Source organism: Wolbachia endosymbiont (group B) of Eupithecia inturbata (genome assembly GCF_964030915.1).
Classification (GTDB): Bacteria; Pseudomonadota; Alphaproteobacteria; order Rickettsiales; family Anaplasmataceae; genus Wolbachia.
Window position 1 is genome coordinate 863,946 of the sequence record NZ_OZ034987.1, and the last position, 115,343, is coordinate 979,288.

Consider the following 115,343-nt stretch of genomic DNA (forward strand, 5'->3'; position numbering starts at 1 on the left):
CCCTTTTTTGCTGCTGCAATGCTTTTATTATCAAACTTTCAGGATTATTAGTTTGCACTATTACCGTTCCTTTTTCGTTGAACCTCCCAGATCTACCCGCAACTTGATGCAATAATTGATACGTCTTTTCTGCTGCCCTAAGATCAGAATTTTCAAGTCCTAAATCTGCATTTATCACTCCAACCAAAGTTAACTTAGGGAAATTATGCCCTTTGGCAATCACTTGTGTACCGATTATAATATTCACCTCTTCCTTGAGCACTGAGTCAATGACGCTACCAAGCGACTTCTGATCGCTGCTGATAATCGCAGTTTTTGCACTTGGTATTAATTTCACTATTTCCTCAAGTAACCTCTCAATTCCCACACCATAAAGAAGCAATGACTGCTCACTTTGACAATTAGAGCATTTTTCTGGAAGTTTTGATTGATAAGAACAATGGTGACACAAAAGGACGTTCTTCTTTTTGTGGTATGTAAGCCAAACAGCGCAATTTGAGCAGGAAATTTTGTATCCACACTTTTTACAAACTGCAAGTTGCGCGTATCCCCTGCGGTTTAGAAAGAGCATAACTTGCTGTTTTTTCTCTATGGTTTGTTTTATCCCTTCGAAAAGCTCATTGGAAATCCATTGCTTATTATTCACTACTTTTATATGCGGTAACTCCGCACCACCGAATCGTTCGGTTAGCTTTACATGATTGTAATTCCCTTTTTTAACGTGATAAATTGTTTCAAGCAGCGGAGTAGCTGATGATAAAATTATTGGAATGTTCTCAATTTTGGCTAAGATAATTGCCATATCTCGAGCATTATATATAATTCCCTGTTCTTGTTTAAAGGATGAGTCATGCTCTTCATCAATGATGATCAATTTTAGGTTTTTATAAGGTAAAAAAAGTGCTGACCTTGCCCCAATAATGATCTGCGCACTTCCATTTGCAATACTAAGCCAATTATTTCGGCGAGCTTTGGGAGTAAGTCCTGAATGCCACTCAGCTATATTGCCAGATGTCTGACTGCGAACACGATTTACCAATTGTGAAGTTAGGACAATTTCTGGCAGAAGGATAAGGACTTGTGCATTACCTCCTTCTGTTGTCATTCCAGTGCTTGGCAAAGGCAGTATGCTAAGTGTTACAGTGGGTTTTACCTTAAATATAAGGGTGTCATTCCAGTGTTTATCCAGGAATTTTGATTCTAAATTAGGTATTGGTCTTAAATTAAAATAAACGTTTGTGATGAGATTATATGAAAAACTGGATCCCAGTGTCGGAGCACTGGGATGACAAGAGAAGAGGGCACCTGGATGACAAGAGAAGAGAGCATTGGAATTGCAAAAAAAGTAGGCACTGGGATGACAGGAGAAGGAAACACTGGAATTACAGGAGAAGGATAGACAATGTTCGTAAATACTATGATTCTTAATTAACTGTGAAATTACAGAGAGATAAACTTCCGTTTTCCCAGACCCGGTTTCACCGTCAAGTAAAGTCACTGAATACTCACTCAAATTACTTATTACTTTATCGCGAGCTACTTGCTGTTCAGGGTTTAATTGGTAGTCTATTTTGCTTATTTCCTGCTTTTGTTCAGCATAAACTAGTTTATTTATTTGATTTACTTTTAGCACTCCCCCCATTATCACTTTCGCAAGCATACCAATAGGTATTACATTATACTGCGCAACCCACTCTGCAAATTCGATCAGTTTTGGTCTGATGCTCGGTAAATCGACCTTTTGTTCAATAAATTTTAATTCTCGATCGCTTTTGCTACTTTCTCTCCAAACTATTCCAATCAAACGCTTTCTGCCAAACGGCACCACTACGTAATCTCCAATTGAAACTTCAGTATCTTCCTCAACTGCATATGAAAATAGCTGATCAATTGGAAGTGGCAGTAATACGTCAACTGTTCTTGTCATAAGTTAGCGCTGTTTTTAGATACATAGAGAAGCCTTAATGCTTTTTTCATAGTACACAATTTATAATCATAAATACTGGAAATGTGAGGAAATTCTGTATGTTTAGCGATAAAATAGTCCTAGACTTTGAAATAGAAAAAGGTGACCGAATAGATCGGTGTTACTTCTCTACACGCATCAAACTTACAGATAAGAGCAAGAGTTTTCTACGTGAAAAGCTCGGTAAACCTAACAATTTAGATGATTACTTTAATCTTAATCCTGAGAATTTTTATATTTATTACAACAAATATAGTGGTCACTATGGTATAAATGAGCTATATGTCAGAGATGATAATGGTAGATATTTAGCTACTAAACTTCCACTTGATCAGAGCGGATTTTCGATAGAGTTATCATTCGACGAGGTGAATTATGGTTTTTATCCTCTGTATGCAATCTATAATCCCACTCAATATGACAAAAAGCAGGAAAAGAGCTTTGAAGATAATGGTGAATTGCAGCCGTTTGTGTCAAGTGTATTGGATTACTTTCTAAATGGCTTAACCATTCAAGATATGTTTTTGCAAATACAAAATGAGCTTGTTGAAAAAGAAACAAAATTAGAAGAAGACAGAAGAAAGGCAGAGGAAGAATTAAATCAAAAGAATGAAAAGTTAAGAGAACTCATAGAAAATGATGAGATTAAAGTACTTAAAGTAATAAAAGGCCATAGTATTGGGAATGGACGTTCAGCAGCAATTTTACAGCTTAATGGTGATCTTGATGCAAGTAAATACTACATAGCAGAGTATGAAAGCAATGAATACTTACATTGCACGAGCTCTGGTTATGACATACTGCTTGACCAGAGCGATTTATTTTTTGTTCTCAATAGAAGCTCTTATCTTGAACTTGAAAGCGGTTTTTACTCAATACCTGCTGGCAGCTATGCTAAATATCTCAATACTAAGAATCTGCTTTTCAGCGATGATCAACTATCTCAGCAGTTGTGCAAAAACAAGGTAAAGGCTGAATCTACAGTTAACGCATTTTTCTCAAGACTTATTTATAGTGAAAATTTTTAAGAGGTGGATATGAAATTTAAAACAAATTCTGAATATGATAAATCACAAACTTTGATTAAAAAATTATTTCCAAATAAAGAAAGTATAGTAATAAACGATCAGCTTACAATAGAAGTAAAATATGGGGGATTAGCTAGTTATACCCCTGAGTATATAAAACAAACTGTAAAAGATGCTTACGGAGCCTGGTCTGATAATTTCTATTCACAAAAAAGCGTTCATTCTGGTCCAGTAAAATTGCAGCTTTATGTGCTGAAAAATTACGATGATTACAAAGCTCACATCAAGGAACTTTCAGGTGGTAAGGACCATAGAGAATTATGGGGTGGTGGAACAGTAAGAGCACACGAAGCTGACGGCACGATAGCAAAGACTTTTATTGTTGGAGATGTAAATGGCTTACTTTGTGCAAAATCTAAAATTTTAATGGAAAAAATGAGCGATGCATTTCTTGAGTACTCTACCGGTAATATGGATACAGTACCTGAAGTTTTACGTACCGGTATGAAGCTTTTCATGTGGAGCTATGATGCAGCTAAAAAAGAAAGCACTCGCGATATGCATTATACAAAAGAAGCATACAATAAAATGCATGAATCTGGGCATGATACACCATATAAAATAGCAAGTATGTCTAACGACTATAGAATATCAGATTGCTTAGTGACATTCCTACAAGAAAAACATCCTCAATTCATAAAGCAATTGCTTACTGAGATGTCCTTCGATAGAGTAGAAGCGATATCAAAATTCAAGCATCTTTTGAATAACTCAGAAGTTGAAAAAGAATTTAAGCAGTGGATGGATGTAAAAAGTGGCGATAAAATTGTGGCAGATCTTGTGCCAGATAGTGAAGTTATGACTTTTGGCGAACACAAGCTTCAAATAAATATAAAATATGATGATGAGGAATTAACTCAGAGCAAATTGAGTAGTGTAAAAAATGCCATCGAGAGTACTATAAAAGATTTTGATTCAGCATTTGGCATTAATAATTCTCAGCCTTGGCACAACATACCAAATAAAGTTAATGTTTTCGTATTTAATACAAAGAGTGACTACGAAAATTATCTTAAGGAGTTGAACGTTAACTATAAAGGCGCTTCTGGCTTAACAGTTCAAGGGCGTGGCTCAGAAATTCATGTTTATTTTTATCTACAAGACCAATTTGATGACTCGTGTAAAACTTTAAAACACGAATTGGGACACGCCTTAACTATCATTAATTCCTATTATGGTACAGGTGATGTCTTATCTAAGGCTATGCATGAAGGGGTTGCTAACTATATGGCAAGTTTAGAAGATGGTCGGCATGTCAATGACCACGGAGATAAAGAGGCCTTGATTGCAATAAAGAATAAAGGTCTCAAACCAGATGAAATATTGCGCAATAATATTTGGAGTAATAAAGGGGAACATTATCATTCGGATGCTGAACAAGTGATCAAATTTCTTGAAGATAAACACCCAGATATGATTGATAATTTGCTCAAGAGCCTTTCTAAATCTGGTGCAAATAGGTCTCAAGGTAATAAATTATTTGAGGATTTTTTGGCTGAGCTGAAAGGTTATGATCAAGAATTTAAACAATGGGTTAAGGCTGAGCTGAGTGGTGAACAACATATGGAATATAATGTTGTTGAATCTAACAGTGTTGAAAGTTCAACAAGCCAACAAAGTGCAGGCAAGGGTCTATATGGTTATAGCCCAGTACATAATGTAAGTGGTGATAAAACCAAGATAGAATCTAAATCAAGTGTCAGTAGAGAAGATTCTATGCAACCTGCTAAAAAAGCGAGTGAAGACGAACAAGGAAAAGCTGTTACAACAAAAGTTATGAAGTATAATAAACAGCCTTTCTTAAAGGTGAATATTGATGACAATAATGTAGAAAATACTATAGAAAAAGTAAACGAGATAAATAAGGTAACAGGTGCGACTAGTTTACATTTTGCTGCTTCATTGGGAGATTTAAGCAAAGTAGCAACGCTACTAAAACACAATTCATATATTGATACAAGAGACCATAATGGACAAACGCCACTACATTATGCCATTCAGTCAGGAAATACGGAAGTAGCAAAATATCTTATTGATCATGGAGCAAATCTTAATGTTCATGACAATTATTATCAGAAAACTAATACTAAATATGTGTATTATAAGACACCTTTACACTATGCTATTGAGTCTGGAAATATAGAGATAGCTAAATACTTAATAGATCGTGGTGCAAATCCTAATATTCAAGATGCTTATTCCCAAACACCATTATACAGTGCTATTTATTCAGGTAATACAGAAATAGTGAAGTATCTATTAGATCATAACGCAGATCCTAATAGTAAAAGTTATTATACTTTTCCGTTACTTGCTGCTATTAAGCTAGGGAATTCGGAAATAGTTAAGAGTTTAATTGAGTATGGCGCAGATCTTGGTATAAAGAACACGTCAGCTCAAACACTGCTGCACTATGCAATTGAGCTAAAACATACGGAAATTGCTAAATACTTAATAGATCGTGGTATAGATGTTGATACCCGTGATATTAGCTCTGGTAAATCTCCACTACATTTTGCCATGCACATGAAAAATATGGAAGTAGTTAAATATCTCATAGAGCATAATGCGGATATTGATATTCAGGATAGCTACGGCTTAACACCTTTGCATCTTGCTGTTGATCTTGGGAATAAGAAGATGATAGAGCAGTTAGTTGAAAAAAGTGCGAATATTAATGCTCAGGATAATGATGGTTGGACACCTTTAGTTCATGCAGTGAGGCATGGAAAGTTAGATACAATAGAATATCTAATAAAAAACAAAGCTGACGTTGACGTTGTAGGCAAAGATGGTAGGACACTTGTTGAACATGCTGAGTTATGGGCAGAAGAGAAAGGACTAGCAAGAGATGTAATAGATAGCAAAGGCGATAATGATTCTTATTATCGTGAGCTTTCAAAAGAAGCTGCAACTTGGGAAAAAGCTGGAAAGGATATGCTTAGCTATCTCAAAAAAATTACTATGCAAGAAGAAGAATCTAACGATATAGACCAAATGCCAGCAGATCAACCTGCGAGTGAAGAAAGGAGTAAAAGATCGATAAGAGGAGACGAAGAGAAGCAAGAGGAAACAATTGTTATAGATAATGTGAAAGAAGAATCACAACATCCTTTAAAAATCAAAGTGGGTGAGGCTGTTGAAATAGGGAAATATAAGGTAGAACTGGGAATGTTCAAAAAAGTGTGTCAAACCGAGAAATAAAAATAAAATAGAAACAAAAAATAGAGGTTTGATATATGAGTTACAAAATAGAAAATGGAACGACTGGCCTGGTAGATTACAAAGAGCTGGAAGCAAATATACTGTCATCAATAAGGGAAGGTAAACCATTGATGGGGAGAGATGGAGCATTAACACCATTTGTAAAAAGGCTGCTGGAAGCAAGTCTAGAAGGTGAAATAGAGCATCATTTATCCAATGAAAGAGAAGAAAAGAATCGAAGAAACGGAAAGAATGGCAAAACTTTGAAGACGAGTATTTGAACTATTGACACCAAGAGATAGAGAGGGAAGTTTCGAACCACAGATAGTGAAAAAAAGGCAAACAAGCTTACATCCAGAACTTGAAACAAAGGTCTTGAACATGTTTGCAAGCGGTGTGGGATACAGGGATATAGCATCCTATGTGGAAGAAATCTATGACCATAAAATATCTGCAGCAGAGATATCTGGAATTACAGATAAATTACTGCCTATAATCAATGAATGGAGGAGTCGTCCCCTACAATCAGTATACCCGATAGTATTTATGGATGGGATGTTTTTTAAGGTCAAAGAGAATGGACATTGCATAAGTAAATGCATGTACAATATATTAGGAATAGACCAAAATGGCAGAAAAGAAGTACTGGGTTTTTACTTAGCAGAAAGTGAGGGAGCTAACTTCTGGCTAGGCGTATTAAATGACTTAAAAGAGAGAGGAGTAGAAGACATTTTGATAGCTTGTGTTGACGGTCTGAAAAGCTTCCCTACAGCTATAAATAGCGTATTTCCCAATGCTGAGGTACAGTTATGCATTGTGCACCAAATAAGAAATTCACTAAAATACGTATCCAGCAAAGATATAAAAGTTTTTATGAATGATTTGAAAAAAATATACCGTGCTACAAGTAGAGAAATCGCCGAAAATTATTTACTTGAACTGGAGGAAAAATGGGGTGAAAAATATCCTTTAGTCATAAAATCGTGGCAAAACAATTGGGAAAATTTGTCTAGTTATTTTAAGTATTCTGGCCCTGTTAGAAGGCTAATTTATACCACCAATCCAATTGAGGGGTTGCACAGACAAATCAGAAAATTTACTAAAACCAAAGGTTCATTTACCAGTACAAATGCCTTGTACAAATTGGTATATTGTGCTATAAAAAAGATAGAGCAAAAATGGGCTATGGCTTTGCCTAATTGGGCTCTAACTATATCTCAACTTGATATCTTTTTTCCTGATAGGTTAAAAATTGAGTTGAACTAAAAATTCGCTTTGACACACTTTTTTGAACATTCCCTACTTAATTTTTTAATGATTTTCCTTCCTCTTGTTGTTCAGCTTCTGGTGATTTAACAATTGAGCTTGGCACAAGTGTAATGATTAGTTCTTTAGTATCATTTTCTTCAGAGTATAAACCTAACGTTTTTAACTCTTGTTTATCTTCATGTATTAAGTCATACGGATCTTTATCATTTTTTCTTCCTAATGAATTTATCTTTAATAATACATCATTTTTATTCATTTCCTTACTTGTAGCAGTAATGTAGTAACTTTTACTTTCTAAGCTAAAATATATAAGATACTCATCGGTGATAATACTGCCATTTTGCTTCTTATTTTGGTTGTGTTTTTTGATATACTCAAAATCTTCATCTTTTACTTTCGCAAATAGATCTCCTTTATTACTTATAATAACAATGTTCGGAGTTTTAGGCTCAGATATTTTATTGTTTTTGATGATGGAATATATTGCTAAACTAACCAGTGCAACAGCAACAAATGCTAAAACACTTATTCCAAGTGGTGTAGCTGCAAAAACTGCAATTGGCGCTAAAATCGAAGTTGAAGACATCCAATACGGTGTTGAAAGTGCTACTGCTGTGCCTATAACATACAGAGAAGTAAGCGCTACAAGTGCAATGTTTGTTTTGTGACGGTGGTTTTTAAAAATTGACATAATTTCCTCTTAAAATAAGTTAATAATATATTAATATTATATATCAAAAAATCAATACAGTCAACTTACATATAAAAAACTACCTACCACTTGAGCCAAAGCCCCCTTCATTGCGGACGGTTTCTTCTGTGTAGAATTCTTCTCTGTCATCCCAAATTACTTGAGATACAGGAGTGATGAGGATTTGTGCGATTCTATCTCCTCTTTTTATTTCATATGGTTGATTACTTAGATTGATTAGGCAAACTTTAACTTCACCTCGATAATCGGAGTCTATAGTGCCCGGAGAATTTAAGACAGTGATTCCATGTTTTGCAGCAAGTCCAGAACGTGGGCGAACTTGCCCTTCAAAACCGTTTGGTATTGCAATTACAATGCCAGTTGGAATAAGTAACCTTTCAAGTGGATTTAAAATAACAGAGTCGTCCAATGCAGCATAAAGATCCATGCCAGCACTCTGCATAGTTGCATAACAGGGAAGAGGCAGGCTTTCGCCATGTGATAACTTTTTTATTTCTACTTTAATTTTATCTCTTTGCATTTTTGTTCACCAGTTATGAAAATTTGATTGTAGCATGTAAATTATGCCTGTAAAAGATAAGAAAACTACTTGACAAATCTTTCAGCTTCCTTACTATAAAATTCAAAGTGTTTTATTACCTTCAATCTGTTCAGATTAAACGACAAAAGTATTATACAGTTGGCGTCTTATAAATCTTTCCGCTATGTGCACTTTATGTCTTCACAATAATTTCTACCTAATATAAGCTGAAACGGGCTTATAAAACGTTTAAATACAGTATAGAACGCCAATTTTTAGGACTCACTTTTACCCACAACTTTGAGAGGTCATTATGCGAAGCATAACCATGCTTTCCCTGAGGTTTTCATAACCACGCCATAGAGTCATAGTTCCTGGTAAATTATCACTTTTTCTATTCATAAATCCACCTAATTTTCCTAACCAAATAATAGCTTGTTTTATGTTTGGAGGTTCTTCTGGCAATTTGGCTACTTTATGCTCACGTATGTAAAGGGTTTTCCACTCTTCATTACTTAAAACCTTGGTACAAACCTCCATGGGATTCGATAAAGCGACTTTTGTTAAATATAAAATTTTAAATGCAATAATGCTCTTTATAGCGATTAATTTCTCTAATCTTTCTTTTGTAGCTAAACGAGAGCTTTCTACCTTACATCCTGATTTTAAAATCCTAAAATACTCCTCGATTTTCCATCTTAGCTTATACCAATTGATCCTTTCTATAACCCCAGTTGCGGATTAGAAATCAGTGAAAAAGCCAGGAAAATAGGGTAACCTCGGAAAATTATTTACAAAATAGAGAGGTTACCAATGAATGAAAATATAACAGAATTATTTTGCCTGATCGACGATTTTTGCAATTCAGTTGACAAGAATTTTGCAGAAAAACTTCTACCAAGTAGCAAAAAACCAACCAGGACGCCAGAGATTACGCATTCAGAGATTCTTACCATAATATTGCTATATCACCAATCCAAGTGCGACAATTTTAAAATTTTCTATGTGCATTATTTGAAATTATTATACGAATCAGCGTTTCCAAAATTGCCATCCTATAGTAGGTTTATTAGGCTAAAATCTAGGGTTTTATGGTATTTAGTGCTCTTAATGCAATGGTTTTGCGAACAGTCAAAAGTGACAGGGATTTCGTACATAGATGCAACATCTATCGCTGTTTGCCATCCAAAAAGGACCTCGAGAAATAAAGTTTTCAAAGGGTTGGCAAAGATTGGAAAGACTACCTATGGGTGGTTTTTCGGTTTTAAACTACATCTAGTAATCAACGAAGCTGGCGAAATTCAAGGGGTTACGGTGACAAAAGGCAACATTGATGATAGAAAACCTGTGCCAAATTTAACTCAGAAATTGACTGGATTATTGTTTGGAGATAAAGGATATATCAAAAAAGATCTTTTTCACGAATTATTCGATAGAGGGTTAAAGCTTGTAACCAGTATAAAAAAGGGTATGAAAAACTCATTAATGGCGCTAAATGAGAAGATTTTGTTAAGAAAAAGATCGATTATTGAGACAGTTTTTGGCTCTCTGAAAAACAACTTTGAGATTGAGCATACAAGACATAGATCACCGATAAATTTTTTGGTACACATTTTTTCTACGCTTGTTTCATATTCCATGCAGCCGAAAAAGCCCTGCATTTCTAAGCTTTACTTCGTTGGCTAATCCGCAACTGAGGTTTCTATAGCATCTAAAGTGCTATTAACTGGTACATTAGTCAGCAAAGTCCAATCAATAGCTTCTACTCTTTCAGGAGGATTTGTTTCTTTGGCACTTACTACATATATAGCGATTTTATCACTTATTTTATGCTCTGTATCTTTCGATCCATAAATGTAAGAAGATCTGATAGGTATATAGCCTTTCATATACCTGACTTCAATGTTAGCTTTTCTTGAGATTTGGTATTTATTTTCAGCAACATTCAAAACAATTTCCCTTTTTACAGGCAGTTGAGTTATACGTGTTTGCAAATCCGTTTTTCCCCCTTCAATACAGATGAATTTCCTATTAGTTCGGTTGCGGATTACATAAAAACTATCCAATGATTCAATAGTCCATAAAAACTTAAAAATATCTGCTTCCCTATCACCAATAGTAACAAGCTGTGCACCTTCTGCGAGGTTATTTAGGGTTTCTTTTAGTGCCGCTATCCTGACCTTACCCAGAAAAAGTAGACAGAAAGTTAAGACGTTTTTGAAGTAAAATAAAACGTTTTTTCAAAGAGGTGTGGTATGACAAAAAGAAAAGAATATACAGCAGAATTCAAAATTGAAGCTATAAGACTAGTAAAAGAAACAGGTCAATCATCAGCAAAAATAGCAAGAGATTTGGGTATTAGCGGTGATTCATTAAGCAGATGGGTAAAAACATACAATGATAGAATGTCTGGAGTAGATGCGTTTCCAGGAAAAGGGAAAGTAGCTCATTGTGACAAAGAAAAGTTTGATTTAAAGAAAGAGCTGGCAAGAGTAACGAGGGAAAGAGACATTTTAAAAAAAGCCCTGGGATATTTTGCAAACCAAAAAGAGTAAAATATTCTTTTATAAAAGAACATGAAAACTGCTATAAAATACGGGAATTATGCAGATTTTTGAACGTATCTGCTTGTGGTTATTATAAATGGATTACTAAGGAAAAAAACAACAAAAAATCAATAAGAGAAGAGCTCATACAAGATATTCAGAAGGTATATCGAGCATCACAATGCAGATACGGAGCTCCTAAAATTCACGCTGAATTAAAGGCTTTAGGTAAAAATTATAACATCAAAACAGTGCAAAATGTTATGCAGAAAAATGGCATTCAAGCTAAGCTTAGACGAAAGTTTAAAAGTAAAAAACCACAAATAGACAATAGAGTTATAACTCCTAACATATTAAATCAGAATTTCATCGCTGATCAACCTAACAAGATATGGGTAACTGATATTACGTACATAAAAACTAATGAAGGATGGTTATATTTGGCAGCAATAATAGATTTATATTCACGCATGGTGATTGGCTGGTCAATGAGTAATGCAGTAAATAGGCAATTAGTTATAGATGCGTTATTCATGGCTATTGGTAGGCGCAAATCTGCTAAAAATCTACTATTTCATAGCGATCAAGGATCGCAATACACCTCTAAAAATTATCAATTTTTACTAAGTACAAAAAATATTACTTCTAGTATGAGTCACAAAGGTTGTTGTTATGATAATGCTGTTTCAGAGAGCTTTTTTAGTTCACTTAAGAGAGAGTTACTCATTGATACTTCACAACACTCTGCACAACAAGCTAAAACCGCAATATTTGAATATATAGAAATTTTTTATAATAAACAGCGTAGACATTCTACTATTAACTATTGCATTCCTGAGCTTTTTGATTCATCATTCTCATAGCAAAAACGTCTTAACTTTCTGTCTACTTTTTCTGGGTAAGGTCATCCATTTATAGCTTTCTTTCTCCTTTATAGCAGTACGGTATTTCCTGTTTGCTTTTTCTTGCGCTGTTTCTTCCCTGATAGAACGTGCCCAACACTGTTGAGAAGATAGCCCTAAAGGTAATCCGTCTTTGTTAACTATTAAGGCACTGTGCAATAACAAACCCTTTTTATGTTTTGTATAGGCTTTAGAAATACTACCTAGACCCTTAGTCTTTATATGAGAGTCAAAATCCAAATAACTTGTATCTTGAACTGAAAATACAATCTCATCTCCTTTTATCCTTTCTATAGTTTCTTTATAATGGGAAGAATAAATTTCCTTAGCTTCAAGCTTTTCATTGCTAAATAATCTGTATGCACCTTTAGCTTCTTTCCATCCTACACAGCTTTGATTAATTGACCCAGACGCCTTATTCTCTATTAAATAGCTTGTTTTAATAAGTCTTTTATTAAGCCTTACATCTCCCAGATTAACATGTCTCAACTCTTTTTCTAGCCATTTATCTCCTAAGCCATCAGCACATTGTACATTTCTATTTACTTCACACATTTTTACCTCATCTTACTCAGTATATTTTTCTCTATCTTACTTGCTTTTTATACTTGTGGGTAAAAGTGAGTTTTTAGGATTAGAGAGTAACAACTAGCTAACGCTTTTGCCTTTTTTTATTAGTAAATTTCTTAACGTTTATATAGAGGGTGTCATTCCAGCACTTGATGCTGGAATCCAGCCTTTCTGCAATCTCATCGAAAACGTTGTACCACCTTTCTATGCTAGTTTGCTTGTGAGCAACTTAGATCCCAGTGTCTGGGCACTGGGATGACAAAAAAGGGCTACTTGAATGACATACTTGAATTTACGCTATAAAGTGAACCGGTTTGGTGTGCTGCTGTTGTTTGCAGTATTGTAGTGCTAATTTTTTACTTCGGTAGTCTTTTTATTGTCATTATAATTATAAGAATAGTTGAGGCCAATTAATATGAAAACTTTTACGAAAAATTTTAAAGGTAAGGAAAGAAAGCTAGAAGAGTTCAATGAGAAAGTTGAAGACATATCAGCTGTAGCTCAAGATAAGTTTGCACATGAACTTGAAAATATCGCATATGAAAGTGTGCAGAAATTTCGCAGTCTACTTGCTAAAGAAATAAACTCCACTTTCAATAACATTCATTCTCAGAATGTCAATCTACTAAAATCCGGCTTAGTAAACTTGATCAATAAAAAAGGAGAAACAGCGTTAATACGTTCTCTTCTCAATATACTTGTACGATAGAGTTGCTGCTGCAATTTAATATTAAGTGATAACTAAAATAAGTAAGATTTTTTATGGATAAGTCTTACTTATTTTAGCTATATATAGAAAAGGAGGGTTGTTATGTCAACAAGACTAAAGTATCCAATTATAAATATACAACGTAAGTCTAAGCCTAAATCTTTTCCAGTAACTTTAGGAGAGGTTAAATCTTTTTTACGAATTGAAAATGATCAAGATGATAAGTTGATTTCAAGTTTTATTTTTATGGCAACTGATTATGCTCAGTGGCATATGGAAAAGTCTCTAGTAAAGCAAACGTGGCAAGTTTCATATGAAGGTTATATACCTCGTAGAATCTATTTAAGCTATGGTCCTGTAAATAAAATAATATTGGCTACTGATAAGAATAGAAAACTTAGTTATTATTTTAGTGATATAGGAAGCTATATTGAATTTTTCAATTATTTGAACATAATAAGGGCTGATGTTGTATACGAAGCTGGCTATGACAGCGTTCCTGAGCAAATAAAGCTAGGTATTATGCAGCATGTTTCTGCTCTCTATAAAAATCGTGAATCAGAAGTAAGTAGCCATTTATCTGAGGTAAAGAAGGTGTATTCTCCATTTCGCGAACCAAAGGTTGTTTTGTAGTTCCTGTTTGTCATTCAATAGCAGATACAACAGATGGTGTCATACCAGTACTTGGATCAAGATTGCGAGTAATGAATTGGGTTTTGTGAGTATGGGTTTTGCATTATAGAATGAAGTGTTTTTGGTTAAGAAAACTGGATTCCAGTGCTTACTGTACAAAAATTGTAACTTAATTCCATAAGGGAAGGTGTCATTCCAGCGCTTACTGTAAAAACATTGTAACTTAATTCCATAAAGGAAGGTGTCATCCCAGTACTGGGATCCAGGAAAATTGATTCTAAATGAGCAAACATTTTCAATAAAATGACCAACAAGAAAAATAGTTAGGTAAAGCTGGATCCCAGTACTGGGATGACAAGAAAGAGCTACTGGAACGACATCATTATAAAGTGAACCAGTGTCTGGGGATGGGATGACATCTTCTTGACAGATAATGTTCGTACAGTAAGCACTAGGATGATACCATCTGTTGTACCTGCAAATTGCAATCTTCGTAACCGTATCTGTGAGATGGAAAAAATTCAAATTATAAATGAGTTGTATAATAGTATTTATGCAGCATTAAAAGCAAACTCTGATTTAAAGAAATATGTTACTAACCCCAGTTGCGGATTAGAAATCAGTGAAAAAGCCAGGAAAATAGGGTAACCTCGGAAAATTATTTACAAAATAGAGAGGTTACCAATGAATGAAAATATAACAGAATTATTTTGCCTGATCGACGATTTTTGCAATTCAGTTGACAAGAATTTTGCAGAAAAACTTCTACCAAGTAGCAAAAAACCAACCAGGACGCCAGAGATTACGCATTCAGAGATTCTTACCATAATATTGCTATATCACCAATCCAAGTGCGACAATTTTAAAATTTTCTATGTGCATTATTTGAAATTATTATACGAATCAGCGTTTCCAAAATTGCCATCCTATAGTAGGTTTATTAGGCTAAAATCTAGGGTTTTATGGTATTTAGTGCTCTTAATGCAATGGTTTTGCGAACAGTCAAAAGTGACAGGGATTTCGTACATAGATGCAACATCTATCGCTGTTTGCCATCCAAAAAGGACCTCGAGAAATAAAGTTTTCAAAGGGTTGGCAAAGATTGGAAAGACTACCTATGGGTGGTTTTTCGGTTTTAAACTACATCTAGTAATCAACGAAGCTGGCGAAATTCAAGGGGTTACGGTGACAAAAGGCAACATTGATGATAGAAAACCTGTGCCAAATTTAACTCAGAAATTGACTGGATTATTGTTTGGAGATAAAGGATATATCAAAAAAGATCTTTTTCACGAATTATTCGATAGAGGGTTAAAGCTTGTAACCAGTATAAAAAAGGGTATGAAAAACTCATTAATGGCGCTAAATGAGAAGATTTTGTTAAGAAAAAGATCGATTATTGAGACAGTTTTTGGCTCTCTGAAAAACAACTTTGAGATTGAGCATACAAGACATAGATCACCGATAAATTTTTTGGTACACATTTTTTCTACGCTTGTTTCATATTCCATGCAGCCGAAAAAGCCCTGCATTTCTAAGCTTTACTTCGTTGGCTAATCCGCAACTGAGGTTACTAACATCTATGATTACCTGCCTAAGCAGGTTACTATTCCTTATCTGAGATTGCGCATAGTAAATTATGTTAACCTGCATATGCTATCTAATTTTGCTACAAAAGTAAGATTTTCATGCGACATATATACTTATCATATAAGCAGCATGCTTGCTGCTATAAAGCATGTTGGCTTGGTGGTAAAGAGCATTAGTAGTGAGACCATTTTGGAAAGTAATTGTGCTATAAATCAGCATGATGAAGTTTTACATTCAACAATTAATTTTGATATTTTAATACAAGGAGGTAGCGATGAGCAAATTACAGCTGAAAATTAAAGGTCATGACAATAATTTTGTTGTGCTGAATAATATACGAAACTTAAGGTTTACTTTGCGTAATAACAAAGAGGAGATGAAAGATATTTCCTCTTTTGGCTGGAGAAAAGTGCTTGATTGTGCTGGAAGTAGAAAGATTACAATAAAAATTAATGGCATTTTAAATTCAGTATTGGCTGATGAATTATTGCGTAATTCTGCAATGTTAAACTCTAATAATGATTATGAGATTAGTTTTAATGCTAAGGAGAAGATAAAACTCAGGTGTTCGGTTGAATTGTATGAGAGATATTATGATCCTGCCACTTTTGACAGCTTCACTGTAGTTTTAGCCAGTGCTGAAGTTGTGAACACTTTTCATTAGTGTTAATTTAATTTTTTCATATACAATAATAATAAGTGGGAATAAATTAAAAAAAATTATGAACGATGAGGATCTTTTCGAAGAAGGTGATGATAATGTTGAAGAGAATAGCGATGACAGAAGAGAAAGGAATTTGAAGAATGAAAATCAGCTCGAAGAGCAATTTAAAGAGTATTTAAAACCTTTCGAGGATATTTTAAGTCAAATTGATGAAGGAGTTGATAATTTAGATAGTTACGAAAGGACTATGCAAGTAAAGCGAAGTATAGATAGGCTCATAGAAACCTTATATAGCCAAGCAGCATCTGAGGATATTGATGTAGAACTTGAAACCACAAAACACACTCGCGATAAATCAGAGTCCAAGAAAAGAGTTCTGGAAAAGAGAAAGAAACAACTGATGGAAGAGATCTTAAGTGCTCAACAACAAAAGGAGCTAATGAATAGTAGGGAAAAACATGAAGTAGCAAGTGATAGGGATGTTCAGAAGGCAAAAGCACGAGTGAAGTCTTCAATTAGGGGGGTGTTGTTTTCAGTTATTGCTCATAGAATGGATCCACGAAGGAGGGCAGGGGAAACTGCTGATGACAATGAAAAGCAAGCTCGTATGTACGGTAGAGAAGCATTTGGTGGAGTTTTAGGTGGATTATTCAAGGCGTTTTTAACTGCAGTTGCTGCTGTTGTGCGCGAAATTGCTAAACCACTTCAACATATGAATACACAAGAGACGTCTTTTGCAAAACAAGTTGAAGAAAGCAGAAACCAGGATTCACAGAAAGGTCGATCTGTGTAGGTCAAAGTATAATTTCAAAAAAATTGTGGGAATGTTCAAAAAAGTGTGTCAAAGCGAATTTTTAGTTCAACTCAATTTTTAACCTATCAGGAAAAAAGATATCAAGTTGAGATATAGTTAGAGCCCAATTAGGCAAAGCCATAGCCCATTTTTGCTCTATCTTTTTTATAGCACAATATACCAATTTGTACAAGGCATTTGTACTGGTAAATGAACCTTTGGTTTTAGTAAATTTTCTGATTTGTCTGTGCAACCCCTCAATTGGATTGGTGGTATAAATTAGCCTTCTAACAGGGCCAGAATACTTAAAATAACTAGACAAATTTTCCCAATTGTTTTGCCACGATTTTATGACTAAAGGATATTTTTCACCCCATTTTTCCTCCAGTTCAAGTAAATAATTTTCGGCGATTTCTCTACTTGTAGCACGGTATATTTTTTTCAAATCATTCATAAAAACTTTTATATCTTTGCTGGATACGTATTTTAGTGAATTTCTTATTTGGTGCACAATGCATAACTGTACCTCAGCATTGGGAAATACGCTATTTATAGCTGTAGGGAAGCTTTTCAGACCGTCAACACAAGCTATCAAAATGTCTTCTACTCCTCTCTCTTTTAAGTCATTTAATACGCCTAGCCAGAAGTTAGCTCCCTCACTTTCTGCTAAGTAAAAACCCAGTACTTCTTTTCTGCCATTTTGGTCTATTCCTAATATATTGTACATGCATTTACTTATGCAATGTCCATTCTCTTTGACCTTAAAAAACATCCCATCCATAAATACTATCGGGTATACTGATTGTAGGGGACGACTCCTCCATTCATTGATTATAGGCAGTAATTTATCTGTAATTCCAGATATCTCTGCTGCAGATATTTTATGGTCATAGATTTCTTCCACATAGGATGCTATATCCCTGTATCCCACACCGCTTGCAAACATGTTCAAGACCTTTGTTTCAAGTTCTGGATGTAAGCTTGTTTGCCTTTTTTTCACTATCTGTGGTTCGAAACTTCCCTCTCTATCTCTTGGTGTCAATAGTTCAAATACTCGTCTTCAAAGTTTTGCCATTCTTTCCGTTTCTTCGATTCTTTTCTTCTCTTTCATTGGATAAATGATGCTCTATTTCACCTTCTAGACTTGCTTCCAGCAGCCTTTTTACAAATGGTGTTAATGCTCCATCTCTCCCCATCAATGGTTTACCTTCCCTTATTGATGACAGTATATTTGCTTCCAGCTCTTTGTAATCTACCAGGCCAGTCGTTCCATTTTCTATTTTGTAACTCATATATCAAACCTCTATTTTTTGTTTCTATTTTATTTTTATTTCTCGGTTTGACACACTTTTTTGAACATTCCCAATTAACGGTAAATGGGTTTATTTATATATTGTAGACTTCCTCTTGTGTGTTAGTAGAGACAAGTCTGCAGCACTTGCATTCTTTCGTAAAGCCTTCAGGAGTAACTATCTTCCTGAGAAAATTGTAATTGATAAAAGCGGCAGTAATACTGCTGCTCTTGATGATTTGAATGCAGAAATTTCTGAAGATTACAGTTCTTCAAATAAAATATCTAAATAATATTGTTGATAGATTTATCAAAAAACTAATAAAGCCAATGCTTGGGTTTAAAAGCTTCCATTCCGCAAAGATTACCATCACAGGCATAGAAAATATTCGTATGATTCAAAAAAGACAAATTATTAAAATAATGTTTCTACTTTTGAGAATTTTGCTATGTTAATGGCTTCATAACTCCTATAATCCCACCTTTAATGATCTTCTTTCCTATGGTTTATAGATGCGACAGAACCGACATATCAGTTGATAAACAGACTAATCAGTTATTGTTTATACCTATTTCAGCATGAAAATTATTGTGAGGCTTGATTTTATATATATCACTACACATAATAGACTTTAGTATAAATTAGTAATATGCATCCAATCATATACTTACTTAACCTGCTACTTGATCTTTACAGCTTCATTCTAATATGCTCAGTTGTTCTCGATTTGTTGATTAAATTGAATGTAGTGAACATGTATAATGAAGTTGTAAGCAACATAATGCAAACTTTAAACCGACTTACCCATCCTCCACTAAAGGTTATCAGAAGGTATATACAACCGTTCAATGGATTAGATTTATCCGTGATGATATTGATAATAGCAATTCACTTTGTAAAATATACAATTACTTATTACTTTAAGTAGATGTTAAAAAAACAGCTAAAATCAGCGATATACCTGTTACTCTTAATGTATATATATATATCGGTTTTTAGCTATAATTATCAAGATCCATCCTTAAATACAGCTACAAATCAGGAAGTAACAAATTTGGGCGGAGTAGTAGGTTCATATTTAGCTGATATATTGGTTCAATTTCTTGGACTCGCTAGTATTACAATAGCTACAACCGTAGTTTACTTTTTGATATCAAAAAGGCTGCTGAAAATTCTCTATTTAATATTAATCAATTTAGGAATATGCGCTACATTAGCGCAACTTTCGCTCGGTATCACTGCAAGGTATTTGCATGGCGGAATGATAGGAAATGCACTAATTAGTAACTACCCATTTTACATCTTTGCAGTAGCAGCATCAATAGGTTTTGTAGGGTTAATTGGTTGGAAGAGAACGGTTTATTCTTTACTTTTCCTATGTAAAAAAATATTTTCCCTTTTTACAAAGGTTCTGTTTTTCAGGTTACGTAAAACTACTGATTATTCAATAGCACCGTTAGTAGTAGAAGAAAAATATAGAACCACTAGACAACAACCAAAAGAAAGACAGAAAAAAGCTACCGAAGAGATTTTTAAACCACCTTCTAGCGAGTTTGAGTTTCCAAGCATTCACTTACTTTCTAAAGTAGAAGAATCTGTGCAGAGAAAACAGTTGAATGCATTAGAGAGCAATAAGAATTTATCTCTGCTCGAGCAGGTTCTAAGTGATTTTGGCGTGCAAGGAAAAATTATAAGTGTATGTTATGGACCGGTTGTGACTTTATACAAACTTGAACCACAAGCAGGCACAAAATCTGCAAGAGTGATTGGTCTTGCAGATGATATTGCACGTTCAATGAGTGCACTTTCTGCACGTATTTCAATAATTCGTGGACAAAATGCAATGGGAATAGAATTGCCAAATAAAGAACGAGAAATTGTTATGCTGCGTGATTTACTGGAATCGCCAGAATACCAAAATGCAAACTTAAATCTTCCGATTGCACTAGGCAAGGAAATAAGCGGAAAACCAATTATTGCAGATCTGACTAAAATGCCCCACTTGCTTGTTGCCGGAACTACAGGATCAGGTAAATCAGTTGCGATTAACACGATGATTCTGTCGCTTGTTTATCGATTAAGTCCTGATGAATGCAAGATGATAATGATCGACCCAAAGATGCTTGAGCTTTCAATATATGATGCAATACCGCATCTAATAACGCCAGTGGTAACAGAGCCAAAAAAAGCTGTTATTGCTCTTAAGTGGATCGTGAAAGAGATGGAAAATCGCTATCGTATGATGTCATATTTAAATGTGCGGAATGTAATAAACTATAATCAAAAAATTACAGAAGCGATGAATAGCGGAATAGAATTGGAACGCGTTGTACAGATTGGCTTTAACTCAACAACGGGTAAACCTTTGTTTGAAAAAATACCGATTAAAATGGAGACATTTCCGTATATTGTGGTGATTGTAGATGAAATGGCAGATTTAATGCTTGTTGCTGGCAAAGATATAGAATGCTCTATTCAACGTTTAGCTCAGATGGCTCGTGCTGCAGGAATACACATCATAATGGCAACACAACGCCCATCTGTAGATGTGATAACAGGTGTGATAAAAGCAAACTTTCCAACGAGAATTAGTTTTGCTGTTACTTCTAAGATAGATAGCCGTACAATACTTGGTGAACAAGGGGCTGAACAATTGCTCGGTATGGGTGATATGCTTTATATGGCCTCTGGTGGTAAGATTATTCGAGTTCACGGTCCATTTGTAAGTGATGATGAGGTACAAAATATAGTTGATCATCTGAAAATGCAAGGTGAGCCAAACTACATGGAGGAAATCACTCAAGAAGATGAAAATTCTTTTGCAGAATCAGAAGGTGAAACAGAGAATGAAGAGAACGATCTATACAAGCAAGCGGTGGCCATCATTCAGAGAGATCAAAAGGTTTCAACTAGTTACATTCAAAGGCAACTTAGAATAGGCTATAACAGAGCTGCAAATATTGTTGAAAGAATGGAGAAAGAAGGTATTGTCAGTGCTCCAAGTTACTCAGGAAAGAGAGAGATATTGGTAGAATGATCGCTAGCTTAAACTTTCAGGTCGGGGAAAGTTATTTTAAGATCAATGTATAATGATAGTTAATTTAATAATAATTTAAACATTGGGAATGTAAAATTATAATATATTAATTAGCTAGGGGGTTAAAATGGTAAAAGGAATTTTGCGCAATTGGTTAGGTGTAACAGAATTGCAAGAAAGTCAAAAGATAGATGCTGAGAAGTTTGAAAAAGTTTTTGGTGAATTAAAAAAATGGCAAGAAGCTCAAAAGATAGATGTTGAGCAGTTTGAAAAAGTTTTTGGCGCATTAGAAGAAAAGATTGGTATTGAGCAGTTTCAAGGTATGCAAGAGCACTTAAACGGCCTGCAAGAAAAATTTACAGGTTTAGAAGAAAAAGTAGAGACATTTGCAGACATGGTAGGGGGACAAGAACAAGCAATACTATGTGCCATAGTCAGTGCTGTTGCTGTAATAGCGGTAACTAGCTTTGTTGCATTCTGTATCTATCAGGGAGTTAAGCTTGATAAAGAGAAGAAAAATGACTTGTCTCAAGATAAACCAAATGGGAAGTTTAGTAATGTAGGTGATACCGAAAAACTGAATAATAACTTACAGCAAGGAAGAGTGTAATGCTCTTCTTGAAAGGGTGTTACGTAAAATTTGTAACACCTTAAATTTCCTTTAGATTATGTAGGTTTTGGTAGTAAATTTTTTAGAAAGATGTTTGTATTATAAAGTTGGTAGAGATTCTGATTTACTTGAAGTTTGTTAATTGGTATCTTTTAAAGCACAATATTCACTATAGTATGCTTAAGATCTTTTCTAAAGTTTTATTTATATTAATACTTTTGGTTTCTAGTTTCTTTACTGTACATAATGTTGAAGCGAAGTCTAAGGTAAAGTTCAGTAAGAGATACATACCTCCTGGTAACCCTGGTGGTGCAAACTTTCATGCAGACGAGGATTTTGCTAAGTCATATAAACTGTATGAGAAGCGTAGGGAGCTCCTCAAGAAAAAAAAGTTACAAGATCTAGCTATAAATAAAGAAGATCTAATCAAAAAATTAAAAGAAAAAAAAATTGCTAGCCTTGATAACGAGCCAAACAACGTGGGAGCTTGCATAGTTGAAGATGGGGAGGATGCTATGATCAATCAGCATGGTATTAATCTTGCACGTTTAAAGGGTGCTGTATTTATAGATCAAGAGCCAGTTTCTCAGTATGAAAGTAAGCAGCATAAAAGTGAACAACAAAAAGGGAAAAAAGTTACTTCAACACGAGAAAAAAAAGTTTCCCCTATAAATGTTACTATAAAAGAAAGTCCATCAAGAAGAACGTGCTCTCATGATTCTATTACTGATCTAAATAGAACACCACAGCATAGTTTAAATGGCTCAAGTTCATTTGGCAGTGTAGTTGACACAGTAAAATAGTGTCACGATTAATAATATGCTAGATAGAGACCTGACATTGAGTGATGATGCATATGAGTCATCGCCGGTTTCCAGGCATAAAACTCATACTGTAAAAGTTGGACAAGTGAAGATAGGTGGAAATAATCCTATAGTTGTTCAATCCATGGCACTTGGTGCACATATAGATTCTGACAACATAAAAAGCAGTGCTCAGAAATATGCAAAAGAAGTAATAGAACTAGCGCATGCAGGTTCAGAATTGGTGCGAATTGCTTTGAACTCAGAGGAAGTAGCAAAAGCAATACCTTATATAGTAGAGGAAATAAATAAAGAAGGCTTTGATGGTAAGATATTAGTAGGCTGTGGACAATATGAGCTCTACAGGCTGATTCAGGATTATCCAGACAACATTAAAATTCTGGGTAAAATTAGGATAAATCCAGGTAATATAGGCTTTGGTGATAAACGTGATGAAAAATTTGAAAAAATTATAGAGTATGCAATAACGCATGATCTTCCTGTCAGAATTGGAGTAAATTGGGGTAGTCTTGATAAGTACCTTTCACAAAAATTAATGGATGAAAACTCCTTATCTAGTAATCCAAAAACTTCTTATGTTATATTACGTAAGACGCTTGTAATGTCTGCTCTTGGTAGTGCAAAAAAAGCTGAAAAGATTGGCCTTAATGCAGAGAAAATAATCATTTCATGTAAAGTCAGTAGAGTGCAGGATTTAATTTTAGTTTATACGGCACTTGCAAAATCTTCCAATTATGCGCTGCATTTGGGTTTAACCGAAGCTGGTATGGGTAACAAAGGCGTAGTAAATACCACAGCAGGGCTTACTTATTTATTGCAAAATGGTATTGGAGACACTATCCGGGCTTCTTTAACTCAGCGCCCTGGTGAATCACGCACTAATGAGGTGGTAGTATGTCAGGAAATACTGCAGTCTATAGGTTTGCGCTACTTTAACCCTCAGGTGAGTTCATGTCCTGGTTGTGGACGCACAAGTAGCGATCGTTTTCGTATATTAACTAAGGAAGTAAATGGCTACATAAAAACTCATATGCCGGTATGGAAGAAAAAGAATCCTGGTGTAGAGTATATGAAAGTTGCTGTTATGGGATGCATAGTAAATGGTCCTGGAGAGAGCAAACATGCAAATCTGGGGATCAGCCTGCCTGGGTATGGAGAAAAACCTGTTTCAGCAGTCTACAAAGACGGCAAATATTTCAAAACTTTACAAGGTGATAATATTTTTGAAGAATTTAAGGCAATTATTAGTGATTATGTGGAGAAGAATTACACGTAACAGGTTCATGATTACTGTAAATCTGATGTGAAAAATGAATTTTATGAGAGGGGATTAAATTTTTCTAAAAACCAGCTAATGGAAAAATTTGCTTTTCTAGATTATCGGGAATTACTTGATTTTATATCATAGATATTATATAATAAACTATATATATAAATTTATTAAAGAAACATTATGGCCATACAAAGAGACGAGGCTTTAAAAATATTAGGTTTTCAATCAAGCTATGCGCCTAGTGAACAAGAAATTAAATCAGCTTATAGAAAATTAGCTTTGAAATATCATCCTGATAAACATTCAGGTAAAAATGAGGTTGTGAAGAAACAAAATGAAGAGAAATTTAAGCAGCTAGGTTCTGCATATGCATTTCTCACTAAGAAAAATATAGAAGAGGTTACAAATCTAACTGACGAAAATTTAAATGGAATTAATTCGCCTGAAGATTTGAGGTTTTACTTATATGAGGCTATCCGCAATCAGGATATAGCGTTTCTTAAAAAGCTTTTTTCCAAATTCAAAAGTGGTAAAGATGAAAGATTTGGTGACTATATTAATGATATATTATATGATTCAATTATCTCTTATACACCACTTATCCTTGCTGTAACTGAAGGAGCGGACATTGAAATTATAAATCTATTCTTGGAGAATGGTGCTTATAAAGAAAGTGAAAGCCTCAATAAGGCATTACATGAAGCGGTGGAATGTCGTGAAAATTGGCATGAGAGAGAGAAGGTTGTAAAACTGCTTCTGCAATATGGTGCAGATCCTAATGCAAATAAAAAATATTACTTACCAAGAGCAATAGAGCGTGATTCATGTCTTGCTACTAATAGTGTAACAGCTTTTATTAAGATATTTTGTTTACCATACGGCAGCAATAACAAAGTTAGAAAATTAATGGCCGAGTATGGTGGTGTTGATAGACAGTATATTATGCTTCAAGCAATATTTACTTGTTGTTGCTTAACAGTAGCTTCTGCTACTTTTTTTAGTACAGCTTCTCCTTGGTGTTATATACCAACAGCAATATTTGCACTTGCCGCGTGTTTTTTCATTAAAAATGCTGTACATGCTGCATTTTTTGCAAAAGAACCTTCTCCTGAGTTTACCGAAGCTAGAGCTTGTCCAGAGATTAGTAAAAGGCTATAATATCTAAAGTTTTAGTGCTGGGTAAAGATGAGAAAAAAGCATCCAGCAGACCTAAGTCAAAGGGAATGGACAAGAATAGAAAGCTACTCCAGAGTATCATACAGGAAAGGAGGAAGGTCGTCAAAGTATAGCAAAAGAGAAATATTAGAAGCAATTTTCTATGTATTGTGTACAGGTGTAAATGGCGGTATTTACTATGTGATGGGATACCAAGGAGAAAATTTAAAAAATCATATAAAGGAAGAATATGGTATGGATATTGAGATTGTCAAAAGGCCTTCATGTAGGTTCTAAGTCAACAAAGACACACCGCCTTAGCTACTACCAATGAGGGGTTTAAAGTACAGCCAAGAAGGTGAGTTGTAGAAAGGACTTTTGCTTTAGGAATAGAAGACTATCGAAAGAATAAGATTTACTCACTGAAAATTTCATATATCTGGCTATGAGTAGAGTTATGTTAAGGAGAGAAATATGCTTGAGTTTATCAATTCCCGGACAAGTTGGGAGTGTTAAATAAACTGTGTCAAATCGCATTTTTAGTTCAACTCGATTTTTAACCTACCAGGAAAAAAGATATCAAGTGGGAATGTTCAAAAAAGTGTGTCAAAGCGAATTTTTAGTTCAACTCAATTTTTAACCTATCAGGAAAAAAGATATCAAGTTGAGATATAGTTAGAGCCCAATTAGGCAAAGCCATAGCCCATTTTTGCTCTATCTTTTTTATAGCACAATATACCAATTTGTACAAGGCATTTGTACTGGTAAATGAACCTTTGGTTTTAGTAAATTTTCTGATTTGTCTGTGCAACCCCTCAATTGGATTGGTGGTATAAATTAGCCTTCTAACAGGGCCAGAATACTTAAAATAACTAGACAAATTTTCCCAATTGTTTTGCCACGATTTTATGACTAAAGGATATTTTTCACCCCATTTTTCCTCCAGTTCAAGTAAATAATTTTCGGCGATTTCTCTACTTGTAGCACGGTATATTTTTTTCAAATCATTCATAAAAACTTTTATATCTTTGCTGGATACGTATTTTAGTGAATTTCTTATTTGGTGCACAATGCATAACTGTACCTCAGCATTGGGAAATACGCTATTTATAGCTGTAGGGAAGCTTTTCAGACCGTCAACACAAGCTATCAAAATGTCTTCTACTCCTCTCTCTTTTAAGTCATTTAATACGCCTAGCCAGAAGTTAGCTCCCTCACTTTCTGCTAAGTAAAAACCCAGTACTTCTTTTCTGCCATTTTGGTCTATTCCTAATATATTGTACATGCATTTACTTATGCAATGTCCATTCTCTTTGACCTTAAAAAACATCCCATCCATAAATACTATCGGGTATACTGATTGTAGGGGACGACTCCTCCATTCATTGATTATAGGCAGTAATTTATCTGTAATTCCAGATATCTCTGCTGCAGATATTTTATGGTCATAGATTTCTTCCACATAGGATGCTATATCCCTGTATCCCACACCGCTTGCAAACATGTTCAAGACCTTTGTTTCAAGTTCTGGATGTAAGCTTGTTTGCCTTTTTTTCACTATCTGTGGTTCGAAACTTCCCTCTCTATCTCTTGGTGTCAATAGTTCAAATACTCGTCTTCAAAGTTTTGCCATTCTTTCCGTTTCTTCGATTCTTTTCTTCTCTTTCATTGGATAAATGATGCTCTATTTCACCTTCTAGACTTGCTTCCAGCAGCCTTTTTACAAATGGTGTTAATGCTCCATCTCTCCCCATCAATGGTTTACCTTCCCTTATTGATGACAGTATATTTGCTTCCAGCTCTTTGTAATCTACCAGGCCAGTCGTTCCATTTTCTATTTTGTAACTCATATATCAAACCTCTATTTTTTGTTTCTATTTTATTTTTATTTCTCGGTTTGACACACTTTTTTGAACATTCCCTATCAAGTTGAGAGATAGTAAAAGCCCAATCATGTATAGGCATAGTCCATTTCTCTCCTGCCTTCTTTATAGCACAATATACCTATTCATACAAGGCATTTGTGCTAGTAAATGAGCCCTTAGTTTTAGTAAATTTTCTGATCTGTCTATGTAACCCTTCAATAGGATTTGTGGTATAAATTAACTTTCTTACAGGGCCGGAATATTTAAAATAACTAGACAGATTTTCCCAATTATTCTCCCAAAACTAAAGTATATTTTTCTCCCCATTTTTCCTCTAGCTCAAGCAAATAATTCTCGGCTATTTCTCTACTTGATATGTTTTTTTCAAATCATTCATGAAAACTTTTGCTCGATACATATTTCAGTGAATTTCTTATCTGATGTACTATACATTTCTGCTTTAGGAAATACGCTATTTATAGCTGTAGGAAAGCTTTTTAACACAAGCTATCAGAATATCATCTACTCCTCTCTCCTTTAGGTCATTTAGTACTTCCAACCAGAACTTCACTTTCAGCCAAATAAAAACCCAAAACTTCTTTTCTGCCATTTTGCTAATATGTTATACATACATTTGCTTACACAATGCCCGTCCTCCTTGACCTTAAAAAACCATGAACACTATTGGATATACAGATTGCAGCGGACGACTGCGCCATTCGTTGATTACCGGTAACAATTTGTCAGTAATACTTGATATCTCTGCTGCAGATATTTTATATTTCTTCTACATGCGATGCTATATCCCATGCCACTGGCATATGTACTTAAAACCTTTGCTTCAAGTTCGGTTGTTTGCCTTTTTCTGACTACTTGTGGCTCGAAACTTCCTTCTCTATCTCTTGGTGTCAATAGTTCAAATACTTGTCCGTAAAGTCTTTGAATTTCTTCGGTTTGACCTTACCCAGAAAAAGTAGACAGAAAGTTAAGACGTTTTTGAAGTAAAATAAAACGTTTTTTCAAAGAGGTGTGGTATGACAAAAAGAAAAGAATATACAGCAGAATTCAAAATTGAAGCTATAAGACTAGTAAAAGAAACAGGTCAATCATCAGCAAAAATAGCAAGAGATTTGGGTATTAGCGGTGATTCATTAAGCAGATGGGTAAAAACATACAATGATAGAATGTCTGGAGTAGATGCGTTTCCAGGAAAAGGGAAAGTAGCTCATTGTGACAAAGAAAAGTTTGATTTAAAGAAAGAGCTGGCAAGAGTAACGAGGGAAAGAGACATTTTAAAAAAAGCCCTGGGATATTTTGCAAACCAAAAAGAGTAAAATATTCTTTTATAAAAGAACATGAAAACTGCTATAAAATACGGGAATTATGCAGATTTTTGAACGTATCTGCTTGTGGTTATTATAAATGGATTACTAAGGAAAAAAACAACAAAAAATCAATAAGAGAAGAGCTCATACAAGATATTCAGAAGGTATATCGAGCATCACAATGCAGATACGGAGCTCCTAAAATTCACGCTGAATTAAAGGCTTTAGGTAAAAATTATAACATCAAAACAGTGCAAAATGTTATGCAGAAAAATGGCATTCAAGCTAAGCTTAGACGAAAGTTTAAAAGTAAAAAACCACAAATAGACAATAGAGTTATAACTCCTAACATATTAAATCAGAATTTCATCGCTGATCAACCTAACAAGATATGGGTAACTGATATTACGTACATAAAAACTAATGAAGGATGGTTATATTTGGCAGCAATAATAGATTTATATTCACGCATGGTGATTGGCTGGTCAATGAGTAATGCAGTAAATAGGCAATTAGTTATAGATGCGTTATTCATGGCTATTGGTAGGCGCAAATCTGCTAAAAATCTACTATTTCATAGCGATCAAGGATCGCAATACACCTCTAAAAATTATCAATTTTTACTAAGTACAAAAAATATTACTTCTAGTATGAGTCACAAAGGTTGTTGTTATGATAATGCTGTTTCAGAGAGCTTTTTTAGTTCACTTAAGAGAGAGTTACTCATTGATACTTCACAACACTCTGCACAACAAGCTAAAACCGCAATATTTGAATATATAGAAATTTTTTATAATAAACAGCGTAGACATTCTACTATTAACTATTGCATTCCTGAGCTTTTTGATTCATCATTCTCATAGCAAAAACGTCTTAACTTTCTGTCTACTTTTTCTGGGTAAGGTCAATAAGATATTTGTTTCTAATTCTTTATAGTCTACCAAACCGGTAGTTGTGTTTGCTTGACTCATTGTCAAACCTCCATTTTTTTATCAATTTATTACTTTACTTCTCGGTTTGACACAGTTTATTTAACCATACGCGTCAAGTTAAGGAAATATCGTGAAATATAGCAACATTTGAGATGGGCATTTTATTTGTTACATTTATTTTTTTAGGGAGTTCTTATCTAGAAGAAGATGATTTTTTCAGAAGAATCTATAAATTAATAACTTTATTACTTAATATATAAAATAGTTTTTTTTCGTTTCCTTTCTTCCTTATACCACTTTTCCTTAACTTGACGCGTATGGTTTATTTAACACTCCCGCATTTCCAAATTTTGTGAAGATTCAAATTCTTCTTGCATATCCAGTATGTCTTCTATTACTTGCTGATCTTCATCTCTTTCTTCTAATTGAAATGCTGCTGCTTCTTGAGGTGTTTCTAGCAGTTTTTTTAATATTTCTGTGCGCAGTTTCTCTGGTATTGATTTCCACTGTAGCATTACTAGCATTTCATTGTGCAGCACTGACATTTTCTGTAGTGTTTTCACTTTTTCTGACAGTCCTTTATTTTCTTTTTGCAATGCTTCTATTTTTCTTTGCTGATACTGATTATCTGAATTTGTCATTGGTAATCCATGCATAACCTACTCCAAGTTAAAATTTAGATATTATTAATTAAGTGATACAGTTTCTTTAGTCAATCAATATATTATAACATTAGGATTAACAGCTAAAAGAATAGAATGAAATATCAGGCAATATCCTCTATAATTAAACTTTTAAGATGGAAAAATGACAATTCGTGTAGGAATTAATGGTCTTGGTAGAATAGGCAAAAGTGTATTGCGTGCTATTTTTGAAGTAGAAAACTATAGCGAGCAAATAGAAGTTGTGGCGGTAAATGGGTCGCTCAGTGCTGAGCAGCATGCACATTTGATTAAATATGACTCTGTTCATGGCAAATTTAACGGCGATATTGATTTTAACGAGTCTGAAAATTGGCTATCTATAAATGGCAGGAAATTTTCTTTATATAGAGAACGTAGCCCTGAAAATATTCCTTGGAATGTTGATGTAGTGCTTGAATGCACTGGTGCATTCAACAAGCGTGCGGAAGCAGCAAAGCATAATGCAGAGAGAGTAATTGTCTCTGCTCCAGTTTCAGATGCTGATGTAACTGTAGTTTACGGCGTAAATAACGATATGCTAAAAAAGGAGCATAAAGTGATCTCAGCAGGTTCTTGTACTACAAACTGTCTGGCTCCGATTGTACACGTTTTACACTCCAATTTAGGTATAAAAAGCGGTTTTATGACCACTATACATGCCTATACGAATGATCAAAATATTCTTGATGGCAACCATAGAGACTTACGTAGGGCAAGAGCTTGTGGCCTTTCTATGGTGCCAACTACAACTGGAGCAGCAAAAACAATTGGTTCTGTCATTCCTCAGTTAAAGGGTAAGCTAGATGGTACTGCTATTAGAGTTCCGGTTAGCAACGTTTCTATGGTTGATTTTAAATTTACGACTGATAAGAAGGTAACAGCTGGAGAAATAAATGAAATGTTTAAGAATTCAGCAAATCATGTGCTTTCCGTATGTAACGAGCCTTTAGTTTCAATAGACTTTGTCCATAACCCTTATAGTGCAATTGTGGATTTAGCTGGTACATATGTCACAGGTGATATCTGTAGAGTTGCAGCGTGGTACGATAATGAATGGGCTTTTTCACTGAGAATGTTAGATATAGCTTTATTGTAAAGTATGAACGAAAACTCACAAAAATATGCTTCATTTTATGAGCACTTTGCGGAACTTAGAAAAAGGGTTATTTTTTGCTTTCTATTTTTTTGTGTTACCTTCGGGTTTTGTTACTACTTTAAAGAAAATATATACCGCTTTTTACTTGCACCTTTAATAGAAGTTACAAAAGATAGCAATGATTTTTCTCTAATCTATACAGACTTAACAGAAGCGTTTTTTGTATATCTCAGGGTTGCAATAATGAGTGCACTGTTGTTTTCTTTTCCTGTGTTTGCATGGCAATTCTATATGTTTCTAGCACCTGGCTTATATAAAAGAGAAAGGGCAGTGTTATTGCCATACTTAATTGCAACACCGGTTTTGTTTGTAACGGGAGCCGCTGTAGTTTACTACTACATATTTCCCCTAGCCTGGAAATTTTTTATTGCTTTTGAACATAGCGGTAAATCTTTCGGTATACCAATAGAGTTTATGCCATCAGTTAGTGAATATTTAGACCTTGTTCTTCAATTCATGTTTGCGTTTGGTACTGCATTTCAAATTCCAGTCATACTAACCTTAATGGTGAGAGTAGGGCTAATCACTGCACAAAGTTTGTCAAATAAACGTAGAATTGCGATAGTAGTAATTTTCATTATTGCTGCAATCTTAACTCCACCTGATGTACTAAGCCAAGTAGGGCTTGCAATTCCAATGTTGGTATTATATGAGCTGTCTATTCTGATATGTAGATACATTGAAAAGAAAGCAAAGGATTGAATCAAGAATATTATTTATAAACAAAGAATGAGCACCAGAGCGCTTTTTCTTGAACATTGAAATGGGATTATGTAAACTGCCCTTATTGATTTTTTAGTAGACGCCAAGTGAATTAAAATATTATGAGGTGTGTTATGATAATAGTTGTTGGTGGTCAAAAAGGTGGTACTGGTAAAACGACCATAGCCACAAATATAGCGGTGATGCGTGCTAGGGAAGGTAGAAATGTCCTTCTCTATGATCTTGACCCATTAATGCTAGCTACCTTGTGGGCATCCCAGCGAGACAAGGACAAAAGTTTACCGAAAATTAACAGTATTCACAAGGTGTTAGGCCAAATTAACATTGGTGTAATAATCAGAAATGAGCTACAAGCTTTACAGTCCAAATATCAAGATATTATTGTTGACGCAAGAAGAGCAGATGAAACTTTAAGGGCTGCCTTATCATTAGCTAATCTAGCTATATTTCCGATTCTTCCATCTGCACCTGATATGTGGACGTTTAACACTCTGAGCAACTTAGTTGCCGGTGCTCAGAGTTGTAACAAAAACTTTCAAGCAAGAATCTTACTTAATCGAATGAATACTAATCCAGTTGTAACTAAAACAGGAATTGAAGAATGTGATGCTTTTTTAAGCTGTTTTGACAACTTAACAAGGTTCGATAGTTTTTTGAGCTCACTTTTACCCACAAGTATAAAAAGCAAGTAAGATAGAGAAAAATATACTGAGTAAGATGAGGTAAAAATGTGTGAAGTAAATAGAAATGTACAATGTGCTGATGGCTTAGGAGATAAATGGCTAGAAAAAGAGTTGAGACATGTTAATCTGGGAGATGTAAGGCTTAATAAAAGACTTATTAAAACAAGCTATTTAATAGAGAATAAGGCGTCTGGGTCAATTAATCAAAGCTGTGTAGGATGGAAAGAAGCTAAAGGTGCATACAGATTATTTAGCAATGAAAAGCTTGAAGCTAAGGAAATTTATTCTTCCCATTATAAAGAAACTATAGAAAGGATAAAAGGAGATGAGATTGTATTTTCAGTTCAAGATACAAGTTATTTGGATTTTGACTCTCATATAAAGACTAAGGGTCTAGGTAGTATTTCTAAAGCCTATACAAAACATAAAAAGGGTTTGTTATTGCACAGTGCCTTAATAGTTAACAAAGACGGATTACCTTTAGGGCTATCTTCTCAACAGTGTTGGGCACGTTCTATCAGGGAAGAAACAGCGCAAGAAAAAGCAAACAGGAAATACCGTACTGCTATAAAGGAGAAAGAAAGCTATAAATGGATAGCGGCACTAAAAGAAACCCTAAATAACCTCGCAGAAGGTGCACAGCTTGTTACTATTGGTGATAGGGAAGCAGATATTTTTAAGTTTTTATGGACTATTGAATCATTGGATAGTTTTTATGTAATCCGCAACCGAACTAATAGGAAATTCATCTGTATTGAAGGGGGAAAAACGGATTTGCAAACACGTATAACTCAACTGCCTGTAAAAAGGGAAATTGTTTTGAATGTTGCTGAAAATAAATACCAAATCTCAAGAAAAGCTAACATTGAAGTCAGGTATATGAAAGGCTATATACCTATCAGATCTTCTTACATTTATGGATCGAAAGATACAGAGCATAAAATAAGTGATAAAATCGCTATATATGTAGTAAGTGCCAAAGAAACAAATCCTCCTGAAAGAGTAGAAGCTATTGATTGGACTTTGCTGACTAATGTACCAGTTAATAGCACTTTAGATGCTATAGAAAGGATCAATTGGTATAAGCTAAGATGGAAAATCGAGGAGTATTTTAGGATTTTAAAATCAGGATGTAAGGTAGAAAGCTCTCGTTTAGCTACAAAAGAAAGATTAGAGAAATTAATCGCTATAAAGAGCATTATTGCATTTAAAATTTTATATTTAACAAAAGTCGCTTTATCGAATCCCATGGAGGTTTGTACCAAGGTTTTAAGTAATGAAGAGTGGAAAACCCTTTACATACGTGAGCATAAAGTAGCCAAATTGCCAGAAGAACCTCCAAACATAAAACAAGCTATTATTTGGTTAGGAAAATTAGGTGGATTTATGAATAGAAAAAGTGATAATTTAGGGAATGTTCAAAAAAGTGTGTCAAAGCGAATTTTTAGTTCAACTCAATTTTTAACCTATCAGGAAAAAAGATATCAAGTTGAGATATAGTTAGAGCCCAATTAGGCAAAGCCATAGCCCATTTTTGCTCTATCTTTTTTATAGCACAATATACCAATTTGTACAAGGCATTTGTACTGGTAAATGAACCTTTGGTTTTAGTAAATTTTCTGATTTGTCTGTGCAACCCCTCAATTGGATTGGTGGTATAAATTAGCCTTCTAACAGGGCCAGAATACTTAAAATAACTAGACAAATTTTCCCAATTGTTTTGCCACGATTTTATGACTAAAGGATATTTTTCACCCCATTTTTCCTCCAGTTCAAGTAAATAATTTTCGGCGATTTCTCTACTTGTAGCACGGTATATTTTTTTCAAATCATTCATAAAAACTTTTATATCTTTGCTGGATACGTATTTTAGTGAATTTCTTATTTGGTGCACAATGCATAACTGTACCTCAGCATTGGGAAATACGCTATTTATAGCTGTAGGGAAGCTTTTCAGACCGTCAACACAAGCTATCAAAATGTCTTCTACTCCTCTCTCTTTTAAGTCATTTAATACGCCTAGCCAGAAGTTAGCTCCCTCACTTTCTGCTAAGTAAAAACCCAGTACTTCTTTTCTGCCATTTTGGTCTATTCCTAATATATTGTACATGCATTTACTTATGCAATGTCCATTCTCTTTGACCTTAAAAAACATCCCATCCATAAATACTATCGGGTATACTGATTGTAGGGGACGACTCCTCCATTCATTGATTATAGGCAGTAATTTATCTGTAATTCCAGATATCTCTGCTGCAGATATTTTATGGTCATAGATTTCTTCCACATAGGATGCTATATCCCTGTATCCCACACCGCTTGCAAACATGTTCAAGACCTTTGTTTCAAGTTCTGGATGTAAGCTTGTTTGCCTTTTTTTCACTATCTGTGGTTCGAAACTTCCCTCTCTATCTCTTGGTGTCAATAGTTCAAATACTCGTCTTCAAAGTTTTGCCATTCTTTCCGTTTCTTCGATTCTTTTCTTCTCTTTCATTGGATAAATGATGCTCTATTTCACCTTCTAGACTTGCTTCCAGCAGCCTTTTTACAAATGGTGTTAATGCTCCATCTCTCCCCATCAATGGTTTACCTTCCCTTATTGATGACAGTATATTTGCTTCCAGCTCTTTGTAATCTACCAGGCCAGTCGTTCCATTTTCTATTTTGTAACTCATATATCAAACCTCTATTTTTTGTTTCTATTTTATTTTTATTTCTCGGTTTGACACACTTTTGTTAAACATTTTTGGGACGTTAAAATAAACAGATAAATAATTTTCTCTTAAGCTACTTCAACACTTTCATCATGGGTTAAAAGCAACTCCACAAGCTCTTGATTATCAGTTACATAATCCAATGCTGTCTTTCCCTCATTATTTTTAGCGTTAACGTGAGCACCTTGTTCTACAAAATATCTTACCACATCAACTTTTTCCCTGATAGCAGCCCAATGCAATGGAGTATCACCATATCCGTTTTTGATATTAATATCAATTCCTTTATCAATCAGGTACTTTATTGCATCTAGTTTTGCAAACCTGATAGCCTCATGTAACATAGTTTTGCCATTGCTGTACTTAGCACTAACATCAATACCCATACCTTTTTCTTTTATAAGGTATTCTGCTATATCAAAACTTTCACTTTCAACAGCCCAGTACAACACAGTCCAGCCATAATTATCTTTAATACCAACACTAGCACCCTTATTTACAAGATATTTTACCATGTCTAACTCTCCACTCTTAGCAGCCCAGTACAATGGCGTTTGGTAAAAACAGTCCCTAGCGTCAATATTAGCACCTTCATTGATCAGGTATTTTGCTATGTCCAATTCCCCATTCCCAGCAGCTAAATGCAATGGAGCAATATCACAACCATTTTTAGCATTAACGATACCACTAAGCTTATTTTGATGTTTTCTCTTTATATATGCTAATAAGTTTTTAATAGCTTTATAATCACCATTTTCAACAAGCAAATGTAAATTAGTATCTTTGTAAAAATCATCAATCAACTTACCATGTTTACTCGCATATCCCCAAATAAATGCAACATGAATTTTATTATCTTTTGCTACATCACCAATGTTCACCAAATTTAGAGCTTTCCTAAGAACTTCTTCCTCTCTACCTTTCTCTTGCAATTTTAATCTTGTTACTTTCTGTACTGGACTATGGATATTTACTATCCCTTCCCTTAACTTAATCATTGAATATCGATTAAGTAGTTCAACAGCATTCCACAGCTTTTCTTTATCATCCGCTATTGACTTTGAAAAAATTTCTTTTATACGAATATCATCAGGAGCAAGATAGGCCACTATTTCAAAAATGTTTAATGCTTCAAAGCCATATTCCTTGCATATATATGTCATCGTGACATTCCAAGTTGTCAAAACTGTTTTAGTATAACGATCTTCATTTTCATAAATTCCTTTCTTAAGCAATTCTCCTTCATTTTGTTGATACTCTTTTAAGTAATCACTTATTTTAAACCTCTTATCACCTCTTAATCTCGATTCCTCATTTCGATCTTGGATATATACAACTGCTTGTCCTAAAGCTAATGGAAAATATTGTAATTCTCTTGTTAGCTCTTCTATTTCCCTATCCTGTAAATTATTCTCTATGTTCAAAGCTTTTCTAACAAATTCTAAAGCTTCTACTTCACCAAACTTATCTAATTGTATTACTTTTATATCACTTTCTCCTCTCACATTCCACTTACAGTCACGAGAAGTAATTAAAATGTAAGGTTTTTTATGTCTAGGGTGTAAAGATGAAGGTAAAAATCTTTTAATGTTTTCATATCCCTCAGCATTATCAAAAATGAATAGGCTTTTTCCTTTCCTTCTTGCAAAGAAAGCATATATTTCTCTAACAATATTTTCTATCGTCTTGTCCCTTTCGTACCTATCTTTGGTAGAAATGCCTAATCTATCATCCTTAACTAACCCCAAGAAAGAATTTTTCATAGTTTCAACGCTTTCAGCATTTATCCAGATAACGTTAGCATAATAATCCTTTCCATATGTGTAAGCATATTGCCTAGCGAATTCACTCTTACCTATCCCCCCAAGACCACTAATAGTAGCAACCTGAGATATAATTGCTGGCCTGACCGTACTCCTTTGTAGTGCATCATGTAAGGCTTTTAATTCACTATTTCTTCCAGTAAAAAATGCAACTGGCTCTATTATTTTAAACCAAATAGGCTCCTCTACCCGCTTGTTATCCTGTGTCGTTACAGCCACATATATTTTATGTAGTGTTTTACTATCCTTGTGTTGTTGTTCTATTACTTTATCAATTCTTTCATTATTTTCTTTTACTCCTTGTTCTATCTTACCTAAAGTACTAGCCCACAGCTCAACTTCTCGAAAAAGTTCTTCTCCTTCTTTGTACGAAAGAGGACGCGCTTTTATATCTTTTACCCAGTCTGATATTTTTTTTAGAAGATTATTACAAAAGATTTGATTGTCACCAATATAGTCGAACTTTTTGTTCAACCTACTACTCAACTTACCTAGCAATAATTTTCTTAGCTGAGCTTCATGGGGTAAGTTAACGACGAACACCAGTTCATTTAAAAAGTCCTCTATCTCTTTATTGCTGACTTCCTTGCCTATCTCACGCTTTATAAAATCCATATTTTGTTTCAAGTATTGAGCAACACTACCACCTGAATCACTAATTCTATATCTTGCACTATCACCTATATCCAGAAACTCATCTTTTGTGTCTATCCTTACAAATGAAAGTTCTTTTCCTTTATTTTCTCCACTTAACATTGCTCTTAGGTTTCTTACTTCGTGTTGTATTGAATATGGTGAATCAAGATCCATATTCGTAGCAAAAAGAAAATGCTTTATTCCATCACTAAACTTTGCACTATTTTTGATTTTTAAATAGGCAAGGAAAAGTTTTAAAATACTAAACTTACCACTTTTTGTTAATAAGCTACTTACACTGATTTTTTTAGTTCCATTTTGGTTGTGCTTAACTTGTATAAACTTATGTACTATATCTTTATTTTGCTCATGCCAAACAACAATGTCATCAAAACCTTGAGCTGACTCTAACTCTGTGTCTATGGAGAAAGAACATTCTTTACCCATCTTAGACATGAGAACCCCAGTTGCGGATTAGAAATCAGTGAAAAAGCCAGGAAAATAGGGTAACCTCGGAAAATTATTTACAAAATAGAGAGGTTACCAATGAATGAAAATATAACAGAATTATTTTGCCTGATCGACGATTTTTGCAATTCAGTTGACAAGAATTTTGCAGAAAAACTTCTACCAAGTAGCAAAAAACCAACCAGGACGCCAGAGATTACGCATTCAGAGATTCTTACCATAATATTGCTATATCACCAATCCAAGTGCGACAATTTTAAAATTTTCTATGTGCATTATTTGAAATTATTATACGAATCAGCGTTTCCAAAATTGCCATCCTATAGTAGGTTTATTAGGCTAAAATCTAGGGTTTTATGGTATTTAGTGCTCTTAATGCAATGGTTTTGCGAACAGTCAAAAGTGACAGGGATTTCGTACATAGATGCAACATCTATCGCTGTTTGCCATCCAAAAAGGACCTCGAGAAATAAAGTTTTCAAAGGGTTGGCAAAGATTGGAAAGACTACCTATGGGTGGTTTTTCGGTTTTAAACTACATCTAGTAATCAACGAAGCTGGCGAAATTCAAGGGGTTACGGTGACAAAAGGCAACATTGATGATAGAAAACCTGTGCCAAATTTAACTCAGAAATTGACTGGATTATTGTTTGGAGATAAAGGATATATCAAAAAAGATCTTTTTCACGAATTATTCGATAGAGGGTTAAAGCTTGTAACCAGTATAAAAAAGGGTATGAAAAACTCATTAATGGCGCTAAATGAGAAGATTTTGTTAAGAAAAAGATCGATTATTGAGACAGTTTTTGGCTCTCTGAAAAACAACTTTGAGATTGAGCATACAAGACATAGATCACCGATAAATTTTTTGGTACACATTTTTTCTACGCTTGTTTCATATTCCATGCAGCCGAAAAAGCCCTGCATTTCTAAGCTTTACTTCGTTGGCTAATCCGCAACTGAGGTATCTTAGACATGAGAGATGTTATATCCATCTCATGCATTAGAGATATTACGATCAATAACTCTTGAAAGGCAATACCATGGTAAATGCGTTTGACACCCCAAGGAGAATCATCTTCTAGATACATTACCCCTGTTTTTACCCTAATCTTTCACTCAAAACCAAGTTTACGACATCAGGGCTGGCTTTTCCCTTGGTAAGTTTCATGACTTCGCCGACAAAGAATCCGTATAGTTTTGTTTTACCGCTTTTGTATTCTTGAACTTTATCTTGGTTGCTATTGATGATTGTGTCGATAACTTCTGCTATTTGACCTCTATCGGTTATTTGTTTTAGGTCCTGCTCTTCTATGATGAGAGATGCCGGTTTGCCAGTTTCAAACATAATATCAAAAACTTGCTTGCCGAGCTTAGCAGAGATCGTTCCATCAACGATAAAGTCAAGGAGCTCGGATAAAGCATCTGCTTTAATTGGAGAGCTAACAATATCAATATTTGTTTTATTTAAACGACCGAAAAGCTCGACGGTTAACCAGGTAACTGCAATCTTTGAATCATGCTTTTTTGCTAATTTTTCAAAATAATCGGCAATTTCTTTATCAGAAGTGATAACGTCTGCATCATATTCATTGATACCTAATTCCGCTATGTATCGAAGTTTTTTTTGATCTGGCAACTCGGGTAAAGATGATTTAATAGAATCAATTTTGTCTTGGCTTATTTCAACAGGTAGCAAATCAGGTTCAGGGAAATATCTATAGTCACTTGAATCTTCTTTGCTTCTCATCACTTTTGTTTTTCCTAAAGTGACATCAAACAATAAGGTATCTTGACTTATTTCTCCTCCGCTTTCCAAAATTTTGATCTGCCTTTGTGCTTCATAATCTATAGCTTGTACAATATAACGTATTGAATTTAAGTTTTTTATTTCACAACGAGTGCCAAATGTGCTACTACCCTTTGGGCGAACAGAAACATTTGCATCACAGCGAAGTGACCCCTTTTCCATATCACCATCACATGAACCGATGTAACGCAAAATCTGCCTCAATTTTTTCATGAATTCTGCAGCTTCTGCAGATGAACGAAGATCTGGCTCTGAAACAATTTCCATTAAAGCAACACCTGCACGATTTAAATCTACGTAAGTTTTGCTTTCTTCATGAATACTCTTTCCTGCATCTTGCTCTAAGTGAATTCTTGCGATTCTTATTTCTTTTTCATTATTATTGATAAACACTTTACCATTTTTAACTATCGGCTCAAAGAACTGGGTTATTTGGTAACCTTGTGGTAAATCGGGATAAAAATAATTTTTACGATCAAAGTAAGAGCACTTATTAATTTCTGCAGAAAGTGCAAGACCGGTACATATTGCTTGCTCTATGCAGAAATAATTTAATATTGGCAATGTACCTGGCATTGCTGCATCAACTAGAGAAACTTGAGTATTGTGCTCAGTGCCAAATTCCGTTAGTGAACTAGAAAATAGCTTTGTCTTAGAAGAAACCTGAGCGTGTACCTCAAGTCCAATTACTGTCTCCCAGTTTTCTTTTGTCATGTATTTTATTCAATTAATAACTTTATATTCTGCAAACTAGCACAAAAAGTCAAATAAAACTCATTTAACCTATGATCCAAGAGCGGTGTATATCAATAATATAAGAGTTACTACAGTTTCTATTGACTAGGCTGTTATATAATAAAGTTAAGTGCTGCCAAAAAATATCTATAGTAGGCCAAAACATAATTTTGATGGCAACTGATTAGCTAACAAATTTATAAACATCAGTATATAGTTCATCAATGCCTGGCTCTTTACTATTTTTAGCAAAATCTTCTGACTTTTTTACTAAATCTCGTATTTCCTTATCAATAGCTTTGCATTCTTCATCAGAAGCGATTTTATTGTCTGTTATATACTGCTTTAGGGTGCTTATAGGATCATGATTTTGCTTCATATCTTCAACTTCTTCTTTTGAGCGATAAGTAGCAGGATCTGACATTGAATGTCCACGATATCGATATGTCTTCATTTCAAGCAAGATAGGTCCTTTTCCCCCACGTACGTGCTCAGCTATTTCACTTGTTAACTCATAGACAGAGAAAAAATCCATTCCATCAACTTGTTTTCCAGGAATACCAAAACTCTCTCCTCTTTTATATAGTTCAGTTACTAAAGTTGATCTTTGTACAGAAGTTCCCATTGCGTATTCGTTATTTTCTATGATATAAACCACAGGTAACTTCCACAAAGATGCCATATTAAATGATTCATATACTTGTCCTTGATTTGCAGCACCGTCACCAAAATATGTGAATACAACGTTATCTTTTTTCTTGTATTTATTAGCAAATGCTATTCCTGTGCCAATTGGGACTTGTGCACCTACTATTCCATGTCCACCAAAGAAATTTTTTTCAACATCAAATATGTGCATGGAGCCACCTTTGCCTTTTGAACACCCTGTTTCTTTGCCGGTTAGTTCTGCCATCACAACATTCGGATCAGAATTACATGCAAGCATTAAGCCATGGTCTCTATAGCTTGTGATAAAAGCATCACCAGATTTTGATGCAGCTTGAGTCCCAACTGCAACTGCTTCTTGCCCTATTGATAAGTGACAGAATCCGCCTATTAATCCCATTCCGTATAATTGTCCTGCTTTTTCCTCAAATCTGCGTATGAGAAGCATTTTTCTGTAGAATCCAATCACCTGTTCTTTAGTGAAATTTTCTGCTTTCATATTGACTTTCTTTTATTAAATTGAGATCATACCAGAAATTTTTAACATTTTATAATACTATCTATATGGACTACTATCACTGGCTTGAAGCTTTTCACGTTATCTCTGTAATTATGTGGGTGGCAGGTATGCTCTATTTGCCAAGGCTTTATGTTTACCATGCATCTGTAAAACCAGGGTCAGAAAATGACAGCTTACTTCAAATAATGGAGAAGAGACTCCTTAGATATATCATAAACCCTGCAATGCTTTTCTCCCTTAGTTTTGGAATTATGCTAATGATTATTAGGGAACCATATCACGAAGGGTGGTTTCATGTAAAAGCGCTAGCATTATTCTTAATGTTTGCTATTCATGTCCTACTTGCAAAGCATAGGAAAAATTTTGTAGTGGGCTTGAATAAGAAAACTCACGTTTATTTTCGTGTTTTAAACGAAGCAGTAACAGTGTTAATAATAATTATAGTTATTATGGTTATTGTAAAACCTTTTTGATTTTCTAGCCTAATGCTGAACCATTCAATAGAGTATAAGAATTGTTACTAAATAGTTTATTCTGATGTTCCATAGTCTAAGTAGAGTACTTAAGATATAGATTCTTTGTTTTTGTGTGTTATCCTGATTAACAAGAATTCGCAGTAGTATTATAATGAGTAAGTTAAAAAAGCTTAGTGCTGGACTTTCTTTGACAGGCCTGATTGGTAGTGATGATATAGATATGCAAAGGGCAGGAAATAGAAAGAAGAAATATCAATTTTTGGATAAGACGTTCGCATGGATTGATGCGATGATAAATTTTATTTTTAAACGTGAGAGTAATAACGCAAATGAAGTCCTAAAAGTCACATGGGGACCACTATTTTTTGGTTTAGTGGTGATATTCATCTTTTTTGGAATAGGTGGTATTTGGTCGGCTATAGCTCCAATTGACGGAGCAGTGCATGCAAGTGGAGAAGTTATTGTCTCTTCAAATAGAAAAATAGTGCAACACTTGGGTGGGGGAATAATAAGCAAAATTTTAGTAAAAGAAGGTCAAACAGTTAAAAAAGATGAGCCTTTAGTTTTATTAAGTGATGTTAACGAAAAGGCAAATTTGAGTATAATTAAAGAAAAACTCTTATCACTTTTGGCAACTGAAGCAAGACTTATTGCAATTAGGGGAGACTTAGATACGCTAGAATTTTCTGATGAGGTTAAAAGATTATCTAACGATGAACTTGTAAATAAAGCGATAAAGAATCAGGTAAAGTTGTTCAACTCTCAGAGAAAGAGTATATTAGGAAAAACTGACATACTGCAACAACGTATAAAGCAGTTAAATGATGAATTAGCAGGGCTAAATTTTCAACTAAATGCAGCCCATAAGCAATATGACTTGATAACTGAGGAGTTAGAAACAAAAAGACAATTACTTGATAGTGGACATATAAGCAAACCACACATTTTAGCTTTAGAAAAACAGTTTGCTGAAATTGAGGGTAGAGTTGGACATTACCGTTCTGCAATATCTCAAGTACAGCAAAAGATTGGAGAAAATGAGTTAGAGATTATAAATGTGAAGAATGATGCTCAAGAAAGAGCAAATGCTGAGCTTAAGGAAGTCAATACATCTATTGCAGACTTAAAAGAGAGGCTGATGGTTGCTGAAGATTCGTTAGCACGTACAATAATTAAATCACCTCAAGATGGTATAGTTACAGATATAAGATACCACACTGAAGGTGGTGTTATACAATCTGGAGTTCCAATCATGAGTATAGTACCATCAGATGATGATCTAATAATAGATGCTAAAGTTCTAACCAGAAACATAGAAGAGATACTGTCAGCAAAAAAGAAAGATAGCAATATAGTCTCTATCGACGGACTAGAAGGGCTAAAAGTTAAAGTAAGGCTGAGCGCTTATAGTGCACGTCGCTTAAGTTTAATTAACGGTATAGTAAACCATATTTCCCCTGATGCTCTTGATGATCCAAGGATGGGGCGTTATTATTCAGTGCGAGTGGTGATACCAAAATCAGAACTTGCTCAATTTAAAAACGTATACCTATATCCTGGTATGCCAGCAGAAGTATATATAGTTACTCAATCCCGCACTCTTTTATCGTTCTTGTTTACACCTATAATTGCAACATTCGATAGATCTTTCATAGAGAGATAATTTATTTTGCTTTTCTAAAAAATTTGTTTACAGAGTTTGATATGCAAAAAAATTTACACACAAGTAGTGTATTATTTTATAATTATTTTCTATAATATGTAAATCTTTGATTTAAGATGCAAATGCTAACGTAAACATTAAAGGTTAATTAGTAAACTCAGCTGTATAATAGAATTAAAGGAATTAGTAAGATTTTTACCTCAATGAATTATAAATAGGCAAACTTACCTAAAGTTTAATAGTGTCTGTTACTGCTTTTAGGTGTGAGGCTAGAGGGTTATTAGCAATAACAGACACTATTAAACTTATTATAGAACTTCCTTAAAGTAAATACTTAACTTAAAATATTATAATATTTTAACTTAAAATAGATTCATGTAAATGCTTTTTCCTCAAGTTAGTATCGTATTAGTATATTTATTAAATGCTAAAAAAACATTAATCATCATTTACTTTTGATTCAATATTTAGCAAAACACTTGTGTACATTCTATAATCTCTGTTTGCATAGTAAGTGTATATATATTATTATACAGTTAGTTTTACAGCAAAAAATATGGTGAAGTTATTTGCATTATTGATAATGTTTTACTCAAACATATCAATTGCTTCTGCTCCTACTTCTTGGCAATTTGGATTTCCTGCGCCTGCAACTGAGATAATGGAGGCTGTAGTTAAGTCACATTCGTTTGTGATGAGTGTAATGATTGCAATTATGCTTTTTGTATGGGCCCTGCTTGCTTATGTAGTATTTCGCTTTCGTAAGGGCAAAGTGAAAAATGTCAGTAAAATAACTCATAATATCTTTGTAGAAATTATCTGGTTTGTTATACCAACGATTATTGTTGGGGTATTGGCTTTTAAAAATGCTGAATTAATTAAACTACAGGAGAAAGTGCCAAAAGCTGACATAACACTAAAAGTTATTGGTCATCAATGGTATTGGAGTTACCAGTACCCAGAATATCAAGGTATTTCATTTGACAGCTATATAAAAGGAAAAGAAGACTTTACCGAAAGAGATTTAAAACTATTCTCTGTTGATAATAACGTTATTTTACCTATCAATACTAATATTCGTTTACAAGTGACAGCAGGAGATGTAATACATAGCTGGGGAATACCGGCTTTTGGTATAAAAATTGATGCAATACCAGGTAGGCTGAATGAAGCATGGTTTAACGTTACAAAGCCCGGTATTTATTATGGGCAATGTTATGAACTATGTGGTCAAGGTCATGGATTTATGCCAATTGTTGTTGAAGCAGTGAGTAAAGAAGATTTTAATAAGTGGATTGAAGATAAAAAATTAGTAAGTTAAGTTTGGAGTATAGATATGAGTGATGTACCAAAAGGTATAAGACGTTGGCTGTTTTCTACTAATCACAAAGATATAGGGACACTATACATTATTTTTTCCATATTAGCTGGAATTATTGGTGGATTATTATCGGTAATTATTCGTACTCAGCTAATGCACATTAATATACTTAACAATAATTACCAGCTATATAACGTAATGATTACAGGGCATGCGGTAATAATGGTGTTTTTTATGATAATGCCAGCCTTAATGGGAGGATTTGGTAATTGGTTCGTACCTCTCATGATTGGTGCACCAGATATGGCATTTCCTCGTATGAATAATTTAAGTTTTTGGTTGTTAGTTTCATCTTTTATTTTGCTTATCCTCTCGGTATTTGCTGGCGAAGGTCCTGGAACAGGATGGACTTTATACCCACCTTTGTCGCAAATTATGTCCCACCCAAGTGCAGGAGTTGATCTTGCTATACTTGCACTTCATATTGCTGGTATGTCATCAATTGTTGGGGCGATCAACTTTATAGTTACCATATTCAATATGCGTGCAAAAGGTATGTCACTAACTAAGATACCACTATTTGTTTGGTCTATTTTACTCACGTCATTTATGTTAATTGTTGCCTTACCGGTACTTGCTGGTGCTATAACTATGCTGCTCACTGATCGTAATATAGGTACCTCCTTTTTTGATCCTGCTGGTGGTGGTGATCCTGTGTTATTTCAACATCTGTTTTGGTTTTTTGGTCATCCAGAAGTTTACATAATTATTTTTCCTGCATTTGGTATCATCAGTCAGATTGTGTCAACTTTTTCTCATAGGCCAGTATTTGGTTATATGGGAATGGTTTATGCCATGATAGGAATATCAACGTTTGGCTTCATGGTTTGGGCTCACCATATGTTTACTGTTGGGCTTAGCGAGGATGCTGCTATATTTTTTAGCACTAGCACAATTTTCATTGGTGTTATAACTGGTGTAAAAGTCTTTAGTTGGATTGCAACTATGTGGGGTGGAGCGATTGAATTGAAGACACCAATGCTGTTTGCATTAGGTTTTATTTTCATGTTTGTTGGAGGTGGTATAACCGGAATAATTCTTTCTCACGGTGGAATAGATAAGCTTTTGCACGATACCTATTATGTCGTTGCTCACTTTCACTATGTCATGTCGCTTGCTGCATTATTTGGAGCTTTCGCCGGTTTTTATTATTGGATAGGCAAAATGTCAGGTAAGCAATATAACGAGTGTTTAGGAAAGATACACTTTTGGCTCACTTTTATTAGCACCAATGTCACTTTCTTACCCCAGCATTTCCTGGGATTAGCAGGTATGCCAAGGCGTATACCTGATTATCCCGACGCGTTTATCCCTTGGAATTATATATCCTCAATTGGCTCATATATGTCCTTTCTTTCAGTTATGTTTTTTGTATTTATAGTTATACATCTCTTTAAGTGGGGCAAAAAAACTGGAGATAATCCTTGGGAAGGTGACACTTTAGAATGGACGGTATCTTCACCACCGCCTTTTCATACTTTTGAAAAACCACCAGTGATAAAATAGAATGTACACAAGTGTTTTGCTAAATGTTGAATCAACAATACTGGATTTTTGGCATTTGCTGAAGCCAAGGATAATGTACCTTGTAGTGTTTACTGCAATTGCTGGAATGGTTGCTGCACCAGGTAGCATTCATCCTTTCCTTGCACTAATATCTCTTATGTGCATTGCTCTTGGTTCAGGATCTGCAGGTGCAATAAATATGTGGTATGACAGAGATATAGACTTGCTTATGGAGAGAACAAAAAACCGCCCTATACCTTCAGGTAGAGTTTCTGCAGAAAGCGCGCTTGAATTTGGCATAACTCTTGGAATATTGTCAGTATTTATCATGGCAATAGCAGTGAACTATGTTTCTGCTGCTTTGCTTGCAATTAGCATATTATTTTATGTTTTTGTGTATACAATTTGGCTCAAAAGGCGTACTCCGCAGAATATTGTTATTGGTGGTGCAGCAGGTGCTTTTCCTCCAATGATTGGCTGGGCGGTTGTAACTGACTCTGTAAGCTGGGAAAGTTGTATTCTATTTTTAATAATTTTTATGTGGACTCCACCACATTTTTGGGCTCTATCCTTAAATAGATCTGAAGATTATACAAAAGCATCGATTCCAATGTTCAATATCGTTTATGGTCCAGAAAAAACGAGGAAATATATATTAATCTATAGCGTGTTACTCGTATTAACTAGCTTACTTCCAGCACTATTTTTGAAAAAGGCTCTATTTTACCTCAGTATGGCAATTATTGAAGGGTGTGTTTTTATTTGGTTTGCTGCATCCGTTATAAGGCTTAAGAGTCATAGCTCGCAGAAAAAAATGTTTTCTTATTCGATTTCTTATCTATTTTCTCTGTTTGCCAGCGTTATTTACTGCTCTATTGATTTGTTTTAACCATGAAAGAACATAAAAACTATCTTTTACTTTCTCTTCTAATAATGCTCGTTGTAGCACTTTTTTTTATTTCCATAATAAAATTTAAAGGTGCGGCTTAAATTGCCTCTATATCTATAAAAATTGTGATTTTATAGAAGCAACGATATACTTTATTAATTCACTACAGTTAAAGATGAAGAAAAAGGAAGTGACAATATACACAGATGGAGCATGCTCTGGTAACCCAGGGACAGGAGGTTGGGCAGCAATCATATTATTTCAAAATCATAGAAAGAACATCTGTGGTAGAGAAGAAAATACTACAAATAATAAAATGGAGTTAACAGCAGTGATCAATGGACTGAAGGTATTAAAATTTCCTTGTAATATCAGTTTGTATACGGATAGCCTCTATATTAAATACGGTATAACAGAATGGATAAAGAAGTGGAAAATGAACGGCTGGAAGACAAGTAATAAGAAGTCAGTAAAAAATATAGAATTATGGAAAGAATTAGACGATGTTGCTTTGCAACATGAGATTAACTGGAAGTGGGTGAAAGCGCATAATGGTGATAAATACAATGAAGAAGCCGACAGCTTAGCAAGAAAAGCAATAATCGATGCTTAAAAAAATAGCTCTATCATTTTCTATAATTTTATTATTTATATTCTGCTTCTTTATCCCTTTTAAAGGGGAAGGTCCTTTAGAAATCAATATTAGTTATATTAATTTTTATATAAAGAAAAAAATATTAAAGATATTTACCAATTCGGATGTCAGCATGGAGAGTACCTCGGTTATTTGGCAGAAAGATGGCAAGCTAGTCATTACAGATTTAAAAATAACAAATCCTGACTTTACCATAGAAGTTCCTGAGCTTTTCGTACACTTTAAGTTAAGTTCCAAAAAGTTCTCTCAGGTTTTAGCTGGTAATGTACACATATATATCAAGAAGGAAGAGACCAGAGGAATAACAACATCTGTAATGACAGATAAGATGAGTAGTACAAAAAATCTGCTGAAGACAATAAGAAAAATTTTTTTCTACTTAAATGCAGACTCAAGGATTGAAATTACTAACATTGCTGTCAATAAAAGCATGGAAGGTGAATTCTTCATTGATAAAGTATATGTAGGAAAGGAGGAAAATTTTAATGTTTTGGATATTCGTGTTCATACAAAAGATAAAAAGGGGATTCTAGATGATTTATCTATTATGATAAAAAATCGCAATAATTTGTTAAATTTGTATGGAACATTTTATAACCTAAAGTTGGGGCTATTTAACGAGTTTTCCACACTAGTTAAAAGTTATAATTTGGACAAAGAAATAGGGTTCAAAGGGAACTTCTCAATGAGAATTAATGGAAAGGATGAAGTTATGGATGGAAACATATACGTGTTAAATACAGAGAGTCACTCAGGTAAAAACTTAGCCTTGACTAATGTAAATGTAAATTTGACATATAGTGATGAAATCATTAGCGTAAAAAACTTTCATTTTAAGTTAAATGATACTTACCTTTCTTTGATTGGCAAAATGAACTTTGGCACAAATCATGCTTTGCTTAGAGTTAATATTAGTAAACTTGTTGCAAAAGATTTATGTACTTATGTACCAGATGGTCTAGTGAACAATGAATTTAGAAAGTGGTATTGTAATAATATTGATGGGAATATTATAAATACAATTATAAGTTTTAACGGTAAAATCGATAGTTTAATAAATGATGATCTGTCAGGTATTGTAATTGTTGCTGATATAGAAAATGGCAGCGTTCAATTTGATGAGGATTTTGAACGAGTGGAGAAGTTGAACGGTGAGTTAACTCTCAAGGATAACAATCTCAAAATTATTGTAAATAGAGCTAAGTTTCAGAATTTTACTATCAATAGTGGTCATATTGAAATGAACTCTCTCAATAAAGAAGATTCTGTTCTTACCATTAATGGTCAGGCTGTAAGTGATGCTTATGGGTTATATGAGCCTATAAGATTTAAGCTGGATGATGTGGTAAAACTTGAAAGAGATAAAGTAGGTGGAATAGCAAAGTCTGTATTCAATTTTCGCATTTTTAATCTAAACTCTAGTGATAAAAAAGTAGATTTTTCGGCCAAATTTCATTCTGAAATTGATAATTTGGTGGTGTATAATGGAAGTTTTGGTAAGTATGATATTAAGCTCGATTTTGGGAGTGACTTTATAGATTTAAATGGCAGTGGTATGGTGAATAATACACAGCTTCTATTTGACCTCAAAAGTAGCAATAAAAATGAAAATTTTGCCTGGAGTTTGACTGGAGATTTACCTGCTCAAATACTTAATTTCGGTGATGGTTATATCAATGCAAATATAGAGTCAGTAATGTATCAAGACAAAACAGGGTACGTTAATGGTAATATAGATTTATCAGAGCTCGAGTTGCGTTCAAGCTACTTAGGGTGGAAAAACCATTTTGAAGATCACAATGAAGTTTTATTTTCTACAAGGCTAAAAGGAGCAGGTAAGTTGCTAATAGACAAACTAGACGTTGTAGGAAATGATCTAGACATAAAATTTAGCGGAAGAGTAGAAAATGGAAATCTATATTTAAATTCTAGCAACTTTAAATTACCTGATAATAATTTTAGTATAGAAATTGAATCAGGTAAGGAGAAAAATGCCATAACTATTCACGGTGAGAAAATCAACTTAAGTGATGTGTTAGGTTTACTTGGCAAAGATAGTAATCGATTAAATAACAAAATAGAAGTTACTATGAATGTTGATAATATAATTATGAAAGAAGGAATTATCATAAAAGATGCTAAGCTAAATGTAACTTGTGCTAAAGGTGATTGTAGTGGAAGTCAATTCACAGGACAGTTTTTAGAAGATAACAGTAATATACTAGTAGAACATAGTGAAATAGGGCTTGAAATATATTCGGATAATTCAGGTATGCTTTTGCGTTCTTTAGGTATTGGTAAATCAGTTAAAAATGGCAAATTATCTCTTTATCTATCTTCTAAGAGAGAAAATGGAGAACATTATGGTATGTTATCTATCAGCAATTTCTATATCAAAGATGCTCCACTGCTTACCACTTTATTATCAATGTCTTCACTGCCTGGTATTGTAAATGCTATAAAGAACGAAGGTGTACATTTTTATAAGTGTAATGCACCTTTTTCATATAAAGATGGCACTGTTGAAATTGAAGAATCTTGGCTTGAAGGAGCGGAACTAGGCATTAGCACTAGTGGTACGCTCGATATTAAGGGTTATAAATTCCAGGTTGAAGGACAAGTAATACCGGCATACTCAATTAACAAATCTTTGTTGAAAATCCCTATAATCGGAAAACTTCTGACTGGTGGGAAGAGTAGGGGGATTATTTCAATAGACTACAAAGCAAATGGTGATGATAAAAACAACAACGTATCTGTTAATCCTATCTCTTCGCTAACCCCAAGCTTACTTAAGAGGTTATTAGGAGTATTTGATCGTATTATGACAAAAACTAATAAAAGCATTTTAAAAGGTAGTTTGAAGAAGAAATTTAGCTCAATATGACCAGAAGAAAAGTTGTTTATTGATGTTTAGTTAGATGGTAAACGTTAGATACAACAAACAGAGGAAGTTAGATAAAATAATTAAGGGAACAAGAATATAAAGGTTTAACTTGAAGTAACCGGATAAAATCTGAGTCACACTTCCAAGTGCTGGTACCCACGAAAGCAATGCAACTGCACAAATCAGTAGGTGCCTTACAATTTTTGGTGTTTTGTCTTCATTCTCTAATTTGTGATGTGATCTTCTGATAAAAATTGTTATTCTACCTAAATACCAGTTAGCTATTCCACCAAGACTGGATCCTAATACTCCAAAAAGTAATATAAGTAGTTGATCGTAGTTTGACCTAAAGCATAACATAGTGTAAAGTACAAAACCTTGATGTATGGGTAAGATAAGCGATGATACTAGGCTATCTATAAATAATAGGAGATAATTTTCCATACCAAGTTGTTGTACCATCTTCGTTGTCAGAAATTGTAACCCCCATTTGTTTCAATTGCTCTCTTATTTTGTCTGCAGTATCATAATCTTTATTTTGTTTTGCTACTTTTCTTAAGTCTATCAACCTTTCTATTTCTTGATGACTCACACCACTTGCAAACCACTCTTGATAACTTGACTCAAGAATACCAATGAACCTTGCGCTTTTAACAAACTTCTTAGTTAATTTGAGCCTCTCACATTCATTACTTGTCTTATTGATTTCTGTAGCCATTTCATGCAATATGGCTACAGCTTCAGGAATGTTTAAATCGTTTTTCAAAGCCTCTATAAAATCTTTAGAGACTTCTGCATCACTTTCCTCAATACATGTACTACGTAATAACCGATAAAACTTGTTTAAAGTTTCTTGCGACTCAGAGATAACATTTTCTGTCCAATCAAGTGGTTTTCTGTAGTGAGTTTTAAGCAGCGCATAACGTATTACTTCACCCTTTATTCCACTATCTAACAAATCCCTTACTTTGACTATATTAAATAAGGATTTGCTCATTTTCTCTTCATTTACCGTAAGAAACCCGTTGTGTACCCAATATTTTGCAAACGTTGACTCAGCAAATGCAGATTTACTCTGTGCAATTTCATTCTCATGATGAGGAAATTGCAAGTCTATACCCCCACCGTGAATGTCAAAATCTTTGCCAAGGTAAGCATATGACATTGCTGAACATTCTATATGCCACCCTGGTCTTCCCTCTCCCCATGGACTATTCCAGTGACTTGAAAGTTTATAGTCAGTTTCGTTTGCAGGTTTCCAAAGTACGAAGTCTCCTGGGTGTTTTTTATTTTCACCAACTTCAACTCTACTACCGTAGTTTAATTCATCAATTTTTTTTCCTGATAAAACGCCGTATTCAGGGTAAGATTCTACACTAAAATATACATGTTTATTGGATTCATAAGCATGACCAGCTTGCAGCAAAGACTCAATTAACTTGATAATGTTATCTATGTTTTCCGTTGCTTTTGGTTCATATGTTGGTTCTGCACAATTTATGCTTTCCATGTCTTCATGAAAAGTTTTAGTGTAATATTTGCTAATGCTTTCTATATTACTATTTTTCTCATTTGCTGCATTGATTATCTTGTCATCGATGTCGGTTATATTACGCACATAAGTAACTTTTCCATAACAAAATTTAAGCAGTCGAAATAATACATCGTAAACAACAATAGAACGTGCATTACCTATATGTGCTGTATCATATACTGTTGGCCCACAAACGTACATTTTTATATGATCTTTATCGATCGGTGTAAAGGGCTCTTTTTTTTTTGTTAAAGTGTTGTAAAGCTTAACCATATACAAAGCTTTTTAGAAAAGAAAATGCTCCAAATATAAGCTGTGGTCCTTTAACTATTACGACAAGAGTAAGTAATAACCCACACAATGATACTAATACTCCCATTATAGAGAGAAATCCATCTTTGCTCATGATACCCAGTGAAATGAGAGTTGTACCAATTGCAGGAATGAAGTTAGTTAAAGGAAGTGGGATTGCTATCGATAATGCACAAAGCAGCATTATAAATGCTAAAATATTTTCACCAGGACCACGAAAAATGAAAGACATTCTTGGTTTCATGAACTTTTCTATTTTTTTTAATGTAGGTGAAGTTTTCTCTACCACGAGAGCTAGTGTTGAACGTTGAAAAGATTTCCTTTCTAGCCAATTAGGCATCCAAGGAGAATCAAACCCAAATAGAAGCTGCAGTGAAAATAAGATTAAAGGTATAGAAAGAATGGTTGTATAGCCAGGTGGAACAGGTATAGGTACTGATAGCGGTAAAGAGAAGATGATTATTAAAATACCAAAACCACGCTCATGTAAAGCTGTTTTAATATCAAATAATGTTACTTTATCATTATCGTTATTATTAGTATCTGCAACCTCTTTTAGAATATCAGAGGCCAATTTTTTATCTTCAGTCAATTTCACACTTTTTTCCACAGTTACCCTTTAATAACAATATAACTTCTAACTAACATAGTTATTGCTATATTTCAATATCGATTATTCATTTCATGCTGTACTTCATTCTTTTATTAAAGTGTTGTAAAGCTTTTAAGTTATAAGGCTTTTAAGAAGAGAAAGTGTTCCGGCTATAAGTTTTGGTCCTTTAACTATTACAATAAGGGTAACCAATAACGCACAGAATGAAACTAACACTCCTAACGTAGATAAAAATCCATCTTTACCCATAATGCCGAGTGAAATAAGAGTTATACCAATTGCAGGAAGGAAGTGAGTAAAAGGTAATGGAAGAGCTATTATTATTGCACAAAGCAACATCATAAAAGCTAGAATCTTTTCACCCGGACCAAGAAAAATAAAAGACATTCTTGGTTTCATGAACTTTTCTATTTTTTTTAATATAGGTGAAGTTTTCTCTACCACGAGAGCTAGTGTTGAACGTTGAAAAGATTTCCTTTCTAGCCAATTAGGCATCCAAGGAGAATCAAACCCAAATAGAAGCTGCAGTGAAAATAAGATTAAAGGTATAGAAAGAATGGTTGTATAGCCAGGTGGAACAGGTATAGGTACTGATAGCGGTAAAGAGAAGATGATTATTAAAATACCAAAACCGCGCTCATGTAAAGCTGTTTTGATGTCGAACAATGTTACTTTATCACTATCGTTGTTATTGGTATCTGCAACCTCTTTTAGAATATCAGAGGCCAATTTTTTATCTTCAGTCAATTTCTCACTTTCTTCCACGATTAACCTTTAATAACATTCTAACTAACATAATTATTACTGTACTTCAATCATACCTCTTCAATTCTTTAGCCTTGTTTAAACAAATGACACGCACTTTAGTGCGTGTCACGAAACATAAGGAAGCTAACGATCTGGTTCATTAGATGATAGTTTCTCTGAATCCTTAAGTTCTTGTTTAAGGTTTTTAATGCCTTTGCCTAAATCACCCATAACTTGTGGTAACCTACCTGCACCAAACAGAACTAAGATTATTATTAAGACTAGAAACAGCTGCCATGGACCTAAACTCATTTGTACCTCCGTTGAAAATATTAACTTTTAGGTATTAAAACTTGACTGAAGCCAAGTGATACATAAATTATATCACTTTTATTGAATTATAAATCAAGAGTTTTTAATTATCTTATAATAGTTTTAGCCTAACATTAAGTTTAGTTTAGCTGTAGAGTAAAAGGAAGCTCACTAAAAAATTTTGCTAACGTATCATCTTTAGGTCTGTGGTATATGTAGCTAGGAACTCCTGATTGAATAATTTTACCATTTTTCATCACGTAAATAAAATCTGCAACTTTCAACGCTTCTTGCGGATCATGAGTTACCATGAGTACAGGAATATTTTTGCTTCTAAAAAGTGACAATATATGGTGCCTTATTCGATATTTGAGCAGTATATCTAAATTAGAAAATGGTTCATCGAGCAAAACAACATCAGGATTTTGCGCCATTACTCTTGCTATTGCAACTAATTGTTGCTGTCCTCCTGATAAAGCATGAGGGTACATGTTTTCATATTTTTCTATATTAAATAGCTTTAAGATTTCCAATGCAGTAAGGTATTTTTCTTTTTTAGAAGTACTGCAAATAGCAAAAGTTATATTTTCTATTACTGTTTTATGAGGAAATAATGCAGAATGCTGAAAAATCAATCCGATATTTCTACGCTCTATAGCAATTGACACTTTGTTACTTGCAACTAATTTATCATTTATAACAATGGTTCCAGATTTTGGATTTTCTATTCCTGCGATTAATTTTAGAATTGTTGACTTGCCACAGCCAGAATGACCTAGTAAACAGGCAACACTTCCTTTCTTCACTTGAATGTTGATGTTGCTTAAAGCAAAGCCATCTTGATTACTATAAAAGTAACTAATATTGTTAACTAGCATTAATCTTTCAATTGGAATCGTATTATTAAATATAACAGTATTACATTCAAGAAATACAGAAATATTTTTTATTATTGTGAATTAATTGTACAGGGTGCCTAGAAAAATGCGAGACTTTTTGCTATAATTTTGCATAAATAGCAGAAGACATGGGACTATAGCTCAGTAGGATAGAGCGTTGGATTCCTAATCCGAAGGCCGTGCGTTCGAATCGCACTAGTCCCACTTAATTTTGATAAAGTGGTTTAACAATCAAGAAATTATAATTGGTTTGAAAAGTGATTCTAGGAGCTAGATTGCATGGTTTCTCAAACTTGAATTTACAGGTTCAACCTTATTTTCTCTCATTTCGCTGTAACTTGGAAGTGTAAAATTTTTTACATGTAATCCAGTTACCATTACAACTAAAATAGCTAGGACACTGCAAACTAATGCACCAGCTAAAGATGGAACCGTCACAGCAGCAGCAACAAATAATCCTGCAATAACAACTCCAACAACATCACTCCTTAATGAGGTGTAAAAACTCTCCTTACTTTTTTTTGTATTTAGTTTCTTTTTCATGTGGTGGAGAAAATTGAGCCTCTACAAAGCCGTTAGCTTTCTTATCATTATTTGGTGTGACAGTTGGGCCAGTCCTTGTTGATACAGGTGCTTCATTTTTGTTATTATTACCATTAGTACTAACTGGAGGCGCTGTTGCCGTAGGTTTATTACTAATATTTTTGTTAGGTTCTGTTCTATTTTCTTCTACGCTTGGCGTAGTAACAACCTGGTCAGTCCCTGTTACTACAGGTGTTTCATCCTTGTTTACTGCTGATGCGCGTGTTTCTTGATCGTTCTGTATTAGCACTGTCGCTGCTACAGAATTCTTTTCTGCAAAAGCAGTGCAGAATGCATCATCTTTTAATTGTTGGTATAATCTGTACAATTCATCTTCAGGATTTAACTTTGATTGCTCTGCATTAATATTTCGCAGTAGCGTGCCTAGAATCTCAGCATTACTGTTATCAGTATAATGAACAACAAAGCATAATATAGATTTTTCTCCTTCAATTTTGCTAACGTAATACCTTCCTTCTTGACCGATTGCATTGATGATGGTCATTCCATTTTGTAAGAGAAATTTTATAACGTTCAAATTTTGATCTTTAATTGCATATTCTAGTACAGCATTTTTTTCACATTTGCTCTGAAGATTAATTCCCTTCCTTTTTAACCTTTTTTGCAAATCTTCAAAACTAGTAACTGTGCTATCCTGTTTTGTAACCCTATCTATATCAAGACACAGATTCCTAATGTCATCATTATTTAGCGTGAGACCAGTGCTTGTATTACTGACATTGGACTCCGCTCCATCAGGTGTGTTTTGCTTCTTGTTTATTGCTGATCTAAGCAGTGCAATTATTACACAGCTTGAGAGATATTTATTGTGATCAGAATTGCTGAAATCGACTTTAAATTCAGAATCTATTTTAAGTTCTTTTCTAAGTGATAATTTTTTCTCTTCAATTATTTCTAAAAGATTTCTTATGCCATCTTCTGGTACGCCTTTCATATACTTTAAAAGTAACCTAACTTTTGTTAGTTCACCACCTATAGAGGCATGACTCAGAGCCTGAACTTTTTCTTCTCCAGTAAATCTTTTGTTATCCAAGAGTACCTTCATAATGTCAGTGTCCTCATTGCAAGTAGCTGTGTTGAGAGCCTCCAGTATTTTCGCATGATCTATGTAATCTAAAAACGGCTCAAACCCTTGAACATTGCCTTGAATAATAGCACTATTTAAAGCACTAATTTTTTCTTCTTCTTCAAACTTACCACTATTCAAAAGTATCCTTACAACATCAGCTTGTTTATTTGCTACAGCTATGTCCAACATAGTTCTACCACCGCTGCTTTTTTTAACTTTAATATCTAACTGCGCAAACAATTCAACAATTCTTAGAAATACAGCAGAATCGTCTGAAACACCGTGCCTTTCTGAATAGATGGCATCTGCAAGTAAATCAAAAATTTTTGCATCTGTTGGCCCACTTTGTTTTAGCTTCTCACCAAATTCCTGAGCAGCTATATTAGGATTATCAGTTACAAATTTCTTTACATCTTCATAAGTTAAATTACCGATCATATTCAAATCTTACTATTATTGCTATACGCTTATTATATCAACTTTTTCATTATTCAGTCAAGTAATCTTGCAGTATCAAATGGCATGATATATATTGATTTATGATTCTCGAGCAAATGATAGAAGATTTAGCCTATAAGTTAGTGAAAGTAACCGAAGCTGCAGCACTTGCTGCATATAAATTGGCAGGCCTTGGTAATGAAAAAAAGGCCGATCAGGTTGCAGTTGATGCAATGCGTACGGTGCTAAACTCAATGGAAATAAATGGTACAATTGTGATTGGGGAAGGGGAGAGGGACGAAGCACCGATGCTATATATCGGAGAAAAAGTTGGCACAGGAAGTGGCCCTGAGATTGACATCGCTGTTGATCCACTTGAAGGCACTACGATTTGCGCTCATTATAAACAAGGGGCAATGTCTGTTCTTGCTGCAACAAAAAAAGGTAATTTTTTACATGCACCTGATGTTTATATGGAAAAGATAGCAGTGGGAAAAAATCTCCCAGAGGGTGTAGTCTCACTAAAAAATAGGATTGAGAAGAATCTGGACAATTTAGCCAAGGCAAAAGGATGTAAAGCAAGTGATCTTATAGTAACTGTACTTAAACGTGAAAGACATGATGAATTAATAGCAAAAATTAGGAAGCTAGGAGCAAAAGTGAAATTAATAGATGATGGTGATGTTGCAGCCATAGTTTCGCTAATAAATGGCAATCACGATATGTATATCGGCACAGGAGGAGCTCCAGAAGGAGTGCTTGCAGCAGCAGCGCTAAGCTCAATCGGTGGGCAGATAGAAGGAAGATTAATATTTGACACGGATCAATTAAAAGAAAGAGCAAAAAATTTGAATATCACTGACCCAGAAAAAATCTACACCGTGAAAGACATGGCAAGAAGTGAATCAGTGTTCATTGCAACTGGAGTAACAAATGGAGAGTTTGTGGATGGAGTAAAGTTTGGCCAAGATATTTGTCTGACTAATTCATTAATAATATTGCCTGGTAAAGTAATAAAAATACAAACAAAATCAATATCTTAAACATTTGTCATATGCTGATTATAAAATTTTTATAGAAGGAAGATACTTATAATTGTCTTAAAAAAATGAATTTACATATTAATTTTAGCTTTACAACATTTGACATTAAGTTATAGTTAAATAGTAATACTAAGAGGTGCTTAATGTTTAGTTCACTAACTAATTTTTTTACTAATACGTCTAAAAAGAAAAGTTCTCAATCTGAAGAAAATAATCATTCTTTCTCTAACAGCACAGAAAGTTTATTAGTCCAATCTACTAAAAAAAATCCTCAACTTGATGATCAAAGTAGAACTGACGTGTCTCCTCAAACAAATCTTCAATTTAGTGAGGATGATGTAAAAACGTGCTCCAAGACTTCGAAAAATTGGATTTTAAGAACAGTAATGAGTGTTTTAACGAAATAGCAGAAGATTATGAAAGGAGGAAAAAAAGTGACCTTTTTAACTACGTAATATTGAATAAGCGAAAATACATAACAGATATATTAGATCAGAGGCTTGCCCACAAAGATCAAGAAAATTTTAGGAAGAAATTTAGTGAATATCTTCTTAAAATAAATGAGAAAATGAATTATGGGAAAGAATTTCAAAATAAACTTCAATTTTTTGAAGATAGGGTAGAAGAAGTATTATCAGATTTTAGAAAATTGAATTTTGGCCTTAAGGATAATTTGTGTAAAGATGATAAGGATAACGTAAATTATAATAAAGGCTGGCCTGCAGATCCATTTGACAAAATAGCAAATTATTATCGATGGAATAAGAACATTTTCCTTTTTAATTATGTAGTATTAAGTAAGCAAAAAGAAATAATAAGTATATTGAATGAAAAGTCTATTCCTGAAGACAAGAGAAAGAATTTTAAAAAGAGGTTGGGTAGATATCTTCTTCGAGTCGAAGAAGGGATGAGTAACGGACAGGAATTTCTCAAAACTGATAGTGCAGTTGCCTTTTTTGATGGATGTTATGTGCCATGCGCATATGCAAAACGTTCTCTTAATCATTATGATCATCTTAGTATTAATATTTCTAAGCCTGGGTGTAGCTTAGAAATCAGCCGTCTTTTCACTGACAAAATTGAAGGGATGGAAAGAAATAAAAATGAGGTAAAGATAGTAGAAATATACAGTAACGATAAAAAAATAGCAACGGTTGAGAAGAATGATAATGGAAAAAGAAATTACTATTTTGCAAAAGATGCAACATGCGATATGAAAATTAGGTGGAGTGCAGAAGATGAGAAAGGTAATTCTGTTAACTGTTTTATTAGTTTAAATGTAAATCCTAGTGAAATTGAGATTGGTAAGGCAACTATTAATGGTAAAGATGTTGAACTAGACGAAATTTTGAAATTAGATGAGCAAAACGAAGATGTGCTTATAGAAGGTAAAGCTTTACATGAATTTTTAGAGGGAATGTTCAAAAAAGTGTGTCAAAGCGAATTTTTAGTTCAACTCAATTTTTAACCTATCAGGAAAAAAGATATCAAGTTGAGATATAGTTAGAGCCCAATTAGGCAAAGCCATAGCCCATTTTTGCTCTATCTTTTTTATAGCACAATATACCAATTTGTACAAGGCATTTGTACTGGTAAATGAACCTTTGGTTTTAGTAAATTTTCTGATTTGTCTGTGCAACCCCTCAATTGGATTGGTGGTATAAATTAGCCTTCTAACAGGGCCAGAATACTTAAAATAACTAGACAAATTTTCCCAATTGTTTTGCCACGATTTTATGACTAAAGGATATTTTTCACCCCATTTTTCCTCCAGTTCAAGTAAATAATTTTCGGCGATTTCTCTACTTGTAGCACGGTATATTTTTTTCAAATCATTCATAAAAACTTTTATATCTTTGCTGGATACGTATTTTAGTGAATTTCTTATTTGGTGCACAATGCATAACTGTACCTCAGCATTGGGAAATACGCTATTTATAGCTGTAGGGAAGCTTTTCAGACCGTCAACACAAGCTATCAAAATGTCTTCTACTCCTCTCTCTTTTAAGTCATTTAATACGCCTAGCCAGAAGTTAGCTCCCTCACTTTCTGCTAAGTAAAAACCCAGTACTTCTTTTCTGCCATTTTGGTCTATTCCTAATATATTGTACATGCATTTACTTATGCAATGTCCATTCTCTTTGACCTTAAAAAACATCCCATCCATAAATACTATCGGGTATACTGATTGTAGGGGACGACTCCTCCATTCATTGATTATAGGCAGTAATTTATCTGTAATTCCAGATATCTCTGCTGCAGATATTTTATGGTCATAGATTTCTTCCACATAGGATGCTATATCCCTGTATCCCACACCGCTTGCAAACATGTTCAAGACCTTTGTTTCAAGTTCTGGATGTAAGCTTGTTTGCCTTTTTTTCACTATCTGTGGTTCGAAACTTCCCTCTCTATCTCTTGGTGTCAATAGTTCAAATACTCGTCTTCAAAGTTTTGCCATTCTTTCCGTTTCTTCGATTCTTTTCTTCTCTTTCATTGGATAAATGATGCTCTATTTCACCTTCTAGACTTGCTTCCAGCAGCCTTTTTACAAATGGTGTTAATGCTCCATCTCTCCCCATCAATGGTTTACCTTCCCTTATTGATGACAGTATATTTGCTTCCAGCTCTTTGTAATCTACCAGGCCAGTCGTTCCATTTTCTATTTTGTAACTCATATATCAAACCTCTATTTTTTGTTTCTATTTTATTTTTATTTCTCGGTTTGACACACTTTTTTGAACATTCCCTGTTTTCTTCAGCAATAAGTTTAGCCCAGATTCTATTTCTATTTGCTAATGCAATTCTATTGCGATCAGGACTATCATTGCGTTCTGTTAAAGTATCTTTTCTTTCCTCTTCTACTATTCCAGCTTTCAGTTGTGCTGCATCTTTTTCTAGCAATTTATATAGTTCGCTATTTTTGTCTATAGTCAGATTAGTATTATCATTTTCTTGTTCTGCTTCTTGTTCTGCCACTTTTCTTTCTAATAACTTACGTACAGGGTCATATTTTTTACCTTCTTTTATTTCTTTCAACATACTTTCTGAGAATAAATCTTTAGTAGCCTGGTGTGAAGGTTCTCTCAATCCTTTATTCAATTTTTCCAATGTATCTTTTGGTTCAATGGTTTCTAATTTCTTCTCTAATTGCTCAGAATTGACCTGAAAATTATAGTTACTAGTGTAAGTTGGAGATGAGTAACCTGAGTCGTTTATTTCTTTCTCCGCTGCATTGTCTTTTAGCAATCCAGCTGCTAATAAATGTTCTTTGATTTGTTCGCTCATTTCTTTCTGATCCACCGGTTTTAGTGGGAACTTCTGAGTTTCTTTATCCAACTTACTGGTAAATTCCGTAAGTAGGGTATCATCTCTTTGTTCAACATTCATTAGGCTCGCTTTTAACTGTCCAGAATTTACTCGAGATTTTTCATGATTAGAGTGAGTTGGAGATGAATAGCCCGAATCGTTTGTTTTTATGTCTGTTGAGCTGTATTCTAGAGATTCATTTTCTTGTAATTTATCTTCGGTTTCTTTTTGTTTATTGTTTCCTCTTTCTTCGTTTTCCTTAGTGCTAAGATAATCTTTTTCTTGTTTATAATCTGATTGAGGATTTGAAAGCGTTATATACTCATCTTCGTTATCGCTCCAACCATCTTCGAAGTCAGAAAATTCTTCATCATACTCACTTTCACTACGTAATAACTCATTTTTTGCTTTCCATGCAAGAATCGAAACCACATCATTTAGTGGTTGCTTATTTCCAGTATTGCGTGATTCTTTAGCGTTTTCATACTTAAATGCATCTTTAACTTTTTTGAATGCAACGTCTTGTACTGGTGCAGCGCTTTCAGTAGTTGTAGGATCAAAAATTGCACCTTTTTGCCGATTATTAGATATTTGCTCACTTTCATCTGATTTTCGGCTTCCAGGTACAGCATGTCCAAATGTAGCAAATGTAGGATTGTCATACCGTTCATCCTCTTGTGTATTATCTTGATTGTAGATTACAGACTTGGTGAAAATAGTACTGCTTGAAGAAGCATCAGAATATGGAGAATTGTAGTTATTTCTACTATTAATCCGTATTGGCTGATACTCATCTTTTTTCTGATTATTAGGTAATGAACTAGCTCTAGGTGGAAGTGACGGTGGAATCTTTTTAGCAGATGCGTTATTAGAATTTGTAGTGCTAGTCGTTACATGCTTAAACTCAACTTCTTGATCTTGAGTAGCTTGAACGCCAATACCTTTACTAATATCACTTTCTATGAAAGTTTCAGATGATTGTTGTTTCTCTTGTTCTTGTCCTTTCTCCTTGAATTGTATTTGATATAGGAATAAGCCACCTATTTTTACATCTGTGTTTGCTTTTAATTGTTCCTCAGTAACACCATTACGTTCAGTTAGATCTACACCATCTTTATCAATCTTGATTTTGATAGTACATTTTTTTCCATTTTTGTCATGCCAATTCAAAGTCATTTCATATGAACCATCGGTTACAACATAATGCCTTATTCTTTTCTCTCCTTCTTCGGCAACAAAACCGTGCATTCCGCTCTTTCCATCACTATGCAGCGTTGAAAATCCCGAAATTCCTTTCTTCTGACAAAAGTCACTATTTAAAAACTCGCTGATTTTAAACTCTTTTTTGTCATCTCCCAGTGTAATACTTGCGTGATCGCCATATATTGAAACTCCTGCGATATCATCAACATACTCTTTTAACCTTGCTTTAACTTCACTTTCAAGCTTTTGTTCGGCTTTCTTTATCTTGTTCTGCTCTGGAAGAATAACTTCATAAGCTTTATTTTTGTCTTCATCTATCTCCAAATTCCAGATGGGGTGCTTTATTAGAAACTTTACTGCATTAAAACCAACTCTGGAATTATAAATTGGGTCGTCTTCCTTTTTTATTTCATCGAATAAAGTAAAAAATCCTCGAATGAATTCATGATATTGTTGTGTGCTTTGAGTATTCATATTTTCCCTCACTAATAACCCTCTGCCTTTTAGCCTTAGCTAGTACAATTATTACGGGAATTGATTTAGTTTTTATTAAAGAAGTTGTATTGCTAACGTGATGACATGAGCTATTTTATGTTCACATCAAGCAATTTAAGTTGTCATTCCAGTCTGGAATCTAGATTTTTCTAGACTTGATCCTATAGTCAAATTCATAACTACAAACGTTATAATATAAGAGTAATTTTCACCAAAAAGTATGTCATTCTAGTAGCTGACACTGGGATCCAGTCGCACTCAGTTAGTGAGCATAAAATTATTATGTTAAAACATAACATTTTTGATGAAGTTCATGAAAGGCTGGATTCCAGACTGGGATGACAACTTAAAATATTGCTTTAGCTCTGTTTTTGCAACTTCAAGTATTTGCTACTCATAGTAAATACTTCTGGATCTTGAGAAGTGAGCTTGAGTATAGCAAGTATGTTAATAAAAAGCAAAGCAGCAATCGAGATATCAGCTATATCCCAGAGTAACTTAACTCCACCGATTGCACCAAATGGAATGATTAAGGTAAAAACTACAGTCCAGATTTTGGTGTATTTATTATCCATAGATACATAGCGTATTGTTTGTTTTGAACAAAAAAACCAAGTAAAAATAGTAGTAAATGCAAAGCAAAACATTATGGTCATAATAAAATAGTCAATATAGGGCCAATTCATAGCTTTTCTAAAAGCAAATATGCACATGTTAGTGCTCTCTAAATCAGTAATCCAAGAATCTGTGACAAGCAGTACCATTGTTGTAATGAATACTATGAGTGCAACTATAAAAGGAGATATTATTGTGATTAGACTCTGTTCAATGATAAATTTATTGTTATTTTTTTTAGGAGTAATCGAGGAGTGTACAATTCCTTCGAGGCCAAGTCCTATATCTGTTGCAAAAATACCTCGCAAAGTTCCAACTTGAATAATAGTCAACATTTCTAAAATTAAACCTAAAGATAAACCAGAGTTAAAGCTACTAGTTGTAAAAAAACTGCTTGTTATTAATTTTAGAGAAGGAAGGATATTTTCACTAAACTTAAATAATATTATACCGCAAAGTGTAAGGTAACTCACCGTCATTATCGGTATCATAGCCGATATAAAAATTTTAATTTTTTTTAAGCTGAGAGCTGCAACAACAAAAAATATTATGGCCATTACAATGCCGCCAATAACTACAGGTACATCTACCATGCTGAGTGGTATTGATAGAGAATTTACCTGAACAAGATTACCAACTGTTATTGAAACTATTACCATAACAATTAGAAACACAATTGTAGCTTTGCTAGAGTTAAATGAGTCATTCATGTAGGCTACAGGTCCACCTATAAACCGTCCATTTTTTTCTTTTCTGGTTTTTATACTTAGGTAACAAGTAACATATTTTATCACAGAAGTAACAACAATAATGATTGCCATCCATAAAATGGATCCCGGTCCTCCGGTTTTTAGAGCAACAGCAGTTCCTGAAATATTTCCTACTCCTAAATTTCCCCCTAAGATTGTAAACAGAGCAGCTATAGAAGAAAATTTATTTTCTCCTCTTTTAGCTCCAATAAGTGAAAGGGCATACGGTAGTCTAAATATCTGCAACCATTTTAGTTTAACCGATAGGTAAACACCAGCAACTAGTATGAGTAGTATTGTTGGCAGTAATAAAACAAACTTTACTGTATCCATCTGTAAAAGAGAGATTTTTACTTGAGTATATAGCAAAAGTTGAAAAATACCTAACCTATTTTCTATGTATGACTTCGGTTCCATTATTCTAGCACCTCTTATCTTGTCATACCAATCACAACTGTATGAACATTGTAATATGGTACAATGTTAAAACAATGTCATTCCAGACTGGAATCCAGAAAATGAACAATGGATCCTAGTTTTAGCTACTCGGATGATAAGAAAAGGATACTTGAATGACAAGAAAGGGGACACTAGAAAGAAATGGGTGTCATTCCAGTGCTTGACACTGGGATGGCTTTGTTGCATCACTCAAGAGAAAAGAACTGGCAGTTACTGACAAAATTCATTATAGAATAGCCATTTAACCATTGAAGAAAAAATATGCCACAGCAAATGAAAGTCAGTAACTGCAATGAATATAACAAATTTCTCCAAGAAAGAGGAAATATTTTTCATTTAGGCAAGGTGTTGAACTGATGAAGTACGAGAATATCTAAATCACATATTGAAGCAACCTTCAACAAGTGTAGATGGAGCACAAGCACAATCTTTAGCAGGTGAAAAGAAACAACTATAGTTTTTGTTATTGTTTAGTGTTGACTTAGAAGGTCAACACTAATATACCTCTATATAATTTAATGTGTGGAGGTATATGTTAGATAATCCTAAAGGTCTAATTAAAACTGACCTGAATCAAAATACAAATGAAAATTTTTATTTACGCGCAAAGGATAAGTTCTTTAAAAATGTAAGCCCAGGTAGCAAAATATCTATAGATTCTGAAGATAAGAACGAAGAAGTTAGTATTGATTATGATGAAGTGTGGTTTAAACACTTTTCTACTGTGGTTCCTAGTGAAGAAGGACAGGAAAAGTATAGATATGAAGTTAATGGCAGATATGAATACAAATATGCTAATAAGTACGATAGCAAAAATATTGTAGGCAAAATTGCTAACAAAATCGCACAAGATGTAAAGGAAAGTATAAAAGACAATACTTTAGAATATATAGGAATTAAAGAAAGTAGAAAGAAAGGTAAGATTAAGCCTGCACTCAGAATTATGCTTGGCGATTCTACAAAATCAATAAATGTGGTTGATGTTTTAAATAGTGATCTATGCAGAAAATATGGTGTAGATGGAATTACATTATTACTGCCTAGTAAAAGCAAGTGTGAAACAAGGGGAATACGCTGCAGAGTTGATGAGAATGGAGTAAGAATTTATGAAGTAGCTAATGGCTCATATTATATGAATTTAAATTGGTATGTTGAGGGGAAAGAGTGTAAAATGAAAATTAGCATTAGCGATAATGGTTCTGTAGAGTTTATTGAAAGCAATGGTGTTACTTGGGATCAATTAGCTGCTAAAAGTAGGAAGACAATATGAAGCAAAGCCTTTGTATGAAGCATTGTCATATTTAAAGCGAGAAGGCTCTGAAGTAATAATAAGAAGTTTAAGCTACAAGAGCATTAAATACAAGGATTTTATCCTCCAACAAGTGTGGAAAGCATACAAATTACTACAGGAGTTAATAAGCAAGCAGCTCTTTCAAAGTTATAATTTTCGTTATTGATTGAAATGAAGCCTTTTGGTCCCCAAAAGGCTTCATGATCGAAATTTTTGGAAAGATCTTTATTGGAAAATTCAGGGACAGGAATAACATTTTTAAGCTATCGTATAACTATCACTTGCTCGCTGGGAGCTCTATTTTTCATACCACTCATTTATGAGTTTATTGATATCAGAATCTATAAAATCCTTTAGTGGTTGACTGGTTTTTATCTCGGCATTTTTAGGGATACACCTATCTTTACATATTGCGTACTTTATATGAAAGTTAATATCAGCGTATTCCTGATTTGGAATGATATTGTTTTTAAAGGGAAATAACACCATATCTTCATATATGTTACTAACAAATGTAACTTCCCCAACTTTATCTTCATGTTCCTTGGGAGTAGGCCAATGAATATCTATATTTGATATGTTACCCTGACAGTCAAAGGAAGTAGGAAGGCCGAAATCTCCAGGGTCTTTGTAATATATATGCCAACCTGGTTTTATTGTAACCTTTATTGCGCCTTCAATGGTAAGGTTTGCTTTATTTACCTTACCATTGAGCAGATCAAATTTTGCAACTTCTTCTTCAGCGCACAATTGAGTGCAAGAAAAAAGTAAAAGTAGGATTGAGTATATACGTATTTTCATAAATACTCTATTTATGAAGAAAATAATTTAAGTTCTATCTATTATAATAAAAATATTATATAAATCATTTGTTAATATAATATTATGCTAATACAAATATAGTAGCAATTATAACTTTCATATATTATTTTTTTATTTTTAAGCAGTTATAATATTAAAGAGACGTAACAAATATAAATAGTAGTGGCTTTGCATAGAAAGTCACAAATTTATTTCCTTTATAAATGTAAGACTTTTTAGAACTAGAAAGATACCTTGGAGCAAGTTGCTCCAAGGCTCTTGTTTACTTAGAATCCACCCATTCCGCCCATTGCTCCTGCACCCATAGGTGATGAAGCATTTTCTTCTTTGTTTGGTAGATCAACTATCATAGATTCAGTAGTAATAAGTGCGCTTGCTACAGACACTGCCGTTTCAAAAGCAATACGAACTACTTTTGCCGGATCAATTACACCAGCTGTTGATGCATTAGCGTAGTTCATAGCCTCAACGTTGTATATAAGCTCTTTATCATTCTGCTTAATCAAATAGTCAATTATAACAGCAGATTCAAGACCAGCATTTTTAACCAATCTTTTGATTGGAGCACTGAGAACTTTTTTGACAATGTTGATACCTATTTGCTCTTCATCGCTTGAAGCTTTTAGCTTATCAAGAGCAGATGCAGCGTAAAGAAGTGCAACTCCACCACCGGGAACTATACCTTCTTCAATTGCAGCTCTTGTTGCGTGAAGTGCATCTTCAACTCTATCTCTGCGTTCTTTTACTTCTACTTCGGTTGCTCCACCAACTTTGAGCACAGCAACGCCGCCTGATAATTTCGCTAAACGCTCTCTCAGCTTTTCTTTATCATAATCAGAGGTTGAAGTTTCAATCTGAGATTTAATCTGGTTAACTCTAGCATCTACTCTGTTTTTTTTATCAGAGTCGCTGTCTTCACTAACAATTGTGGTATTGTCTTTAGTGATTTTAACATTTTTAGCAGTACCAAGATCTTCAAGAGTCAAATCTTCCATCTTGATTCCAAGCTCATCTTTTATGACATACTTAGCACCTGTTAAAGCTGCTATATCTTCGAGCATCTCCTTTCTCCTATCACCAAAACCTGGAGCTTTTACTGCAGCAACTTTTAGACCACGTAATTTGTTGATCACTAAAGTGCTTAATGCTTCACCTTCAACATCTTCTGCAATGATAAACAAAGGTTTACCAGACTTAAAAATAGCCTCAAGAATAGGAAGTAAAGGTTGAATAATATTAAGTTTTTTTTCTGTAATCAGCAAATATGGATCATCAAGCTCCACGCTCATCTTTTCATTATTTGTAACAAAGTATGGAGAGAGATAACCACGGTCAAACTGCATACCAGTTGTAAGTTCAACTTCTAATTCTTTTGAACCCTTACTCTCTTCAACAGTGATGACGCCTTCTTTTCCAACCTTTTTAACAGCATCAGCAATGCTATTACCAATATCTTTATCACCATTTGCAGAAATTATTGCAACTTGTGCAACTTCATCCATTTTCTCTAAAGAAATTGTGCGAGACATTGATGTAATCTCCTTTAATATCACATCTTTTGCCTTCTGTATTCCATTTTTGATACAAATACGATCATTTCCAGCTGCAATTGACTTTGAAGCTTCCATTATCATATTGCTAGTCAGTATTGAGCATGTTGTGGTACCATCACCAACTTTGTCATTACACTGAGAAGCACTTTGAGCAATGGTGCTTACTATCGCAGAGTGTAATGGTTTTTCAGGCTTTATACCTTTCATTACCTTATAGCCATCCTTTGTGACCTCTGGTCCACCATATGGCTTGCTAATTCCTACTGTATTTCCCCTAGGCCCTGCAGTTGCTCCCACCGTTGAGTCAACCATTGCTGCAACTTCACGAAAGGCTTCTTGCAACTGTTCGCCTGATACTACTATGTTAGCCATTTTTATCACTCCTTAAATTAATAAAAAATTTAGAATATTAAAATACATAATGCACTATATAGCGCATTAGTTTAGTAAAATAGGAATACCTACTTGATAACAGCAAGTAGGTCTGACTCCTTCATCACGACATACTTTTCATTATCATGCTCTACTTCTGTCCCAGCCCACTGCCTGTAGAAAACCTTATCACCAGTTTTTACAGTTAAAGCTATACGCTCTCCGCTTGAGTTGCGTGAACCACTACCAATTGCTATAACTTCACCTTTAGTAGGCTTCTTTTCAGCACTTGATGGTAGTACAATTCCACCTTGTTTTTCTTCAGTAATAGGCTTTATTAGCACGTTATCATCTAATACATTCAAATTTACACTTGACATTTATGTTTCCTCATTAATAGATTAACCTACAATTCTATGTAGTCATCTAAAGGTTACATTTCAAGGGTTGGAGTTAGTAAAAGTGTATAATTAAGGTTTGAACAGAAGTTTTATGGGTTACATACCGCTAGCAAACCGTAGTCTAATATCTTTATACGGACCAGATACGAGAGATTTTCTTCAGGGTGTTATAACAAATGATATTAATAAACTAAGTAGCCAGCAGGCAATTTACTCTTTATTACTCAACCCTCAGGGAAAATATCTGTACGATTTTTTCCTCATTGAGCATGATAAATATATTTATTTGGAGTGTGAAAATGCCCATCTACAGCAAATAATTGAAAAATTAGACTTGCTCAAAACTTACCTTAGAGTGAGGATTAAAGACATTAGTTCACTATATAAGGTTGGAGTTTTGTTTGATGCTAAGTTGGCGAAGTGTAGTAGTAAGTCACAAGTTATTTTTCAAGATCCAAGGCACAAGCTGCTAGGAATGAGGATCATACATGAAGATGAAATAAAAGAACCGGTTGGAGATTTTATTCAGTATGAAAAAGTTAGAATTAAAAACCTTGTCCCAGATGGAGCAAAAGATATGGTGCAAAATTCATCATTTCCGCTGCAATATTTAATCGATAAGATAAATGGTATAAGCTTTAATAAAGGGTGCTATATAGGTCAGGAAGTTGTAAATCGAATGAGCAGACAAGAAAAATTCAGAAGGAAACTTTACCTTGTTGAGGGAAAAAATGCACTTCCAAATATTGGCACTAAAGTAATCAGTGAACATAATGAAGAAGTAGGAGAACTACGCTCTAGTGTCGACAATATTGGACTTGCATTGCTTAATACTGGAAAAAGCCACGCAAATTTATATGTCGGTGGAGTTAGCATTAAGACGTTATAAAATATCTATTCGAGTAAAAGCCCCTTTTTCTTGTTTAAGTGTTTGTGATATTTAGTTAAATTATTGACTTTATTATTTAAATGTATCATAATTAAAGTATATTATTATTTTTAGTAGGAGAGTTTGATATGGCGTTAACAGAAGAACAAAAAACTTTATGCAATGATCTAGAGCTTGTAATAAAAGGAACCGGAACTAAGGATATAGTTCAAATACTTGAAGAAGCTAAAACAGAAGATCTTTTTGCTGTTTTTAAATTATATAGAGGTGAAAAAGGAGACGAAGATTCTTCTTATACAAGAGTTAGCCTTTTATTCGATCTTCTTGGTAAGAATAAAATTTGCGAATCAGCCGTTTTCGATATGGTTAAAAAGAGAAATATATTAAAAGAATTTTTAAGTATCGATCTTGGCTTTGTAGAATCGGATAATGGTATTCGCGAAGATTATAGAATGGTTGATATTATTGTGAAATCTTCAGTTAATATAACTGAATTTTTAGATTTAATCAAAGACAAATTTGGATTAAAAGAGTTTTGGAAAGCTTTACCTGAAGATTCAGATCGTAATATGATTAAAGGTGCTTTAGAAAGAGAGATGGGGAAACTGGAAGATGATCAAGAGAAAAGTAAATATAAAAATTTTCTAGAAGAAATCAGGATAATCGAATTGGAACAAGAGCTCAATACAATAACGTTAAGGGGAATGGAAAGGACACTAGATTTTGGAGATAACCGTGAGTTAAGGAAAAATGCAGCTAAGAAAGGAATGAAATTTGGTGCTATTGGTGGTGCTATAACTGCATTGGCAGTTGGGTTAGGATTGTATTTTGGTACTGGTGCCGCATTAACGGCATTGCCGACTATAATTGGTATAGCTTTAGTCGCTGCATTATTAGTTGGAGCTACGATTGGTGCTATTACGTACGATGTTTTAAAGCCTAAGAGTTGTATAGATACCGTTTATACGACAAAAGGGTTTGACACTGTAAAACAAGAAACTAATACAGCGACAGGTATATCAGTTTAATTAAGTAGAGCGAAGAAGTTTCTTCTTCCTTTTTCTCGAAATTTTTTACTTCGTTAGGTACCCTTAATCCTATTCAGGGTACCTAGATCTGATAATAGGTGTAACCATAAACTCGTGCAAAAGCCCCTTTTTCTTGTTTAAGTTATTCACAGAATTGTTAATAACTAAGTTGATAACCTAGTAGAGTATATAATTTTACATTTCTGAGTACTTTGGAGATCTATAATAAATATGATCTCCAAATACTAATATATATATAATTGAGAACAAAAAAACTGTGGATAACTCTGAAAAAGATCAAAAAAGACATCAAAAAGAGTATGATTAGATTGAAATATTTACAGAAAAACTTACTCAATTGATAAATATCTTAACGCTTTTTAAGAAAAGACAAATAGAGGGTCGTATTGGAGCTAAAAGATAAAATTTTTAAGTGCTTTTGAAGTGATACTTTAGGTATTTTTAAAGTAATACTTTTAAAGTATCAATTGAACATTTTTGAGCATTAATCTGGAGGTTCAACAGGCACTTTTTTATGCTGTTTGAGAAGAGCAAAAATTGTATTTTCTCTTGCTGAAAGCTTGTGTTTCTTATATTTTCCATAATATACATTATGTAATTTTCAATACTAACAAAAATATCCGCCAATCTTTTAAACAACAACCTATCGAACCTCCGGATTAGTACTTAAAAGGAACTATTAAAGTACCTCTTTAAGTACTAAGAAGCACTTAAAATTTCAACCTTTAGCTCCAATACGACCCTCTATTTGTCTTTTCTTAAAAAGCGTTAAGATATTTATCAATTGAGTAAGTTTTTCTGTAAATATTTCAATCTAATCATACTCTTTTTGATGTCTTTTTTGATCTTTTTCAGAGTTATCCACAGTTTTTTTATTCTCAATTATATATAAAAAATTTGGAGAAAAGAGGAAGAAGTCTCTTCTTCCTTTTTTTACTTAACTACACTACCATACTTGCCGCTGTACTAGCTTTTTGTTCTGCATCAACGCTATCTAGCTTCTCACTAGGAACCTGCTTTGACATTGCATATGTAATACCAAAAACAACAAACCCTATTGCTATAGCAACAGCTGCGCCAATAAAAGCCGATATTAGTAATGAAAGACCAGCAGCAGCAAAAAGTCCATTACCAACTCCCACTCCAGCCGTAATACCAACAATAGCACCAAATTTCATTGCTTTATTGCTTGTATTTATCTTCTGCCTTTTTTAAAAGCTGCTTTGATTCATCACGGGCATGTTTTCTTGCAGTCATTCCATAATGATCCTTTATAAAAAGATTAGCACCTGCATCTAAGTAAAATTTGTGTTACCTCTTTGTCATGACTATTGTGCAAAGGAGTTTTTCCAAAAGAATCTCGTGCATTAACATTAGCACCTTTGTCTAATAGATATCGTATTAACTTCTTCTTCTCCTCCTCTAAGCAATCAAAATCTCCAACTATTACATGCAATAATGTAACTTTATATCTATACTCTCTTTTCTCTAAGCTAAATAGATGATTTATATCAAATTCTTCCTCCTTCCACCTTTGATATGTATCGCAAGCTTCCGTTGAAACGATAAAAAAGGGTGAAGTTACTGCTATTCACTTTTTGTATAGTTTTTAGCAAAAGCTTCCTCCCAAGTGCCTTGAGTTGCTGCACGGCTATACTCTGTTACTCTATTTTCAAAGAAATTTGTATGTTCCACGCCATTTAGTATTTCATCAAGCCACGGAATAGGGTTATCTTTAACATTATATATAGATTTAAGACCTAATTGCGTTAACCTTCTGTTTGCTATGTAACGTATATAATTGCGCACTTCCTCTGCAGATAGCCCTTCAACATCTCCTAAATCAAAAGCAAGACTTATAAATTCATCTTCAAGTTCAACAATAGTGCGACATGCAGAATATAATTCTTCTTTGAACTCGTCATTCCAAATTTCATTATTCTCTTTAATAAACGTATTGAACAAATTGATAATTGAATTGGTGTGCAAGGTTTCGTCACGTGCTGACCAAGCAATTATTTGCCCCATACCTTTCATTTTTCCAAACCGTTGAAAATTGAGCAAAATTGTAAATGATGCAAATAACTGCAATCCTTCAGTGAAGGCACCAAATACTGCTAAAGTTTTAGCAACATGTTTTTTATCGTGCTTTTTACTTTCCTCAAATTCTAACATGTATTCATACTTCTTTCTCATAGCATCATATTTTAAGAATGCTTGATATTCACTTTCTGGCATGCCAATCGTATCTAGAAGGTATGAATAGGCTGCAATGTGTATAGTCTCCATATTGGAAAAGCTTGCAAGCATCATACATATTTCTGTTGGCTTAAATATATTTGAATAATGCCTCATATAGCAATTATTTACTTCAATATCTGCTTGAGTAAAAAACCTAAAAATCTGGGTCAATAAATTTTTCTCTACATTAGAAAGTTTAGTTTTCCAATCTTTCACATCATCAGCAAGCGGAACTTCTTCAGGTATCCAGTGTATCCTTTGTTGCTGCAACCATGCATCATATGCCCAAGGATAATTAAAAGGCTTGTATATTGGATCTGCTTCTAGCAACGACATAAGGTACCTAATTATTTTGAAGTAAATATTATATTAAATGATATTGAGAATCAGTCAATTTAACTTTTTTGAAATTTGACGACAGATAGTTTATCAGTGTATTATGATTTCAAATAACTAATTGACAAAATGCGAGTATTAATATTTTCTGTTTTGCTGTTTTCAGTAGGCTGCATGCACACTATCTATAATCACGGAGTTCCTGGCATTAATGTTGAACTGTGGAGCAAAATAAAAGTAGGTGATGATAGAGAAAAAGTGGTTCATACTTTAGGATTGCCAACATTAGTATCAAAGTTCGACGAAAATGTTTGGTACTATGTCTCATATAAAATTAAACAAGCTAACTTCTTGGGAAAAAGGAAGTACAGTAGTAAGTCTCTGCAAATTTCGTTTAATCAGAATGACGAAGTTACAGATATAAGAGAAATCAACGTTGCAGAAAGGTCTTTAGCTGTTGTTGATTGAAAATTTGCTGATCTATTTTTCATCACAAGTAACTAATTTAGGTAACGTAAATTCACCTATTTAGAATAAAATCTAACGTGACTTCGCGCCAAATGTGATGCTGCTCAGCAGGTAAGCCAATTAACGGGCTACATTTATACACTGCACGCATTGCATTATCTGCTGCTGATCTAAAAAGAGGATTATTTTGATAAGAACTACTATCTGCTACGTTGGCTACAACGATCTCGCCTTTACTGGATAATAATAAGTTAATTTTTATACTAAAATTTTCTTTATAAACTATGCCCTCAGGAATGCTCCAACACTCTGTCAGTTTATCCCTTATAGAATTAATAATTTCTGTTACAGCCAATTCATCATCTTTGTTCTCAATATTTTTCTTATCTCTTATTTCATTTTTCACCTCTTTGATGTCTTCTCTTAGTTTTCTTTCTACACCCTTTTTTCTTTTGGGAATTGGAATACCCTCATCAATTTCCTGTATTTCAATAATTTGCCTCGGTTGTACTAACTCAACTAATTCTTTTTTTCTTTGTGGTATAGGAATAACTGATGAATCATTCGTTTGGGCTTTCATTGAAAAAAGCAAAAAACAACATAGAGACAAAAGAAGAATATAATTAAAATAGAGAGGGCGCATATGTTAAGCAGCTTGTTTTACTGGTTTAAAGCTAATATTGCACATAAAGTCAATATATTTCAGTTGACTTAAACTCAAATTTGCTACACTAATTTTATTATCTCTATAATATCATATGGTCAATATACTCTAAATGAGATGGAAAGATGAAGGTATTATTATAGCTGTTAAAAAATACGGTGATAAAAATTTAATTCTTTCTCTATTTACAAAAAATCATGGAAAGTGCAGAGGATTAACTAGGTTAACAAACAATAGCAATTATAAGTTTCAAATAAGTAATCTATTACATGCAGAATGGAGTGCTAAGCTACCTGAAAATCTAGGTTTTTTAAAGTGCGAATTGATTGAATCTCCATTTCATCATTTCTTTCAAGATAGGTTAAAAAGCATTGCTATTGTTTCTTTCTCGTCTATATTAGAAAAAGTGCTTCCAGAAAGTGAATCCTGCATCAAGTTGTATGATAATTTTAGACACTTCATCGATGTAATAAAACATAATAGCCAGTTTTGGCAAAGTCATTACCTTAACTTAGAGCTTCTGCTTCTTACGCAACTTGGATTTAAGTTAGACCTATCAAAATGTGCTGTAACAGGTGTGAAAGAAAATCTACAATTTATTTCTCCAAAAACTGGTAGAGCAGTGTCAAAAAAAGTAGGTGACTGTTATGCAGATAAATTACTACCTTTTCCACAGATGTTGCATGATGTATACAATAACAACCTACAAAATAGCTACTCATATCAAGAATTCAGACTAGGGTTAAAAATTACAGGGTATTTTTTAAATAAATATCTATTTCTGCAGTTAAATGCGAAATTTCCGGAGTTGAGAAATTTTATGCTATCATTTGAATCTTAGTTACTACTTATTTAAAAGAACTTCAACCAGTAACCACTCTATTTCTACCACTGTTTTTTGCTTTATATAAATATTTGTCAGCACGTACTATAAATTTTTTAACATCATCAAGGTCAGATCTTTGCATTGCTGAAATTCCAATGCTCACAGTTAAATTATGGGTTGTATTTTTATCCACAAGTATAAAAGGTTCTTTGGCAATAATTTTCCTTATTCTCTCTGCAATAGTATACGCATCTGATACATTGCTATCTGGCATTACAACAACAAATTCCTCACCACCAAACCTAGCTAATAAATCTGTCACTCTGATATTTTCAGAAATTCTTTTCTGTATTTCCTTTAAAAGTTCATCTCCAGCATTATGCCCAAAGTTATCATTCACCATCTTAAAATAATCTATATCAAGTATCATAAGAGATAAACTTCTATCTTTTTCCACAGAATCCTTAACAATATTTCTTAAGTGTGCATCAAAATATCTTCTATTATAACAGTTAGTTAATGGATCCTTTATAGACATTTCCACATTATTAAATAAATTCATTCTCAAGGCATCTTGATACCTTTTGCGTTTCACTTGCAAATTAACCCTAGCTATTAATTCACTCTCATCTAAAGGTACTGTTAAATAATCATTAGCACCTACATCAAGTGCCTTTACTAAATTGCTTTTATCATAATCTTCAGAAAGGATCAGAATTGGTGTATAACGTGTTTCTACTTTACTACGAAACTTAGAACACAACCGTAGGCCGTCAGTTTTTGAAAACTGCATGTCAGAAATAATCAGGTCGTAATTATCCTTAATACCAACCTTTAATGCTTCTTTTGGATCGTGCAGTATTTTAATTGATCTGAAGCGTTGCTTTAGAACATTGTGTATCTGCTCTGCTTGAAAGGTGTCCTCATCTACAACAAGTATGTTAGCATCAAAAATCTGATTAGAATAATCCATAATACTGCTTTCTGCTACTCCACCAATCTCAGCATTAGTTTCTCCTCTCAAGCACAACTCATCTATTATCATCTTTAAGCGCACAAGAGACTTAATTCTTGCAGATAAAGCAGTTTCATCTATCGGCTTAGTTAGAAAGTCATCCGCACCAGCATTAATTCCTTCCACTCTATCATGAGTGTCATGCAGCGCAGTTACCATAATTATTGGAATATAAGTCGTTAAGGGATCATTCTTTAGCTTCTTACAAACCTCAAAACCACTCATTTTTGGCATCATGACATCAAGTAAGATAATATCTGGCTGCTGTTCCGCTACTAAATCTATCGCCTCCTCGCCATCATAAGCTACAATAACTGTATAGTACTCTGCTTTTAGCTGAGCCTCCAAAAGCTTAACATTAGATGGTATATCATCTACTACTAGGATTTTTGCTGTCATTTTTTGTACTATCTACATTGTAAGTAGGATAAAGCTTGCCATCTTCACCAATTATGTAATTGACTTTTTCAACGTTATGCTCTTCATATAATTCTTTAATTCCGGTATCCTTCAACAATTTCCTAACTCTTGATTTTACAACCCAGAAATACCTATATATATTTTTAATAAGATTAAGAAATACAGGTACTTTACTTTTATCAAGAACAATTATACTCACTAAAGCTACAACTAAAACTTCTGACAGACCTATATTAAACATTTTTCCTATGAAGCAAGTATTTTAACTCTTCTGATTATGAGTATTAATTTACTTAAATCAAGTTTATAAGCGACCATCTCATCTAAAAAGCTATTGTAGCGCTCTATATAATCCTTATCATTAATAGCCCAAGTTTGAACCTTGTCTACATGATTATCAGTAGCTTTTATAACTTTAACAGCTAGCTTATGTTGATAATTGCTTAAATCATCTAATAAATCATTAATTAAGCTGCGATCCCAATAGGAAGAATGGCTTTTCATCTTGCCAGCAACTGTTCTAATCATATCAAATCTTAGCAGCGACTTTAATTCAAAGTATATTCTACCAGCCTCAAGGATGGACAAAGATGTCTGCTCAGCAACAGATATAACGTCCAGCGCATAAATAAGAATACGTAGATCAGCAACCCTTTTTACTAGATCTTTATTTATGTTAAGCTCTAACAAAGAAGCTAATCCATGATTATAGACCTCTAATAGGTGCTCATCTAAAATATCATGGCCTAAAGTTTCAATTGCACCCCTAAATTTTGTAACACCATCTAGTTCTACAAGATTAAGCTTACCAAGATTTTTTACTAACCAAAATGATACCCTACCAATAAATTTTTGCACACTTCTCACTACTTGCAAATATGAATCAACATCAATTTTTCCATCCAATTCATCAATTTTCTGCCAAAGGCTACTTAAATTATATAGGTGATTAACAACGATATATATGTTAACTGCTTCATGTACTTTAATTCCAGTACTCTCAACCAAATTATTAATAAATATACAGCCCATCCTATTTACTACATCGTTTGTAATGCAAGTAGAAATAATTTCCCTACAAAGTTGGTGTTTCAATATGGAATCCTTGAACTCTGTTACCATCCTTTGTGGAAAGTAATTTAGTAAGTAATCACGGCACAAAAAATCTTTTTCAGGTAGCTCAGAGTGTATAACTTCATTTTTTATTGCTGTTCTTGCATAAGACATCAGAACAGAAAGCTGAGGAGAACAGAAACCTTCTCCATCAGTTAACATTCTTGCTACCTCTTCTTCAGCTGGAAGAAATTCTACATCTCGGTTTAGCAGCCCAAATTTCTCTAAACTGAGTAATAATTTATGGTGCTGCTCCAACTTTTCTTTAGCTTGCAAACACTCAAGAAGCAATGCTTTTGTTTCAATCCTGTTATGGTTTTCAAGTACCTTAGATGCAACTTCATCTATCATGCTAGCCAGTATTTCATTCCTTTTTTCCAAGGAAATTCCCCCTTCTTTCATAATTGCAACAAAAGCAATCTTGATGTTAACTTCAACATCAGAACATATTACTCCTGCTGAATTATCAATAAAATCTGCATTGATATACCCACCTATTTTAGCGTATTCTACCCTTCCAAGCTGCGTGCAACCAAGGTTGCCACCCTCTATAAACATAGAAGCTCTAATATCATGACCGTTTACTCTTAATTCATCATTTGCTTTATCGCCAACCATGCCATGGCTTTCACTTTTTGCCTTAACAAAGGTGCCAATTCCTCCATTCCATATGAAATCCACTTTTGCCTTGAGCAAATATCGAATCAAATCATTTGGAGATAATGTATCTTCCGTTATATCAAAGCACTTTTTCATTTCTTGAGAAATTTCTACTTGTTTGCTACTACGTTCAAATACCCCGCCACCATGAGAAATCAAATCTCTATTGTAATCCATCCAAGTGGAAAACGGTAATTCAAAGAGACGTTTACGCTCCACGAAACTCTTTTCCGCATCAGGATTTGGATCAACAAAAATATGCATATGATTAAATGCTCCAATTAAACTCATATTTCTTGAAAGCAGCATGCCGTTCCCAAATAGATCGCCAGCCATATCTCCAATTCCAATAACAGTTGTATCCTGGTAAATATCCTTATTCATTCTCCAAAAATGGCGTTGTGCTGCAATCCATGCACCTCTTGCTGTAATACCCATCTTTTTGTGGTCATAACCTGCTGATCCACCAGATGCAAATGCATCTTCGAGCCAAAAGTTACATTCAGAGGATATTTCGTTTGCATAATCAGAAAATGAAGCAGTGCCTTTATCTGCTGCAACTACCAAATATGGATCATCTTCGTCATACCTAATCACATTTTCTGGTGGAGTTATTTTGCCATCAACTACATTATCAGTAATATCAAGCATTCCTTTGATGAAATTCTTATAGCATTCAACACCTTTCTCCCTTAAAATGTTTTTGTCTTTATAAACTTGCTTTATTACAAACCCACCCTTTGCGCCAACAGGTACAATGACCGCATTTTTTGTCATCTGGGCTTTCATGAGTCCCAAAACTTCAGTGCGAAAATCTTCCGTTCTATCCGACCATCTCAAACCACCACGAGCCAACTTCCCTCCTCTTAGATGTATTCCCTCAAAAAGGTTTGAATAAACATACAATTCACGGTATGGGCGCGGGTCAGGTAAACCATTTATTTTACTTGAATCAAATTTGATAGATAAGTATGGCTTATCATCTTGATAATAACTGGTTCTCAAAATTGCCATTATCAAGTTAAATATCGAACGCAAAACGTAATCATGTGAAACGTTGCTGATCTCTTTTAGTAGTTCTTCAATTTTTTCTATCAAAATGCTAGTAGTTTCTGCCCTATCAATATCTATTTTAGTATCAAATCTTGAATGAAATAATTCTACTAAATACCTTACTACTTTTGGATACTCTGATACTACTTTCTGTATATATTCTGGGTTATAGCTAAATGATGTCTGCTTTAGGTAGGCGCTTAGCGCTCTAATCAGAAGCACTTCCTTCCACTCGAGCCCAGCAATAATGATCAAGCTGTTAAAATAGTCATTTTTTATTTCCTTGCTGAACACTTTTACAAGTGTTACCTCAAACTGCTCTTTTAAAGTAATGTTGTCTATTAATTCATCAACTCTTGACAACACAAAATGATGTATCCATATTCCACCGTTGATTTCTATATAATAACCATTATGAGATAGAATCTTAGCCCCTAAATTCTTAGTAACCTTTAATATCTTTGACAATTCAAGGCCTCCGTTGCTTGGAGTGTAAACCTTCAATTGATAGTTGAGATTGTCACGAGTAAGCCTCAAATCAACTTCACTGACTTTTTTCTTTCTCACTATCTCCAATTTTTTCATATCATAATACGCATCATGAGGTTCAAAATTCTCTTGATAACTTATCGGAAATGCCTTGCAATAGCGGATAAATATATCCTCAACAGTGCTAAAAGTATTATATAAATTGTCTATAAAACGATCTTCCCACTTTTCTGTAATGTTTCTTAACTTGTTTTCGATACGCAAAACTTCATCATCAAAAACGCTAGCGCTTTTGGTTCTTAGCACCACGTGTAATTTCATCAAATCATATTCATTAATAATGTGATTGTTATAAATATCTGAACTTTCTGCATTCGTTTCATCTTTCAATATATCGCGTATCTTAAACATTAGTCTTGCACTAGCATAACGCATCGGTATCAATACTATGCAACTAATAAAGTTCCCTACCTTTCTCAAAAATAATTTGACTCTTGGTCTAATCGCAAGAGACATGATCGAGGTGCAAATTTCAAATAACTCGTCTTCATTTGATTGGAATAATTCGTCACAAGAAAATGCCTGTAAAATGGAAATTAAAGCTTTATTGTTATGGCCACCAAGAACAAATCCTGCCTTTTTTTCTATTGTTGTAACCTTATCCTTTATTACCGGAATAGTTCGAATATCTTGAACTTCTGCTATAGAAGTAAATAGCCCAAAAAAATGCTGTTCCCTTATTACATCACCCTGATCATTAAATTCTTTCACTCCTATACAATTCATATAGGTACGCCGATGAACTATTGAGATTAGGTCTGATCTTAGTATGTATAAAGAATTCAAGCTTTCAGAAAAAATTGATGAATTTTGGTACTCTTCACTTGCTCTCATTAACCCGAGGCTCTCCTTACCACTTAGAGCAAGCTTTCCTTCTTTATTAGTAATGTATTCTTGATAACCTAAAAATACAAAATTGTTATTTTTCAACCAAGCTAGAAAATCTCTGCCTCCAGCATCCAATGCCGGATGCTCAAGAAGCTTCTTGAGCATCCATTGCCAGTCCTTTACAACGCAGTTAACTGCTTTTAGCGTCTTTCGTAGAGATTCTTCTAGTGTATCAACAAAGCTATCACTTATGCCTTTAATAATTACATATATTACTGACTCTTTGATTCCATTACTTTCTTCCAAAAGATGAATTTTATCTATTAGGCTATTTTTTCTTTGAACATTAATTATGCTGTTACTATAATAGCATATAGTTAAACCGTGTGACTTAATAGTGGAAATGACAGAATCCACTAAAAAGGGCATGTCATAATTTGTGATTTTAATTATAGTGAAATTGCCTTCTATTCCTGAAATATCATTTACATTACTTACTGCCAATTTACTTTCTTCTTTTTCTTTTTTAAGAATGAAGTTGTATGCATCTTCTGCAATGTATAAAAGAAATTTATCGTTGACTTTTAGGTCACTATTATAAACAAAATTATAAAAGTACTGTATAAACTCTTTAATTTTTGCTTTCTCTTTTTTATTCCCTTGATCAACTAGCTTAAATAAAGACTCAACATTAACATTATGATTTATACACATTTTTCAAAACAAAAATACACAGCGAATCTAGATCTTTTTAACTAAGATTTCGTTACCAGAAGTATACACTATTAGCTCATCTCCTTCTACTATTTCCCCCGATAAAACTAACTTAGCTAGATTATTTTGAATGCATTCTTGTATTACCCTTTTCAGAGGCCGCGCTCCATATTCAGGGTCATATCCAGTTTGTGCTATTAGTTCTTTAGCTTCTTGCGATAAACTAATACTCAGTTTACGCTTAGCAAGCATCTTTTGTAAATAAGAGAATTGAACATCTATAATTTTATCAATGTCATCTTTGGTTAAGCTGTGGAATATAATAATTTCATCCAGTCTATTTAAAAATTCTGGACGAAACGCTGACTTAACTATTTTCATCACCTCATCTTTCACAGATTCGGTAGCTCCTCTTAGCATCACCTCAGCACCAAGGTTAGAAGTTAGAATCAGTATGGTATTGCGAAAATCAATCAATTTACCGTGGCTATCTGTGAGCCTGCCTTCATCCAAGATCTGCAGCAATATATTAAATATATCTGGATTTGCCTTTTCTATCTCATCAAACAAAATTACCTGATATGGTCTTCTCCTTACTGCCTCAGTTAACCTGCCACCTTGTTCATAGCCAACATATCCTGGAGGCGCACCAATTAACTTTGAAACGGAGTGTTTTTCCATATATTCTGACATATCAAAGCGTAGAAGTGCTGATTGATCATCAAACAAAAATTCGGCAAGGGATTTTGCCAACTCTGTTTTTCCAACTCCGGTTGGACCTAAGAATAAAAATGAACCAAAAGGTCGATTAGTATCCTGAACACCAGAGCGGGAGCGCCTTACTGCATTACTTATCGCTTCAATTGCATCTCTCTGCCCTATTACTCTTTTTCCTATTTCATTTTCCATGTTAAGGAGCTTTTCCTTTTCACTATGTATCATGTTATCAACTGGAATGCCTGTCCATTTTGAAACAATATTTGCAATATCACTCTCAGTAACTTCTTTCTTTAGGAAACTATCAGTAACTTTTTCCTGATTTTTTAACTCATTTTCAAGTTGAGGAATCACACCATACATCAATTCCCCTGCCCTTCCTAAATTTCCATTACGCTGAGCCAGTTCCAACTCTTTTCTCGAGTTATCCAATTTTTCAGCTGTTTCTTGTATTTTAGCTATCTTATTCTTTTCCATCTGCCATTTACTGCTTAAGTCAGCAAATTTACTGTTTAGACTCTCAATTTCCTCATTTATCTTTTTTAAACGTTGCTTAGAGTTTTCATCACTTTCTTTTTTCAAAGCCTCTGATTCAATTTTTAGTTGTATAATCTTTCTCTCAAGTTCGTCAATAACCTCAGGTTTGCTATCCATCTCAATTCTTACTCTGCTTGCTGCCTCATCAATTAAATCAATCGCTTTATCAGGTAAAAATCTATCTGTTATATATCTATTAGAAAGCGTTGCAGCAGCAATTATTGCACCATCTGTGATTCTAATACCATGATGCACCTCATATCTCTCCTTCAAACCTCTCAGTATTGAAATAGTATCAGTTTCAGTTGGTTGAGAAATAAACACAGGCTGAAAACGCCTTGCAAGCGCAGGATCTTTCTCTATATGTTGACGATACTCATCTAAAGTTGTAGCTCCTATACAGCGAATTTCTCCACGCGCAAGAGCAGGCTTTAGCAAATTTGAAGCGTCCATTGCACCACTTGTTGCTCCTGCTCCAACTAAAGTATGAAGCTCATCTATAAATAAGATAACTTTCCCCTCTGCTTTTGAAATATCATTGATTACTGCTTTTAATCTTTCTTCGAATTCTCCTCTGAATTTTGTTCCAGCAATTAACGCACCTAGATCCAAAGCTAAAACTTTTGCATCACGCAAACCAAGTGGTACATCATTTGCAACAATTCTGTTTGCTAAACCTTCAACTATTGCAGTTTTTCCAACACCAGGTTCACCTATCAGTACTGGATTATTTTTTGTTCGCCTCAACGATACCTGCATAGTTCTTCTGATTTCCTCATCACGACCAATTATAGGATCAAGCTTACCTTGCATAGCAAGCTCTGTAATATCTTTTGTATACCTCTTTGCCGCATTTAATTTTTCCTCGCTATTTGGAGAGTCTGCACTGCCACCTTTTCTCATTTCTGCAATAACTGAATTTAATTTTTGCGGTGTTACACCACCTTCTGCTAAAATTTTACCTACAATTTCATCTTTTTGTGCAGCAAGGCCCTGCAGTAACCGCTCAACAGTAACAAATGTGTCTTTATTTCTCCTCGCAATACCAATTGAATCATCAAAAACTTTTGCTACCTCTCTTGAAAGCTGAAGTCTACCACTACCTGGTCCTCCAACCACTGGAAACTTTTTAATTGCACTACTCACAGCATCAGAAATATTCTGAACATTTCCACCACAAGCGCCTATCAAATCCTGAACTAAACCTGACTCATCTTCAAGCATTACTTTAAGTAAATGTTCAGGCATAAAAATCTGATGCCCAGCTCCCAATGCTTTCATTTGAGCGCTCTGGATTAGGCTTTTTGCTTTTTCGGTAAATTTATTCAAGTCCATAATACAAATTTAACTCATACTTGCTGGTATATATAACAACTACTTTCTCAATTTTAAACTTAAAGTCATTCATCAATAAAAATTTTCTAAGTTCATACAAAACAAGAAAAAGCAGATTCTCTACAAAAGAGAAAACTTATATTAAAATATTAATTTGTTTTAAAACTAAACTAATGTTAAGATATAAAGCATATAGCTTAATTTTTTTATAAAAGAGCAATGAATATCAATGATTTTAACATAAAGAACTTAACAACAATTTCTATAGTACAAGAAATAAAGAATGGCGTTAGGCTTGTTCCAGACATAATCAAACCTGGAATACAGGGTATATTTTAGGTTCTGTCGCATCTATAAACCATAGGAAAGAAGATCATTAAAGGTGGGATTATAGGAGTTATGAAGCCATTAACATAGCAAAATTCTCAAAAGTAGAAACATTATTTTAATAATTTGTCTTTTTTGAATCATACGAATATTTTCTATGCCTGTGATGGTAATCTTTGCGGAATGGAAGCTTTTAAACCCAAGCATTGGCTTTATTAGTTTTTTGATAAATCTATCAACAATATTATTTAGATATTTTATTTGAAGAACTGTAATCTTCAGAAATTTCTGCATTCAAATCATCAAGAGCAGCAGTATTACTGCCGCTTTTATCAATTACAATTTTCTCAGGAAGATAGTTACTCCTGAAGGCTTTACGAAAGAATGCAAGTGCTGCAGACTTGTCTCTACTAACACACAAGAGGAAGTCTACAATATATAAATAAACCCATTTACCGTTTAATTTAATGTAAGTCTCTCCAACTACTACCAACCTGCTTCTTTCTTTTCCTTACTGCCTCATCTATCAGTGGTGATAACCCACCTTTGTAACGTAGCATTTTGCTCCCCTTATACTCATCATTTCTTCCAAATCTCGATAGCTCAAAGAGAATCGACATTTCATGTATACAGATAACATCCGCTGAAAAGCTAAATCCTTTGAAATATGGCAACAATTTTTGATTGATACGAAACATCTTTGCTTTTTTTTTAGACAATTATATCATTCTTCTTTCTACTTCCCTACAAATGCGACAGAACCCTTAATCCACTCTATTATGTTCTGAGACCATACATCTAAGACTTTTACTTGTTACAACTACTGTGCCTGCAATCTTATCGTGCCAAGTTTGGCAACGTTTGTCGAAGCTTGCCCATATGAAACCTAAGAATAGTGGTGAAGTTGACAATATAAAGGAAAAAAACCTCTTTATTGCTTGTTTTAGAGTCAATTTTTCAAAAGTTTGTGCATTTACAACTCTGAGTCCAAGTAATAACTTTCCAGGTGTAGCGCCAAATCTTATCCACATATATGCTACATAACTAAAAAGCATAATAAATTGAACTATCTGATTTAGAACTAGTAACTTGATTAGTTTACTCTGCATTGCTGTTTCCTCTGCAGATAATGGTGTTTGCATCTGATATTTCGCAGCAATTTGGCCTAATATTTTACTGCTCTCTGAGTTCATGAAGAGTTGGCTTAAGGCTTGGCCGCAAAGCTGCAAGAACAAAACGATGATAATTAAATCAAGCAGCACTGACAAATAGCGTCTAAGTCCTGTTACGTAACATATTCCATTTTCATCTTTCTTTACCCTTTGAATAGCATTTATCGAAGAAAGAATGGAAAATGAACGATTAAAAAACTTGTGTAACATAAAGCATTTTCCAATATTTGAGTGCCCCTGGCCGGACTTGAACCAGCATGCTTTTGCAAGCAACAGATTTTGAGTCTGCCGTGTCTACCATTCCACCACAGGGGCCTACTTTAATGCTATAAGCAACACAGGATTAGTCAAATTTTTTCTCTTTCAAGTAAGGACTGAATATTCTACAATAATCAATCATTACTCTGAAAAATTAAAATGAATGAATTAGCCAATCTTATTGATTCAAGAGAAGAAATATGTAAATTGCCACACAATTTAGAAGCAGAGCAAATGCTCATTGGTGCAATGGTTCGTGATAATAGAATTTGTGATGCAGTCGAAGATATAATTGCAGCAGATAATTTCTATGATCCACTACATCAAAGCATTTTTACCCAGATATCTAAAACCAGAAAACACGGTATAGTTGCTAATGAACTGAGCCTCAAGATGTTTTTCGAGAATGATAAAGCATTTGCCGAATGTGGTGGAGTTGAGTACCTAGCAAAACTTGCAGCAAAGGCAAGCATTGCGCTTGACATCTATAGCTTGACCAGAATAATCCGTGATACTTATTTAAGGAGATGCTTAATCAAGCTCGGACAGGAGATAGTTGACGATAGTTACAACTACGACATTGAAAATCCTGCACATGTACAAATTGAGCAGGCAATGACAAAGTTGTTCAACTTAGCAGTAAAAAAGCAAGGTGATAAGACATATATAAAGCTTGCAAGTTCAATTAAAGATGTGGTTGAGAAGATCAGCAAGCTGAAGAATAACCCAGAGGCTCTAGGTATTACAACCGGACTTCAAGACCTAAACCAGCTTCTTGGTGGTTTGCAGAAATCTGATCTGTTAATTATAGCTGCAAGGCCCTCAATGGGAAAGACAGCATTGGCGCTGAACATCGCACTTAATGCTTGTAAGATTTTGCAAAAAAGAACAGATAAACAACATTATGTAGCATTCTTTTCACTTGAAATGTCAGCAGAGCAATTGACCGCAAGATTGATTACTATAGATTCAGGCATTGGTTATTATAAGGCACTGACTGGGAGAATTAGTGATTTTGAATTACACGAATTCATTAATGCTAGTACAGATCTATCCGAATTACCTTTCATCATAGATGACACTCCTGCGTTATCAATTAGTGCTCTTCGTACCAGAATACGTCTTCTCTATCAACTATATAATGTAGAGTTGGTCTTTATCGATTATCTGCAGTTAATTCGAGGAACAACAAAAAGGAGTAGTGAAAATAGAGTGCAAGAAATCTCAGAAGTGACGCAGGGTTTAAAAGCAATTGCAAAGGAACTAAATATTCCCATTGTTGCACTATCACAGCTCTCTCGTTCTGTTGAGCAAAGGGATGATAAAAAACCACAACTTTCTGATTTACGTGATTCAGGAAGCATAGAGCAGGATGCGGATATAGTAATGTTCCTTTATAGAGAAGAATATTATGAATTAAGAAAGCAACCAAATGAAGGAAGTAATAAACATCGAGAGTGGCAAGAGAAAATGGAGAAAATTAGAAATATTGCAGAACTGATCATTGCAAAACAAAGAAACGGGCCAATTGGTAGTGTGAAACTACATTTTGACTCCAATAGAGGTGCATTTAAAGATTATACAGAAAGATATAGTCTGTAGCGGTTTTGAGTAATTCTGGAAGTGTTTAACAAACCATACGTGCCAAATTAAGTAGCTATCGTGAAATATAGCAATATTTAAGATTGGCATTTTATTTGTTACATTTATTTTTTTAGGAAATTCTTATCTAGGATAAGATATTTTTTTAGAAAAATCTATAAATTACTAACTTTATTACTTAATATATAAAATAGTTTTTTTCTTATTTCCTTTCTTCCTTACGCCACTTTTTCTTAACTTGATGCGTATGGTTTATTTAACACTTCCGATATACAACTAAAAAATAGCAAATTCTCTATAACTTGAATATAATTTTAGCTTTACCTAAACAGAAAGATGAATTACTTAATGGATTTTGTTTTAATATCTCTTTCCTTGCCACTTTTTATTACTGAGAATTATTTGTTAATTACTGCGTTGATCCCACTTTTAAGTGCATTAGCTATTTCTTTTACTAGTAAATGGCCCAGAGTGAACAGTAGCGTTACTGTTGCTTCTTCTATGCTTCTGTTTGCGTATACATCTCTATGCACTTTATATTTGGTGTATGGTGATCATTCTCAATTTATTCTCATGGATTTTGGTAATAATTTGCATATTAGTTTAAAGCTAGAGTCTAGTGGAGCAATATTCAGTTTATTAATATCATTTTTGTGGGTACTAACCAGTATATATGCAATATGTTATATGAGAAATAACTATGCTGATAGCAATCACTCAAGTTTTCTATGCTTTTTTTCAACATCAATCAGTTGTGCAATGTTTATTGCTTTTTCTGGAGATTTGCTCACTACATTTGTCTTTTATGAGCTTCTAACTATTAGTACATACCCTCTGATTACTTACAACTCAACAAATGAATCAGTAATTGCAGGACGCTATTACTTTGGTTTACTATTTTTCTCTTCTTTAGTATTATTTTTTCCTGCAATAGGCCTATTATATAATGAATTCCATACTTTAGATTTTGTAAGTGGTGGAATATTCAAGTTTGATACTTCACTCATCACTTTTATTGCAGTGTGTTTTGCTATGCTGATTTATGGAATAGGAAAAGCTGCATTAATGCCAATGCATTTTTGGTTACCAAAAGCAATGGTTGCACCAACTCCTGTGAGTGCACTATTACATGCTGTTGCTGTTGTGAAATCCGGAGTTTTCATCATCATCAAAGTTATATTATACACTTTTGGCGTCGATAATATGCAACGTTTTGTGCAGCAAAATTGGTTTGCTGGAGGGTGGCTTCCGTACGCTGCTGGATTTACTATCATTACTGCATCGTTGATTGCATTAAAGCAAAAGGAATTAAAGAAATTGCTTGCTTACTCTACCATCTCCCAATTGTCGTATATTATATTGTTCGCTTCAATTTTTAGTGAATTCAGCATGAAGATTGCAATCTTTCAATTAGTTTGCCATGCATTTGCAAAAATTACTTTATTTTTTTTTGCAGGTATCATAATAACGAAAACGGGTGAAAAATATATAGATAGAATTCACGGTATAGGACGTAGTATGCCAATTAGCATGATAGCATTCACTATAGGTGCATTGTCCATGATAGGAGTACCTCCTGCTCCGACTTTTTGGAGCAAATTTCTCATCTTTCAAGCTGTTTTCAACTCTAGTAATGTAACACTTTCTGTGTTTGTAACTCTAGTGTTAATTGTTAGTACTATACTCAATGCTCTATACTTTTTACCAATAATTTACAACGCCTTTTTCTCAAAACCTTCTAGAAATTATTTTATTAAAAAGACACCAATGCTTCTAGTTTTACCCCCAGTTATTACTGCTATATGCACTTTAGTTATTTTTTTTAGCTACCAAATAATGTTATAAATATAATCATCTATATTTATAGCTATTAACAATAAATTTAAATGGCACTATTCCAGCTAGAGTTGCTTTTATATTTGACAAAGTGAAGCTGACCTCCACAGCATAATCTTTCATCTTCTTATTTTGCTCAGCTGTAAAAACTACAGTAGCGTTTCCAGCAAATGTAACTAAGTTCTTGGTCAACCGGTCAATAGATAATGTTGTTACGTTTATGTTGGTAATTTTTCTTGTGGATGAAACAGCTTCATTGTTCACTTTTTCCTGAAAGTTTTGGTAGATTTTGTATACAGAATTGTTTTTTATAAAATTTTCTTGATACTTTGGCTCAACAGTCCGAGAGGACTCATATGTTTCAATATATTTACTTATTAAATACCTTGCTATGGAAATGTACTCATCTTCTTTTTTACTAAAACTAAGTTTATGTATTGCAGAGAACTCATCTTCTGTGTGGTTCATATACTTCACAAAATTTAAATCTTTTTTAACAGGAAGTAATAGGTATATGTTTAGTAGTGATAAAAATAAACATACTAAGAGAAGTAACGCTATTAACGCCATCCAAGATCTTTCTACAACGCAGAACAGGTATCTGTGGCAATACCATTCAACTGCTTTCCTGAAGTAACTTTTGTTTTTTACTGATTCAAGTAATTTATCTTCCATAATACAAACCCAATTATATAATATACTGGATACTCTAAAAAACTTTAAAATATGTCTAAATTTTCCAAAATGGGATGAATTATTATATCACCTTGTTCTGCAATAAGGTGAAATTTATCAATTTTGCTCACATCTAAATTTATCATTTTTACACTGAAGCTTTCAGGATCATAAGTATTACTTTCTGCACTTTTGTGATAATTATAGTAGTGTAATTTATTTTGATCATCAAAATAACCAAATTCATCAGCAAGAGTTCCCACTTTTTTGCCTTTACCGTCTCTGACTAGCTCAAATAGATCAATTACATGGTTTTCAGATCCAGGCTCAATAGATCCTTCTACAGCAAAAAATTTAGGTGCATGACCAACATACTCCTTAAGTTTTAGATTATTAGTCTTTTTTATACTACCAAAATCCATGAGTTTATATTCATCTGAAAGACCAGAATATTGTGGATCATACTTTTTATATTCAAAAAACTCATTACCTAAAAAATTACAAAACGTTAATTTACAATCATCGTGATTGGATTTAACAACTTTAAAGTAATGAAAATCTCTAGGGATCTTTACTTCCTCTTTCGTAATATGATTACGTACAACAAGTTCATCATTAATCATATAATAGCCAATTCTTGGCAAAGTAGCTATATTGATTGCCTTGTTTAGCTTAAAATTTGCCTCATAGATGCCACTTGATAGCTCCTTCCCTTTTTCTAAAGTGACGTCTTGATCTAAAGATGTATTCTTGATTAAACTCAATTCTTTCTGCATGTTCAGTATAGTGTTTGTTAAAACTTCTATTGATTGCCATACAGTTAATTTATTATCATTCAAGTTATATACTTTCAGTATTAAATTAGCAGAATTTTATCATAAATTTATGTTAAAAGTATTACATTTTTGTGTCATGATGTTAACTACATTAGCTAAAACATGCTTTTTATCTAAGCGAAATTGCTTTGCAGCAACGAAAAGTTCATCTATTTCTTTCCATTGACTTAGTAGAATTTCAACATTATTTACTTCTTTCTTTATACTTTCTAAAATGGAGGTTTGAATTATATGTGATGCTAGTTCTAGCTCAATCTCACTATTAATTATTTTATTAACTATATCAGAATTATTTAGATTACGGAAAAATGTATAAAAATGCTTATGTGACTCATAAGCACCACTGTTTATTGCATTTATTATTACTCCCGGAGTTCCAGGAAACAAAGTAATGATCTCACTAAATATTTTATCGTCGAATTTACACTGAGATGAAACAACCTGCTTTGTTTCATCGTAAGTTAATGGAAGTAAATTCAGCTGAAAACACCTACACCGGATGGTGGTTTGTACATCATATGGCTTATGGCTAATTACAAATATTTTAGAATTTTGTGGCGGCTCCTCTAATATTTTTAATATTGCATTTTTAGCATTATTAGTCATTGACTCTAAGCTATCTATTATAGCTATTTTATATTCTGATTGAATGGGGCTTAAGTGCAAAAAGTTTTTCATTTCTCTCACCTTTTCCACTCCTATTGTATCACCTTCAACAATGTGTAAGTCTAATGCTACTTCATCGTAATTTTTTATAAGAAACCAATTAGAAAAGGATTTTGCGAATGTTGCTTTTCCTATACCTTTTTTACCACAGATCAGCCAAGATTGAACAGACAAGTTGTTCATTATCTTTTTTTTTGCTTGGTTGTGGCCTATCACCTTTTTCATTCTTTCTCCTATAGATCTTAGTTTGAAAATTCGTTATTTATTGTTTGTAATGAAATTTTACCTTTTCTTAAAACCTTAATCTTGTCTCCAGTTAAGTCAATAATAGTAGATTCTATACCAGAAACTAATTCATCATCTTCAATTACTGCAGATAAGTGTTGCTTAATAGACTGAGGTATATCTCTTGCTTTGCATATACTTTTTTCTCCTGAAATGTTAATACTAGTTGCAACTACTGGAGTTTTCAGTTCATTTAATATTGAAATCGCAATAGGATGATCAGGAATTCTTATGCCTATACTATCTTTAAAGAACTCATTTGGTAATATACTGTTATCTTGAAGTGGTAAAATATAGGTCATTGGTCCAGGAGAAAAATAGTTTATTAAATCGATATACTCTTCCTTTACCTTTGCTATATTTATCAAACTATCAATATTACTAACAAATACAGAGAGCGGCTTGTTTTGAGAACGCTTTTTTATTCGATATATTTTTTCTATAGATTCGTTACCTAGCGCATTACAAGAAAGAGCATATACTGTCTCTGTTGGAAAGCATGCTAACAAATTATTTTTTATTGCATTTATTACTTCAAATACCATATAGCTAAAACTTATGTCTACAATAGCTCTGGGTTTACAGTTATCTCGCTATATGGTAGCAATTAAGATACCGAAATGGCTAGCACGCATCTGTTGTATACTTACAGTAAATTTTATTAGCAACTGCTCGTTTTGACTGCTAGTACAACATTGCATAATTCTATTATGGCTATTTTGATCAAAATTTGCAAGATTTTTTATGCGAAATACTATATACAAGTGATTGTGATTGATTTCAATTTGATGAATTAACATTCTAATAATATTTTGCTTAGTCTGCCAATCTACTTGATCAAGCTTTGATTCAACACTTGAGGAAAAGTTTTTCAAGCTATCTGTAACAAGGCTCAATTCTTGTTGTAACTTCTTTTGATCGAGTGTTCTTTCTTTCTCTTCTTCAATTTCTTTCAAATTCTGTTTCATTGTTGTGATTCTTGGTTCAAATTCTTCTTGGCTTATAAACCCTTTAGCATAGCTATCAATAAATTTTTTGATACTTAATCTTAGCTTACTTTCTTGCTTTTCACGTGTTTGATTATGTAAAGGTTTTTTGTTCTCTGATAATCTACGTTGATATTCATTTGCAATTCTATCTGGCTCTTTCAAGATACTCTTGACTTCTTCCCATATAACTCCATCTAATATATCAGTGCGTATTGATTTATTATCGCAGATTTTATTGCCATTAAATTTGCTAGAGTTTGTACCAGAGCAACGATAGTAATAATATGTCGACTTTTTATGAACGTGGTTTGTACCACATTTGAGATAACATTTCCTACAAGTATTGGTAGCCTAAAAATTGTAGTATACCATAATGCGGAAAATGACAGTCAAGTAGAGGTCAGAGTAGCAGATAAAGAAATGTGGTCTGAACTACAAAAGAGAGGGGAAAATATAGGAAAAGAGTGTTTTTTTGGAGGAATGACGGTCACAGAAGCGGTAGAAAAAGGAAGTTTTCCTAGGAGTGGTAAGTGGAGTAAAGAAAAGGTAAAAGAAGAAATAAAGGCGATTAGTAATAATGAAGCATTATCATGGGTTGATAGGGTGTGTGGAGGTAGTAAAGAAACCTCTCGAAAGCTTTAAACAATCGGAAACTTTTCCTCAATAAAGTTAAGCTATAGCAAAAAATTTTCTAGCAGGGTATATATGTTTATTTCCGCAAAAATAGTGAACAATAATACAAAGAACATTAGCCCTGCAAGATACAAAATAGCACAAAAAATAAGAAGCTGGAGGCTAAAACAAAAGTATACCCTAAAAGATCTAGTAGAGAAAACAGGCATAAAATATCATACATTACTAAGATATGAGCAAGGAGCATGTGGCATTCCAACTAAAAAATTAAAAGTAATAGCGGAAGCATTATCAGTTCATGTTGGCAGCTTATTTCCTAGACAAAAAGTACTGAGAGAAAATTGTTCTTTTAACAAAGAATGGATGATAGCAAAAATAAAGGGACAAGAGTCATGCAAGTTGATTCGCGATTTAACTGGGTTTATTCAAGCTGAAGAGGAAAATAATGTAAAAGCTGCAAGGGTAAGCATGGCCAAGAACTTAGCGAAAGTGGGGTTTGATAATGATATTATCTATCGAGCAACAGGCTTATCAACTGAAGAATATGATGAGAAAAAAGGCTCTGAGCATTCAAACGAAGGACAAGAGATAAAAAAATGGAGAATAATAAGAGGGTATACTCAAGAGGATTTAGCAAGAGAGCTAGACATAGGACCTTCACAGATACATCACTATGAACAAGGGAGTGCTACCATTTTAAGTGAAAGATTATGGGAAATAGCAGAAAAGTTATCAGTTAATCCTGAAGATCTGATGAAGAAATATGAAGAAGATAATTATAAAGCAGAAAACGAGCTATTAAGTTGGGTGAGAGAGTCTAAAAAGATTGACAATCAAGAATCACGAGATGAACTGGATATATGGGTAGAATTTTTATCGCAAAGAAAGCAAGTTTACAAAGAAAAGATTTATAAAGCAGAGGCAATAAAAGTTGCGAATAATTTACGTATGTTGGACGTTTCTATTGATGCTATTTCTAAAATAACAGATTTATCTATTGAGGAGCTTGAAAATTATGCTTTCAAAATTTAACCTGGGTTAAAAACAGCGATAGTTTATTGACTCAGAAATAATATATTAAGATATAAATAAAAGTAGTTAATATATCTACTCTAAACTCTTGTTTAGCTCTGCAGAATTTTTTTGGCATTTCTACGTATCAAGATAAAACATCACAGAATTTATCTATCAGTTCCTGATTGTCCTCTATCATTGCCTTTGCCTCTTGTTGAAGAGATTTGATATTTTTTGATGTAATGTTATCCATGTCAGCCGACGCTAGCTTCAATTGCGATTGTATTCTTACGTATCTATTGCCTATTACTTGATTCATCTGATAATTTACGCAGTCCAGTCCAGAGGCAAACATCACATTTAACAAAGGTTTTATCCAGCCTATTTTTCCAAACCTCTTTGAATTGGCATACTCTATGCTTCTATCTGTTCTGCCAGTACCTATCGATAACAGTAGAATATCATCATTTGGAAATAACCTCTTACCACTTGCATATGCACAAGCCGCTGGATTATTTGCAAAAACCCCGCCATCCACTAATACCATTTCCTTTTGGTTGATTTTTAGATGTTTTGGTATGAAATAAGTAGGGGCAGCCGTTGCAGCTCTGAGTGCATCTTTCAGCTTAATATTACCTTCTTTCCAGCTTTTAAAGAAAAATGGACGATTATTGTGAATATCATAACTTGTAATTAGCAAATTACTTAAAGTGTTTTTTAGAGTATCACCACCAAAATATTTATCCAGTACAAATTCAATATTTTTATATGGATATTGTGCACAGTTAAACCAAGATAATATTGATCGCCTGAAGAATGAAGATTTAAAAATATATGACCCGTATTCTTGGTAAAATTCAACTAAATCATTGGCTGAGTATTGGGGATTTCCTTGTTCATCTTTCCTGCATAACCCTGCTACAACAATTCCACCAGTTGAGGTTCCTGCGATCAGATCAAAGATTTCAGCTATCGGTTTCTTTGCCATCTTTTCTATTTCTGCTAGAATAATGGCTGGTATTATGCCCCTTATGCCTCCGCCATCAACAGACAAGATATATCTAGTCATTGTAAAATTCAGTCGTTATTTGTGTTTGTGAATAGCTTCAAGTTCGTTGACTTCTTCAGTGAGGTTTTTCACTCTCTCTTCAAGTCGATAGACTATTTCTATTAGTCCTTGGTTTTTTTCTATAAATTTATCATTGATTTGTACACGTAAGTCGAGTTTTGCCAACCACCATATGAACCCTATAGTCTGTACAGCTATTGTTATTATTACCGCTATTGGGATTTTTTGCTTTTTCATGTAAGAATATTAATCCATTATGGATAGTTTTGGAAGTTTATATACAGATTATAGAAACTTATAGCTTCAGTGATTACTCTTTGTTGATTCGTATCGATCCTCTGCTTCTGCAAGTAGCTTAATGATTTCCCTATAAGGTTTATCTTTATTGTGTCTTGATTCCACTACAGCCATATTTCTAGGTCTTCTTCCATCTTTAGCTGTAGCAGTGGGATCTGCACCCTTGTCTAATAAAAGCTTAACAACCTCTAAATGGCCTTTATCTGCAGCATGATGCAAGGCTGTCCATCCCATATATCCACCTGTGGCACTTATATCAGCTCCTTCCTCTACAAGAAACTTTACAACTTGCAGACACCCTGCACTAGATGAATAATGCAAAGCTCTCATCATAGGAATTTGTGTGTTAATATCTAATAGGTTTTTTACTGAAAATTCTGTAACTGCCAAACTGCAGTTCTTAGAGGCAATCTGTAGTACTGCTTTATAATTACCCACAGCTTTACTCTTTGTATAGCAGCATGTAATGACAACACATATAATTGTTATCATAAGCCATAGAAAATTTATCTTATTCTTTATGTTCTTACTTATTTTGTTCATGTCTAACATTTTTTTAGAATTAAATAATCATTTGCTTAAGTTTCACTTAAACAGCTTTGCTCACTGTTGCCTCTACTATAGTTTGATATCCTCTATTATTCAGAATATGTTCTGCCTTGCTAATTACCCATTCACCTTCAATTTCCTGACAAAATCCTGAAAGGCTGATCTTAGCTTCTGCAAATAATTCTGGATTACCAGGAACAGTTACATTTAAATTTGATGTACTACGTTTTAGTTGTTTTAACTTGGCTGCTGCTGCACTAATTGCTGATTCTGCAGTAGAGTAAAGCGTTTGCAGAGTATAACTTGGACCCTCATTTCCCACTTTCTCTTCTATAGTTTCTCCCTTTTCATAACTGTGCCATTTTGCAATAACAGATCCATATTTGTTACGCACATTAAAATTTACCTCCCAATTTATAATATCTTTAGGTGTAAGTACTGTTGTGCCTAACATCTTTCCAGTTGCTGATCTTGCTTCTCCCTTTGGGATAAAAATTATATATCCTCCTGCTGGTTTTACTAGTGCATCATGTTTTTTGCCTAACCCTTCCAAAAAACTCATGTCGCTTTCATCTGCTTGAATGGTATGTGGCATAAATATATTTTCAAATCTTTCAGCAACTTTACCTTCATACCCATTCTTTTGTGCTATTTCTTTAATTAAATCTCCTAAGGTAATGTCCTTCCATTCCTTTGATTTTCTTTCCTTTAATGATCCTCTTAAACTTGCAGCATCACATTTTATTCTTAAAGTTTGCGGTGGACTTTGTATTGTAATTTGATTTGCCTTATATACCCCCATAGGTAATAAACCTGTTTCTTTATATCCTAGAAAAACCTGTAAATTACCCTTAAGTTCTAAAGCGCTAGAGCTATAATTAATACATATCTCAGCTTCGTCACTTGTAGTACCTGATCCATCAGTGACACGTAGTAATATTAAACTCTTTTTTAAAACCTCTGTTACTGGGTTATTTTTTGCTACTATATCAAAGTCTGGTGTCATTCATCTAAAATATTTATAACAGATTCTTTCGGTATTTTCTGAATTTTAGGAAGCTTAATTCTTAATCCAGTGGGCAAAAAACTTCCATGTTCTGCAAGGCCTGGATTTTTAAGCAATACTTCCTCCACTGCTCCACTACTGTATCCATAATGTTTCCAGCAAATGTAATCCAACATTTCGTTTTCTTTCGTGTAATAATAAATCACTTGCTGTAACTTTTTAACTTCAAAATAAACTCAACTTTTCTTGGTTTTCCATCAGGAAAAAATAATATCTGTTTTTCTTCTACATTAGTAATAACAAAATTCCCAAGTATATTTCCTGAATTATCAACCAGAACGTGCGGTTCTTGAGTATCACGTATATTTTTTAGCTGTTCTAAGCCATTACTCTGATAACGTGGATAAATCACTCCTGTCAGATCAATACATTCAATTCCTAAGCCAATGTTTTGTAGCAACGTTTTTTCAATACATTCAATCGTATACCACCTTTCTTCTTTACTGTATCTTAGGCTTGTTGGTTCAAGCTTACATTTTCCAAGCAACATTAATGCAGCTCTTCAACTATATCAAAAAGTGCTCCACGTGCTTGTTCTCTAAACCTTTCTATTGACCTTACCCAGAAAAAGTAGACAGAAAGTTAAGACGTTTTTGAAGTAAAATAAAACGTTTTTTCAAAGAGGTGTGGTATGACAAAAAGAAAAGAATATACAGCAGAATTCAAAATTGAAGCTATAAGACTAGTAAAAGAAACAGGTCAATCATCAGCAAAAATAGCAAGAGATTTGGGTATTAGCGGTGATTCATTAAGCAGATGGGTAAAAACATACAATGATAGAATGTCTGGAGTAGATGCGTTTCCAGGAAAAGGGAAAGTAGCTCATTGTGACAAAGAAAAGTTTGATTTAAAGAAAGAGCTGGCAAGAGTAACGAGGGAAAGAGACATTTTAAAAAAAGCCCTGGGATATTTTGCAAACCAAAAAGAGTAAAATATTCTTTTATAAAAGAACATGAAAACTGCTATAAAATACGGGAATTATGCAGATTTTTGAACGTATCTGCTTGTGGTTATTATAAATGGATTACTAAGGAAAAAAACAACAAAAAATCAATAAGAGAAGAGCTCATACAAGATATTCAGAAGGTATATCGAGCATCACAATGCAGATACGGAGCTCCTAAAATTCACGCTGAATTAAAGGCTTTAGGTAAAAATTATAACATCAAAACAGTGCAAAATGTTATGCAGAAAAATGGCATTCAAGCTAAGCTTAGACGAAAGTTTAAAAGTAAAAAACCACAAATAGACAATAGAGTTATAACTCCTAACATATTAAATCAGAATTTCATCGCTGATCAACCTAACAAGATATGGGTAACTGATATTACGTACATAAAAACTAATGAAGGATGGTTATATTTGGCAGCAATAATAGATTTATATTCACGCATGGTGATTGGCTGGTCAATGAGTAATGCAGTAAATAGGCAATTAGTTATAGATGCGTTATTCATGGCTATTGGTAGGCGCAAATCTGCTAAAAATCTACTATTTCATAGCGATCAAGGATCGCAATACACCTCTAAAAATTATCAATTTTTACTAAGTACAAAAAATATTACTTCTAGTATGAGTCACAAAGGTTGTTGTTATGATAATGCTGTTTCAGAGAGCTTTTTTAGTTCACTTAAGAGAGAGTTACTCATTGATACTTCACAACACTCTGCACAACAAGCTAAAACCGCAATATTTGAATATATAGAAATTTTTTATAATAAACAGCGTAGACATTCTACTATTAACTATTGCATTCCTGAGCTTTTTGATTCATCATTCTCATAGCAAAAACGTCTTAACTTTCTGTCTACTTTTTCTGGGTAAGGTCAAAGTGACGTAATAATCAAAAAAGCGTATGAAGAGCTAAACAGGTTTAACTGGTCAGAAAAAGAGTTTATAGCATATGAACAGGAGACCAAGCGTATTCGTGATGAACAGGCTGTCCTTGCTCAAAAACTTGATGATGCCAAAAAAGAAGGAAAGATTGAAGTTGCAAAAGCGATGTTGACTAATAATGTTGATATTAGCACTATTGTCAAGTGTACAGGTCTTTCTGTCGATGAAGTTCAAGAATTAATCCAAGTGGAAAGGAAATAATCCCTACTACAACTTTTATATTAGGTTATCTCTTCAATCAAACATAAAAACTGTAATAAAAAAAATTAGTTATGTAAAAGCCGGTATAGACTTTTATTTAATTAACTTTTTAAGGAGGAACATGCAAGCTATAACACTTAATAACCCAATAACAGTTGATGGTATTTCTGTCTCAGAACTTACTGTTAGACGTCCAAAAGTTAGAGACTATTTGGTAATAGAACGCCTTAATGGTAGTGACCTAAATAAGGAAGTAACTTTGACTGCCAATTTGACATCAGTTGCAAAAGAAGCGATTGAAGAGTTAGATATTGCTGATTATGTAAAAGTGCAAGAGGTATTAAAAGATTTTTTTTCACCAATTATCCAAAAAACTTGAGGTCAGAAGTAACCGAGCTCAGTTCTATTATTGGTAGTGGAATTGAGCCTTTGCTTGATATGGAAATTAACGAATTTATCTTATGGCATGAAGCAGCGAGGAAGGTACAATGTCAACGTTATCTATAAAAATCGGAGCAGTCTTAGATGGCAGTTTTAATACTGTAATAAAAGGAAGTAGTAGTCAACTTACTCATCTTGGTGAGAATATAAGAAAGCTTGACTCATCTTTAAAATCAGTATCAAAGTTTAAGCAGTTGGGTCATGATGTTTTGACTAGCAAGAGGTCATGGAAAGGTTTTGAGGATCAAGTAAAATCTTTAGCTAAACAAATGAAAGCGATAGAGAAACCAAGCAAAACTTTAAAAGCTGAGTTTGATAAAGCTAAGTTTTCTGCAACAAAAGCAAAAGAAGCATATTTGAAAAAGAGAGATGCTTTACATTCATTTAATGAAGAAGTAAGAAAAAGTGGAAGAAATATTAAGTCATTAGTAAGTGATCAATATAAACTTGGTTCTTCTATTGAAGTGCTAAAAGGTAAGTATGGTAAGCTTGGGTCTGCAATACGTAGTCACCAAAGTTTTTTAGCAAGTAAAGCACATTTTAAGTCACAAATTATAGAGACTATTGGGCTAGGTCTTTCGCTTGCAGCTCCAGTTAAAGTTGCGATTGATTTTGAATCGGCTATGGCTGATGTTAAGAAGGTAGTAAAGTTTGATAATAAAAAAGATGAAGTAACTAAATTTGCTGAAGGGTTAAAGGAAATGTCAAGAACAATACCATTATCAGCCGCAGAATTAGCACAAATAGCTGCAAGCGGTGGACAGCTTGGTATCAAGAAAGAAGATCTTTTTAAGTTTACAGAAACAGTAGCAAAAATGTCTACAGCATTTGATATGTCTGCAGAGCAAGCAGGTGATTCCATAGCTAAACTTTCTAACGTTTATGGAATTGATGTTAGTGAAATGGAGCATGTTGGTAATGTAATCAACCACTTATCAGATAACACTGCTGCTAAAGCAAAAGATATGGTTGAAGCTCTAGCAACAGTTGGTGGTACTGCAAAGCAGTTTGGATTAAAGTTTGAACAAACAAGCAGCTTAGTAAATGCTTTTATTAGTTTAGGTAAACAACCAGCAAAAGCTGCAACTGCTATAAATGCACTGCTTAGCAAACTTCAAACTGCTGAAGGTCAAGGAAAAGAATTCAAAGCAGCACTAGAAGAAATGGGCATAACCGCGGAAGAAATGGTACAAAGGATCAGTGAAAGCGGAGAAGAAGCACTACTTCACTTTTTTCAAACTCTAAAGAAAATGGATAATCAGGAGCGTTCTACAATCCTGATGAAACTTTTCGGTCAGGAATATCAAGATGATATTGCATTATTAGCTGGAAGTTTTAATAAGTATGAGGATGCAATAAAGTTACTGGCTAATACAGAAAAGTACGGAAGCTCTCTGCAAGAAGAATTCAAAAATCGTGCAGACACTACAGCTAATAAATTACAATTACTTAAAAATGCAATAGTTGAAGCTGGCATGAATCTAGGGTCAGTAATGTTACCTACCTTGAATTATGTAGCTGGAAGTTTGAAAACAATAACAGAGCATATAGCTTCTTTTGCAGAAAAATATCCAACTTTAACCACGACGATCATGGGTACTGTAGCAGCTTTGATAAGTTTAAAAATTGCAGCAGTAGGACTAGGATACGGATTTACATTGCTAGGAAGTACGATTTTTGGTCTGAAAGCAAACCTACTTGGAGTATTTTCATTTTTATCAGCTACAGTTTTTCCTGCAGTAGTAACAGGACTAAGAGCAATAACGCTTGCTGTAATGAGTAATCCTATAGGGCTTTTAATTGCTGGACTTGTTACTGGCGCAGCTCTTGTTATCACTAACTGGCAAAAGGTGAAAGACTTTTTCTCTAGCTTTTGGAAATCGATAATAAAACCCATAGAAGAAGCTTTTTCATGGATAGGGGAAAGTGTATTTGGAAAAGTATTAGGGAATAGCCCACTGAAAGAGTTTGAAAAAAGAAAAACTGAAGTAAAAGCAGTACATAGTCCCCTAAAGAGTAATATTCTCAACAGTGGAAATCCTTTGCTAAGTAACAGTATAATTAAAGAATTTTCCAAGAGAAATCAGAATAATTTCAGAATCAAAAGCCTTATTGAGGAGAAAAAGTTTACAGAGAGCGATAATGATAAGATATTTGCAGATTTTGGAAGGAGTAAATTTGAAAATAAAGAACAAAATAAAACTCAGAACATCACTAATAATTACACTATCAGCATTAAAGCAGAGCCAAATCAAGATGTTCGTAGTCTTGCAGATGAAGTAATAAAAAGGATAAGAGAAAAATCACGTGATGTTTTATTTGATACAGTAGAGACGTTTTATTGATCAACTATGTTTTTAAAAATTTTTTATTTGTGTTATCTCTTGGTCCATATAAATTTACTCCGATAAGTTTGAAGTATAGTAAAGAAAATCGTTGGAGTGTAATTGAATGTATCGATAAAATGCCGTCACTACAAAATATTGGTCGAGGAGTGGAAAATGTAGATATAGAAGGAGTTATTTACCTTAATATTCTCAACAGAGTAAATCAATTAAAGAATATGAAAGAAGCTGAAAAACCGCATGTTTTAGTAGATAGTCTAGGTAATATTTTAGGACAATTCGTAATTACTAGGTTAGAAGAAAAGCAGATGTATTTTTTACCTAATGGACTACCAAGAAAAGTTGAATTTAGTTTGAGTTTGAAGAGCTATAGATGACTATATATTACTTAACTAAAGAAGGAGAAATGCTAGATCTGATTTGCTGGAAACATTATGGATTTACCGATGGAATAGTGGAGGAAGTATTGCTTAAAAATCCAGGCCTTGCAGAACATGGAAGTTTTTTACCGGTAGGACTAAAAATTAAATTGCCTGTAACAGAAAAACCTCTACAAAAGTCAAAATTAAAAGTATGGGAATAAATGCAGCCAGATTTTATAATAGATAAATGTGAATCAATTAGAGATAGAGTTATATCATTGCGCCTTACAGATGAATCTGGAACTATAGATGATGTAGTTGAAGTACATGTTGATTATAGGGATGAAAACACAGATGTTCCGAATGAATTAAATATCGCTCTAGGTTACAGAGAAACTGGAGTCTTACCAATGGGCATATATACAGTCAACGAAGTTACAATACAAAGTCCACCTAAGACTCTACTAATCAAAGCTCATGCAACAAATTTAAGACTATCATTAAAGGAGAAAGCATCTAAAGAATGGCATCAAATTACTCTAGGTAGCTTGGTTAAGGAAATAGCAGAAAAGCACGGATATGGGTGCAGAGTTGCAGAAGAATTTGAAAATGTGTTGATTCCATATATTAACCAAACAGAAGAAAGTGATATAAGTTTACTAACAAAAATAGCAATAGAACGCGAGGCAATGGCAAAGTTAGCTGGCGGATACATACTTTTTATTCCAAAAGGCAAAGCAAAGTCGGCAACTGGAAAAGCTTTAGGAACAATAGCTATTAGACCTCAAGACACAATAAATTGGAAGGTTCACTTTACCGTGAGTAGGTACAACTCAGTAATTGCAAAATGGCATAGCTATGAAAAAGGTGAAACTATATCAGAAATAGCTGGTTCTGGTAGTCCAAGTTATACTATACAAACGCTTTACTCTAATGTAGAATCAGCACTAAGTGCAGCAAATGCTAAGTTAAAACAACTAAAGCGAAATAATGCAGTATTGGATATCACTATCCCTGGTAATCCAGAACTATTTGCAGAGGCAAAACTTAGCTTGTTAGGGTTTCATCAAGATATAGACGGTGAATGGATAATTGACAGAGCAGAACACATGTTAGATGGTTCAGGTTATCGCACTATGTTATCAGCATCAACGTTAAGAAAAAATCAGTAAAACAAATGTTTAATATTGAAAAAGGTATTGAATATGAATAGAGACTCAAGAAATAAGCTACATTTTTGGTGGTTTATAGTAACAGTAGTATGTGTTATTATTACTTATTGCTATATGAAAGCAAAAGCTACAGATAATTATAAAACAATATTACAAATTGCATCTGAAAATTGTAACTTAGAGATTGTTAAATTCTCAGTAGAAAATTTGTTAGATACTAGCGTACAGATTAATAAGTTAACAGCATTACATCATGCATCTGATTCTGGGTGTCTAAGAATTGTTGAGTTTTTAGTGAAAGAAAAAGCAAATATAAATGCTACAGGTGGGTATATGGGATGGACAGCTTTGCACCATGCAGCAGATAAGGGACATTTGGAAATCGTTGAGTTTTTACTAAGCAAAGGAGCAAATCCTACAGCTACAGCCCAAGACGGAAGAAGACCTAGAAATATGGCTGTAGTGGAATCGCGACACAATAAAAATAACAAACATTACGATAAAATCATAAAGCTACTTGCTAAAGCAGAGGATCAATACGAATCAACAAAAAGTAATCACTAAAGCTGTAAGTTTTCTATAATCTGTATATAAACTTCTAAAACTATCCATAACAAGTTAATATTTTCACATGAAAAAGCAAAAAATCCCAATTACGGTAATTATTACCATATTAATCCAAACCGTAGCAATCATATGGTGGTTATCCAAGCTAGACTCAAGGGTACAATTTCACGATAAACTTATTGAATATGGTTTAATGGAAAAAGTATTAGTACTTGAGGAAAGGGTAAAAAATCTTTCTGAGGAATTGGATGAGCTTAAAGCTGATTTAAAGTAATTATTCTTCTACTTTTGGTGTATAAGGATCAGATTGAGATTGACGATCCTTCCAGTTTTCGATGTATTGCTCAACTAATGTAGGGTCTCCTGTTATAATCAGTAGATTCTCAGCGTTTTTTTTCTGCGCGGCGTCAGAGAAATTGAAAGATCCAGTTATGATTTTTTGCTCATCAATAATCATAATTTTACTGTGTGAAATTGCAGGTTTATAGTCTATGTATATTGGGATTTTTTGATGAAACAGTTCATTAATAACACTATACTTTGAGCTAACTTGCGATTCGTCGAGAATAACCATGACATCAACTCCACGCTTTTTAGCTTGAACTAAGGATTCAGCAATAGGCTTTGAGGTAAATTGGTATGCCTGAACCAACACGGATTTTTTAGCATGATCCACGGAATCAATTATTAGGTTGGTGCAATTTTCTCTAGGAGTGAAACATACAGTAGTACTTGGACAAGAAACACAACCTGATAAAAGCAAACAAGTCAAAAAAATCAATAAATATCTAAACATGGCCAAATATATTCTTTCAGTTGACGGTGGAGGCATAAGGGGCATCATACCAGCCATTATACTAGCAGAAATAGAAAAAAGAACAAGAAGAACTATAGCTGAAATCTTTGATCTTATAGCAGGTACTTCAACCGGTGGAATTGTTGTAGCGGGATTATGTAGAAAAGATGAACGAGGAAATCCCCAATATTCAGCCAATGATTTAGTTGAGCTTTACCAAGAGTACGGAGCATATATTTTTAAGTCTTCATTTTTTAGGAGATCAATATTATCTTGGTTTAACTGCGCACAATACCCACATAAAAATATTGAATCTGTACTGGATAAATATTTTGGAGAGGATATTCTAAAAAACACATTAAGTAAGGTACTGATAACAAGTTATGATATTCACAATAATCGTCCATTTTTCTTTAAAAGCTGGAAAGAAGGTAATATTAAGCTGAAAGATGCACTCAGAGCTGCAACGGCTGCACCTACTTATTTCATGCCAAAACATCTCAAAATTAACCAGATAAAAAGAGTATTAGTGGATGGTGGGGTGTTTGCCAATAATCCAGCGGCTTGTGCATATGCAAGTGGTAAGAGGTTATTTCCAAATGATGATATTCTACTGTTATCAATAGGTACTGGAAGAAGAGATAGAAGCATAGCTAATTCAAGGAGATTTGGAAAGATAGGTTGGATAAAACCTCTGTTGAACGTAATGTTTGCCTCAAGTTTAGATGCAGTAAATTACCAACTTGATCAAGTTATAGCTGATAAATATATACGTATACAATCGCAACTAAAAATAGCATCACCTGACATGGATAATATTACATCAAAAAATATCAAATCTCTTCAGCAAGAAGCAAATGCAATGATAGAGGAAAATCAAAAAGTAGTCGATAAATTCTGTGATGTTTTATCTTGATACGTAGAAATGCCAAAAAAATTCTGCAGAGCTAAATAAGGGTTTAGAATAGATAATATATTAACCATTTTTACTTATATCTTAAACACAATTCAATTTTCACACTCATCGGCAGTTAGGCCACTTGCTCGCACAATAATATCAATAGCAACACCTTCCTTTGCTAGATTTTTTGCAACCTTGATCCTTTCTGTTTTTTTAACTTTTTCCTTGCCACTTTTCATATCTTCAGATAGAGATTTGACTAATGATTCTTGTTCTCCGTACTCATCCATTAAACTCAATAGCTTTTTGCTTTCTCTTGTTTTAGGCAGCAGAACTTTAATATTCACTGATAATTCCCCTGCTATTTCATATAATTTATCAAATGATATTTCAGTATATCCTTTTTCATATTCGTGTATTTCCTTGAGTGTTACACCAACTTTATCCGCCAAATCTTTTTGAGTATACCTTCTTATCAATCTCCATTCTCTTATTCTTTGCCCTACTCTGTAATATATAGAATCAGTGCAGATTTCTCTCTCTGTATTATCATACTCGTAAATAGATAAGCCGGTTGCTTGGGAAATTATGTCAACTGAAACTCCTTCTTTAACTAGATTTTTTGCTACTTCTAATCTTGCCTCCTCTTGATTGATTTTCTCGCTAATATGAACAAACCTGATTAATGAAGGTACTATTTTGCCTAACTTTTGATTCTCGTATATTTTCGTTAGATAGAGTATTTCCTCGTCTTCATAGCTGTCTTCCCTTACTATTACTGGTTCAGGTAATAAATCTACAACGTCAACTGATAATACTCTTGCTATTATATATAGTACTTCAATTGGAATAGGAATATACCCATCTTCATAGCTGTTTACTTCTTGGTATGTTAAACCTATTTGACTTGCTAATCCTATTTGAGTATGCCCTCGCATTAACCTACAATTTTCTATTCTTTGCCCTATTCCGTAACTAACATTGCTTGCAGAAACAAACATTTATCCTCCATTTAAGAAAAAAACTTTATTGCTATAATTTTTTTACGAGCTATCCATCTAAAACCATATCAATAGATAAACCTACCGCTTGCAAAATAGTATCAATAGAAATTCCACCTTTTACTAGATCCTTTGCAACTTTAATCCTTTCTATCTCTCTCACTTTCCCCTCACAAATACGTATCCCTTCAAACAAAGATTTTATTAGTGCATGACGTAGTTCTTGGCTCTCAATTTCTTTGTATTCTTTAATCAAATTCGGTAGCTCATTTTCCACTTTACTACCTTCATCTTCCTCTGTTAGTAGATCTGTAATACTAATCGATAATGTTTCTGCTATCTCATATAATTTTCCCAGTGGAGTAGCTACGCGTCCTTGTTCATAGTTGCTTATTTCGTCACGTGTTGTACTCATTTTCTCCGCTAAATCCTTTTGAGTATACTCTCTCACTAGTCTCCATTCCTTTATCTTTTTGCCTATTTGGTAGTAGATAGAACCAACTTTTTCTTCAACACATTCATCAGCAGACAGACCAATTGTTTTTGCAACAATATCAACAGAAACTCCTGCTTTAACCAGACTCTTTGCAATTTTTATTTTTTCCGATTTTCTACTACTTTTCTCACTAACTTGGACAAATTTGGTTAGCAAACAAAACATCTTACGTAACTCCTGATCGTTAATCTTTTTATATTCTCTTACTAGATTTAATATTTCTTCTTCATCTTCAAGACAGCTTTTTGATACAGGAATAAGATCCGTAATACTGATTGATAGTGCCTCAGTTATAGCATACAACCTTTCAATTGGAACTCTACGATTCCCTTTCTCATATTGCAATATCACCCAGTATTTTACACCAATTTTCTCTGCTAAATCTTTCTGAGTGTACCCTCGCTCTAACCTCCAACTTTTTAATTTTTCTCCCACTTTATAATCTAGACTTCTTTCCACGCAAAGAACCATATATAATATTTTCTACTATAGCTCAAAGGCTCCAGATATAATGGTAAAAAAAACCTCTGGAACCTTAAAGTTGCCTGTAGACGCATTAAAGTTCCCGAAAGGTTTCTTTACTACCTCCACATACCCTATTTACCCATGAAGACGGAGACAATACTTCATCATTGCTAATCTCTTTTATAGCATACTTTTCACTCCATATGCCACATCTAGTGAAATTACCTTTCTCTACTGCTTCTTGAAGTTTTACTCCCCCAAAAAGGCAGTTTTTTCCTATTTCTTCGTCTCTTTTTTGTAACTCAGCCCACATTTCCTTATTTTCTACTCTCACTTGCACCTGATCTGCCTCTTGGTACAACACAATATTTAGCTTACCAATGCTCGTAGGAAATTCTAACATGACAGAGCTGCCATCTGAAATATCGGTATAGTTTCTTATACCTCCCTTCTCACTTTTAACTTCAACTGCATCATTACCAATTTTTAAGATATTACTTCCTAACTTTCTGTTTGCTTCCAGTATTTTGGCTACCTCTACCTTACTATTCCCAGAAAATTCTATATACGATGTTGTATTATCTATCTCAACATCTATTAATTCTCCTTCTTGCACAGCATTTTCGCCAGCTTCCTCTAGCTCTTCTAGTTGCTTATCTATCTGTGGCTGAACTTCTGGCTGTAGCTCATTATAGATTTCACCTATCAGTTTATTCTGCAGTAGAGTATCATGAAACTCTGCACCACTTAGCATTAATTTACGTATTAGCTTTTTACGATCAGCCTTATCAAATTTATGAAAATGTGTGCCCAGTATCACATATTCCGCGAAGCTTGTATCTTTATAATGTAAGGTATTAGAGCTAAAATATCTTATAGGAGAGGGTGAAGCCGTAGCGAAGCTAATGCCAGTAAGGCCGTAGTGGAGATACTGTCTTTATTGTCAACAAGTTATTTAGCTATAAAACAACAAAAAATTTATCTGCATTTTCTATAAATTAGTGTAACTGTGGATAAATACTTTAAGTGTGTGTGGACGTATTTATCCACAGTTATAGGACCATATCTTCTTAATCTTCTGAGAATAGTTTTACAAAGTACAGAGCTCAGTTAAAATCAAAATGATACATATTATAACTCAAAGTACATGTTAAATTACATCCTAAACAGTTGAGCATAAGATCCAAGCTTTTACTGTCAAAATTATCTCACTAAATTACCATTGAATGGTTGATCATTTTTAAGAATACCAAAAAATACATGCATTAGTTTTCTCATTAAAGCAACAATTATAACCTTTGGACATTTTCCTTTACTTGCTAAACGCTGACAAAACTTTTGAAAGTAAGAATTATGATTCTTGACTACTATAGCTGGCATATAAAGAGCTTTGCGAATACGCTCAGATCCTATTTTACATATTCGACTTTTTTTACTTACGGATGATCCTGATTGATAATGTTCTGGGTTTAGACCAGCAAAAGCTGTGAATTGTCTGGCATTATCAAAATTATCAACTGATGGCATTTCTGCAACAACAGCAACAGCTGTAAGATGTCCTACGCCTTTTATAGTCTTGATCTTTTCTGTTATATTTTTTAGATGCAAATGGTTATTAACATGTTCATTAATTTCTTTCTCTAGAGCAGCAGTTTGTGTGTCTATTGTAGCAATGACCTCAAGTATTGCTTGTTTACAATGGGAATCCGTATTTTTATTTTCCAAGCGATTCATCTGTTGTAGCTTGTCATCTTTAAATGCTTGCAAACAACGATAAAGGTCTCTTAAACGCCTAACTTCGGGAGGAGCAGGTTTCCAAAGATTAGGTTTGTTAGCAATACAAAACCTAGCAATCATGGCAGCATCTGACTTATCTGTTTTGTTTCTAAGTAGCTCACTTCTGCCAAAAGCTTTGATTTGGGCTGGGTTTACCACACTTACATTATGCTCCAAGTCATACATAAAATTAACTATATCTTCACTATAACAACCGGTTGCTTCGAGACACAGATGAATAAGTTCTGCTCCATGATGATTGCACCAAGCCACAAGCTTTTCAAAACCATCATGATTATTTTGAAAGACTTTGTACCGTTCTTTGTTGCCTACCAATAAACAAACATCAAATTTCTTTTTAGAAATGTCCACACCTAAAACAGCATTTGCTTGCATAAAATTGCCTCCAAGACTATAAATTAGGTTGAGAGTTTAGACTAACCTTGTAAATACGGGATATAATTCCAAAGATACTGTTCAGTCTTTTAACCCTATTGAGAGGGAGAGCAAAATCTCCACTCTCCATCATTACATGCATTTAGCCTTGCTCCAGCAGCTAGTGCTTCGTCTACAACCTTGTGCAGTTCATTTGGACTTTTTGCTCTTACCACAGCACTCTTAAACCAGCTCAACTTTTCTGCACTTGGCTTTATTTTTTTCAAAGCTGAAGCAAATGGATTTTTATCTTCTTGATCACTTACAGGTTTTGTACCATATATGTAGTCAAGTCCTTTCCCATAGTTGATTTTGTTTTCGCGAACTTCTCTACCAGGGAAAGGTACTACTTCTTTATCTACAAGCTTTTTAGCCTTATTAATTTTGCTTACAAAAGTAGGCTGCTGGCTAGTACGACCAATTCCTACAATAGCATTTAACATCTCACCTTTTGACAATTTATCAAGATCAACGTTTAACTCGTAGATACCTCCTTCCTTATCACCAAAAGGTACGATTATTTTATTACCCATATTACCTCCACTATTAAAAATACTTTTTAAGCGTACAATAAACTTTATTATTATACATTATATTACTCATTATAAATTATAGTGAGTAGATTTGCAAATACTTTCTGCTATAACAATCCGTTTTCTCTAAAGCTAAAATAACCCCCACTTGTAATGATAATATGATCAAATAATCTAACGCTTACAGTACTACATGCTGCTGCTAAGCTCTTTGTTACTTCTTGATCTTCTTCTGAAGGTTCTAAACTTCCCCCAGGGTGGTTGTGTGACATTATTACTAATGTTGCATTCTTTATTAATGCTTTTCTTGTAATTTCCTTTATGTATACTGGTGCTTTTTCCATTTCACCAATATAGGATTCTTCTCCAATTAGTTGACGCCTTTTATTCAAGTACAGTATTTTTACACATTCCCTTTCTGAGTGGCCTATACTTACGTTTAAGTACTCTACTAGCCCTTGTAAGTCCATTATTGGCTCACTTTTTGAGCTTTTCTCTCAGTACCCTTTCTAGTGTTTCCTTAACACACATAATCATTGCTACTGCAGAATCAGTTACTCCTTCTATAACTTTCAGGTCATCCATTTCTCTACCTAAAATCCTTCCTACTCCTGCATAAGTATTCACCAGATTTTTAGCAATTTCTTGAGCTTGCGGCCTTTCATGTACTGCACTTAAAAATGTTTCCATTATTTCACGATCAAGTAGTGCTTTGCCTTTGCTTTCTAATATTCTGAATTCTATTTCTTCTTTATTCTTATTATTATTCATATAATTTACCCTTCACTAACAACAAACTTTTTTTTAATATTTACTGCTTTATCAGCATTGGCATAGAGCCATAGCTTCCGAGTGAAGTCAAATCAATTTTTCAATCTTTTTTACTTATTTTTTCATCAAAAAGTAAAGATATTAATAGATACTGATTTTTTATTTTAAATTTGTTGAATTTCGTCTAAAGAGATGCCTACTGTTTTTAAAATAATATTGATAGAAATTCCTTCCTTAACTAAATCCTTTGCAATTTTCATCTTTTCTGCTCTTTTCACTTTCTCTTCGCAAATTTGTATGCTTTCAAACAGAGATTTCATTAGTGCATGACGTAGTTCTTGGCTTTCAATTTTTTTGTATTCTTCAATTAAATTAGGTACCACTTTATCATCTGCATCCTCTGTTAGTTCAAGTAGGTCCATGATATTAATCGATAACGCCTTTGCTATCTCATATAATCTTCCCAGTGGAACAGCAGTTCTTCCTTGTTCATAGTTGCTTATTTCATCACGTGTTGTACTCATTTTCTTTGCTAAATCCTTCTGAGTATATTCCCGCACTAGTCTCCATTCTTTTATCTTCTTTCCTATTTTGCAGTATATAGAACCTATTTTTTCTTCAACACATTCATCAGCAGAGAGGCCAATTGCTTGTGAAACAATATCAACAGAAATCCCTGCTTTAACCAGGCCCTTTGCAATTTTTACTTTCTCTGCTTTTTTACTACTTTTCTCACCAACTCGGGTAAATTTTGTTAGCAAGTAAAACACCTTGCGCAACTCTTGATCATTAATCGTTTTATATTTTCTTACTAGATTTAATATTTCCTCTCCCTTATCTTCAAAACAGATTTTTTCATTTGATACAGGAATAAGATCCGTAATATTAATTGATAACACCTTTGCTATAGCGCACAACTTTTCAATCGAAATTTTTCGTGTTCCTTTTTCATATTGTAGTACTATTTGATATGTTACGCCGATTTTTCCCGCTAAATCTTTTTGAGTATAGCCTCGCTTTAACCTCCAGCTCCTTACTTTTTGTGCTATCTGATACCTTATAGAGATATTTGCCATAAATATTATACAGTTTAATACTACCAAATAAAGATATACAAAAGGGATGCTTCTTTCTATGTTTGAATTTTAGTTGAATATTTCTTCACAATTGTGTATAATTATTAATGCTTTTTAGGTACTCGCGCTATGGCTCTTTCGAAGTTTCTCGATCCAAAATTAGACTTAACATTTAAAAAAATATTCGGTACTGAAAAAAATAAGAATATCCTTATTCACTTTTTGAATGATATCTTAGGCTTTACTGGAGTCAATGCTATTCAAGATGTTGAGTTCCTCAGCACCATTATGGACCCTGAAATTGCCTCTGATAAGCAGAGTATTGTTGATGTTCTGTGCAGAGATTCCACTGGGGCCAGATACGTGATTGAGATGCAACTCGCTCGTGATAAAGGCTTTGAAAAACGTGCTCAATTATATGCTGCTAAGGCTTACTCAAGGCAGGCTGATAAAGGTGGTAAGTACATTGATTTAAAGAAGGTTTTCTTTATTGCTATTTCCAATTGTAATTTATTTCCTGATAAGCCTGATTATATATCTAGCCATACCATAAGAGATGAAAAAACTAACGAGCATGACTTAAAAGATTTTCAATTTATTTTCATTGAGTTACCAAAGTTTCCTAAGAGTAGAGAAGAACAGCTAGAAAATGTAGTAGATCGTTGGCTATTTTTCTTCAAATATGCAGAAGAAACAACTGATGAAGATTTAAGGAAAATAGCAGAAAAGTCACCGATAATAAAGCTAGCATATGATGAATTAGACAAGTTTCATTGGAATGAGAAAGATCTCGTAGCTTATGAAGAAAGGGTCATGGATTTACAGAAAGAAGCTGCTATCTTGGAACAAAAACTCGATGATGCTAAACATGAAGGTAGACAAGAAGGTATCCAAATCGGCCATCAAAAAGGTAAAATTGAAGGTAAAATTGAAGTTGCAAAAAATTTACTTAAAGCTGGCATCTCTATTGACGTTGTATCACAAACTACGGGCCTTTCTTTAGATGAGATTAAGAAATTAATTTAACCTT

The 115,343-nt window shown here is 33.8% G+C and carries 94 protein-coding genes, 2 tRNA genes and 20 pseudogenes (2 of these 116 cut by a window edge); 56 read left to right on the forward strand and 60 right to left on the reverse strand.

Features of this window, described 5'->3' with window-relative positions:
- Positions 1-1,927, reverse strand: the 5' portion of a protein-coding gene (priA, locus tag ACQH21_RS04180; protein ID WP_425383950.1) for a replication restart helicase PriA. 395 nt of this gene lie to the left of the window's left edge; 1,927 of the gene's 2,322 nt are visible here — the first part of the coding sequence; its start codon is at positions 1,925-1,927; the stop codon falls past the left edge of the window.
- Positions 1,928-2,025: 98 nt separating this feature from the next.
- Between priA and ACQH21_RS04185 the strand changes: the two genes are divergently transcribed.
- The 3 genes and pseudogenes from ACQH21_RS04185 (at position 2,026) to ACQH21_RS04195 (ending at position 7,524) form a co-directional block, all read left to right on the forward strand.
- Positions 2,026-2,994, forward strand: coding sequence for a hypothetical protein (locus ACQH21_RS04185; protein WP_425383951.1), 969 nt, complete (start codon positions 2,026-2,028; stop codon positions 2,992-2,994).
- 9 nt (positions 2,995-3,003) lie between these two features.
- Entirely contained in the window at positions 3,004-6,258 is a 3,255-nt protein-coding gene (locus ACQH21_RS04190; RefSeq protein ID WP_425383952.1) for an ankyrin repeat domain-containing protein, read from the forward strand.
- A gap of 35 nt (positions 6,259-6,293) precedes the next feature.
- Positions 6,294-7,524, forward strand: a pseudogene (locus tag ACQH21_RS04195) (IS256 family transposase).
- Positions 7,525-7,561: 37 nt separating this feature from the next.
- Here the strand turns inward: ACQH21_RS04195 and ACQH21_RS04200 are convergent.
- The 4 genes and pseudogenes from ACQH21_RS04200 to ACQH21_RS04215 all read right to left on the reverse strand — a co-directional run.
- A complete protein-coding gene (locus ACQH21_RS04200; RefSeq protein ID WP_425383953.1) occupies positions 7,562-8,218 on the reverse strand; it encodes a hypothetical protein in 657 nt (218 codons plus the stop codon).
- A 79-nt stretch (positions 8,219-8,297) separates the two neighbouring features.
- On the reverse strand, positions 8,298-8,759 hold the full coding sequence (gene dut, locus ACQH21_RS04205) for a dUTP diphosphatase (RefSeq protein WP_425383954.1): 462 nt from the start codon (positions 8,757-8,759) through the stop codon (positions 8,298-8,300).
- 288 nt (positions 8,760-9,047) lie between these two features.
- Positions 9,048-9,299 (reverse strand): IS4 family transposase, encoded by a 252-nt coding sequence (locus tag ACQH21_RS04210; protein WP_425383955.1) that lies wholly within the window; start codon positions 9,297-9,299, stop codon positions 9,048-9,050.
- A gap of 105 nt (positions 9,300-9,404) precedes the next feature.
- A pseudogene (locus ACQH21_RS04215) lies at positions 9,405-9,485 on the reverse strand (hypothetical protein); the annotation flags it as partial.
- A gap of 87 nt (positions 9,486-9,572) precedes the next feature.
- Between ACQH21_RS04215 and ACQH21_RS04220 the strand changes: the two are divergent.
- A complete protein-coding gene (locus tag ACQH21_RS04220; protein ID WP_425383942.1) occupies positions 9,573-10,445 on the forward strand; it encodes an IS982 family transposase in 873 nt (290 codons plus the stop codon).
- Here ACQH21_RS04220 and ACQH21_RS04225 read toward each other — a convergent pair.
- A complete protein-coding gene (locus ACQH21_RS04225; RefSeq protein WP_425383956.1) occupies positions 10,442-10,825 on the reverse strand; it encodes a hypothetical protein in 384 nt (127 codons plus the stop codon). The genes ACQH21_RS04220 and ACQH21_RS04225 overlap by 4 nt on opposite strands.
- A gap of 189 nt (positions 10,826-11,014) precedes the next feature.
- On the opposite strand from ACQH21_RS04225, the pseudogene ACQH21_RS04230 reads away from it, so the two are divergent.
- Positions 11,015-12,168: pseudogene (locus ACQH21_RS04230) on the forward strand (IS3 family transposase).
- On the opposite strand, the gene ACQH21_RS04235 reads toward ACQH21_RS04230, so the two are convergent.
- On the reverse strand, positions 12,163-12,762 hold the full coding sequence (locus ACQH21_RS04235) for an IS4/Tn5 family transposase DNA-binding protein (protein WP_425383957.1): 600 nt from the start codon (positions 12,760-12,762) through the stop codon (positions 12,163-12,165). The pseudogene ACQH21_RS04230 and the gene ACQH21_RS04235 overlap by 6 nt on opposite strands.
- Positions 12,763-13,192: 430 nt before the next feature.
- Here ACQH21_RS04235 and ACQH21_RS04240 point away from each other — a divergent pair, with 430 nt between their 5' ends.
- The 7 genes and pseudogenes from ACQH21_RS04240 (at position 13,193) to ACQH21_RS04270 (ending at position 17,166) form a co-directional block, all read left to right on the forward strand.
- Positions 13,193-13,486, forward strand: a complete 294-nt coding sequence (locus tag ACQH21_RS04240; protein ID WP_063631247.1) for a hypothetical protein — start codon at positions 13,193-13,195, stop codon at positions 13,484-13,486.
- A 102-nt stretch (positions 13,487-13,588) separates the two neighbouring features.
- Positions 13,589-14,119, forward strand: coding sequence for a head-tail connector protein (locus tag ACQH21_RS04245; RefSeq protein WP_010401151.1), 531 nt, complete (start codon positions 13,589-13,591; stop codon positions 14,117-14,119).
- 456 nt (positions 14,120-14,575) lie between these two features.
- Positions 14,576-14,719, forward strand: a pseudogene (locus ACQH21_RS04250) (DUF3168 domain-containing protein); the annotation flags it as partial.
- An 84-nt stretch (positions 14,720-14,803) separates the two neighbouring features.
- Positions 14,804-15,676: an IS982 family transposase gene (locus ACQH21_RS04255; protein ID WP_425383942.1), complete on the forward strand. Its 873-nt coding sequence runs from the start codon at positions 14,804-14,806 to the stop codon at positions 15,674-15,676.
- Positions 15,677-15,688: 12 nt separating this feature from the next.
- Positions 15,689-16,009 (forward strand): annotated as a pseudogene (locus tag ACQH21_RS04260) (DUF3168 domain-containing protein); the annotation flags it as partial.
- The gene (locus ACQH21_RS04265) at positions 15,984-16,373 is read left to right on the forward strand and encodes a phage tail tube protein (protein ID WP_007302803.1); all 390 of its coding nucleotides are present in this window, start codon (positions 15,984-15,986) and stop codon (positions 16,371-16,373) included. The pseudogene ACQH21_RS04260 and the gene ACQH21_RS04265, both read left to right, overlap by 26 nt.
- 58 nt (positions 16,374-16,431) lie before the next feature.
- On the forward strand, positions 16,432-17,166 hold the full coding sequence (locus ACQH21_RS04270; RefSeq protein WP_425383958.1) for a hypothetical protein: 735 nt from the start codon (positions 16,432-16,434) through the stop codon (positions 17,164-17,166).
- Between the two features lie 61 nt (positions 17,167-17,227).
- Here the strand turns inward: ACQH21_RS04270 and ACQH21_RS04275 are convergent.
- Positions 17,228-18,458: pseudogene (locus ACQH21_RS04275) on the reverse strand (IS256 family transposase).
- Positions 18,459-18,531: 73 nt separating this feature from the next.
- On the opposite strand from ACQH21_RS04275, the pseudogene ACQH21_RS04280 reads away from it, so the two are divergent.
- The 8 genes and pseudogenes from ACQH21_RS04280 to ACQH21_RS04315 all read left to right on the forward strand — a co-directional run.
- A pseudogene (locus tag ACQH21_RS04280) lies at positions 18,532-18,924 on the forward strand (DDE-type integrase/transposase/recombinase); the annotation flags it as partial.
- Between the two features lie 183 nt (positions 18,925-19,107).
- Positions 19,108-19,386 (forward strand): YggT family protein, encoded by a 279-nt coding sequence (locus ACQH21_RS04285; protein WP_010401649.1) that lies wholly within the window; start codon positions 19,108-19,110, stop codon positions 19,384-19,386.
- Entirely contained in the window at positions 19,387-21,495 is a 2,109-nt protein-coding gene (locus ACQH21_RS04290; protein ID WP_425383959.1) for a DNA translocase FtsK 4TM domain-containing protein, read from the forward strand.
- A 127-nt stretch (positions 21,496-21,622) separates the two neighbouring features.
- Positions 21,623-22,105: a hypothetical protein gene (locus tag ACQH21_RS04295; RefSeq protein ID WP_425383960.1), complete on the forward strand. Its 483-nt coding sequence runs from the start codon at positions 21,623-21,625 to the stop codon at positions 22,103-22,105.
- A 176-nt stretch (positions 22,106-22,281) separates the two neighbouring features.
- Entirely contained in the window at positions 22,282-22,908 is a 627-nt protein-coding gene (locus ACQH21_RS04300; protein ID WP_064085267.1) for a TRP75-related protein, read from the forward strand.
- A 16-nt stretch (positions 22,909-22,924) separates the two neighbouring features.
- Positions 22,925-24,205 (forward strand): flavodoxin-dependent (E)-4-hydroxy-3-methylbut-2-enyl-diphosphate synthase, encoded by a 1,281-nt coding sequence (gene ispG / locus ACQH21_RS04305; protein ID WP_425383961.1) that lies wholly within the window; start codon positions 22,925-22,927, stop codon positions 24,203-24,205.
- Positions 24,206-24,382: 177 nt separating this feature from the next.
- On the forward strand, positions 24,383-25,360 hold the full coding sequence (locus ACQH21_RS04310) for a DnaJ domain-containing protein (protein WP_425383962.1): 978 nt from the start codon (positions 24,383-24,385) through the stop codon (positions 25,358-25,360).
- A 27-nt stretch (positions 25,361-25,387) separates the two neighbouring features.
- A pseudogene (locus tag ACQH21_RS04315) lies at positions 25,388-25,877 on the forward strand (hypothetical protein).
- Between the two features lie 99 nt (positions 25,878-25,976).
- On the opposite strand, the pseudogene ACQH21_RS04320 reads toward ACQH21_RS04315, so the two are convergent.
- Together ACQH21_RS04320 and ACQH21_RS04325 are read right to left on the reverse strand one after the other, a co-directional pair.
- Positions 25,977-27,207: pseudogene (locus ACQH21_RS04320) on the reverse strand (IS256 family transposase).
- A 73-nt stretch (positions 27,208-27,280) separates the two neighbouring features.
- Positions 27,281-28,183, reverse strand: a pseudogene (locus ACQH21_RS04325) (IS256 family transposase); the annotation flags it as partial.
- A 73-nt stretch (positions 28,184-28,256) separates the two neighbouring features.
- Here ACQH21_RS04325 and ACQH21_RS04330 point away from each other — a divergent pair.
- A pseudogene (locus ACQH21_RS04330) lies at positions 28,257-29,410 on the forward strand (IS3 family transposase).
- A gap of 395 nt (positions 29,411-29,805) precedes the next feature.
- Here ACQH21_RS04330 and ACQH21_RS04335 read toward each other — a convergent pair.
- Complete coding sequence (locus ACQH21_RS04335; protein WP_265022419.1) at positions 29,806-30,120, reverse strand: hypothetical protein; 315 nt, start codon at positions 30,118-30,120, stop codon at positions 29,806-29,808.
- A gap of 166 nt (positions 30,121-30,286) precedes the next feature.
- Between ACQH21_RS04335 and gap the strand changes: the two genes are divergently transcribed.
- The 4 genes from gap (at position 30,287) to ACQH21_RS04355 (ending at position 34,224) form a co-directional block, all read left to right on the forward strand.
- Complete coding sequence (gap, locus tag ACQH21_RS04340) at positions 30,287-31,258, forward strand: type I glyceraldehyde-3-phosphate dehydrogenase (RefSeq protein ID WP_425383963.1); 972 nt, start codon at positions 30,287-30,289, stop codon at positions 31,256-31,258.
- Between the two features lie 3 nt (positions 31,259-31,261).
- On the forward strand, positions 31,262-32,020 hold the full coding sequence (gene tatC / locus ACQH21_RS04345) for a twin-arginine translocase subunit TatC (RefSeq protein ID WP_010401503.1): 759 nt from the start codon (positions 31,262-31,264) through the stop codon (positions 32,018-32,020).
- Between the two features lie 134 nt (positions 32,021-32,154).
- Positions 32,155-32,733, forward strand: a complete 579-nt coding sequence (locus ACQH21_RS04350) for an AAA family ATPase (RefSeq protein WP_425383964.1) — start codon at positions 32,155-32,157, stop codon at positions 32,731-32,733.
- Positions 32,734-32,769: 36 nt separating this feature from the next.
- Positions 32,770-34,224 carry an IS4 family transposase gene (locus ACQH21_RS04355; RefSeq protein WP_425383965.1) on the forward strand — a complete coding sequence of 485 codons (1,455 nt, stop codon included), beginning with the start codon at positions 32,770-32,772 and terminating at the stop codon, positions 34,222-34,224.
- On the opposite strand, the pseudogene ACQH21_RS04360 reads toward ACQH21_RS04355, so the two are convergent.
- Positions 34,169-35,399, reverse strand: a pseudogene (locus ACQH21_RS04360) (IS256 family transposase). The gene ACQH21_RS04355 and the pseudogene ACQH21_RS04360 sit on opposite strands and share 56 nt — an antisense overlap.
- 107 nt (positions 35,400-35,506) lie before the next feature.
- A complete protein-coding gene (locus ACQH21_RS04365; RefSeq protein ID WP_425383966.1) occupies positions 35,507-38,353 on the reverse strand; it encodes an ankyrin repeat domain-containing protein in 2,847 nt (948 codons plus the stop codon).
- A 90-nt stretch (positions 38,354-38,443) separates the two neighbouring features.
- Between ACQH21_RS04365 and ACQH21_RS04370 the strand changes: the two genes are divergently transcribed.
- A complete protein-coding gene (locus tag ACQH21_RS04370; RefSeq protein ID WP_425383942.1) occupies positions 38,444-39,316 on the forward strand; it encodes an IS982 family transposase in 873 nt (290 codons plus the stop codon).
- Between the two features lie 150 nt (positions 39,317-39,466).
- Here the strand turns inward: ACQH21_RS04370 and gatB are convergent, their stop codons facing one another.
- Together gatB and pdhA are read right to left on the reverse strand one after the other, a co-directional pair.
- Entirely contained in the window at positions 39,467-40,888 is a 1,422-nt protein-coding gene (gene gatB, locus ACQH21_RS04375; protein ID WP_425383967.1) for an Asp-tRNA(Asn)/Glu-tRNA(Gln) amidotransferase subunit GatB, read from the reverse strand.
- Positions 40,889-41,093: 205 nt separating this feature from the next.
- Complete coding sequence (pdhA, locus tag ACQH21_RS04380) at positions 41,094-42,074, reverse strand: pyruvate dehydrogenase (acetyl-transferring) E1 component subunit alpha (protein ID WP_108784629.1); 981 nt, start codon at positions 42,072-42,074, stop codon at positions 41,094-41,096.
- Positions 42,075-42,139: 65 nt separating this feature from the next.
- Here pdhA and hemJ point away from each other — a divergent pair, with 65 nt between their 5' ends.
- The 7 genes from hemJ (at position 42,140) to ACQH21_RS04415 (ending at position 51,552) form a co-directional block, all read left to right on the forward strand.
- The gene (gene hemJ / locus ACQH21_RS04385; protein ID WP_006013861.1) at positions 42,140-42,568 is read left to right on the forward strand and encodes a protoporphyrinogen oxidase HemJ; all 429 of its coding nucleotides are present in this window, start codon (positions 42,140-42,142) and stop codon (positions 42,566-42,568) included.
- Positions 42,569-42,722: 154 nt separating this feature from the next.
- Entirely contained in the window at positions 42,723-44,234 is a 1,512-nt protein-coding gene (locus ACQH21_RS04390; protein ID WP_264730728.1) for an HlyD family type I secretion periplasmic adaptor subunit, read from the forward strand.
- A 556-nt stretch (positions 44,235-44,790) separates the two neighbouring features.
- Entirely contained in the window at positions 44,791-45,555 is a 765-nt protein-coding gene (gene coxB, locus ACQH21_RS04395) for a cytochrome c oxidase subunit II (protein ID WP_264375831.1), read from the forward strand.
- Between the two features lie 15 nt (positions 45,556-45,570).
- Positions 45,571-47,121 carry a cytochrome c oxidase subunit I gene (gene ctaD / locus ACQH21_RS04400; protein WP_425383968.1) on the forward strand — a complete coding sequence of 517 codons (1,551 nt, stop codon included), beginning with the start codon at positions 45,571-45,573 and terminating at the stop codon, positions 47,119-47,121.
- A 1-nt stretch (position 47,122) separates the two neighbouring features.
- On the forward strand, positions 47,123-48,010 hold the full coding sequence (locus ACQH21_RS04405) for a heme o synthase (RefSeq protein ID WP_010401351.1): 888 nt from the start codon (positions 47,123-47,125) through the stop codon (positions 48,008-48,010).
- A 175-nt stretch (positions 48,011-48,185) separates the two neighbouring features.
- The gene (rnhA, locus tag ACQH21_RS04410; protein WP_264704407.1) at positions 48,186-48,623 is read left to right on the forward strand and encodes a ribonuclease HI; all 438 of its coding nucleotides are present in this window, start codon (positions 48,186-48,188) and stop codon (positions 48,621-48,623) included.
- Complete coding sequence (locus ACQH21_RS04415) at positions 48,616-51,552, forward strand: AsmA-like C-terminal domain-containing protein (protein ID WP_425383969.1); 2,937 nt, start codon at positions 48,616-48,618, stop codon at positions 51,550-51,552. The genes rnhA and ACQH21_RS04415 overlap by 8 nt, the downstream gene beginning before the upstream one ends.
- A gap of 30 nt (positions 51,553-51,582) precedes the next feature.
- Here the strand turns inward: ACQH21_RS04415 and ACQH21_RS04420 are convergent, their stop codons facing one another.
- The 6 genes from ACQH21_RS04420 to ACQH21_RS04445 all read right to left on the reverse strand — a co-directional run bounded on the left by ACQH21_RS04420 (position 51,583) and on the right by ACQH21_RS04445 (position 55,948).
- Complete coding sequence (locus ACQH21_RS04420; RefSeq protein ID WP_012481730.1) at positions 51,583-51,996, reverse strand: YqaA family protein; 414 nt, start codon at positions 51,994-51,996, stop codon at positions 51,583-51,585.
- On the reverse strand, positions 51,965-53,359 hold the full coding sequence (gene cysS, locus ACQH21_RS04425) for a cysteine--tRNA ligase (RefSeq protein ID WP_425383970.1): 1,395 nt from the start codon (positions 53,357-53,359) through the stop codon (positions 51,965-51,967). The genes ACQH21_RS04420 and cysS overlap by 32 nt, the downstream gene beginning before the upstream one ends.
- Positions 53,352-54,008, reverse strand: coding sequence for an exopolysaccharide biosynthesis protein (locus tag ACQH21_RS04430; protein ID WP_007302767.1), 657 nt, complete (start codon positions 54,006-54,008; stop codon positions 53,352-53,354). Before ACQH21_RS04430 ends, cysS begins: the two co-directional genes overlap by 8 nt.
- Before the next feature lie 114 nt (positions 54,009-54,122).
- Positions 54,123-54,776, reverse strand: a complete 654-nt coding sequence (locus ACQH21_RS04435; RefSeq protein WP_007302768.1) for an exopolysaccharide biosynthesis protein — start codon at positions 54,774-54,776, stop codon at positions 54,123-54,125.
- Positions 54,777-54,902: 126 nt separating this feature from the next.
- Entirely contained in the window at positions 54,903-55,070 is a 168-nt protein-coding gene (gene tatA / locus ACQH21_RS04440) for a twin-arginine translocase TatA (protein WP_006013840.1), read from the reverse strand.
- Between the two features lie 140 nt (positions 55,071-55,210).
- Complete coding sequence (locus tag ACQH21_RS04445) at positions 55,211-55,948, reverse strand: ABC transporter ATP-binding protein (RefSeq protein WP_007302769.1); 738 nt, start codon at positions 55,946-55,948, stop codon at positions 55,211-55,213.
- 151 nt (positions 55,949-56,099) lie between these two features.
- On the opposite strand from ACQH21_RS04445, the gene ACQH21_RS04450 reads away from it, so the two are divergent.
- Positions 56,100-56,173, forward strand: a tRNA-Arg gene (locus tag ACQH21_RS04450).
- Positions 56,174-56,239: 66 nt separating this feature from the next.
- Here ACQH21_RS04450 and ACQH21_RS04455 read toward each other — a convergent pair.
- Both ACQH21_RS04455 and ACQH21_RS04460 read right to left on the reverse strand, forming a co-directional pair.
- A complete protein-coding gene (locus ACQH21_RS04455; RefSeq protein ID WP_425383971.1) occupies positions 56,240-56,512 on the reverse strand; it encodes a hypothetical protein in 273 nt (90 codons plus the stop codon).
- A complete protein-coding gene (locus tag ACQH21_RS04460) occupies positions 56,481-58,079 on the reverse strand; it encodes an ankyrin repeat domain-containing protein (RefSeq protein WP_425383972.1) in 1,599 nt (532 codons plus the stop codon). The genes ACQH21_RS04455 and ACQH21_RS04460 overlap by 32 nt, the downstream gene beginning before the upstream one ends.
- 119 nt (positions 58,080-58,198) lie before the next feature.
- Between ACQH21_RS04460 and glpX the strand changes: the two genes are divergently transcribed.
- Both glpX and ACQH21_RS04470 read left to right on the forward strand, forming a co-directional pair.
- On the forward strand, positions 58,199-59,122 hold the full coding sequence (gene glpX, locus ACQH21_RS04465; RefSeq protein WP_007302771.1) for a class II fructose-bisphosphatase: 924 nt from the start codon (positions 58,199-58,201) through the stop codon (positions 59,120-59,122).
- A gap of 346 nt (positions 59,123-59,468) precedes the next feature.
- Positions 59,469-60,590 (forward strand): hypothetical protein, encoded by a 1,122-nt coding sequence (locus ACQH21_RS04470; RefSeq protein ID WP_425383973.1) that lies wholly within the window; start codon positions 59,469-59,471, stop codon positions 60,588-60,590.
- On the opposite strand, the pseudogene ACQH21_RS04475 reads toward ACQH21_RS04470, so the two are convergent.
- The 3 genes and pseudogenes from ACQH21_RS04475 to ACQH21_RS04485 all read right to left on the reverse strand — a co-directional run bounded on the left by ACQH21_RS04475 (position 60,570) and on the right by ACQH21_RS04485 (position 65,826).
- A pseudogene (locus tag ACQH21_RS04475) lies at positions 60,570-61,800 on the reverse strand (IS256 family transposase). The gene ACQH21_RS04470 and the pseudogene ACQH21_RS04475 overlap by 21 nt on opposite strands.
- Positions 61,712-64,108 carry a hypothetical protein gene (locus ACQH21_RS04480; RefSeq protein WP_425383974.1) on the reverse strand — a complete coding sequence of 799 codons (2,397 nt, stop codon included), beginning with the start codon at positions 64,106-64,108 and terminating at the stop codon, positions 61,712-61,714. The pseudogene ACQH21_RS04475 and the gene ACQH21_RS04480 overlap by 89 nt, the downstream one beginning before the upstream one ends.
- Before the next feature lie 380 nt (positions 64,109-64,488).
- Positions 64,489-65,826: an alanine:cation symporter family protein gene (locus ACQH21_RS04485; RefSeq protein ID WP_029237595.1), complete on the reverse strand. Its 1,338-nt coding sequence runs from the start codon at positions 65,824-65,826 to the stop codon at positions 64,489-64,491.
- Between the two features lie 658 nt (positions 65,827-66,484).
- Here ACQH21_RS04485 and ACQH21_RS04490 point away from each other — a divergent pair.
- A complete protein-coding gene (locus tag ACQH21_RS04490; protein ID WP_425383975.1) occupies positions 66,485-67,222 on the forward strand; it encodes a hypothetical protein in 738 nt (245 codons plus the stop codon).
- A 318-nt stretch (positions 67,223-67,540) separates the two neighbouring features.
- Here ACQH21_RS04490 and ACQH21_RS04495 read toward each other — a convergent pair whose 3' ends face one another.
- The 3 genes from ACQH21_RS04495 to ACQH21_RS04505 form a co-directional block, all read right to left on the reverse strand.
- Positions 67,541-68,044, reverse strand: coding sequence for a protein-disulfide reductase DsbD domain-containing protein (locus tag ACQH21_RS04495; RefSeq protein ID WP_029237594.1), 504 nt, complete (start codon positions 68,042-68,044; stop codon positions 67,541-67,543).
- Between the two features lie 287 nt (positions 68,045-68,331).
- Positions 68,332-69,990: a chaperonin GroEL gene (gene groL / locus ACQH21_RS04500; protein ID WP_264377856.1), complete on the reverse strand. Its 1,659-nt coding sequence runs from the start codon at positions 69,988-69,990 to the stop codon at positions 68,332-68,334.
- A gap of 89 nt (positions 69,991-70,079) precedes the next feature.
- A complete protein-coding gene (locus tag ACQH21_RS04505) occupies positions 70,080-70,370 on the reverse strand; it encodes a co-chaperone GroES (RefSeq protein ID WP_007302813.1) in 291 nt (96 codons plus the stop codon).
- Between the two features lie 112 nt (positions 70,371-70,482).
- Between ACQH21_RS04505 and ACQH21_RS04510 the strand changes: the two genes are divergently transcribed.
- Together ACQH21_RS04510 and ACQH21_RS04515 are read left to right on the forward strand one after the other, a co-directional pair.
- On the forward strand, positions 70,483-71,280 hold the full coding sequence (locus ACQH21_RS04510) for a YgfZ/GcvT domain-containing protein (protein WP_006012580.1): 798 nt from the start codon (positions 70,483-70,485) through the stop codon (positions 71,278-71,280).
- Between the two features lie 128 nt (positions 71,281-71,408).
- Positions 71,409-72,308: a hypothetical protein gene (locus ACQH21_RS04515; protein WP_064085233.1), complete on the forward strand. Its 900-nt coding sequence runs from the start codon at positions 71,409-71,411 to the stop codon at positions 72,306-72,308.
- 962 nt (positions 72,309-73,270) lie between these two features.
- Here ACQH21_RS04515 and ACQH21_RS04520 read toward each other — a convergent pair.
- From ACQH21_RS04520 to ACQH21_RS04530, 3 genes are all read right to left on the reverse strand, one after another.
- On the reverse strand, positions 73,271-73,507 hold the full coding sequence (locus ACQH21_RS04520) for a hypothetical protein (RefSeq protein WP_139686560.1): 237 nt from the start codon (positions 73,505-73,507) through the stop codon (positions 73,271-73,273).
- A 104-nt stretch (positions 73,508-73,611) separates the two neighbouring features.
- The gene (locus tag ACQH21_RS04525) at positions 73,612-73,785 is read right to left on the reverse strand and encodes an ankyrin repeat domain-containing protein (RefSeq protein WP_006013955.1); all 174 of its coding nucleotides are present in this window, start codon (positions 73,783-73,785) and stop codon (positions 73,612-73,614) included.
- Positions 73,786-73,916: 131 nt separating this feature from the next.
- Positions 73,917-74,906, reverse strand: coding sequence for a ribonucleotide-diphosphate reductase subunit beta (locus ACQH21_RS04530; protein WP_425383976.1), 990 nt, complete (start codon positions 74,904-74,906; stop codon positions 73,917-73,919).
- A 129-nt stretch (positions 74,907-75,035) separates the two neighbouring features.
- On the opposite strand from ACQH21_RS04530, the gene ACQH21_RS04535 reads away from it, so the two are divergent.
- A complete protein-coding gene (locus tag ACQH21_RS04535; protein WP_029237605.1) occupies positions 75,036-75,374 on the forward strand; it encodes an outer membrane protein assembly factor BamE in 339 nt (112 codons plus the stop codon).
- A gap of 52 nt (positions 75,375-75,426) precedes the next feature.
- Here ACQH21_RS04535 and ACQH21_RS04540 read toward each other — a convergent pair whose 3' ends face one another.
- Positions 75,427-75,954 (reverse strand): hypothetical protein, encoded by a 528-nt coding sequence (locus ACQH21_RS04540; RefSeq protein ID WP_264683351.1) that lies wholly within the window; start codon positions 75,952-75,954, stop codon positions 75,427-75,429.
- Between the two features lie 196 nt (positions 75,955-76,150).
- Between ACQH21_RS04540 and recO the strand changes: the two genes are divergently transcribed.
- Positions 76,151-76,879 (forward strand): DNA repair protein RecO, encoded by a 729-nt coding sequence (gene recO, locus ACQH21_RS04545; protein ID WP_425383977.1) that lies wholly within the window; start codon positions 76,151-76,153, stop codon positions 76,877-76,879.
- Between the two features lie 22 nt (positions 76,880-76,901).
- On the opposite strand, the gene ACQH21_RS04550 is transcribed toward recO, so the two are convergent.
- The 7 genes and pseudogenes from ACQH21_RS04550 to ACQH21_RS04580 all read right to left on the reverse strand — a co-directional run bounded on the left by ACQH21_RS04550 (position 76,902) and on the right by ACQH21_RS04580 (position 87,619).
- Positions 76,902-78,278: a PleD family two-component system response regulator gene (locus ACQH21_RS04550; protein ID WP_425383978.1), complete on the reverse strand. Its 1,377-nt coding sequence runs from the start codon at positions 78,276-78,278 to the stop codon at positions 76,902-76,904.
- Positions 78,250-78,540 (reverse strand): Sec-independent protein translocase subunit TatB, encoded by a 291-nt coding sequence (tatB, locus tag ACQH21_RS04555; protein WP_010401887.1) that lies wholly within the window; start codon positions 78,538-78,540, stop codon positions 78,250-78,252. The genes ACQH21_RS04550 and tatB overlap by 29 nt, the downstream gene beginning before the upstream one ends.
- A gap of 5 nt (positions 78,541-78,545) precedes the next feature.
- On the reverse strand, positions 78,546-83,216 hold the full coding sequence (locus ACQH21_RS04560) for an NAD-glutamate dehydrogenase (protein WP_425383979.1): 4,671 nt from the start codon (positions 83,214-83,216) through the stop codon (positions 78,546-78,548).
- Positions 83,217-83,243: 27 nt separating this feature from the next.
- Positions 83,244-85,805: an ATP-dependent chaperone ClpB gene (gene clpB / locus ACQH21_RS04565; protein ID WP_425383980.1), complete on the reverse strand. Its 2,562-nt coding sequence runs from the start codon at positions 85,803-85,805 to the stop codon at positions 83,244-83,246.
- A gap of 397 nt (positions 85,806-86,202) precedes the next feature.
- Positions 86,203-86,830 (reverse strand): annotated as a pseudogene (locus tag ACQH21_RS04570) (IS6 family transposase).
- Between the two features lie 66 nt (positions 86,831-86,896).
- Complete coding sequence (locus ACQH21_RS04575) at positions 86,897-87,514, reverse strand: RDD family protein (RefSeq protein WP_425383981.1); 618 nt, start codon at positions 87,512-87,514, stop codon at positions 86,897-86,899.
- 22 nt (positions 87,515-87,536) lie between these two features.
- Positions 87,537-87,619, reverse strand: a tRNA-Leu gene (locus tag ACQH21_RS04580).
- 102 nt (positions 87,620-87,721) lie between these two features.
- On the opposite strand from ACQH21_RS04580, the gene ACQH21_RS04585 reads away from it, so the two are divergent.
- Both ACQH21_RS04585 and ACQH21_RS04590 read left to right on the forward strand, forming a co-directional pair.
- Complete coding sequence (locus tag ACQH21_RS04585; protein ID WP_425383982.1) at positions 87,722-89,164, forward strand: replicative DNA helicase; 1,443 nt, start codon at positions 87,722-87,724, stop codon at positions 89,162-89,164.
- Positions 89,165-89,512: 348 nt separating this feature from the next.
- Positions 89,513-91,009 carry a proton-conducting transporter membrane subunit gene (locus tag ACQH21_RS04590; RefSeq protein WP_010407433.1) on the forward strand — a complete coding sequence of 499 codons (1,497 nt, stop codon included), beginning with the start codon at positions 89,513-89,515 and terminating at the stop codon, positions 91,007-91,009.
- A 6-nt stretch (positions 91,010-91,015) separates the two neighbouring features.
- Here the strand turns inward: ACQH21_RS04590 and ACQH21_RS04595 are convergent, their stop codons facing one another.
- The 5 genes from ACQH21_RS04595 to ACQH21_RS04615 are packed head-to-tail and all read right to left on the reverse strand — an operon-like array spanning position 91,016 to position 94,613.
- Entirely contained in the window at positions 91,016-91,675 is a 660-nt protein-coding gene (locus tag ACQH21_RS04595; protein ID WP_139686506.1) for a VirB8/TrbF family protein, read from the reverse strand.
- A 44-nt stretch (positions 91,676-91,719) separates the two neighbouring features.
- The gene (locus ACQH21_RS04600; RefSeq protein WP_264337251.1) at positions 91,720-92,514 is read right to left on the reverse strand and encodes a hypothetical protein; all 795 of its coding nucleotides are present in this window, start codon (positions 92,512-92,514) and stop codon (positions 91,720-91,722) included.
- A gap of 36 nt (positions 92,515-92,550) precedes the next feature.
- Positions 92,551-93,402 carry a DNA polymerase III subunit delta' gene (locus tag ACQH21_RS04605; protein WP_211908312.1) on the reverse strand — a complete coding sequence of 284 codons (852 nt, stop codon included), beginning with the start codon at positions 93,400-93,402 and terminating at the stop codon, positions 92,551-92,553.
- A 17-nt stretch (positions 93,403-93,419) separates the two neighbouring features.
- Positions 93,420-94,007, reverse strand: a complete 588-nt coding sequence (locus tag ACQH21_RS04610) for an L-threonylcarbamoyladenylate synthase (RefSeq protein ID WP_006013379.1) — start codon at positions 94,005-94,007, stop codon at positions 93,420-93,422.
- 48 nt (positions 94,008-94,055) lie between these two features.
- Entirely contained in the window at positions 94,056-94,613 is a 558-nt protein-coding gene (locus tag ACQH21_RS04615; protein WP_425383983.1) for a hypothetical protein, read from the reverse strand.
- A 162-nt stretch (positions 94,614-94,775) separates the two neighbouring features.
- Here ACQH21_RS04615 and ACQH21_RS04620 point away from each other — a divergent pair.
- Together ACQH21_RS04620 and wmk (ACQH21_RS04625) are read left to right on the forward strand one after the other, a co-directional pair.
- Positions 94,776-95,093, forward strand: a pseudogene (locus tag ACQH21_RS04620) (hypothetical protein); the annotation flags it as partial.
- Positions 95,094-95,177: 84 nt separating this feature from the next.
- Positions 95,178-96,116 (forward strand): WO male-killing family protein Wmk, encoded by a 939-nt coding sequence (wmk, locus tag ACQH21_RS04625; protein WP_425383984.1) that lies wholly within the window; start codon positions 95,178-95,180, stop codon positions 96,114-96,116.
- Between the two features lie 127 nt (positions 96,117-96,243).
- On the opposite strand, the gene ACQH21_RS04630 is transcribed toward wmk (ACQH21_RS04625), so the two are convergent.
- The 6 genes from ACQH21_RS04630 to ACQH21_RS04655 all read right to left on the reverse strand — a co-directional run bounded on the left by ACQH21_RS04630 (position 96,244) and on the right by ACQH21_RS04655 (position 99,569).
- Positions 96,244-97,167 carry a patatin-like phospholipase family protein gene (locus tag ACQH21_RS04630; RefSeq protein WP_425383985.1) on the reverse strand — a complete coding sequence of 308 codons (924 nt, stop codon included), beginning with the start codon at positions 97,165-97,167 and terminating at the stop codon, positions 96,244-96,246.
- Between the two features lie 15 nt (positions 97,168-97,182).
- Complete coding sequence (locus ACQH21_RS04635; RefSeq protein WP_265024772.1) at positions 97,183-97,404, reverse strand: hypothetical protein; 222 nt, start codon at positions 97,402-97,404, stop codon at positions 97,183-97,185.
- Between the two features lie 66 nt (positions 97,405-97,470).
- Complete coding sequence (locus ACQH21_RS04640; protein WP_425383986.1) at positions 97,471-97,902, reverse strand: ankyrin repeat domain-containing protein; 432 nt, start codon at positions 97,900-97,902, stop codon at positions 97,471-97,473.
- 151 nt (positions 97,903-98,053) lie between these two features.
- A complete protein-coding gene (locus ACQH21_RS04645) occupies positions 98,054-99,019 on the reverse strand; it encodes a phage late control D family protein (RefSeq protein ID WP_425383987.1) in 966 nt (321 codons plus the stop codon).
- A complete protein-coding gene (locus tag ACQH21_RS04650) occupies positions 99,016-99,195 on the reverse strand; it encodes a tail protein X (protein WP_425383988.1) in 180 nt (59 codons plus the stop codon). The genes ACQH21_RS04645 and ACQH21_RS04650 overlap by 4 nt, the downstream gene beginning before the upstream one ends.
- Positions 99,196-99,221: 26 nt before the next feature.
- Positions 99,222-99,569 carry a phage tail protein gene (locus ACQH21_RS04655; protein WP_425383989.1) on the reverse strand — a complete coding sequence of 116 codons (348 nt, stop codon included), beginning with the start codon at positions 99,567-99,569 and terminating at the stop codon, positions 99,222-99,224.
- Positions 99,570-99,710: 141 nt separating this feature from the next.
- Here ACQH21_RS04655 and ACQH21_RS04660 point away from each other — a divergent pair.
- From ACQH21_RS04660 to ACQH21_RS04700, 9 genes and pseudogenes are all read left to right on the forward strand, one after another.
- Positions 99,711-100,864 (forward strand): annotated as a pseudogene (locus tag ACQH21_RS04660) (IS3 family transposase).
- A 45-nt stretch (positions 100,865-100,909) separates the two neighbouring features.
- Positions 100,910-101,176: pseudogene (locus ACQH21_RS04665) on the forward strand (Rpn family recombination-promoting nuclease/putative transposase); the annotation flags it as partial.
- A gap of 121 nt (positions 101,177-101,297) precedes the next feature.
- Positions 101,298-101,555, forward strand: a complete 258-nt coding sequence (locus ACQH21_RS04670; RefSeq protein ID WP_264374790.1) for a phage tail assembly protein — start codon at positions 101,298-101,300, stop codon at positions 101,553-101,555.
- A 109-nt stretch (positions 101,556-101,664) separates the two neighbouring features.
- Positions 101,665-103,962, forward strand: coding sequence for a phage tail tape measure protein (locus ACQH21_RS04675; RefSeq protein ID WP_264377281.1), 2,298 nt, complete (start codon positions 101,665-101,667; stop codon positions 103,960-103,962).
- A 29-nt stretch (positions 103,963-103,991) separates the two neighbouring features.
- The gene (locus tag ACQH21_RS04680) at positions 103,992-104,339 is read left to right on the forward strand and encodes a phage tail protein (RefSeq protein ID WP_230609191.1); all 348 of its coding nucleotides are present in this window, start codon (positions 103,992-103,994) and stop codon (positions 104,337-104,339) included.
- Positions 104,336-104,545, forward strand: a complete 210-nt coding sequence (locus ACQH21_RS04685; protein WP_064085527.1) for a tail protein X — start codon at positions 104,336-104,338, stop codon at positions 104,543-104,545. The genes ACQH21_RS04680 and ACQH21_RS04685 overlap by 4 nt, the downstream gene beginning before the upstream one ends.
- Entirely contained in the window at positions 104,546-105,496 is a 951-nt protein-coding gene (locus ACQH21_RS04690) for a contractile injection system protein, VgrG/Pvc8 family (protein WP_264374792.1), read from the forward strand.
- Positions 105,497-105,529: 33 nt separating this feature from the next.
- Complete coding sequence (locus ACQH21_RS04695) at positions 105,530-106,060, forward strand: ankyrin repeat domain-containing protein (RefSeq protein ID WP_230609188.1); 531 nt, start codon at positions 105,530-105,532, stop codon at positions 106,058-106,060.
- Positions 106,061-106,127: 67 nt separating this feature from the next.
- Positions 106,128-106,337 carry a hypothetical protein gene (locus ACQH21_RS04700; protein WP_264374793.1) on the forward strand — a complete coding sequence of 70 codons (210 nt, stop codon included), beginning with the start codon at positions 106,128-106,130 and terminating at the stop codon, positions 106,335-106,337.
- Here the strand turns inward: ACQH21_RS04700 and ACQH21_RS04705 are convergent, their stop codons facing one another.
- A complete protein-coding gene (locus ACQH21_RS04705) occupies positions 106,338-106,859 on the reverse strand; it encodes a phospholipase D family protein (RefSeq protein WP_264374794.1) in 522 nt (173 codons plus the stop codon).
- On the opposite strand from ACQH21_RS04705, the gene ACQH21_RS04710 reads away from it, so the two are divergent.
- Positions 106,858-107,775, forward strand: a complete 918-nt coding sequence (locus ACQH21_RS04710) for a patatin-like phospholipase family protein (protein WP_264374795.1) — start codon at positions 106,858-106,860, stop codon at positions 107,773-107,775. The genes ACQH21_RS04705 and ACQH21_RS04710 overlap by 2 nt on opposite strands.
- A 92-nt stretch (positions 107,776-107,867) precedes the next feature.
- Here the strand turns inward: ACQH21_RS04710 and wmk (ACQH21_RS04715) are convergent, their stop codons facing one another.
- The 7 genes and pseudogenes from wmk (ACQH21_RS04715) to wmk (ACQH21_RS04745) form a co-directional block, all read right to left on the reverse strand.
- On the reverse strand, positions 107,868-108,761 hold the full coding sequence (gene wmk / locus ACQH21_RS04715) for a WO male-killing family protein Wmk (protein ID WP_141456913.1): 894 nt from the start codon (positions 108,759-108,761) through the stop codon (positions 107,868-107,870).
- A gap of 49 nt (positions 108,762-108,810) precedes the next feature.
- The gene (wmk, locus tag ACQH21_RS04720) at positions 108,811-109,728 is read right to left on the reverse strand and encodes a WO male-killing family protein Wmk (protein ID WP_141456911.1); all 918 of its coding nucleotides are present in this window, start codon (positions 109,726-109,728) and stop codon (positions 108,811-108,813) included.
- Positions 109,729-109,813: 85 nt separating this feature from the next.
- Positions 109,814-110,560: pseudogene (locus ACQH21_RS04725) on the reverse strand (hypothetical protein); the annotation flags it as partial.
- A 365-nt stretch (positions 110,561-110,925) separates the two neighbouring features.
- Positions 110,926-111,894: a transposase gene (locus ACQH21_RS04730; RefSeq protein WP_141456909.1), complete on the reverse strand. Its 969-nt coding sequence runs from the start codon at positions 111,892-111,894 to the stop codon at positions 110,926-110,928.
- Between the two features lie 113 nt (positions 111,895-112,007).
- A pseudogene (locus tag ACQH21_RS04735) lies at positions 112,008-112,466 on the reverse strand (hypothetical protein); the annotation flags it as partial.
- 107 nt (positions 112,467-112,573) lie between these two features.
- Positions 112,574-113,237: pseudogene (locus ACQH21_RS04740) on the reverse strand (JAB domain-containing protein).
- A 164-nt stretch (positions 113,238-113,401) separates the two neighbouring features.
- The gene (wmk, locus tag ACQH21_RS04745) at positions 113,402-114,313 is read right to left on the reverse strand and encodes a WO male-killing family protein Wmk (RefSeq protein WP_264376373.1); all 912 of its coding nucleotides are present in this window, start codon (positions 114,311-114,313) and stop codon (positions 113,402-113,404) included.
- 129 nt (positions 114,314-114,442) lie between these two features.
- Here wmk (ACQH21_RS04745) and ACQH21_RS04750 point away from each other — a divergent pair, with 129 nt between their 5' ends.
- Complete coding sequence (locus ACQH21_RS04750; RefSeq protein ID WP_264376226.1) at positions 114,443-115,339, forward strand: Rpn family recombination-promoting nuclease/putative transposase; 897 nt, start codon at positions 114,443-114,445, stop codon at positions 115,337-115,339.
- On the opposite strand, the gene ACQH21_RS04755 is transcribed toward ACQH21_RS04750, so the two are convergent.
- Positions 115,323-115,343, reverse strand: the final stretch of a protein-coding gene (locus ACQH21_RS04755) for an ankyrin repeat domain-containing protein (RefSeq protein WP_408066988.1). It continues 13,362 nt past the right edge of the window; the window shows 21 of its 13,383 coding nt (coding positions 13,363-13,383); its start codon lies off the right edge, out of view; the stop codon is at positions 115,323-115,325. The genes ACQH21_RS04750 and ACQH21_RS04755 overlap by 17 nt on opposite strands.

Bases quoted from the DNA above. Each gene is read 5' to 3' on its own strand.
- ACQH21_RS04670 (WP_264374790.1), top strand. From the start codon at position 101,298: ATGCAAGCTATAACACTTAATAACCCAATAACAGTTGATGGTATTTCT.
- ACQH21_RS04560 (WP_425383979.1), bottom strand. From the start codon at position 83,216: ATGTGTATAAATCATAATGTTAATGTTGAGTCTTTATTTAAGCTAGTT.
- cysS (WP_425383970.1), bottom strand. From the start codon at position 53,359: ATGGTTAAGCTTTACAACACTTTAACAAAAAAAAAAGAGCCCTTTACA.
- ACQH21_RS04700 (WP_264374793.1), top strand. From the start codon at position 106,128: ATGAAAAAGCAAAAAATCCCAATTACGGTAATTATTACCATATTAATC.
- ACQH21_RS04685 (WP_064085527.1), top strand. From the start codon at position 104,336: ATGACTATATATTACTTAACTAAAGAAGGAGAAATGCTAGATCTGATT.
- ACQH21_RS04485 (WP_029237595.1), bottom strand. From the start codon at position 65,826: ATGGATACAGTAAAGTTTGTTTTATTACTGCCAACAATACTACTCATA.
- ACQH21_RS04575 (WP_425383981.1), bottom strand. From the start codon at position 87,514: ATGTTACACAAGTTTTTTAATCGTTCATTTTCCATTCTTTCTTCGATA.
- coxB (WP_264375831.1), top strand. From the start codon at position 44,791: ATGGTGAAGTTATTTGCATTATTGATAATGTTTTACTCAAACATATCA.
- ACQH21_RS04295 (WP_425383960.1), top strand. From the start codon at position 21,623: ATGGTAAAAGGAATTTTGCGCAATTGGTTAGGTGTAACAGAATTGCAA.
- ACQH21_RS04405 (WP_010401351.1), top strand. From the start codon at position 47,123: ATGTACACAAGTGTTTTGCTAAATGTTGAATCAACAATACTGGATTTT.
- ACQH21_RS04550 (WP_425383978.1), bottom strand. From the start codon at position 78,278: ATGACAGCAAAAATCCTAGTAGTAGATGATATACCATCTAATGTTAAG.
- ACQH21_RS04530 (WP_425383976.1), bottom strand. From the start codon at position 74,906: ATGTCGTTGCTAGAAGCAGATCCAATATACAAGCCTTTTAATTATCCT.
- rnhA (WP_264704407.1), top strand. From the start codon at position 48,186: ATGAAGAAAAAGGAAGTGACAATATACACAGATGGAGCATGCTCTGGT.
- ACQH21_RS04285 (WP_010401649.1), top strand. From the start codon at position 19,108: ATGCATCCAATCATATACTTACTTAACCTGCTACTTGATCTTTACAGC.
- ACQH21_RS04245 (WP_010401151.1), top strand. From the start codon at position 13,589: ATGTCAACAAGACTAAAGTATCCAATTATAAATATACAACGTAAGTCT.
- ctaD (WP_425383968.1), top strand. From the start codon at position 45,571: ATGAGTGATGTACCAAAAGGTATAAGACGTTGGCTGTTTTCTACTAAT.
- ACQH21_RS04515 (WP_064085233.1), top strand. From the start codon at position 71,409: ATGGCGTTAACAGAAGAACAAAAAACTTTATGCAATGATCTAGAGCTT.
- groL (WP_264377856.1), bottom strand. From the start codon at position 69,990: ATGGCTAACATAGTAGTATCAGGCGAACAGTTGCAAGAAGCCTTTCGT.
- ACQH21_RS04510 (WP_006012580.1), top strand. From the start codon at position 70,483: ATGGGTTACATACCGCTAGCAAACCGTAGTCTAATATCTTTATACGGA.
- ACQH21_RS04210 (WP_425383955.1), bottom strand. From the start codon at position 9,299: ATGGAGGTTTGTACCAAGGTTTTAAGTAATGAAGAGTGGAAAACCCTT.
- ACQH21_RS04445 (WP_007302769.1), bottom strand. From the start codon at position 55,948: ATGCTAGTTAACAATATTAGTTACTTTTATAGTAATCAAGATGGCTTT.
- tatC (WP_010401503.1), top strand. From the start codon at position 31,262: ATGAACGAAAACTCACAAAAATATGCTTCATTTTATGAGCACTTTGCG.
- ACQH21_RS04420 (WP_012481730.1), bottom strand. From the start codon at position 51,996: ATGGAAAATTATCTCCTATTATTTATAGATAGCCTAGTATCATCGCTT.
- ACQH21_RS04370 (WP_425383942.1), top strand. From the start codon at position 38,444: ATGAATGAAAATATAACAGAATTATTTTGCCTGATCGACGATTTTTGC.
- ACQH21_RS04365 (WP_425383966.1), bottom strand. From the start codon at position 38,353: ATGTCTAAGATGGGTAAAGAATGTTCTTTCTCCATAGACACAGAGTTA.
- ACQH21_RS04650 (WP_425383988.1), bottom strand. From the start codon at position 99,195: ATGTTGGATTACATTTGCTGGAAACATTATGGATACAGTAGTGGAGCA.
- hemJ (WP_006013861.1), top strand. From the start codon at position 42,140: ATGGACTACTATCACTGGCTTGAAGCTTTTCACGTTATCTCTGTAATT.
- gatB (WP_425383967.1), bottom strand. From the start codon at position 40,888: ATGACAAAAGAAAACTGGGAGACAGTAATTGGACTTGAGGTACACGCT.
- dut (WP_425383954.1), bottom strand. From the start codon at position 8,759: ATGCAAAGAGATAAAATTAAAGTAGAAATAAAAAAGTTATCACATGGC.
- ACQH21_RS04310 (WP_425383962.1), top strand. From the start codon at position 24,383: ATGGCCATACAAAGAGACGAGGCTTTAAAAATATTAGGTTTTCAATCA.
- ACQH21_RS04750 (WP_264376226.1), top strand. From the start codon at position 114,443: ATGGCTCTTTCGAAGTTTCTCGATCCAAAATTAGACTTAACATTTAAA.
- recO (WP_425383977.1), top strand. From the start codon at position 76,151: ATGAGATGGAAAGATGAAGGTATTATTATAGCTGTTAAAAAATACGGT.
- ACQH21_RS04710 (WP_264374795.1), top strand. From the start codon at position 106,858: ATGGCCAAATATATTCTTTCAGTTGACGGTGGAGGCATAAGGGGCATC.
- ACQH21_RS04730 (WP_141456909.1), bottom strand. From the start codon at position 111,894: ATGCAAGCAAATGCTGTTTTAGGTGTGGACATTTCTAAAAAGAAATTT.
- ACQH21_RS04350 (WP_425383964.1), top strand. From the start codon at position 32,155: ATGATAATAGTTGTTGGTGGTCAAAAAGGTGGTACTGGTAAAACGACC.
- ACQH21_RS04185 (WP_425383951.1), top strand. From the start codon at position 2,026: ATGTTTAGCGATAAAATAGTCCTAGACTTTGAAATAGAAAAAGGTGAC.
- ACQH21_RS04595 (WP_139686506.1), bottom strand. From the start codon at position 91,675: ATGGAAGATAAATTACTTGAATCAGTAAAAAACAAAAGTTACTTCAGG.
- ACQH21_RS04240 (WP_063631247.1), top strand. From the start codon at position 13,193: ATGAAAACTTTTACGAAAAATTTTAAAGGTAAGGAAAGAAAGCTAGAA.
- ACQH21_RS04655 (WP_425383989.1), bottom strand. From the start codon at position 99,569: ATGTTGCTTGGAAAATGTAAGCTTGAACCAACAAGCCTAAGATACAGT.
- ACQH21_RS04270 (WP_425383958.1), top strand. From the start codon at position 16,432: ATGAACGATGAGGATCTTTTCGAAGAAGGTGATGATAATGTTGAAGAG.
- tatA (WP_006013840.1), bottom strand. From the start codon at position 55,070: ATGAGTTTAGGTCCATGGCAGCTGTTTCTAGTCTTAATAATAATCTTA.
- ACQH21_RS04415 (WP_425383969.1), top strand. From the start codon at position 48,616: ATGCTTAAAAAAATAGCTCTATCATTTTCTATAATTTTATTATTTATA.
- wmk (WP_264376373.1), bottom strand. From the start codon at position 114,313: ATGGCAAATATCTCTATAAGGTATCAGATAGCACAAAAAGTAAGGAGC.
- ACQH21_RS04540 (WP_264683351.1), bottom strand. From the start codon at position 75,954: ATGAAAGCCCAAACGAATGATTCATCAGTTATTCCTATACCACAAAGA.
- ACQH21_RS04585 (WP_425383982.1), top strand. From the start codon at position 87,722: ATGAATGAATTAGCCAATCTTATTGATTCAAGAGAAGAAATATGTAAA.
- ACQH21_RS04520 (WP_139686560.1), bottom strand. From the start codon at position 73,507: ATGAAATTTGGTGCTATTGTTGGTATTACGGCTGGAGTGGGAGTTGGT.
- ACQH21_RS04200 (WP_425383953.1), bottom strand. From the start codon at position 8,218: ATGTCAATTTTTAAAAACCACCGTCACAAAACAAACATTGCACTTGTA.
- ACQH21_RS04535 (WP_029237605.1), top strand. From the start codon at position 75,036: ATGCGAGTATTAATATTTTCTGTTTTGCTGTTTTCAGTAGGCTGCATG.
- ACQH21_RS04235 (WP_425383957.1), bottom strand. From the start codon at position 12,762: ATGTGTGAAGTAAATAGAAATGTACAATGTGCTGATGGCTTAGGAGAT.
- ACQH21_RS04480 (WP_425383974.1), bottom strand. From the start codon at position 64,108: ATGAATACTCAAAGCACACAACAATATCATGAATTCATTCGAGGATTT.
- pdhA (WP_108784629.1), bottom strand. From the start codon at position 42,074: ATGAAAGCAGAAAATTTCACTAAAGAACAGGTGATTGGATTCTACAGA.
- ACQH21_RS04675 (WP_264377281.1), top strand. From the start codon at position 101,665: ATGTCAACGTTATCTATAAAAATCGGAGCAGTCTTAGATGGCAGTTTT.
- ACQH21_RS04300 (WP_064085267.1), top strand. From the start codon at position 22,282: ATGCTTAAGATCTTTTCTAAAGTTTTATTTATATTAATACTTTTGGTT.
- ACQH21_RS04390 (WP_264730728.1), top strand. From the start codon at position 42,723: ATGAGTAAGTTAAAAAAGCTTAGTGCTGGACTTTCTTTGACAGGCCTG.
- wmk (WP_141456911.1), bottom strand. From the start codon at position 109,728: ATGGTTCTTTGCGTGGAAAGAAGTCTAGATTATAAAGTGGGAGAAAAA.
- tatB (WP_010401887.1), bottom strand. From the start codon at position 78,540: ATGTTTAATATAGGTCTGTCAGAAGTTTTAGTTGTAGCTTTAGTGAGT.
- ACQH21_RS04605 (WP_211908312.1), bottom strand. From the start codon at position 93,402: ATGAAAAAGGTGATAGGCCACAACCAAGCAAAAAAAAAGATAATGAAC.
- wmk (WP_141456913.1), bottom strand. From the start codon at position 108,761: ATGTTTGTTTCTGCAAGCAATGTTAGTTACGGAATAGGGCAAAGAATA.
- ACQH21_RS04265 (WP_007302803.1), top strand. From the start codon at position 15,984: ATGAGCAAATTACAGCTGAAAATTAAAGGTCATGACAATAATTTTGTT.
- ACQH21_RS04645 (WP_425383987.1), bottom strand. From the start codon at position 99,019: ATGACACCAGACTTTGATATAGTAGCAAAAAATAACCCAGTAACAGAG.
- ACQH21_RS04630 (WP_425383985.1), bottom strand. From the start codon at position 97,167: ATGACTAGATATATCTTGTCTGTTGATGGCGGAGGCATAAGGGGCATA.
- gap (WP_425383963.1), top strand. From the start codon at position 30,287: ATGACAATTCGTGTAGGAATTAATGGTCTTGGTAGAATAGGCAAAAGT.
- ACQH21_RS04610 (WP_006013379.1), bottom strand. From the start codon at position 94,007: ATGGTATTTGAAGTAATAAATGCAATAAAAAATAATTTGTTAGCATGC.
- ACQH21_RS04190 (WP_425383952.1), top strand. From the start codon at position 3,004: ATGAAATTTAAAACAAATTCTGAATATGATAAATCACAAACTTTGATT.
- ACQH21_RS04355 (WP_425383965.1), top strand. From the start codon at position 32,770: ATGTGTGAAGTAAATAGAAATGTACAATGTGCTGATGGCTTAGGAGAT.
- ACQH21_RS04505 (WP_007302813.1), bottom strand. From the start codon at position 70,370: ATGTCAAGTGTAAATTTGAATGTATTAGATGATAACGTGCTAATAAAG.
- ACQH21_RS04255 (WP_425383942.1), top strand. From the start codon at position 14,804: ATGAATGAAAATATAACAGAATTATTTTGCCTGATCGACGATTTTTGC.
- ACQH21_RS04495 (WP_029237594.1), bottom strand. From the start codon at position 68,044: ATGAAAATACGTATATACTCAATCCTACTTTTACTTTTTTCTTGCACT.
- ACQH21_RS04690 (WP_264374792.1), top strand. From the start codon at position 104,546: ATGCAGCCAGATTTTATAATAGATAAATGTGAATCAATTAGAGATAGA.
- ACQH21_RS04695 (WP_230609188.1), top strand. From the start codon at position 105,530: ATGAATAGAGACTCAAGAAATAAGCTACATTTTTGGTGGTTTATAGTA.
- ACQH21_RS04635 (WP_265024772.1), bottom strand. From the start codon at position 97,404: ATGAAAAAGCAAAAAATCCCAATAGCGGTAATAATAACAATAGCTGTA.
- ACQH21_RS04220 (WP_425383942.1), top strand. From the start codon at position 9,573: ATGAATGAAAATATAACAGAATTATTTTGCCTGATCGACGATTTTTGC.
- ACQH21_RS04590 (WP_010407433.1), top strand. From the start codon at position 89,513: ATGGATTTTGTTTTAATATCTCTTTCCTTGCCACTTTTTATTACTGAG.
- clpB (WP_425383980.1), bottom strand. From the start codon at position 85,805: ATGGACTTGAATAAATTTACCGAAAAAGCAAAAAGCCTAATCCAGAGC.
- ACQH21_RS04705 (WP_264374794.1), bottom strand. From the start codon at position 106,859: ATGTTTAGATATTTATTGATTTTTTTGACTTGTTTGCTTTTATCAGGT.
- ACQH21_RS04335 (WP_265022419.1), bottom strand. From the start codon at position 30,120: ATGACAAATTCAGATAATCAGTATCAGCAAAGAAAAATAGAAGCATTG.
- ACQH21_RS04290 (WP_425383959.1), top strand. From the start codon at position 19,387: ATGTTAAAAAAACAGCTAAAATCAGCGATATACCTGTTACTCTTAATG.
- ACQH21_RS04455 (WP_425383971.1), bottom strand. From the start codon at position 56,512: ATGAAAAAGAAACTAAATACAAAAAAAAGTAAGGAGAGTTTTTACACC.
- ispG (WP_425383961.1), top strand. From the start codon at position 22,925: ATGCTAGATAGAGACCTGACATTGAGTGATGATGCATATGAGTCATCG.
- ACQH21_RS04490 (WP_425383975.1), top strand. From the start codon at position 66,485: ATGTTAGATAATCCTAAAGGTCTAATTAAAACTGACCTGAATCAAAAT.
- ACQH21_RS04460 (WP_425383972.1), bottom strand. From the start codon at position 58,079: ATGATCGGTAATTTAACTTATGAAGATGTAAAGAAATTTGTAACTGAT.